Here is a 102,520-nt window from a genome sequence, read left to right on the forward strand (position 1 = left end):
CCGTATCCGGGCAAAAGAATCGCGGGACACGCGAGGATAGCTTGTAGATACTTGGCTCAGTAGAGCCATTGAGCAAGAAGCCCCCACTTCAAAATCTGAGATTTAAGTGGTGGGAGCATGTCACTTGTCTGATATAATAGTTCCTTAGTAATGTGGCCGACAGGTAATATTGCTGTCTAATCTAATAACGAAACAGCACTGGTATAAAATTGGAAACGACACAAGTGTATGCTTGATAACGAACAACACAAGTGTCTTTTTTGTGCCCAAAATTAAAAAAGGAGAACAATTTTATGCCTAAAACAAAGTTTCAAAATGTTATTTTTACTCTCATGATGGCCTTTCTCATGGTATATGTCATGATCTGCTACAACATTTCTCTGAACATCGGTGGAATGAGTAATCAGGTATTTCTTATGGCTTTCGGCGAAATGAAAATCATGTGGCCAGTTGCATTTGTGTTGGAATTTTTTATTGTGGATAATCTGGCACATGTGCTTGCATTCCGTATTGTAACACCAAAGGATAGACCGATTGTTATCACAATTGCGATTTCTGTTATGATTATTTGCATTATGTGTCCAATTATGAGCTTAATCGCTACAATATTATTTAAAAATGCCGGATCCCAGTTTATTGCTGTATGGATACAGACAACCTTTATGAATTTTCCTGTAGCTTTTTTCTGGCAGCTCATGTATTGTGGGCCATTGATCCGCTTTATTTTTACAAAAATATTTCCAGAAAAATAAGACACATTTCTGATTTGATGTCAGTCAGATTAGGGGATAATCAGTGATATAAAAAAAGATCCTGCACGGAGCACAGGGATAATAATCTCTGTACGTGTCAGGATCTTTTAATATTTGCGGGAAAACACAAATATAGTAGTAATCTGCATTATTGCTTATGAATCTATATACTGCATTTCCCTACAGAAATATTTATTCAGCAGTGTCACCAATTGCAGTATCATCGTCTGCTGCGGTGTCATCTTCAAAAGTATCATCCATAGTGTCAGTATCTGCATCTGTGGTATCAGAAGAGCCATTTACCAGAGTGTCAAAGAAATCAGCTGGCATTCCTGCATCTGTCAGGTTCTGCAAAATGGTGTCAAGGCTCATAGAGGAAGCAAATGCATCACCGTCTTCATCATTGTCTACATCATAGATAGGATCCATCTCAGAAGGATCTACAAAGGTCACAGGATCTGCATCATGAACCTGGGCAGACAGGGTGGCCAGAGGAGTACCGCTCATGGAAAGATCCAGCGCAAAGTTCATACCGTCTAAAGTCAGTTTGATACCGAAAGCGCTGACAGTCTCATAAGTAGAATCATCCATGTCGCCCTGGAAAATGGAAAGGTCATAAGAACCATGAACAAGACCTTCGGTTTTCAGGGATTCTGTATCATAGTCTGAAACAGTAATGCCAAGGATCGGCTGAGAGTCAACAGAAAGCTCATAGTAACCATTCAAGGTACCATCTGTTACCTGACCGCTTCCTACGATGTCGATACTGCTGTCGTCCAAACCTGCATGTAAACGGTATCCTGCATTGTCTCCGTCTGTTGGAGTCTGATACAGGAAAAATGGATGTGAGCCCTCTTCATCAGTATAGGAAAGCTCATGTCCCACTACATTATCATCACTGTCAATCCAGATTTTGGAGGTAAAGCTCTGGGTGATATCCTCTGTTGACATATCCTCAGACTGAAGAGCATCCAGAACTTCATCCAGACTGCTCTGGAAATCGTCATATGTATAGTCTGCATCTGGTGCAAGAATAGCTGCAGATTCAAAAATAGATTTGAAATCTTCGTCATCCTTCAGCGCTTCTACTATATCTGTTAAAGCAGGAAGAAGATTCTCTCCGGAAATAGTGCCTTCCATGGTAGTACAGTCTACGCTGACCGTATCAACAGAAAGTGTCTCACTGCCACTTGCTGCTTCTGCTGCGTGATCTACAGCAATAGACAGATATTTATCAATCATATTGGAAATTGTGTCAGCTTCAGGCATGGACTCCTGGAATTTCATCATAGCATCCATGTATTCGGTAAGGTTCTCTGTATCTACCGGAAGATCGTCTGTTACAGAAATACCCAGGTCGTCTGCTGCGTCTTCAGCTGCTTCTGCTTCTTCCTGGGCAGCACTGTTGGCATTGACTTTGATATAACCATCAATAAGTTCCGGAATGCTCATATATATGTCCATTGTGGACATATCCATATACAACTGTGCAGAGCAGATCTCTTTGTCGTTTACTTTTAAGGTAAGGTCTTCTCCTAACCTGGATGCTTCAAGGGTAACATCGCCATTAATGCCGATGGAATCCAGCCAGGAAAGATCTACAGGTAAAAATGCACTGAGAAGTGACTTTGCCCCATCTTCTAACTTCAGGGAGAAATCCACACCCTGTCCTTCATAAGCTTTTTTGCTTGACTCCAGGCTCTTGTCATAAACCGCACGGAAAGTTTCAAGGGCATTATCCAGTGCTGATTTTTCGGCGTCAGCGTAGGAATCAGCAGCAAGTACATTGTACGGTACTGTGGAAATGCCAAGGATTGCAGCAGAAGCCAATGCTGCTATTTTTTTCATTTTTTTCATAGATACCTCCATTTTATAAACATTGAGTGATGTATTGGCAGAGAACATCGGCTATGATCCGTCTGCCATATCTCATGATTGAGTGATAGAATCTGTGTTTTATTTCATCAGTTTATGCAGATTCATAGATTTATCTTACCATATCTTTGAGCTTTATGCTACAGAAAAATCTGTAACAGCTGTCCATAATTATATGGGAGAGTTAGATACAAAATGCTGCATAAAGAAATCTTTTTAAAATCTGTTGACAAGTATATTTGTTAATGTTATATTGGATGACAAAAAAAGTTGTCAAAATGACAAAAATACAAGTCATGTATAGAAGACAACAAAAGGAACAAAAGAAACAAAAGAACAAAAGACCAACAAAAGAAAAGGAAGGGAGGAATATGAATGCCGTTGGTGAATCACCTGAAGGAACAAAGAGCCAGACTTGGGATCAATCAGGCGCAAATGGGGAAGCTTGCAGGAGTATCCCGACAGACCATCAGCCTGATCGAAAGAGGCGACTATTCCCCATCGGTAACACTTGCCCTGAAGCTGGCACAGATCTGTCAGGTTCAGGTGGAGGATATATTCAGCTATTTGGAGGATGAAGATGAAGAAAGATAAAGTAAATAAAAGAAAGATGAATACCTATTTGAAATATGGGCTGATCATGCTGGCGGCAATGATCTTTGGAGGTTTTCTTGGCGGCGGGATGAGCTATCTGAATCATGGTGCGCCATTGGGACAAACCATCCAGGATGCAGCACAGATGCTGGTTTTGGGAATCCGTGAAAGGATGTTTTTTATCCTTCTGATCCTGTTTGTTGTTTGTATTATCTGGAATGAATGGGCACTGCATCAGATGAAAGCAATCGAACAGCGGTTGGAAGGCGTGGAGGAAGAAGAGGAGAATGATCGGTTGGAGTATGACCTGGACCGGATCTATGGCATTACCAATATTGTACATAATATTTTTATGATCCTGGACATTCTGATTTTAAGCACTAGCTATTCCGCTCATTATATTGATACAGTGGAAGACTGGCAGGCATATTTTTGGTTAGCAGGGATGGTAGTTTTTGTAATTACTTTTTTATATATTGGTATTGGCCAGATCAGGGTAATTAAGCGTATCCAGAGGATTTATCCTCAGAAGAAAGGGGATCCGGCATCAAGGAAGTTTGCCCGGCAATGGCTGGAGAGCTGTGACGAGGCCGAAAAGGAAGCCATTTACCAGGGCAGCTACAAGGCCTATATGTGTATTATCAGGCTGCTTCCCATCCTGACAGCGTTGGCGATGGTATTCCAGATGATCTGGAATACAGGGATCATGGCAATCGTAATGCTGGCAATTGTCTGGATGGTGGTGAGCATCACCTACTGTAAAGGTTGTATGATGAAAAAGGGAGAGAAGCTTCGATAAGCGGCAATCATGGGTATTAACCATAAATATATTGTAGGAAGGAAAAAGGAATGAAAAAGAAAAATAAAAAGAAATGGCTGTCTACGTTTGTAGGTGGATTGCTTGGATTTGCTGTGGGTGCAGCAGGCGGTCTTCTAATGGTTAAGATAGCGGATAAAACCGACAGTATTAGAAATGGGGGCATGTGGACATTTGTGCTGAATATTTTGATCATGCTGGGGGCAATTTATGCCAGTATGTTTTTACATATTCTGGTACATGAAGGAGGTCATCTGGTATTCGGCATGCTCACCGGATATAAGTTTAATTCTTTCAGGATCGGGAGCAGGATCCTGTTAAAAACAGAGCAAGGACTTCGATGGAAGAAGCTGCATATCCAGGGGACGGCCGGGCAGTGCCTGCTGGATCCACCGGAGCTGATCAATGGAAGAATGCCGTATGTGTTGTACAATCTGGGCGGTGTTTTGATGAATTTTCTGGTGTCCCTGATCTGTCTTGTGATCAGTCTGGCACTTTGGAAACCGCATCCATATGGGGCAGAATGTTTCCTGATCATTGCCTTAATGGGGTGCGCTTTTATACTTTTGAATGGAATTCCTGCAGTTATGGGTGGAATGCCTAATGATGGTTATAATGCCTGGACGATCCGAAAGTTTCCAGGGGCTTTGCGTGCCTTCAGAATCCAGATGCAGATCAACCAGGAGGTTTCCAGAGGCAGAAGGCTGAAAGAACTGCCGGAGGAATGGTTTCAGATGCCGTCAGATGAAGATATGCAAAATCCTTTGTCTGCTGCAATTGGGGTTTTTGTATGCAACAGGCTGATGGATGAACATAGATTTGAAGAAGCAGATCATCAGATAGAAAAGCTGCTGCACACTGAAAACGGGATCATTGACCTGCACAGAAAGCTGTTAGCTTGTGATGGGATTCTGTGCCAGCTGTTGGGAGAGAGAAATGAAGAAGCTCTGGATGGACTTCTGGATAAAGAACAGCAGAAGTTTATGAAAGCCTTTGGGAAAAGTCTTCTGTCTGTGACACGCACCCAGTATGGACTTGCGCTTTTAAAGGACCAGGACACGGAAAAGGGAGAGGAGCTTCGGAAGAGGTTTGAAAAACAGGCAAAAGTATATCCATATGAATCCGATATTCAGTCTGAAAGAGAACTGATGGATCAGATAGATATAAGCTTCAAAGAGCAAACAGGGCAGATGATCGGCCCGGAAAAGGAGATTACGTATGAAACTGGAAGTAAGAGATCTTAGAAAAAGCTTTGGCGGAAATGAAGTGCTGCATGGAATTTCTTTTTCTGTGGAAAGCGGAAATGCACTGGGGCTGCTGGGACGGAACGGAGCCGGGAAAACAACCACCATCCGTATTCTTATGAACGTATTTAAGGGAAATGCAGGGGCAGTTCTGCTGGATGGCAAGCCATTTGACCCGGCAAAGCACCAGATTGGATATATGCCAGAGGAGAGAGGATTATACCCAAAGAAAACCGTTAGTGAACAGCTGATATATCTTGGAATGCTTCGTGGCCTAAGCGCAAAGAAAGCCAAGGAAAATATGAAAAAATGGCTGGCTAAAATGGAAGTGTCAGAGTATGAGAACCGGAAGCTGGAAACTCTTTCAAAAGGAAATCAGCAGAAGGTACAGCTGGCGCAGACCCTGATCACAGATCCAAAGATCATTATCCTGGATGAACCTTTTTCAGGGTTGGATCCGGTAAATTCCCAGATCCTGAAAGATGTGATCAGTGAACAGATCCAGCAGGGAAAGCTGGTGATTTTTTCCAGCCATCAGATGAGTTATGTAGAGGAATTCTGCCAGCAGATCGCCATCCTGAATCATGGGGATGTGGTTTTGTCCGGAGAACTGAAGGAGATCAAAAGGGAGTTTGGGCGGGACCGCCTGGTGGTATCCAGTCTTGAAGAAACACCAGAGGAACTGGCACACAGATTACGTGATACTTTTGCTGATCTTCTTGAAGTAGAAAAGGTACAGAAGGATCGTCTGATCATCAGGAAAAAAGCTTCAGATGCAAAGCTTAAGATCCTGGAAAGGCTTGTAGAGCAAGATGTGGATCTGGAATTTTTCGGCATGTATGAGCCGTCTTTGAACGACATTTTTGTGGAGAAAGCAGGTGACGAGGCATGAAAAAATTTTGGACTATATTAAGGTTTGAGCTAAACAATTACTTTAAAAGTAAAGGGTTTCTGACGGCTACGATACTTTTTACCCTGGTGCTTATGGGTGTGATTATTGTTCCAACTATGGTTCCGGGGCTTTTGGGAGACGATAAAGTTTCTGAAAGCAGCACCGATTCAGGTGAACAGGCAGATACACTGGGTATTTGTGTGAAGACAGATCAGATTACAGACGTAGACAGCCTGCTTTCAGGTATGTGGGCGAATTGGGAAACATATCAGGATGAGAGCAGCCTGAAAAAGGCTGTAAAGGACCAGGATGTTCAGGCTGGTTTTATCCTGAACAGTCTTTCAGATGTTTCCTATGTGGTAAATAATAAGGAACTGTATGACAGCTATCAGGATGCCTTTGTCAGCACACTGGAGGCTTATGAGACACAGCAGTATCTGATGGCAAAAGGACTTTCAGAGGAAGAGATTGCAGCTGCTGAAAACATAAATATAAATGTTACTACAGATATTTTGGGAAAAGACAGTGCATCCAATTACGGATATACTTATATCCTGGTGTTCCTTGTATATTTCCTGATCATTTTTTATGGACAGATGATCGCAACATCCGTTACCTCCGAAAAAAGCAACCGTGCTATTGAGATCCTGGTAACAAGTGTAGATTCTAACAGTTTGATCTTTGGCAAGGTTTTGGCAGGTGCGCTTGCTGGCCTGGTCCAGGCATTGGTGATCCTTGGTGGTTCATTTGGAGCATACGCAGCTGTTAAGGAAAAGTGGGGCGGGATCCTGGATCCTTTGTTTGATATTCCGGCCAGAGTATTTGTTGCTTATGCATTCTTTGCAATTGCAAGTTATCTGTTATACGCATTTTTGTTTGGGGCACTTGGAGCACTTGTTTCCAAGACAGAGGATATCAGCAAGGTATCCGGACCAGTGACAATGCTTTATGTGATTTCCTTCCTGGCAGCTATTTTCGGAATGAATGACTGTGACGGGCTTATGATCAAAGTAGCTTCATTTATACCATTTACCTCCGGAAATGCTATGTTCATCCGTGTGGCTATGGGCAGTGTGGCAGCTTGGGAGATTATCCTTTCCGGTGGACTTTTGGTTGCTTCCTGCGTATTGGCCGGAGTGCTGGCTGCTAAACTGTTCCGGTATGGAACCCTTCATTATGGCAATCCTCTGAAGATCACAACTGCATTAAAAAATATGAAAATGTAAGGTATATATTGCTGAAATAAGCATATCCTGATAACAGAGTCATGAAAGGGGATGCTGTAAGATCACGCAGATGTTTTAATCTGTTAAAAGATTTTACAGACATCCCTTTCATTAAAGATCTGTGGAGGAAGGAATATGTGGGGATTTCTTGCAGCACTGTTGTCAGGAGCACTTATGAGTATACAGGGGGTATTTAATACAGAAGTCACCAAACAATCCAGCCTTTGGGTATCTACCGGATGGGTGCAGCTTTCAGCATTTCTGGTATGTGTGGCAGCATGGTTTTTTTCGGGGAGAGACAGTGTATCGGTTTTGTGGCAGGTCAGTCCTAAATATATGCTTCTTGGAGGCGTGATCGGAGCATTTATTACAGTGACCGTGATCCAGAGTATGGGAGCCCTTGGTCCGGCTAAGGCAGTTATGGTGATTGTTGTGTCTCAGCTGGCAGTTGCATATATGATTGAATTGTTGGGCATATTTGGTGTGGAAAAGCAGCCTTTTGAGTGGAGAAAGATTATGGGAATGCTGATCTGTGCAGCCGGAATCGTTATTTTTAAGTGGCAAAATTAAGAGATTGGTATTGTAAAAGTACAGATCTTTCGTTAAAATAAGAATGAGTAGCGGGGAGCCTGCCATGCTTTGTTATGGGAGGAGAACCGAAAATGAAAAGAAAACCTTTAGAACCGGGGAAATATTTCTGCTTTTTTTTCAGTGTGATTTTCATCAGCTGTGTACTTACAGGATGCAGCAGGAGAGATGATCTTTTCCAGGAGGGTTCCCAGGAGATGGCCGGTGAAGAAGAATTTCAGATCACTGACCAGGAGACTGCAAATACACAGGTTCCTGTTTCGGAGGCAGCCATCACAGAATCTGCTGTACTTTCAGAAGTTTCTCAGGAACCGGAAGAGATTTATGTGGATGTTTCTGGTGCTGTGGTCAGTCCGGGAGTATACTGTCTGGATGCAGGCAGCCGGATATTTCAAGCTATAGAAGCAGCAGGAGGATGCACAACGGAAGCTGCCCCCGTGTGTCTGAATCAGGCAGCAGAGCTTTCAGATGGACAGAAGGTGTACGTTCCTACTGTGCAGGAAGCAGAAGATGTGGCAGCTGGAAATGGCGCGGGTGGCAATGCAGGAAATTTATGGGATCTGGGTACACAGTCATCTGTAACAGGACAGACGTCAGAGGGTACAGGACAGGTATCAGAGGACACCGGTACAGGGAAGGTTAATATTAATACAGCAGACAAAGAGCTGCTGACCACACTGCCTGGTGTGGGAAGTTCCAAGGCAGATGCCATCCTTGCATATCGTCAGGATCAGGGAGGATTTTCTTCCATTGAAGAGATCATGAATGTGGAAGGGATCAAGGAAGGTGTTTTTGCCAGGATCAAAGACAGGATTTCCGTAGATTAATATCGTCTGTGTGTAGTTGAGAAGGGATGGCAGGCGAGAATAAGGAGAATATACATGAGCAGGAAAGTATTGGTAGTAGATGATGAAAAGCTGATCGTCAAGGGTATCCGCTTCAGCCTGGAACAGGACGGTATGGAAGTGGACTGCGCCTATGATGGTGAGGAAGCTGTAGAGAAGGCCAAGGAAAAGAAATACGATATCATTCTTTTAGACCTGATGCTTCCAAAGATGGACGGACTTGAGGTTTGCCAGCAGATCCGGGAATTTTCAAATGTTCCGATTGTGATGCTTACAGCAAAAGGAGAGGACATGGATAAGATCCTGGGACTGGAGTATGGTGCTGATGATTACATTACAAAGCCGTTTAACATTCTTGAGGTGAAGGCCAGGATCAAAGCAATTATGCGAAGAGCAGGCAGCAATCATGAAGAAAAAGAAAAGGCAAAGACCATTGAGGTGGGAGAACTTAAGATGGACTGCGAAAGCCGCCGGGTATTTATTGCCGGCCGTGAGATCAACCTTACAGCAAAGGAATTCGATGTTCTGGAGCTTCTGGTATTTAATCCCAACAAGGTTTACAGCCGTGAGAACCTTCTGAATATTGTTTGGGGATACGAGTATCCTGGAGATGTGCGTACTGTCGATGTACATATCCGTCGTCTTAGAGAGAAGATTGAGGCAAATCCCAGTGAGCCGAAATACGTACACACCAAATGGGGTGTGGGTTATTACTTCCAGGCTTAAGCTATGATCAACAAGCCAAAGACAAGCTTTTTTAAAAGCCTGCGCTTTCGTATCCTGATCATCCTGATCATTCTGGGAATCGTGCCAAGTGTTATAGTTACACAGATTGTGATCAATACCTATGCGGATCGGGCCATTGCTCTCCGTACTGAGAATGTGAAGAATCAATGTGACATTTTGTGCAACCTGTTAATCAAAGAGAATTATATTAATGACTCCAGCTCGCAGGTAGTGAACAGCAAGCTGGAGTTGTTGTCTAATGTATATAGCGGCAGACTTTTGCTGGTTGACAGGGATTACAGGATCGTAAAGGATACGTATGGCATAGATGAAGGGAAGACATTGCTTTCATCCATGGTCATCCGTTGCTTTAAAGGGGATGAAGTCAGCTGGTATAATCGTAAGAACCGGTCGATAGAGATGGTTGTTCCGGTAAAAAGTCCTGAAGTGAAGCAGCTGCAAGGGGTACTTCTGGTAAGCGTTTCAGCCAATGAGATCGCTTCTACCATTGATGAGCTGGAGCAGAGGGAGATCCTGATCATCGGGTTCATAGTAGCACTGGCCATTTTGCTTGGTTATGTACTTTCCACTATTCTTGTAAAACCTTTTGCCAGGATCACCAAATCTATAGAAGATCTGACAGACGGATATCAGAATGATGAGATCTCCGTTCCGGATTATACAGAGACAAAGCTGATCACAGATGCATTTAACAAGATGCTGGCAAGGATGAAGATCCTGGATGAGTCCAGAAATGAATTTGTATCCAATGTGTCCCATGAGTTAAAGACACCTTTAACTTCCATGAAGGTGCTGGCTGATTCCCTTGTAGGGCAAAGCGGTGTGCCAGAAGAACTTTACCAGGAGTTTATGGGGGATATTACTGCGGAGATTGATAGGGAGAATAAGATCATCACAGATCTTCTTTCCCTTGTAAAGATGGACAAAAAGGCAGCAGATGTAAATATTTCCCATATGGATATCAATCAGTTACTGGAGGATATCCTGAAGAGGCTTCGGCCCATTGCAGACAGACGTAATATTGACCTGATCCTTGATTGCTTCAGGCCAGTAGAAGCTGATGTGGATGAAGTGAAATTCACTTTGGCAGTGACCAATCTTGTGGAAAATGGCATCAAATATAATGTGGATGACGGATGGGTAAGGGTAACGCTGGACGCAGACCATAAATATTTTTATGTGACAGTGGCAGATTCCGGCATGGGCATTCCTGAGGATAGCATTGACCGTATTTTTGAAAGGTTCTATCGTGTGGACAAGTCCCATTCCAGGGAGATTGGCGGTACAGGTCTTGGACTTGCCATTACAAGAAGTGCCATAGCCATGCATCATGGCACCATTAAGGTATTCAGCAAAGAGGGAGAAGGAACTACCTTTACCGTTCGTATCCCGTTGTCATATATTCCTTAGGAGGCACCAGATGAAAAAGTTACTTATATTGCTGCTGAGTGTGGCGCTGATTGCAGGAGTTCTTGGCGGTTGCGCTGATACAGGACAGTCTGGCCTTAAGGACAGCGGAGGCAATCAATATTATTTTTACTATACAAATCAGGAAGAAACAAAGCTGCAGAGAGAAAGTTATGTGCCTGAGAAGGAAAGTCCCCAGGATATGATCGATGAGCTGGAGCAGAAGCTGAATGACAGAGAAACCAGTGGAGATTATCAGGCGCTTTTCCCAAAAGAAGTACAGATACAGTCCTGTGTGCTGGACGATACATCCCTGCTTGTTTATTTTAATAGTGGATATACCAGTATGGGAAGTACCAGGGAGATTCTGGTACGGGCTGGAGTTGTACGAAGCTTTCTTCAGGTTCCGGGGATTTCCGGTGTGAAATTCTATGTAGGAAATACAGAGCTTACAGATTCTAAAGGAAATCCAATAGGCACCATGGATAATTCCAGTTTTGTGGAACTGTGGGGTGATGATCGGGATGCTTACCGGTATGATACTTTTACCTTGTATTTTACTGACAGCACAGGGGAAAAACTGGTTGAGGAAGAAAGAAGCGTTTATTATAAGCGAAGTCTTCCAAGGGAACGGGTGATCCTGGAGCAGCTGATCAAGGGGCCTATGGAAAAAGGACATTATCCTACTCTTCCGGAGAATACAGAGGTTATGTCTGTAACAACTTCTGATCGTGTATGTTATGTGAACTTCAGCCAGGCGTTTTCTGATGCAGCTCTTGATATTCCGGAGAAAACAATTATTTATTCGGTAGTTAATTCCGTACTGGCTGCTGTGGATGCAGACAAAGTTCAGATCAGCCTGAACGGACAGGATGATGTAAGCTTTGGAGAGAATACCTCTCTTTATAATTTCTTTGGCTGGAATACTGATTTGATCCAGGACAAAGAGTAAGGAGGAAATGGATGGCAAGACGACCCTTATGTCTTGCGTGCCTTCTCCTGATGTTGGCGATGGCCATGGCAGATTTGCTGGGGATGCCCCTGATCAGGGGGAATCCTCTGCCGAAATCTGTTTCAGAATATTTAAAAAAGCATCCGGGGACCACCATCTGCGGGGAGGTGGAACGGTGCGCAGAAAGTGAAAATTCAAAATCAGTCTATCTTAAAAATGTCTATTTTATCTATCAATCTAAGAAAATTCCAATAAAAAATGTAAGAGTTTTTTTGAAAAATCAGGAAACATTTTCTAAAGCCAAGTCTGTGGCGAATGTCAGATCCTCTGTAAAGGGACGAAGTTCTGTGAATGCAGATAAGGGTTTGGGGGATAAGTGTGGAGTATCTGTGGATACAGATAAGGATGTCCTGTATAAAGGGATGATGGTTCGTGTAAAAGGAAGGCTGGAAGAAATCCAGGGCAAACGAAATCCTGGAGAGTTTGACAGCCGTCAGTATTATGCATGCCAGCATATCTATTATGTGATGAAGAAAGCTGTGATCAAGGAAAAATCATCCAGTTATTCTGTTTATGGACAATTTCTGGTGGATCTGCAGCAGTATCTGGGGGATATTTTGTGCCAGGCCGCAGGAAAAGAAGGAGAAGTATTAAAGGCCATTGTGCTGGGGGATAAAACCGGTTTGGAGGATGAAACAAAGCTGCGCTACCAAATGGGCGGGATACTGCATATACTGGCGATTTCGGGACTCCATATCAGTATTATCGGCATGGGCTTTTACCGGTTTTTGAAAAAATGTTATCTGGGAAACTGGACTGCCGGTATGATCGCCTTGGTTTTTATGATCCAGTATGGGATGATGACAGGAGGCAGCGTGTCTGTTATGCGGGCTGTGTGCATGTTTCTCATGGCTGCAGGGGCGAGGATTCTTGGCAGGATCTATGATCTGCCTACAGCACTGGTTGCATCTGCAGTACTGATCCTTCTGGAATCGCCGGCTTATTTGTACAGCAGCGGTTTTCTTCTTTCCTTTTCTGCAGTGTTCGGGGCAGGGATCATTTATCCTTATCTGGAAAAGAAGGCAGACAAAAGGGGAAAGAAAGAAAACAGAAAAACAGAAAATAGAAAGACGGTAAACAGAAAGGTAAAAGCAGTCTGCAAAAAGGGAACGGCCATGTTTCTGGCCTCGCTGGGAGTGCAGTTGACTATGCTTCCGGTGAGCCTTTATTTCTTTGGGGAGGTTTCTGTGGCTGGATTGATGTTGAACCTGTTAGTGATTCCGTCAGTAGCGGTGGTTCTGGTCAGTGGTCTTGCAGGAATGCTGGTGGGCTGTTTCTGGATGACAGGCGCCAAAATACTGATTTTCCCTGGAAAATTCCTGTTATGGCTTTATGAAATGCTATGTGGTGCAGCAGGCAGTCTGTCTATAGGAAATCTAAGAATTCCTGTTACCTGGGTTGCAGGCCAGCCAAAGCTGTGGCAGATTGGCTTGTATTATATGATCCTGGGAACAATCCTTTTCTTATATTCACAGAAAAGCAAATGGCGAACCGGATCTAAAGAAAAATATGAAGAAATGCCACTGAGAATGATAAAAATTTCAGGAATAGTTTACCGGATAGCTTCGGCAGCAGGAATAGTGGTCAGTCTCCTGGTGATCCGAGTCTGGCCCTCAGCCTACCTGCAGATCACTTGTCTGGATGTGGGGCAGGGAGATGGAATTGCGATCCAGACGCCGGAAGGGAAAAACTATCTGATTGATGGAGGAAGCAGCAGTAAAACCAGTACTGGCAGATATCAGATGCTTCCTTTTTTGAAGTCAAGGGGAATCAGTCGGATTGATGGGATTTTTATATCTCATGTTGATGAGGATCATATCAGCGGAGTTCGGGAAATCCTGGAATTGCAGGCACAGGGGCTGACTTCGGTATATGTAAGCAGTCTGTATCTGCCTAAATGGCAGGATCCTCCGGAAAACTGGAATAATCTGGAGAAACTGGGCAGACAGGCAGGCACCCAGATCCATACTGTAAAGAGAGGAGATATTCTCCAGTCCGGGAAAATGAAGCTTTGTTTCCTGGCACCGGAAGATGGGGCAAAAGGAGAAAACGTAAATGAGGATGGCATGGTGATACAGCTTGAATATGCAAAATTTTCCGGCCTTTTTACAGGTGATATCGGTGAAAAAACAGAAAAAGAGCTGCTTCCATATCTGAAGGATGTGGATTTTCTGAAGGTAGGGCATCATGGATCAAAATATTCTACCAGCAGTGTTTTTTTGGAAAAGATAAAACCTGAAAATGGAGTGATTTCCTGCTCAGAAACAAATACTTATGGACACCCTTCGTCGGAAACGATCCAGCGTCTGAGAGAGCATGGATGTGAGGTGGCATATACCATGATAAGCGGTGCAGTGACTGTGTACACAGATGGGAAACATGTGAAAATGGAAGGTTTTTTAAGTAGCGAGTTATAGCTGCCACTCCTTGTTTTTGCCAACAGGATATATTATAATGCTTTCAAAGGCCGGTGGTGTCCGGCATACAAAAGAGGGAAGAGGGGCGGCCATGAAGAAAACAGTTACCATATGTTTTACCAACAACAAAGGAGGAAGCGGCAAATCCACCACATGCTCCAATGTGGGAGCAGCAATGGCACGGGCAGGAAAAAAGGTACTGCTGGTGGACGGAGACATGCAGCTGAATCTGTCCCTGTCCTTTTTCTCAGAGGAAAAAGTACTGGAAATGGCAGCAGGGGAGATGAATCTGTACCATGCTATTGGGGGGCAGAAGGATCTGACAGATTATATTGTGCATACCCCATATGAGGGGTTGGATCTGATCCCTTCTTCTACCCAGATGAGTTCCATTGAGTATGAGCTTTTTACAAAATGGCAGAGGGAATTTATCCTGAAAAAATGTTTGCAGAAGATCAAAGCAGCAGGAACTTATGATTATATCCTGATAGATGCACCACCTACACTGGGAGGCTGGGTGATGAATATTTTGTGTGCTTCAGACCGGGTGCTTGTACCGGTAGAGGCAAGCCCGTGGGGGATGTTTGGACTGGCCAATATGTTTGATTTTCTGGATGAAGTAAAGGAGATCGCACCGGAGCTTCAGGTGCTGGGGATCGTGATCACCAAGGCAGACACAAGAAAAGCATATTTTAAACAGACGCTGGAGACCTTAAAGGATATGGACGGGATCCGGCTGTTGGATTCTGTGATCCGGGTGGACAGCTCCATTGAGTGGGCGCAGGATGCCAGTGCCCCGGTGGTAGAGTTTAAGAAAAGCAGCAGAAGTGCAAAAGAATATACAGAACTTGCAGAGGAGGTAATGGATCGTGTCAGTAGGTAAAGCAAGCATTCAAAGGGCAGCAGCTAAAAACACAGCTGAAGCAAAAACAACAAAAGCAGCAACAAAAACAGCAAATAAAACAGCAGCCGGGAAAACAACAGGGCGAGCTGCTGCAAAGGCAGCACCAAAGGAAGTAACACAGTCTGTGGTAACGCCTATGGATTCCCAGGAAATACAATTAAAATTTCTTTCAGGCAACAGGCCGGCAGAAGAGGGAAAGCCTGTAAAGATCGCAGAGGACCTGCCGGTTTATCTGCTCTGATAATAATTTGGGTTAATATAGCTTTTTACAATATAAACAGTCTCAGATTTTTTGAGAATCCTGTGGCATGATGTATTCAGAATATCCTGCTCTGGAAAGAGAAAAATCAAAAAAGTGATATTCAAAAAGAAAATAATTTATAGCATTTGTCTTTTTGAAATCCTAAAATGATTTTATCAAAAAGGAGGTTCTGTTTATATGAAGAAAAGAATAATCGCAGTGGCTGCATTACTGGCCTGCTCCACACTTTTGGGAAGTGTTCATGTGTATGCAGAGGAAAATGAAAAGAATATTGTTGAAACAGCATACGGAAAAGTTCAAGGTATCAACAGTACGGATGAAACTTATGAGAATGTTGTAGAGTTTCGTGGAATTCCCTATGCAGCACCGCCGGTGGGTGATTTGCGCTGGAAAGCACCTGTAGATCCGGAAAAATGGGATGATGTACTTGTGTGCGACACTTACAAAGATATTCCTATGCAGGTATTGGGTGGAGCAGAGGTGGAACCATATAAATCGGATATTTATTACGATGGAGTTCCTGAAATGAGTGAAGACTGTCTGTATCTGAATGTAATGACAACAGAAGATTCACTTTCTTCTACAGAAAAGAAACCGGTATATGTCTGGTTCCATGGAGGTGGACTGAACAGCTGCTATACCTTTGAGCCGGAAGGAAACGGAGAAGCTTTTGCAAAGAATGGAATTGTTGTGGTAACAGTGGAACAGCGTCTTGGCGTCTTTGGGTATCTGTCATTGCCACAGCTTACTGAGGAACAGGGGCAGAGCGGAAATTATGGTCTGATGGACCAGATTAAAGCAATGGAATGGATCAAAGAGAATATAGCTAACTTTGGTGGAGACCCTGAGAATATAACTGTTGGCGGACAATCCGGCGGTACCACGAAGGCAATGGCAATGACTGCTTCTCCTAAAATGGATGTGAAAGTTGATAAATTGATCCTGGAAAGCGGCTTAAAGTACAATATGGAATTCCAGACTCAGGAAAGTGCTGAAGAAACAGGAACTGCATATCTGGGAGATCTGGGGCTTGATGAAAGTGCCACACTTGAGGATCTGAGAAACGTGGATGCTGAAAAACTGATCGACAGTACTAGCTCCAATTATCCGGGAAGCATGAATCTGGATGGTTTGTATGTCACCTATGAAAACATTCAGGATTCTATTAATGACGGAGCTTTTGATGAGGTTTCTATATTGTCCGGAACAAATCTTGGCGAGGGAAGCTATCCGAAGGTATCCACAGCAGATGATTTCTATGCTCAATATAAAGAAGCTCTTGGTGATTTGTATGACCAGTACGATTTTGAAAATCTGGTAAAAGTTGATGACAGTACAGCTGCTATGATCAGCCGTCAGTTAGGAACTTATGGTCTTGGCACAAATGTTAGCAGAAGCCTTATGGTTAATCGACTGTACGGAAAAATGATGTCAGAAAGAACAGATGGAAAAGTTGCAAACTATACATACTTATTCAGCCACGCTACACCTGAGAGCATTACAGATTTAGGAACGGACAGAGGCTGGGCTAACCAGTGGGCATGGCATACAGGTGAAATGTGGTATGCGTTTAATTCTCTGCGTGAGGGTGTTCCGGCGGTAAGACAGTGGACTGACTGGGATTATGAGCTGGCAGAAAAAATGAATCAGTATTGGTCAAACTTTATCAAAACCGGAGATCCGAATGGAGACGGACTTGCATACTGGCCAGTGGCAGATGAAAATATGGGATATATTCAGTTAGGAGATGGAATCAGTACACATGAAGATGAACTGACAGATCTGGAAAAACTGATGATGGATTATACAACCAGCTATTTCAATTTTCCTGCAGCTGAATAATAATAAACAGACTATTACTCACAAGTAAGGGCTGCCGGAAAGCAGGCAGTTCTAAAATAGGGAGGGTGTGACTTGCACTGAGTCACATCCTCCCTAAATTTGTTAATTGATGCCGCAGCTGTATTTTACGATCAGCAGTTCTACGCTTAAGGTATCCTGAAGACGTCCGGTTTTAACAGCTTCTTCTGCATCTACAAAATCAGCTACTGCCTGTTGAAGCTCATCCAGAGAATAGGACCGGGCGCAGGCAAGGATCTTCCGGACAACAAAGGCCGGGACACCAAGGCGGGAAGCCATTTCTGCCTGTGCCAGCCCTTCCTGTACAAATTGTTTTGCTAGAAAAAGCTGCCGGAACTGTTTCGCAAGAAGAAACAGGATCCGCATAGGAGGTTCCTTCAGGGTGAGCAGGTCATAATAAAGATCAAGAGCCTTTTTCTGGTTTTTATCGGCTACTGCCTGTACCATATCAAAGATCTTATTCTGGGTACGCGTCACACACACTGCCTCAATATCAGCTGCTGTAACAACATCCCTGCCGCTGGTGTAATTGATCAGCTTTTCCAGTTCCATGCGGAGATTCCCCATATCAGCCCCTGTTTTTGTGAGAAGCAGTTCCATGTCACGCTGAGTGATCTTTTTTCCTTCTTTGCCAAGAAGGCCGGCAGCCCAGCGCATCAGGGTTTTCTCATCCTGTGGGAGAAATTCACAGATCCGGCCAGCAGCTTTGACCGCCTTGTACATCCGGCTTCGTTTATCTACTTCGGACTCTGCGAATATGAGACAGAGATAATCAGGCAGGGATTTCATATAATCTGCCAGCTCGTCACATTTGTTTTTGAAAAATCCGGTATCTTCCAGAAGGATCACTCTCCGGTCAGCAAAAAAAGGCATGGTTTCGCATAAGTCGATCAATTCTTTTATTTCAATCCCTTTTCCTTCAAAACGGGTAAAATTCATGGTGTCCCCATCAGGGTTCAGTGCTTTTACCAGATTGTGCTTGTACTGCTGCTTCAGGTAGGCTTCGGCTCCGTAAAGCAGATATGCAGGTTTGAAATTGCCTGATTTAATATCTTCCTGAATATTTTTCAAAATAGTTTCTCCTACTGAAAAAGGCAGCCGCTGACGGTGCGACTGCCATATTTTCACTTATAAGCTTATAACTAAAAATAAAATTCTCTATTAACCGATGCTATTAACGGCTTTTGTTAAACGGGAAACTTTTCTAGCGCAGTTGTTCTTGTGGTAAACACCTTTGGATGTTGCTTTGCTGATAGTAGCAATAGCCTCTGTAAGTGCTGCCTCTGCTGCTGCTTTGTCCTTCTGTGCGACTGCTGCATCTACCTTTCTGATGGAAGTCTTAACAGCAGATTTGATGGATTTGTTTCTCGCAGCTTTAGTTCTTGTAACTAAAATTCTTTTCTTTGCGGATTTAATGTTAGCCAATTCGTACACCTCCAATTCCTAGATAATCGTGAAAATATTTTCTTTCATAGAAACAGACACGGGCGCCTCTATGAAACATGCTTATATAGTTTAGTATATTTACCATGGAATGTCAATACATAATTCAGGAAAAAGGAGAAAAAATATAGTATGATGGCTACTGTAAAAGGTCTGGATCCATATGGTGGATTGACCGTAAGTGAATGAAAGACGGTAGAACCGTAATTAAAGATATTTCAAAGGAGGAGTGCATGTTGGGCGATTATAAGATCCGCACGGACCTGGCATTAGAGGCAAGAGAACGGTTTGATGAAAAAAATGTGGAATTGCGGGGAGTGGAAGTGAAGGAAACCTATGACCAGGAAAAGGAAATCCGGACAACGGTTGTGAAAATTTTTACGGAAAACGGAGCAAAGGCCATGGGACGTCCTCAGGGCAACTACATTACTATAGAAGCACCTAATCTGTCTTCGCCGGACGAAGGTTATCACAGGGAAGTGTCAGAAGAGATCGCAGCCCATCTGACTCAGCTGATCAATCTGAAAAAAGAGCAGTCCATTCTGGTGGTAGGCCTGGGAAATCAAAACATTACAGCAGATGCTCTTGGTCCGCAGGTGGTGGGAAATCTTCATATGACAAGGCATATTATCAGGGAATACGGACTGATGGGACTGAAAAATGAAAAGCTGCACAGGATCAGTGGAATCATTCCAGGAGTGATGGCCCAGACAGGTATGGAAACCTGGGAGATCATCCAGGGAATCGTATCGGCCACAAATCCGGATGTGGTGATCGCAATTGATGCACTGGCAGCAAGAAGCACGAAAAGACTTAACAGGACAATTCAGATCACAGATACTGGAATCAGTCCGGGATCCGGAGTGGGTAATCACAGAGTGGGGCTTTCAAAAGAAAATCTTCATGTGAAAGTGATCGGGATCGGTGTTCCCACTGTTGTGGATGCAGCCACGATTGTTTACGATGCTATGTCTCATCTGCTGGAGACTTTGGAAGAAACAGAACAGAAGGAATTTCTGGAAGAAATTATTTCGCCTCATCTCCATACCATGTTTGTAACGCCCAAGGATGTGGATGAAACTGTAAGATATCTGGGATTTACCATTTCTGAAGGACTGAATATGGCTTTTGCACAGCAGGAATAAAAGATGAAAATCATAACTGCCGATTTTGCTTCATAGGATAGCATAAAGAGGTGGTTCGGTGACAAAATTCCAGAAGGGGTTCTGCGTTATTTTATGTCTGTGTTTCTTTCTGGTTCTGGCAGTAATGCCAGAGCCTTTTTCCCGTCTGGAAAATATATACCGGCAGTTTCCTATTTATCGTTTTGCAGAACAAAAAGCCAGAGATACATATCTGGAAGCAGACTGGCGGACAGAAGAAAAATTGATAGAAGAAAATGCAGAATACGTGGGACAACTACTGGAATCAACTCAGGCACAGCAGACAAAGGAACCACAGGTAACAGAGTTTCCACAGATGACAAAGGAACCACAGGTAACAGAATTTCCACAGATGACAAAGGAACCACAGGTAACAGAATTTCCACAGATGACAGAGAAACCCCAAATCACAGAGAAATTACAGGTTACAGAACCTCCGCAGATGACAGATTCCCCGCAGGTGGCAGAAACTGTGCAGCCCCATCCTGTGATCGACCTTTCACCGGAAAAGCTGGCAGATAAAAACTATCTTTTGGAACATTTTTTTGTGGTAGATGCAGCTACAACAGCAGAGGCAGCTTCCCTGAATGCAGCTGAATATCTGGCAAAGGATATGACACTTAAGCCGGAAAAAGATCAGCCGCAGATATTGATTTACCACAGCCATTCCCAGGAAACCTTTGCGGATTCAAGAACAGGAGAAGAAGCAGATACAGTGGTTGGAGTAGGAGATTATCTGACAGAAATCCTGGAGCAAAAGTATGGCTATCAGGTAATCCATGTAAGGGAGCATTTTGATGTGATAGGCGGAGAAATCGACAGAAGCCGGGCATACGATTTTGCCAGAGAATATGTGGAAAAAGTGCTGGAGGAGAATCCAACAGTTCAGGTTCTGATCGATCTTCACAGAGATGGGGTGCCGGAGGGGAAAAGGCTGGTAACAAAAATCGGAGGCAGGGATACAGCACAGATCATGTTTTATAACGGTTTAAGCTATACTGTAAATCAGGGGAAAATAAGCTATCTGCCAAATCCATATATTGAAGAGAATCTGGCTTTTTCTTTTCAGCTGGAGTATACAGCGGCAGAATATTATCCTGGATTTTACAGATGTATTTATCTGGCAGGGCTGCGGTATAATCTGCATTTAAGACCAAGGGCGCTGCTGGTGGAAGCAGGGGCGCAGACCAACACTGTACAGGAGGTGAAAAACGCCATGGAGCCTTTGGGGGATATTCTGAATCGGGTTTTAAAAGGCAGTGACAAATAAGCAGAAGCTGTGATATAATCAAAAAAGAGCGTAAAAAAGAGGAGGATCGTCTGGAATGACAGACCAGAGTAAGATACGGAATTTTTGTATTATCGCACATATAGACCATGGGAAATCCACACTGGCAGACCGGATCATTGAGATGACCGGCCTTCTTACAGAGCGTGAGATGCAGGCGCAGGTTCTTGACAACATGGACCTTGAACGTGAGCGGGGCATTACCATCAAATCCCAGGCAGTGCGTATTGTATATAAAGCAAAAGACGGAGAAGAGTATATTTTTAACCTGATCGATACACCAGGGCATGTGGATTTTAACTATGAGGTTTCCAGAAGCCTGGCAGCCTGTGATGGTGCGATCCTTGTGGTAGATGCAGCACAGGGGATCGAGGCACAGACACTTGCTAATGTATATATGGCGCTGGATCATGATCTGGAGGTGATCCCTGTGATCAATAAGATCGATCTGCCAAGTGCCCAGCCAGAGCGAGTGATCAATGAGATCGAGGATGTGATCGGACTTGAAGCCCAGGATGCACCTAAGATCTCAGCCAAAACAGGACTGAATGTGGACCAGGTACTGGAGAGTATTGTGGAGAAGATCCCTGCACCTGAGGGAGATCCGGATGCACCGCTGAAGGCGTTGATCTTTGATTCTGTTTATGATGCCTATAAAGGAGTTATTGTATTTTGCCGTCTGATGGACGGGCGTGTGCGTAAGGGGACTACTATCCGTATGATGGCTACCGGTTTTACAGCAGAGGTTGTGGAAGTTGGATATTTCGGACCAGGGCAGTTTATTCCCTGCGAAGAACTGAGTGCAGGTATGGTAGGATATATTACTGCAAGCATTAAGAATGTAAGGGATACCCGTGTTGGTGATACAGTGACAGATCATAACCGTCCCTGTAAGGAAGCACTGCCCGGATATAAGAAAGTAAATCCTATGGTTTACTGCGGATTGTATCCGGCTGACGGAGCCAAATACGGAGATCTGAGGGATGCACTGGAAAAACTGCAGCTGAATGACGCATCTTTGTTTTATGAGCCTGAGACTTCTGTTGCTTTGGGCTTTGGATTCCGCTGCGGATTCCTGGGACTGCTCCATCTGGAAATCATCCAGGAGCGTTTGGAAAGAGAATATAATCTTGATCTGGTTACAACTGCGCCCAGTGTTATTTATAAAGTCCATAAGACCAACGGAGAGGTGATCGATCTGACCAACCCAACTAATCTTCCGGATCCATCGGAGATCGAATTTATGGAAGAACCAATGGTTCAGGCTGAGATCATGGTGACTACGGAGTTTATCGGTGCGATCATGGATCTGTGCCAGGAACGCCGCGGACAGTACGGTGGCATGGAGTATATGGAGGAGACAAGGGCACTTTTGAAGTACAAGCTGCCGCTGAATGAGATCATTTATGATTTCTTTGATGCATTGAAATCACGTTCCAGGGGCTACGCTTCCCTGGATTACGAGCTTTGCGGATATGAACGAAGTGAGCTTGTGAAGCTGGATATCCTGGTAAATAAAGAAGAAGTGGACGCATTATCCTTTATTGTCCATGCAGATACTGCTTATGAGAGAGGCAGGAAGATGTGTGAAAAGCTGAAGGACGAGATTCCAAGACAGCTTTTTGAAATCCCGATCCAGGCAGCTATCGGCAGTAAGATCATTGCAAGAGAGACAGTAAAAGCCATGCGTAAGGATGTGCTTGCCAAGTGTTATGGCGGTGATATTTCCCGTAAGAAGAAGCTTCTTGAAAAGCAGAAGGAAGGCAAGAAGAGAATGCGTCAGGTAGGAAATGTAGAGATACCGCAGAAAGCATTTATGAGTGTTTTAAAGCTGGATGAGAATTAAGGCTCTGGAGGAATACTAATGAGAGAAAAAATCCTGCAAATCCTGAAACGGATTTCATATTCGGTGAAAAAGAGCATAAGGCGAAAACGGCAGCTGTGGATCCGTGGCGGGATCATGGCTGTAGGTCTGCTGGTGATCGTGATCTTTATCGGGAAATGTGCCTGCAGCAAGAAGCCAGCCGGAACCCAGGATGAAAGCTCCATGGGGGTTATGACCATTACCGTGGCTCCGTCTCCCACGCCGACTGAGATTCCAAGGCAGGTAAGCAGTGATGCAGCTGCTACCAATGGCAATGTTACCATGGTCAATGAATATCTGGTGCAGAAAGGGAAGGGCAGCAGCACAAAGGCGGATAACAGCAGTGCCACAGATAATAATGGCAGCGGAGAGGACAGCGATACTTCAGGTACAAATGGAGACGGCAGTACAGATGGAACAGAATAAAAAAATAGAATTATATGTTCATATTCCTTTCTGTGTGAAGAAATGTGATTATTGCGATTTCCTTTCTGCCCCGGCAGGAAGGGATACACAGGAACAGTATGTACAGGCACTTCTACATGAGATCCAGACAGAAGGCGGCAGGCGTAAAGAACCTGTGGCCTCTGTTTTTATTGGGGGAGGGACGCCTTCTATATTAGAAGCAGATCTGCTGGAGAAGATATTAAAGGCCTTGTATCGATGTTTTTATATAGAAAAAGAAGCAGAAGTAACCATGGAAGCCAATCCTGGTACGCTTACCTTGGAAAAACTGAGGATCTGCAGGGAAAATGGTGTGAACCGGTTAAGTCTGGGACTTCAGTCACCGGATGACACAGAACTTGCCAGTTTGGGCAGGATCCATGATTACCAACAGTTTCTGGAAAGCTATCAGATGGCCAGGGAGGCAGGCTTTCACAATGTAAATGTGGATCTGATGTTTGGGATTCCGGGCCAGACAAGAGATGGCTGGGAAAAGAGCCTGCGTACGGTAGCAGCCTTAAATCCGGAACATATTTCGGCTTATAGTCTGATCATCGAAGAAGGGACACCTTTTGCTGCAAGAAACCTGAAGCTTCCAGATGAAGACACCGAGTATCAGATGTATGAAGATACGGCACGGATTCTTGGGGAATATGGCTTTGAACAATATGAGATTTCCAATTATGCCAAAGTCGGCAAAGCCTGTATCCATAATATTGGTTACTGGACAGGTGTTTCTTATCTTGGCTTGGGATTGGGGGCAGCTTCTCTGATGGATGGCTGTAGATTTACCAATACAACCTCTCTGGAAAGGTATACAACAGCCAGCAGAAAGCCGGATTTTCCTGACAATATCAGGAAAGATCTGATCAAGCTGACCCGCCAGGAGCAGATGGAGGAATTTATGTTTCTTGGGCTAAGGCTTAGATCGGGTATTTCAAAGGCTGAGTTCGCACAGAGGTTTGGTATCCCTATAGAGGAGATTTATGGGGATGTGATCCGCAGATATAAAGAACTTGCTTTGCTGCAAGAAGAAAATGGGCGGATTTTCCTTTCCAGACATGGCATCCATGTAAGCAATACTGTGATGGCAGATTTTTTGCTGTAGATATGGAAAACTAAACAGACCCCTTGAAAAACAGATGTTCGTGTGCTATGCTAAACGAAGTACAACTCGAACATTTGTTTTTGCTTGAAGAACTGGAAAACAGGAGGCAGATATGGCCATAGATCAGAATAATAAAAAACAATTTATCCGCATTCGAGGAGCTAATGAAAATAACCTGAAGAACCTGAATGTAGATATTCCAAGAGGGGAATTTGTAGTGTTTACCGGACTGAGCGGATCCGGTAAATCCTCCCTTGCTTTTGATACCATTTATGCAGAAGGACAAAGAAGATATATGGAATCTTTGTCATCCTATGCCCGGCAGTTTCTGGGACAGATGGAGAAGCCTGATGTAGAAAGCATAGAAGGCCTGCCTCCGGCCATATCCATTGACCAGAAGTCTACCAACAGGAACCCTCGTTCTACAGTAGGCACTGTGACAGAGATTTATGATTATTTCAGGCTGCTGTATGCCAGGGTAGGAATTCCTCATTGTCCCAAATGTGGTAAGGAGATCAGGAAGCAGACGGTAGATCAGATGGTGGATCAGATCCTGATGCTTCCGGAGCGTACAAAGATCCAGCTGCTAGCGCCAGTCGTCCGTGGGAGAAAGGGCACTCATGCCAAGCTTCTGGAGCAGGCAAAGAAAAGCGGATATGTGCGGGCAGAGATTGATGGCAGTGTTTATGAGCTGTCTGAGGAGATCAAGCTGGATAAGAATATTAAGCATACCATTGCCATTATTGTAGACAGGCTGATTGTGAAGGATGGGATCCAGAAGAGGCTTGCAGATTCTATTGAGACAGTGCTGGGGCTTTCTGATGGCCTGCTTGTGGTAGATACTATGGACGGCAAATATCTTAATTTCAGCCAAAGCTTTTCCTGCCCGGACTGTGGGATCAGCATTGACGAGATCGAGCCAAGAAGCTTTTCCTTTAATAATCCTTTTGGTGCCTGCCCGGACTGCCTGGGATTAGGTTATAAGATGGAGTTTGATATAGACCTGATGATTCCGGACAAGTCTTTAAGCATCGCAAATGGAGCCATTGCAGTTACCGGATGGCAGTCCTGCACAGATAAAGGCAGCTTTACCTATGCGATCCTTTCTGCCCTGGCAAGGGAATATGATTTCAGCCTGGAAACGCCATTTCAGGAATATCCTCAGAAGATTCAGGATATTCTTGTGAATGGTACGGGAGGACGCTCCGTAAAGGTATACTATAAGGGACAGAGAGGGGAAGGGGTTTATGATGTGGCTTTCCCGGGACTGATCCGTAATGTGGAGCAACGGTACAGAGAGACAGGTTCGGAGACCATGAAGCAGGAATATGAAAGCTTTATGAGGATTACACCATGTACCACCTGTAAAGGTCAGAGACTGAAGAAAGAATCCCTGTCAGTTACTGTGGCAGATAAGAACATTTATGAGATCACCAATTTATCAATCGAAAAACTGAAAGAGTTTCTTTCGGATATCCAGCTTACACCTCAGCAGATGCTGATCGGCCGGCAGATCCTGAAGGAGATTGTTGCCAGAGTAGGCTTTCTTTCAGATGTTGGGCTGGATTACCTATCTCTTGCAAGGGCAACTGCCACTCTTTCCGGAGGGGAGGCTCAGAGGATCCGTCTGGCGACTCAGATCGGGTCAGGTCTTGTAGGAGTTGCTTATATTCTGGATGAACCAAGTATCGGGCTTCACCAGAGGGATAATGACCGGCTGCTTCGAGCGTTGATGCATCTTCGTGACCTGGGCAATACATTGATCGTAGTAGAGCATGATGAGGATACCATGCGTGCTGCAGATTGTGTGGTTGATATTGGCCCCGGTGCAGGGGAGCATGGCGGAGAGCTTGTGGGTATCGGTACTGCAGAAGATCTGATGAAGAATGAAAGATCTGTTACAGGTGCATATCTTAGCGGCAAGCTTAAGATCCCGGTACCAAAGGAACGGAGAACACCAACCGGTTTCCTGAAGATCCGTGGCGCAGCTGAGAATAATCTGAAGAAGATCAATGTGGACATTCCGCTAGGGGTGATGACTTGTGTGACCGGTGTGTCCGGATCCGGGAAAAGCTCCCTGGTGAATGAGATCCTGTATAAGCGTCTTGCCAGGGATCTGAACAGGGCCAGGGTGATTCCTGGAAAGCACAGTGATATCCTGGGGATCCAGCAGCTGGATAAGGTGATTAATATTGACCAGTCTCCTATTGGAAGGACTCCACGTTCCAATCCGGCTACTTATACCGGCGTTTTTGATCAGATCCGTGACCTGTTTGCTGCCACTGCCGATGCCAAGGCCAAAGGCTATAAGAAGGGCAGATTCAGCTTCAACGTAAAGGGCGGGCGTTGTGAGGCCTGCAGCGGAGATGGTATTATTAAGATTGAGATGCATTTTCTTCCGGATGTATATGTGCCCTGCGAGGTCTGCAAGGGTAAGCGGTATAATCGTGAAACATTGGAAGTGAAATATAAGGGCAAAAGCATATATGATGTACTGAATATGACTGTAGAAGAAGCGCTTCCGTTTTTTGAAAATATTCCGTCTATCCGCAGAAAGATAGAGACTTTATATGATGTAGGACTTTCTTATATCCGGCTTGGACAGCCTTCTACAACTCTTTCCGGAGGAGAGGCCCAGCGGATTAAGCTGGCTGCAGAGCTGAGCAAACGCAGTACCGGAAAGACTATTTATATTTTGGATGAGCCGACCACAGGTCTTCACTTCGCAGATGTGCACAAGCTGGTGGAGATCCTGAAGCGCCTTTCTGAAGGAGGAAATACTGTGGTAGTGATCGAGCACAATCTGGATGTGATCAAGACTGCAGATTATATCATAGATATAGGCCCGGAGGGCGGCGACAGGGGTGGCACTGTGGTTGCCTTTGGTACGCCGGAGCAGGTTGCAGCCAACCCGTCCTCCTACACCGGCCAGTACGTAGCCAAATATTTACGGTGACAAGAGCTTTCTTTTTGGAGAGGAATTGCGTATAATAAGGAAAACGTAACTGTGTTTTTAACAGTTACAGTTCTGGGAAAATAAACAGGAATTAAAGGGAGGTTCACAATGCCGGCAAGCGATATAGGAATTGATCTTGGAACCAGAAACAGCCAGGTATATTCTACCGGGAAAGGCCTTGTGCTGATGGAGCCTACAGTAGCAGTATATGATAAAGATTCAGAAAAAATAAAGGCAATGGGAGAGGAAGCAAAGCAGATGGCAGGGCATGTTTCTTCCAATATGGAGATTATCTGGCCCATTCGCCAAGGTGTGATTATAGATTACACAGTTATGGAGAAAATGCTGAAGTTCTTCATTTCAAGGGCAATGGGACGCAGAGCTTTCCGCAAGCCAAGGATCAGCATCTGTATTCCCAGCGGGACCACTGAAATCGAAAAAAAGGCTATCGAAGAAGCGACCTACCAGGCAGGAGCCAGAGAGGTTTTTCTTGCAGATGAGCCGATTGCCGCTGCTATTGGTGCAGGTGTGGATGTTACAAAACCGTTTGGCAATCTGATCGTGGATATTGGTGCAGGTACTACAGATATTGCAGTGATTTCTATGGCAGGAGTTGTGGTATCCAGTTCCATTAAGGTGGCAGGAGATAATTTTAATCAGGCCATTATGGGTTATGTGCGGAAAGCCCACAATCTGTTTATAGGGGAGGATGCAGCAGAAAGAATCAAGATAAAGATCGGTACTGCCATCGAAGAAGCATCTCCCAGGACTATGGAGGTGAAAGGGCGCAATGTGATCACCGGACTGCCCAAGACAGTGACCCTTACCTCTGAAGAAGTAAGGATGGCTCTTAGGGAGGCTACAGGACAGATTGTAGAGGCTGTACATGGAGTTCTGGAGAAAACACCGCCGGAACTTGCCGCTGATATTGTAGACCGGGGTATCGTGCTTACCGGCGGAGGTGCATTGCTTCATGGCATAGATAACCTGATCGAACAGAAAACAGGCGTAAATACGCTGACTGTACAGGATGCCATCATGGTAGTTGCTGCAGGAACAGGAAAATATGCAGAGATCATGTCGAGGATGGATGATTAGAAAGAATGAGTGAGAAGATTACCGGTTATATTGACCATGTGGTTTTCCGTAATAATGACAATGGATATACAGTTATGGTGGTGAAAGGCACAAAGGAGGAAGAACTGACCTGTGTAGGCAGTTTTCCTTCTATTAGCCAGGGCGTGACTATAGAGGCGGAAGGCACTTACACTACTCATCCTGTTTACGGAAAGCAGTTTCAGATACACAGTTATACAGAAAAGATGCCGGAAGACAGCCTTGCAATGGAAAGATATCTTGGATCAGGAGCCATCAAAGGAATCGGGGCGGCGCTGGCTGCCAGGATCGTTCGGCATTTTGGAGAAGATACACTTCGGATCGTAGAGGAGGAGCCAGAACGTCTTTCAGAAGTCAAAGGGATCAGTGAGAAAAAAGCGCGGGAGATTGCTGTCCAGGTTACAGAAAAGGCAGATATGAGGAGAGCCATGATCTTTCTGCAGAAATACGGGATATCCCTGAATCTTGGCGCAAAAATATACCAGAAATATGGCCAGGCTGTTTACGGTGTGCTTCAGGAGAATCCGTACCGCCTGGCCGAAGACATTTCTGGCGTGGGATTTAAGATCGCAGATGAGATTGCATCCAGGATCGGTATACATACAGATTCGGATTACAGGATTCGCAGCGGTATGTTGTATACTCTTATGCAGGCTTCAGGTGAAGGCCATATTTATCTGCCCCAAAAAGAGCTTTTTGAAAGAGCTTCCAGACTGCTGGATGTGGATTCCTCCTATATGGAAAAGCATCTGATGGATATGGCTATTGACCGGAAACTTGTATTAAAAGAAACAAAAGAGGCTACTCTGGTTTATCCCAGCAAATATTATCAGATTGAGCTGAATACAGCCAGAATGCTGAATGAACTGAATATTAAATGTCCTGAGAATGAAAAACTGGTAGAGCGCAGATTGGCCCAGATACAGAAGGAAACAGGTACTGTCCTGGATGAAATGCAGAAAAAAGCTGTAAAAGAAGCAGCAGAAAATGGCCTGTTCATTCTTACAGGAGGTCCTGGCACAGGAAAGACCACCACCATTAATGCTATTATCCGCTTTTTTGAAGGGGAGGGAGCAGAACTTCGACTTGCTGCGCCTACAGGCAGAGCGGCCAAAAGAATGACGGAGACCACCGGATATGAAGCACAGACGATCCACAGGCTTTTGGAACTGAACGGTGTTCCGGATGAAGAGCATGACAATCAGGCTATTCATTTTGACAGAAATGCTCAGAATCCGTTGGATGCGGATGTGATCATTATTGATGAAATGTCCATGGTGGATATTTTTCTGATGCATTCTCTGCTTCAGGCCATCACTGCCGGCACAAGGCTGATTCTTGTAGGAGATGAAAATCAGCTGCCAAGCGTAGGACCCGGGAATGTACTGCGAGACATTATCCGCAGCCAGGTATTTCCTGTGGTGGAACTTACCAAGATCTTCCGGCAGGCGTCTGAGAGCGATATTGTGGTGAATGCCCATAAGATCAACCGTGGAGAACAGGTATCCTTAGATAACAAAAGCAGGGATTTCTTTTTTCTGAAGCGATATGATGCAGATATTATCATCCGCGTGGTGATCGCATTGATCCAGGAGAAGATGCCCAGATATGTGGAAGCCAGACCCTTTGAGATACAGGTGCTTACCCCTATGCGTAAAGGACTTCTGGGTGTGGAGCGGCTAAATCAGATCCTGCAGAGATATCTGAATCCGCCGGATTCGGGTAAACGGGAGTATGAAGCCGGGCAGCAGATGTTCCGTGAAGGGGACAAGGTGATGCAGGTTAAAAATAATTATCAGATGGAATGGGAAGTGCGGGGCAAATATGGCATTCCTGTAGAAAAGGGAGTAGGCGTATTTAACGGAGACACCGGGATACTGAAGGAAATCAATGAATTTTCAGAGATTGCATCTGTGGAATTTGAAGATGGAAGATGGGCAGAGTATTCTTTTAAGCAGCTGGAGGAACTGGAACTGGCTTATGCCATTACCATCCATAAGTCCCAGGGGTCAGAATATCCGGCAGTGATCCTTCCGATCCTGTCAGGACCAAGGATGCTTCTGAACCGTAATCTTTTGTATACAGCTGTTACCAGGGCAAGGAAATGTGTAACTGTAGTGGGAAGTGAAGAAACTTTTGGGGAGATGATCCGCAATGAAAAGCAGCAGAAGCGTTACAGCTCTCTGGACATGCGTATCCGGGAGCTTGCTGAATCTTCTTTATCCCAGACGATGTCCTTTGTGCCATCAGGTAATGAAGGAACAAAGGCGGCTGATTTGTCCGGAATGTGAAAAGGATCTTCATCCTATTACCGGCCCAAGATGTTATCACTGTGGGAAACCGATCAAAGAGGGAGAAGAATACTGTGCAGACTGTAGATCTCATCCGGGCGCATTTACAGCGGGAAAAGGGATTTTTCTTTACGATGACAGGATGAAGGCTTCCATGATGAAGTATAAGTACAGCGGATGCAGAGAGTATGGACGTTTTTTCGGAAGAGCCATGTGTGTCTACGGTGCTGATTCCATTCGCAGATGGTCACCGGATCTGATCGTACCTGTCCCTATGACTGCCGCAAAGCTGCGGCAGAGAGGATTTAATCAGGCAGTGGATCTGGCAGGGATCGTTGCTGCGTGGATGAAGCTTCCTTTGGATACCGGGCTTGTACAAAAGATCAGACATACAGATGCTCAGAAGGAGCAGGATGCAGCAGGACGTCGCCGTAATCTGAAAGGTGCTTTTGAAATTACCAGAAGAATTGACGGAATGCGTATTTTGATCATTGATGATGTGTATACTACAGGCAGTACCATGGATGAGATCGCCGGATGCCTGAAAAAAAGCGGGGCAGAGGCAGTGTTTTTTCTCACTCTGTGCAGTGGAATCCATTGATTCATGGCAAAAAATGCTTTTCACAGCATAGGATATATGATACAATTAATCTATATGGTTAAAATGCGTTTATAGTATCAAAAGCAAGGAGTCATTTATGATCAACGAAGAGAAAGTCAAGATAATGAACAGGCTTGCAATGTATGAAAAGCGGGGCGGGAAGAAGTATCTGCCTGTCAGCAGATATTACCGCAGCGATTATATCGGGCTTGCATTAATTAAAAATTTTTTTCTGGTTACTATTGGATATGCCTTGGTTCTTGCAGCAGTAGCTGTATATTATTCAGAATATCTTATGAATAATATTAATCAGATGGATCTGGTCAGTCTGGGCATGAAAGTGGTTGGCGGTTATGCTGTGGTGCTGATCAGTTATTCGGTTCTTACTTATATTGCATATACTGTGAAATATCACTGTGCCAAGAAAAGTGTTAAGAAGTATTATGAAGAACTGACCAAACTGGAGAGGATCTACGGTCGTGAAGAGAAAAAGAATTCCGGACGGGAAATCACAGGAGGACGTAAAAGATGACAGCACTACTTGAATTAAAACAGAAAATTAAAAACCTGTATGGGCAATATGAACTTTATCTTCTTCCTGTATTCAAATTTGTTCTTGCCATGCTGTATTTTACCTGGATCAATGAAAATATGGGATATATGAGCCAGCTGAACAGTATGTTTGTTGTGCTGATCCTGGCTCTGATCTGTTCTATACTGCCATCTGTTGTGACAGTATATGCAGGATTTATCCTGATGATCCTTCACAGCTATGCCTTGAGCCTGGAGACTGCAGGGTTTATGCTGGTACTGATTCTGGTAATGGTGATCTTTTTCCTTAGATTCAGCGGCGGACAGAATACGGTGATGGCTTTTACACCGATCACCTTTATGTTTAATGTTCCGGCGATCCTGCCTATTGGCAGCGGCCTTATGGGCAATGCAGTATCCGCTATTCCGGCAGGGTGCAGTGTGGTATTGTTTTATTTCATCCGATTTATCAAAAGACAGTCCGCTTCACTGATGAACACAGACCTGGAAGTGGCAGACAAGCTGCAGCTTCTTGCAGACGGGCTTGCACAGAATTGGGGTATGTGGATCACAGTAGTTGCTTTTGTTCTTGTGGTCCTTGTTGTTTATCTGATTCGTACCCGTGCTTTTGATTATGCATGGAGGATCGCTATTGTTGCAGGCGGTGTGACTTATGTGCTTGTGATGCTGGGAGGAAGCCTTTTCCTGAACGCAACTGTTTCCATGCCGGCACTGATCACCTGTGCAGTTTTGTCAGTGGTATTTGCCATTATTCTGGAATTCTTTGTATTTGGAGGGGATTACAGCCGTACAGAGAGACTGGAATATGAGGATGATGAATATTTTTACTATGTAAAGGCTGTTCCCAAGGCGTCTGTATCTACTTCCGAAAGAAGCATCAAGAAGATCAACGGAGAGCCTATAAGGGAAGAGAGACGTTCCGAAGAAAAGAAAGCGGTATCTTTCACAGAGCCTACGCAGGCTGTAAGTGACAAACCAAAGAAACGAAGGACAGCGCCTGCACCTACGCCAAGAAAGGCAAAGCCGGTTTCAAAGGAAGACGATATGGATGAAATTGACTTTGAGAAGAAACTGGAAGAGTCTTTGAAAGATCTGTAATAACAATTCAGCAGTCGGTGATTACAAGGATGCTGAATTGTTATTACCTGTAACTGTAAACCAAACCGGCGCCAAAGCAGCGCTGATTACAATAAATGAGAGGAGACCGTTATGCAGGATATTGCAGTTATGCTTGCCAGGTATCTTCCTAAGCTGGCATTACCGCAGGTTGGAATCACTGATGTGATCGAAATTGCCCTGATATCATTCTTTGTATATCAGTTCATGGTTTGGATCAAATTCACCCGTGCATATACACTGCTGAAGGGTATCCTGATAGTTCTTGGGTTTATTTTTATTGCATATGTTTTCCAGATGAGCACCATTCTCTGGATCGTAAAGAATTTGTCTACTGTGCTGATTACTGCAGTGATCATTATTTTTCAGCCAGAGCTTCGTAAAGTGCTGGAACAGCTTGGACAGAAAAAGATCATGTCTGCGATCCCATTGTTTGATACAAGCAAGGAAGTACAGGAACGTTTTACGGACAAGACTGTAAATGAACTGGTCAAGGCCTGCTTTGATATGGGAGAAGTCAAGACCGGTGCTTTGATCGTGATCGAGCAGAATATCCGTCTTACAGAATATGAGCGGACTGGTATTAATGTAGATGCAGTGCTTACCAGCCAGCTTCTGATCAATATTTTTGAGCATAATACGCCTCTTCATGACGGAGCGGTTCTTGTAAGAGGCAATCGTATCGTAGCTGCGACATGCTATCTGCCTCTTTCTGATAATATGGAACTGAGCAAACAGCTGGGAACCCGCCACAGAGCAGGTGTAGGGATCAGTGAAGTTAGTGATTCTCTGACAATTATCGTGTCAGAGGAAACAGGACAGGTATCTGTAGCGAAGGGCGGAAAGCTTTCCAGAGGGCTGACCAGTGCCCAGCTTCGGGAAGCACTTGTAAAAGCACAGAATAAGAAGGTTGTTGATAACGGTAAATTACGCCATCTGCTGAAGGGGAGGGCGAAACATGAACAATAATAGGAAGCTTACAGCAAATATTCCATTGAAAATCATGTCCATCCTGGTGGGGATCCTGGTATGGCTTTTGGTTGTCAATGTGGATAATCCTATTAAGACCAGGACGATCATTATTCCAGGGGAGAACGTGGAAGTGATCAATAAGGCATACGTGGACAGTGACAATAAGATGGTTATGCAGGATGACAATCCGGATCCTGTAAGGGTTTCTGTGACTGCAGAGCGCAAGACCCTTGCACGTCTGACGGCTTCTGATATATCTGTAGTAGCTGACCTGCAGCAGGCAGGGAATCTTGATACAAAGCCGGTGATGGTTCCTATTGCAGCAAGCTGCAGCGGTGTTTCTGCTGATAACATAAAAGTGACACCTCAGTATCTGGAGGTGCGTCTGGAAGAAAAAGCCTCCCAGGATTTCTTGGTGAATGCTAATTATGGCACCAGTACACCGGGGAAAGGCTATGAGGTAGGTGCTCAGACTGCAAGCCCGGAAAAAGTAAGGATCACAGGACCAAAGTCGCTGATCAATAAAATTGATAAAGTAAATGCTACCGTGAATGTGGACGGCAAAACAAAAGATGTGACAGAAGATGTTAATCTTCAGATTATTGATAAGAACCAGGACAGTCTTACTGACGGCAAGATGGCATATCTGACCATTGACAATCCTAAGGTAACAGTTACCACCAAGTTTTGGAAGATCCGTACAGGTGTGAAGCTGCGTGCCGGTTATACAGGAGAAGCGGCAGATGGTTATCAGGTAGACAGTGTGACTACAGTGCCTGACACCATCAGCATTGCAGGTACGGATGAGGCATTAGAGAAGCTGAGACTGGAAGATAATACATTGTGGATCTCAGGAGATGGTGTAGATATCTCCGGTGAGAAGGGTGATATGGAAAAGAAGGTAAGCCTGAAGGATGTGCTTCCTGAGGATACCAAGCTTACAAGTGGAGCCAGCGAGGATGTGCTGGTGCGGGTATCTATCCTGCCTGTTGGCAGTCGTACATTCAGTCTTCCTGCTAATGAGATCGAAGTGGATAACAAACCTTCTGATCTGCAGTTCGCTTTTGACACAGATAGTATCAGTGTGAAGGTAAAGGCTGTAGACGGGGATATTGATGAGTTTGATGTTTCGGATATTAAGGCATCCATTGATCTGGATGGAAAGACGGAAGGAAGCTATGAAGTGCCTGTGACAGTGAAGCTGCCAAAGGGCTATGAGCTTCTTGAGGATGTGACCACAGATGTGACGATCTCCGAGATCTCCAATGTGGAAGATAATAATGGATAAGGGGTGATAAAATGGTAAGTCAGAAAGTAATTGTGAACAATCCATCAGGACTGCATCTGCGTCCGGCAGGAATCCTGTGTAAGGAGGCAATCAAATTCAAATCATTGATTACATTTACATTCAGTGGGGGGACTGCAAACGCCAAAAGCGTACTGAGCGTGCTTGGGGCATGTGTGAAGTGCGGAGATGAGATTGAACTGGTGTGCGAAGGTGCAGATGAAAAGGAAGCACTGGAAGCATTGGTAAAGGCAATTGAAGGCGGATTAGGGGAATAAGGAGATCTTAAGTGAAAAAAAGAATTGTATCTATGCTTTTGTGTGCAGCTATGTGTATGACAGCTGCGCCGTCTGCTTATGCTATGGAAGTGGATTCTTTTACAGAGACTGCTGCAGAAGGGTCAGATGAGGGTTTTGAGGATTTAACTGCTGTACCATCAAAGGAGGCAGGTGAAACAGGAACTGAGTCAGAAACTGTGACAGGGACTGAAACAGAGACTGAAACGGAGACTACTACAGAGATTACTGATATTGGCCAGGATGAACTGACGGGAGCAGATGTGCAGGGGGGCACTGTACAGGAGGAGCCGTCCGCTGATGCGTCCGGACTGGATGCAGACAGCCAGGAAAGTCTGTTTAATGATGGGAATGTTTTTGCTGGTGAGGATCTTTCAGCACAGGAAGCAGGTAATACTGCCGGAAGCTGGCGTTGGGATCAGGCATCAGGCGCTTTTTCCTACTACGATCCATCAGGGAATCAGGTGGCTCTGCCTCAATTGGATCAGGAATACCAGGCGCAGGGAAAATACACAGGATATTATCTGATCGATGGAAATTATTACTGCCTGGATGAGCATGGAGTTCCACGTACAGGTATGATCCAGCTTACTGCGAACGGTGTGACTTCCACCTATTATTTCCAGGAAGAAAAAGATGCTTATGGTATTGCAGGCAGGATGTTCTATGGCGGATGGCTTTGCCAGCAGACAGATCAGGGTGAGAAGTGGCAGTTTTTTAATACTGGCAGAGACAATGTGGCCGATCTGGGTAAGCTATATGAGCATGGAACTATTGTTACCAAACTGGATCCTGCTGTAAAAGGAGACAGATCTTATCTTCTGGATAAGAATGGCTATATCCTTAAAAATGCCATGAAGAAGGCTGAGAATGGTAAGTATTATCTGACGGATGCCCAGGGGCAGATCTATATCAATAAGATCGTCACCTATAAAGGCAGCAAGTATTATGTGGGCAAGTATGGCAGCCGTGCAACATGGAAGAATTGCTGGCATCGCTGTACAGGTGCGGGGAACCGGATGTATTATTTCGGTAAAACACCTGGCAAGATCGTCAAAAAGACTGGCTGGCAGAAGGTAACTGTAAATGGTAAATTTTATGGATGGTTCTATTTTACAAAGAATGGAAACCATTATAAGAACAAGCTGCTGAAGTCCGGTTACTATTTCAGAGAAAACGGAAAGCTTGCCGGCGGCATGTATAAGGTTGGGAAGAAGACATACTTCTTTACACCAAGTACCTCATCCAAAAGGAATGGCAAGATGGTTAAGGGACGTCTGGCAACAGACGGTACCAACTGGTATTATGCATATAAGACTGGTGTACTTCGTAAGAGCGGCTGGCAGAAGGTGAAGGGCAATTCCTATTACTTCAAGAATTACAAAGCAGTTCGCAATACATTTATCAAAAAAGGAAGTACATACGGATATCTGGACAATACAGGAAGATTTACAACAGGATGGGTGATTGAAAATGATTCAAAGAATCTGGTTCGGTATATTGACCCATCTAAGAAAGGCTTTGTGAAGAATACATCCTGTGTGATCGATGGTCTGCGTTATTACTTTGATGCAGACGGTTACAGGATCAATGATGTGACTGATCGGGTGGCTGGACCATATTCTGTTACAGTAGACCGTGTGAATGGGGTTATGACTGTATATAATTCCAATCGCACCATTCCAGTAAAGAGTATCCGCGTTTCTGTTGGACTACCATCCACACCTACCCCGGTAGGTACATTCAGGCTTAGCCGCAGCGCCAGATGGCAGCCGTTGATGGGTAATTCCTGGGGACAGTATGGGACACATGTAACTGGCAATGTTCTTGTGCATTCCGTACCAGGAGGCAGCCCGGATGTATATGCACTTCCGGCAGGATTTTACAATATGCTTGGAGAGCCTGCTTCCCATGGATGTATCCGTGTATGTGTAGCAGATGCCAAGTGGGTTTATGAGAACTGCAATGGATCTGCGATTACTATTTTTGATGGCACAGCCAGGAGCGAAGAAGTATTCAAGGGACCGTTGGGACGCAATCCGCTGGTAGCTCTGCGTGCGCCATACACTTTTGATCCTACAGATCCTTCTATTACAAAATAAATTACAATGGGAGATGTTGCTGCGGCAGCATCTCCTTTTTTACAATGCAACCAGTGATACTATTTTGCCTATGTTTGTTTTCTGTCCAGTATCTTTGGGGGGATTGGGTGTGATAGTTTAGAACGGTGCGGAAAATCTTGTTGAAATTAAGGGGATTCCTATGTATAATAAACAGGTAACAAAAATGTAATAATTTTGATAAGGTTTGGCACACATGTAGAGAATATTTTGGAACGTAACTGGGAAGGTGCCGAATTGTGAGGAGTTTTGTTAAGAAAGGATTTGGAGGGTATAAATGAAAAACTGGAAAAAATGGCTGACCTGCGGGATGTTTGCAATGGCATTAGGAACAGCAGGGATTTCTGGAACGAAGGATGTAAAAGCAGAAAGTGTGAATCCGGCATTACTGCGGCAGAACGTAGCAGAAGGAGAAGAGGTTCCACAGGTAGGAGCTTCCAGCTCTTCTGCTGTGGACAAACGTGCATGGAGACGGATCAACGGTGTGTGTTACAATGGCAGCGGCGCAGAGATTCCCGGAGTGGTAACAAGAGGTATCGATGTATCAGAATGGCAAGGGAAGATCAACTGGCAGAAAGTGAAAAATTCAGACATTGATTTTGCCTTTATCCGTATTTCCTCTGGTACAGATTATATGGATAAGTATTATGATTATAATATGAGTTCTGCGAATGAAGCAGACCTTCCGGTTGGAACTTACGTATACAGCAAAGCCACCACTACCACTGCAGCTTTAAAGGAAGCACAGCTGGCCATCAGTAAGATGAACGGCTACAAGGTTTCCTATCCGGTTGTATATGATATTGAATATTCCAAAATGGAATCTTTATCTAAGAACCAGATCGCAAGAATGACACTTGCCTTCTGCAATGAAGTGAAGGCTGCCGGATATACGCCAATGGTTTATATGAATACCCACTGGTATAAAGAAAAGGTAAATATGAGTATGCTGTCCGGTCTTGACGTATGGATCGCAAGCTACAGTGATAAGAATCCTGCACCGGACAGAAGTGTATACAATTATGGAATCTGGCAGTGTACAGCCGGGAATCTTGGAGAAGGCTCTTACATGCGTACTACCAAAGGGCTGGTAGCAGGTATTCCTAAAGAAAATAATGTGGACCTGAATTATGGCTTTGTAGATTATACTACACGTGTGACGCCCAGATGGTCAGCAAGGGAAGGATATACCCCTGCAACAGAAGCATCTACAGCTGATATATCTGTAAAAAATGGCTGGTATACAGAAAATGGCAGACAGTGTTATTATATCAATGATGAGCGTGTAAAGGGCTGGAAGCAGATTAATGGTAAATACTATTACTTCCATCCGGTATCCGGTAATATGTACGTGAACAGCCTTGTAAAAGTAAATGGTGTAGTGTATTATGTGGACAAAAATGGTGTACGTACTGCCAAACGCTGGGTAACAAAAAGCCGCAACAAATATTATATTGGCAGCAAGGGCATTGCCTTAAAGGGCAGCCAGAGGATCAAAGGAAAATATTATTTCTTTGATCTGGACACCAGGATCATGTACAGGAATAAAAAGCTGGTAAGGAATGGAAGGATCTTCTATTTCGGAAATAATGGTGTAAGATTTAACGGAGGATTTAAGACCATCCGGGAAAATGGAGTATATAATACCTATTATTTCCAGAAGAACGGACAGGCAAAGAAGGGATGGCTGAGATTAAACGGTAAGAAATATTATTTCTATCCTTCTGGTGACAAAGCAGGTGTATGTGCAAAGCATACAAGAATCCGGACAGCCAGCGGAATGATCTACGTGTTTGATAAAAACGGTGTCTATGTGAGACGATATAAGCGAAAATAAAGAGAAACAGGTCAATACAGCCTGTAAACAAAAAGCTAAGGAAAACATACGTAAATAAGGATAAACAGGGACTATGAAGAAAATTGTGATCATCGGAGCAAATGATTTTCAGCGCCCGCTCATAAGAAAAGCCAAGGACATGGGTTATCAGACCCATGTCTTTGCATGGAGAGAAGGCGCTACAGGTGCATCAGATGCAGATTACTTTTATGAGATCAGTATTACTGAAAAAGAAAAAATACTGGAGATCTGTAAACAGATCCAGCCGGATGGAGTAGCGACTATTGGCTCTGACCTGGCAAATATAACGGTACAGTATCTGGCTGAAAGGCTGGGACTTCCAGGCAATTCGGAAGAGTGTATCAAAAACTCTACCAATAAGTATGCCATGCGGAAGGCCTTTCTTCTGGCTGGGATCCCTGTACCTTTTTTTACGATCGTGGAAGAAGAGGACAAGGTACAGATACCGGAATATCCGGTGATCGTAAAGCCTACAGACCGTTCCGGGAGCAGGGCCATCACAAAGGTAAACAACTCAAGGGAGCTGAAGGCTGCTATCACTGCCGCAGTCAGTCAGTCCTTTGAAAAGAAAGCCATTGTGGAAGGCTATCTTTCCGGGGATGAATATAGCATGGAAACCATAAGCTTTGCAGGACAGCATCATTGTCTGGCTATTACAAAGAAATATACCACAGGAACTCCTCATTTTATTGAAACAGGTCATTTACAGCCTGCACCTCTTCATACTGAAACAGAAGAAAAAGCAAAGAAAATGATTTTTGCAGCTTTGGATGCCCTGCAGGTGAAAAATGGCGCCGGTCACAGCGAATTCCGTATTGATGAAAAGGGTGATATCCACATTATTGAGATCGGATCCAGAATGGGCGGGGACTGTATCGGCTCACATCTGGTGCCTTTGTCCACAGGACAGGATTTTGTAGGAATGGTGGTGGACATAGCATTAGGGAATGCGCCCAAATTTGCCCGGAAGCAGGAAGGAATGTATGCAGCCATTCGTTTTATCATGGATGAAAAAGATCTTCAGGCTTATTACCAATTAAAAGAAACGTGCCCTGAGATCATCCGGGAGTTTGTGCTAGACAGTCAGCCTGGCTCCCATCCTATTACAGACAGTGGCTCCAGATATGGGTATTATATTGTGCAGACCGATTCTCTGGAGCAGGCGCGCAAAATCCTGGGCTCCGTCAGTTGACAGTATCGGACAAAAACGCTATGATATGATACAGCGATAACCGGGCGGTTCATGCCCTGATTTTTAAGAAGAGGTAGGGATTCCATGAAGAAACTGATGATCCTGGGAGCCAGTTACTCTCAGATGCCACTGATCCAGGCGGCGAAAAGGCTGGGGATTTATACCATTGTCTGCAGCACACCAGGCAGCTGGCCAGGTTTTGCAGAAGCAGACGAATGTTCCTATACAGACATATCAGATCCACAGGCAGTGCTGGCAGAGGCAAGACGCACACAGATCCAGGGGATCACCACCTGTTGTCTTGATACAGGAGTACCGGCTATAGGGACTGTGTGTGAAGCTATGGGGCTTACCGGGCCAAAAGCCATTCCTGCACAGACAGCCTCTGATAAATGGAAAATGAAAGAAGCCTTTGTAAAGGCAGGGGTACAGACAGCACGGCATATCCGTGTAAGATCTGAGGAAGAACTGGAAGCCGCCCTTTCCCAGCTTACCTTTCCTGTGATCCTGAAGGCAGTAGACCTGATGGGGAGCAGAGGGATTTTCCGCAGCAATACAAAAGAAGAAGCAAGAGCCAATTACAGGCTTACTATGGAAGCTACAGGGAAGGATTACTGCCTTGTAGAAGAATTTATAGAAGGCACTTTATTTGGGGCAGAAGCTATGCTGAAGGACGGAAAGTTTTTGTATTGCCTTCTGGATAATACAGAAGCTTTCATCAGCGCAGTGCCTACACCGGTAGGACATTCTGTGCCTTTTGATGAAGAGGAAGCTCTTGGCGCGCAGGCCAGGGAGCAGGTGGGCAAAGCAGCAAAAGCCCTGGGACTTGATAATTGTCCTGTGAACTGTGACCTGATCTGGAAGGATGGCAGGGTTTATGTGGTTGAGATCACTGCCAGGGCAGGAGCTACTTGTCTGCCGGAGATTGTAGGAGAGTTTTTTGGTATCAATTATTATGAAGCCATTGTAAGGCTGGCTCTGGATCTTGGGGTTGAAGAGATGTTCCATCTGGATGGAGAACATCCTGCTGTTTTGTCACATACTTTATTATCTTTACGTGATGGGATCGTAAAAGAGATCAGGAATGACAATGCACCATCCGGGGATATCCTGGATCTTTCTTTCAACATTTGCCCTGGAGAAGAGATACACAGATATCGTAATGGCAGGGACAGGCTGGGGCAGGTGATCCTGAAGGGCAGCACACTTACAGAATGCAGAAAGAGACTTCAGGAAGTTTTATCAAAAATACACATTGAATTTATGGAATAATTATGGGAAAATAGCATGAAAGAGAATGGAAAGCAAAAGACAGCAGGACTTTTTCTGGTTCTGCATGTAAGCCTTCTGATGAGTTCTTTAAGCGGTGTATGTTCCAAAATGGCAGCCAATCAGAAAAGTTTGATCGGCTTTGCTTTATGGTATGGAGGCGTTCTTCTGATCATGGCTTTGTATGCCCTGATTTGGCAGCAGATCCTGAAGCATCTGCCATTGACGGTGGCTTATGCTAATAAGCCGGTAAGCTTGATCTGGGGGATGATCTGGGGTACCTTTATTTTTGGTGAGAAGATCACCTGGAATATGATCCTTGGGGCACTGATCATTTTTGGAGGAATTTACCTGGTGGTGACTGCTGATGAATGAACTGCAGATTTATATATGTATTCTGATCGTATCTGTATTTGTGGCATCCCTTTCCCAGATATTGCTGAAGATATCTGCCAATAAGACATACAGGGACAGACTTCACGAATATCTGAATCCTTATGTGATCACAGGATACGGACTTTTGTTCCTGTCAACACTTCTTACAATGGTGGCATTAAAGAAAGTACCCCTTTCTCTGTCGCCTGTGATTGAGTCCAGCAGCTATATATTTGTGTCCTTGATGGGATATCTGGTGTTGAAGGAACGGTTTACCAAGAGAAAACTTCTGGGACTGCTGGTGATCCTTGTGGGGATCCTGGTATTCTCATTATAAAAGGAGAAAAAATGCTTTTATCAATTGTGATCCCCTGCTACAGATCTGCCCATACCATTGAGAAGGTGGTGGAGATGAGCATGGAGGTGATTCGGACGATCCCCGGACTGGACTGTGAATTTATCCTGGTGAATGATTGTTCCCCGGATGATACCTTTGAAGTTATCCGCAGGTTGGGCATCAAATATCCGAATGTAAAGGGAATTAATTTGGCCAAGAATTTTGGTCAGCATAATGCCATCATGGCAGGACTTCATGAGGCAAAAGGGGATTATATCATGGGAATGGATGATGATATGCAGACCCACCCGTCGCAGATCCCTGCCTTTATTAAGGCGATGGAAGAGGGCTATGATGTAGTCTTTGGAATATATAAGAAAAGAAAATTCAGTTTCATGAAGAATCTGACCAGCAAGATTGCTTCATTTATTGTATGGCATATGGTAGAACGGCCTAAGGGACTGGAGGCTAGCAATTACTGGTGCTGCCGCAGGTATGTGCGGGATGAGATCGTGAAGTATGAAGGTTACAATCTTTACCTGCAGATCCTGTTTTATCGTACTACTTCTAATATTGCTAATATTGAGATCCAGCATTTTTCAAGAGAAGAAGGAAGCTCCAATTATAATTTTAAAAAGGCGTTCCGCTTGTTTATGTCTTTCCTGAATTATACGGTGATCCCTCTTCGGGCAGCAGAGGTGATGGGAGTTCTGTTTTCCCTTACCGGATTTATACTGGCAGTGGCTGTGCTGATCCAGAAGCTGTCCAATCCTGATGTGGCTATGGGCTGGTCTTCCCTGATGTGTGCCATGCTGATCTTCTTCGGTATTACATTTCTGATGCTTGGAGTTATGGGAGAATATATCGGTAAGATGATTCTGAACCAGAATAAAACTCCTCAGTATGTAATACGGGAAACAGTAAATGTTCAGAAGGCAGATGCTCAGAAGATAAGTGTTCAGAAGTCAGATGCTCAGGAACCGGCAGAAATTATACAGAAAAAAGGACATGGAAAAGCTGATGATTGATTTTAACAGGCCTGCCTATACAGGCAAAGAAATGGAATATATTCAGGATGCTGTACAAAGAGGCATGCTGTGCGGTGACGGGGAATATACCAAACGGTGCTCCAGATGGATGGAGGAAAGGTTTCATACAGCACATGTAATGCTTACCACTTCCTGTACCCATGCACTGGAGATGGCTGCTTATCTGTCTGATATACAGCCCGGGGATGAGGTGATCATGCCTGCATATACCTTTGTGTCTACAGCAGATGCGTTTGTACTTCGTGGCGCCAGGATCGTATTTGTGGATATCCGTCCGGATACCATGAACATTGATGAGGATTTGATCGAGCCGGCCATCACAGAGAAGACCAAGGCAATCGTAGTGGTCCATTATGCAGGAGTGTCCTGTGAGATGGATAAGATTCTTCAGATCGCACACAAATATGGACTGAAGGTAGTAGAGGATGCTGCCCAGGGCGTAAATGCCTATTATAAGGGCAAGGCACTGGGAACTATTGGTGATTTTGGCTGCTATAGCTTCCATGAAACAAAGAATTATACCATGGGAGAGGGCGGCGCTATTTTATTTGATAAAGACGAGTATCAGGAAAAAGCAGAGATCCTCAGGGAAAAGGGAACTGACAGAAGTAAGTTTTTCAGAGGCCAGGTGGACAAATACCGGTGGATGGATTATGGTTCCTCCTATCTTCCAAGTGAACTGAATGCAGCCTATCTTTACGCACAGCTGGAGGTTTGTGACCAGATCCAGGATAAAAGGATGGAAATCTGGAATTATTATCATCGAGAGCTGGAAGCTCTTGAGAAAGAAGGCAAGATTACACGGCCTGTGATACCGGAAGGATGTATCCATAATGCTCATATGTACTATTTGAAAGTGCGGGATATGGAAGTTCGTACTAAGCTGATCCATTATCTTCGGGAAAAAGGTATCTGCAGTGTATTTCATTATATTCCTCTGCATACAGCACCGGCAGGACAGAAGTTTGGCCGTTTTGCAGGAGAGGACCGATATACTACAAAGGAAAGCGAGAAACTGTTAAGGCTGCCTATGTTCTACAACCTGGACATGAAGGATGTGGAGTATGTTACAGAGCAGCTGAAGTCCTTTAAGGAGTATTAAGCAAGTTGGATTTGTGACCAAAATATAGAAAATGGAAAGCCAAAAAAGGCAGAAAGGAAATTAAAATGGGAAAGATCAAAGTGACACCATGTGGAGATATTGAAGGATTGAAAGTAATCGAGCCAACTGTTTTTGGAGATGCCCGTGGTTATTTTATGGAAACCTACAATTACAATGATTTCAAGGAAGCAGGGATTGATGTGGAGTTTGTGCAGGACAATCAGTCCAGTTCCCACTACGGAGTATTAAGAGGTCTTCATTTCCAGATCAATTATCCTCAGGATAAGCTGGTTCGTGTGGTAAACGGTGAAGTGTTTGATGTGGCAGTAGATTTACGAGAAGGCTCCAAAACCTACGGCAAATGGTTTGGTGTTGTGCTTTCAGCAGAAAATAAAAAACAGTTCTTTATTCCAAAGGGATTTGCTCATGGATTTCTGGTACTTTCCGAAAGTGCAGAGTTCACCTACAAATGTTCTGACTTCTATCATCCGGGAGACGAAGGCGGCCTGATCTGGAATGATCCGGATATTGGAGTAGAATGGCCGATCCCTGAAGGTATGGAGCTTACTTTCTCTGACAAAGACCAGAAATGGGGGAGCTTTAAGGAGTTCCATAGATAGGAGAGAATGAATGCTTAAGACGATATTTTCCCTGCCGGCGGATGTATACAAAAACCGCCGGCTGGTTATGAAACTGGCTAAAAATGATTTTAAGACCAGATACGCAGGTTCCTATTTTGGAACCTTCTGGGCATTTGTGCAGCCCATTGTTACCATTATGGTGTACTGGTTTGTATTTTCTGTTGGCTTCCGCCAGAATACAGATGGGATCGGGATTCCTTTTGTACTGTATCTGGTAGCTGGGATTGTTCCCTGGTTCTTTTTCCAGGATGCCCTAGTAGGCGGGACCAACGCTCTTCTTGAATATAATTACCTTGTAAAAAAAGTCGTTTTTAACATCAGTGTGCTTCCTGTTGTGAAGATCATTTCCGCACTGTTTGTACACGGCTTTTTCGTGGTCTTTACAATTATTTTGTATGCCTTCTATGGAAGATTTCCGGACTGGTATTATCTGCAGATCCTGTATTACAGTATTTGTGTATTTATATTGTCCTTAAGCCTGGTTTACATTAGCTGTGCAGTGGTGGTATTTTTCCGTGACCTGACCCAGATCATCAACATCGGCCTGCAGGTAGGCGTATGGCTTACACCCATTATGTGGGTGGCAGATACAGCTTTGAAGGACCATCCGCTGATCCAGAAGATCCTTCAGCTGAACCCTATGTACTATATTGTTTCCGGTTACAGGGATGCATTTGTTGTAAAACGGTGGTTTTTTGAAAGACCATTATGGACCTTATATTTCTGGCTCTTTACCCTGGTTTGTTTCTGCTTCGGAAACTGGGTATTTAAAAGACTGCGGATCCATTTCGCAGACGTACTATAGAAAGGAATCAACCTGTTTTGAGTGATAAAAATGTGATTTCAGTCCAGCATTTATCAAAAATGTATAAGCTGTATGACAAGCCCTCTGACCGTCTGAAAGAGTCTCTTGGCTTGTCCAGAAAGAAAAAATACAGGGAGCATTATGCCCTTCATGATGTGAATTTTAATATTCACGAAGGAGAATGTGTAGGGATCATCGGAGTGAACGGTTCCGGGAAGTCCACGATCCTTAAGATCATCACAGGAGTGCTGGCACCTACCACAGGGGAAGTGAAGGTCAATGGACGTATTTCTGCCCTTCTGGAGCTGGGAGCCGGTTTTAATATGGAATATTCCGGGCTTGAGAATGTGTATCTGAACGGTACCATGATCGGCTTTTCTGAGGAAGAGATCGACGCAAAGCTGGATGATATCCTTGCTTTTGCAGATATCGGAGATTATATCCATCAGCCGGTGAAAACCTATTCCAGCGGTATGTTTGTACGTCTTGCCTTTGCAGTTGCCATCAATATCGATCCTGAGATCCTGATTGTAGATGAGGCACTGTCTGTTGGTGATGTATTTTTCCAGGCAAAATGCTATCATAAATTTGAAGAGTTTAAGAAACAGGGAAAAACCATTCTTTTCGTTACCCATGACTTAAGCAGCGTGTCCAAATATTGTGACCGTGTGATCCTTCTTAACAAAGGTGTTAAGCTGGATGAAGGCTCACCAAAGGAAATGGTGGATCTGTACAAGCAGCTGCTGGTAGGACAGGAGCCTGTGAAACAAAAAACAGATGGGGGCGAGGACCTTGCAAAAGCAGCCGTAGCGTCCATCAGCCATGAACATTTTCTGCCAAATCCTAATACTCTGGAGTATGGGGACAAGCAGGCGGAGATCGTGGATTTTGCAATTAAGGATGACAAGGGGATGTTCACCAATACCATAGAAAAGGGAAGCACCTTCCAGATCCTTATGAAGGTTCGATTTAATGAGCAGATCCAGGAGCCGATCATGGCTTATACCTTTAAGAATATTAGGGGAACAGAGCTGACAGGCACCAACACCCTTTTTGAGAAAGCAGAAGTGCCGGAGCCTGCTCCTGGAGGATGCTGCACAGTTACCTTTACACAGAAAATGGATCTGCAGGGTGGGGAATATCTTCTGTCCTTTGGCTGTACCGGCTATAAGGACGGGGAATTCAAGGTGTTCCACAGATTGTATGATGCGTGCAATATTACTGTTATTTCTGCCAAGAATACGGTAGGCTTTTTTGATATGAATTCGACTGTAACGGTTCAGGAGGATGATATATGAGGAAGATCGGTAATGTGATCCTGGATGATACCTGCTATCAGGGCAGGGATTTATATACAGATGGTGCTATTGAGGATGAAATGCTGGAGATCGCCAGAAATGTAAGCCCAGACAGATTTAATAAGGTGATCGGGGAAAAGAAAAGCTGGCCCATTCTCTATCATTTTTCACATATCAGAGAGAATATCCTTAGCTGGATGCCTTTTACAGGCAAGGAAAAGGTGCTGGAGATCGGTTCCGGATGCGGTGCTGTTACAGGTGCCCTTCTTGGCGGAGCAGGTGAAGTGACTTGTATCGATCTGTCCATGAAGCGCAGTGAGATCAATGCGTGGAGACACAGAGACAGTGAGAAGCTGAAGATTCTTGTGGGAAATTTTCAGGATGTGGAGAAGAAACTGACAGAGAAATACGATTATATTACTTTGATCGGTGTATTTGAATATGGAGAGGCCTATATCCAGAGCCAGGATCCTTATGTGGATTTCCTGAAGATTATCCGAAAGCATCTGAAGCCAGATGGGAAGATCGTGATCGCCATTGAGAACCGTTTTGGTTTGAAGTACTGGGCTGGATGTACAGAAGACCATTTTGGTACTTTATTTGAAGGAATCCAGGGGTATCCATCCACAAAGGGCGTAAAGACCTTTACTGTAAAAGAACTGAAAAAGATCTTCCAGGAAGCAGGCGGCTTTGAAAGTACCTGGTATTATCCATTCCCGGATTATAAATTCCCTATGACCATTTATTCAGACAGAAGACTGCCAAGGCGTGGGGAACTGAATCGTACAGAATATAATTTTGACAGGCTGCGTATGGAACTTTTTCAGGAATCAGCAGTGTATGATTCCATTTTGGATAATGATCTGTATCCTCAGTTTGCCAATTCCTTCCTGGTAGTGATCGGGCAGGATAAATTTGAAACAGAGACAGCCTATATCAAGTATTCCAATGAAAGAGATCCAAGATTTAATATCCTTACCCAGATCTGCCAGAAACCAGATGGCAGCCGTTATGTACAGAAGCTTCCGACTGGGTCAAAAGCAGAAGCTCATGTAAGTAATATTTATGATAAAGGACAGGCTTTAGCCCCACTTTTTGAAAAAGAAAAGCTTTATGTCAACTCCTGCGAAAAAGTATCATATGGGGTAAAACTGGAATATCTGGAAGGAATTTCCCTGGAGGAGAAACTGGATACACTTCTAAAAGAAGGACAGTTAGATGAGGCAGAAAGCCTTTTATTTACTTATCTTCATAAGGCAGAACGGCTTTACGGCAGCCAGGATTTTAAGAAATCACCGGAGTTTATACAGGTGTTTGGCCAGGCTGGGCTTCCAGAAGGCTTAAAGGGCGGCAGGCTTGCAGATATTGATCTGGTTCCGGCCAATATCCTTCTTGGAAAAGGCAAGGACTGGGTGCTGGATTACGAGTGGACCTTTGATTTTTGCGTGCCTGCACACTTTATTATGTATCGTATGCTTCATTATTATCTGGAAAGTGACGGAAAGCGTCATGTGCTGAAAAACAGAGACCTTTATGAAAAGGCTGGGATCAGCCGGGAAGAACAGGAAATATATGCGAAGATGGAGCAGCATTTCCAGAAATACATGGTCGGAAAGCATATCCCTATGCTGTCTCTGTATGATGAGATTTCTCCAGGCAAGCTGGATGTGAAGGAATATTATGACAGGATCCGGGGCTGTGGAGATGAGAGAAAGCTTCAGGTATTTTTCGACAGGGGACAGGATTTTCAGGAAAGAGACTCTTTTAAGTATCCTATGACCAGGAGAGGGCTATGTATTGATATCCCTGTACCTGCAGGCACAAGACGGATGCGTCTTGATCCTGGTGAAGTGCCGGGAGGTTTTAAAATCTGCAGGATCCGGTGGAGAGATCTGGGAAAGGCAGCCTTCCATACCAATGGGTTTGCACTTGGTGATCACTGCTACTATTTCGGCGGCGGAGATCCGCAGATCATTTTGGAAAATGTGCCAAGGGAAGCAGAGATCCTCACCCTGGAGCTGGAGGCCTTAAAGGAACAAGAAGCAGTAAAGGAATTCTGGAGCAGATTTGCACGGGAAGAAAATGAAAAAAATGCTCAGATCCAGGATCTGAAGGCTCAGCTGAAGCAAAAAGAAGCCCAGATCCATGAAATGGAAAATACAAAGGCATGGAAGTTATACAGAAAGCTGAAGCCGGAAGGAAAAGGGGCTTCATCAAAGAAGCAGGAGTAACCGGATGGAACAGTTAGTGTGGAGTGTAGATGACCGTAAATACCAGGAGAAGAATGAAAAATCCCTGATTCTGGAAGGGTGGGCCTTTCAAAGGGACTGCCAGCCCTTACGTTTCCTTCTTACAGATCCGGCAGGGGAGCAGCTCCCGATGGAGGAGCCGGTGCGCTTTGCCAGACCGGATGTGGAAGCCGGATATCCGGAGACATCAGGGACAAAGCAATGCGGTTTTACAATAAGGATCCCCAATGCAGAAGCGCTTGTAAAGAAGCATGAAAAGCTGAGGCTTGTGGTCACAGATGGAAAAGAAAAAGCCATTTTGTGGGAAACAGATTCACAGCAGCTTTATGATTTTTGTAAGGATCAGATGATGGAGGTACACATAGACCGACAGGAGGTGCTGTACCGTACCATGATCGCTGCAGAAGGCTGGGTACTTTGCCAGAAAGGTACTGACCGGATCCTGCTTCAGGACGGTAAGGGGAATCCGGTACCCTTGAAGCTGAGCCGTGGACGCAGGCCGGATGTGGTGGAAAGTCTGGCGCTTGGCACAGAATATAAAGAAAAAGAACTGGGATTTCAGATCAGCGGCAAACTGGCAGATGTGGCCGGAGGCAGGCTGGTGTTGGTTTTCATTGGGAATACAGGCAGGGAAGAGATCCGAAAACAAGTGGAAATCGACCTGAAAAAGCTTCAGGCGGAAAATTCACCTGCCGGCAGGCGTAAAAAGGTGCTGGCCTGGGAAAATCGGAAAGAGAATCTGGAATGCCTGCGAAAGAAGGGAATCCGTGGATTTTTGAAATATGTGGATGCAAAAGCCGGAATCGTGACCGGAGACTATGAGCAGTGGCTGATGCGTCACAAAGCCGGGAGAAAAGAGCTGATGGCCCAGCGGAAAACCCATTTTCCTTATGAACCTAAGATCAGTATTGTGATCCCTCTTTATAATACACCATTACCTTATCTGAAGGAGGCGGTGGATTCTATCGTAAAGCAAACCTACAAGAACTGGCAGCTTTGCCTGGCGGACGGAAGTACAGGAGATGAGCTTACCAGTTATATTCATAAGCATTATGGCAGGAATCCAAGAATCTGCTATAAAAAACTGGAAAAGAACGGCGGTATTTCAGAGAATACTAATGCGGCAGTAAAAATGGCTAAAGGGGATTATATCCTTCTTGCAGACCATGACGATGTGGTAGCACCGGATGCACTTTTTCATATTGTAAAGGCCATCAATGAAAGTATTCAAAAAGGTGATCGTCCGGCAGATGCACTGTACACTGATGAAGATAAGATCAGTATGGATGGTGCCCATTATTTTGAACCAAATTTTAAGCCGGATTACAATCTTTTCCGTTTAAGGGAGAATAATTATATTTGTCACATTTTTGTGGTAAAGAAAGAATTGTTAAAGCAGGTTGGACTTTTTTCATCAGATTATGATGGAGCACAGGATTATGACCTGATCTTGCGGTGCTGCGAAAAGGCGGAAAACATAGTGCACATTCCAAGGGTACTGTATCATTGGAGGTGTCATATGGAGTCTACAGCAGCAGATCCTGCAAGTAAGGTTTATGCCTATGAAGCAGGGAAAAGAGCACTGGAAGCACATTACAAAAGAATGGGGATCCAGGCAGAAGTGGAGATGACAAAGAGGCCAGGCTGGTACAGAAGCCAGGTGAAGATAAAGGGACAGCCCTTGATCTCCATTATCATACCAAATAAAGATCATGTAAAGGATCTGGAACTGTGTCTTTCTTCTATTGATAAGAAAAGTACCTACCGAAATTTTGAAGTACTGGTTGTGGAAAATAACAGCAACCATCCGGAAACCTTTGAATATTATGAGAAAATGACCCGAAAGTATTCTTTTGTAAGGCTTCTCACATGGAAAGAAGGTTTTAATTTTTCTGCTATCAATAATTTTGCAGCAGCCCTGGCGAATGGGGAATATTTCCTATTTCTGAACAACGACGTGGAGGTGCTTACTCCCAACTGGATCCAGGAAATGCTGATGCTTTGTCAGCAGAAGGACGTAGGCGCGGCAGGGGCAAAGCTGTTTTACCCAGATGATACCATCCAGCATGCAGGTGTGGTGATCGGCCTGGGAGGCATTGCAGGACATATTTTCTGCAGGGCGTCCGGCAGTGCAGATGGCTATATGGGACGATTGGTAAGCGTACAGGAATACAGCGCAGTGACAGCTGCCTGTATGCTGGTTAAGAAAGAGGATTTTCTGCTGGTAGATGGTTTTGATCCGGAATTTGTAGTTGCATTTAATGATATTGATTTCTGCATGAAGCTTGGACAGCATAAGAAAAAGGTAGTATTTACGCCTTACGCACAGCTGTATCATTACGAGTCTAAGTCCAGAGGCATGGAGGATACACCGGAGAAGCAGCTTCGCTTTAAGAAAGAAACCCTGCTTTTTGAGAAAAAATGGGGAAAAGAGCTGGCCAAAGGAGATCCTTATTATAGCCCGAATTTATCAGTGACAGAAGGAGACTGTTCCTTAAGAGAGGTTTAAAATGTATAAGGAAATATTTGAGGTAACGAAAGAACGGTTCCATTTACAGGATCCTACACGGTATGTTCTGCAGGGAACCTGGCCCAAAGAAGGAAAAATGCTGGCTTTTCTGGATAACAGCCAGTTAAAGGCAGATATCCAGAAGCTGGAGATCGTTAGCGCCATGGAGCGCTTCAAGGATCCAGACAGGATCCGGGGAGAACGGATCACAGCAACGATACAGCTTCCACAGGATCTGAAGGGCTACCATAAGCTGAAGATCTATGCAGACACACCAGATAAAAAGGAATTGTGGTTTTCCATTCCGGTGAAGGATCTGGAGAAAAAAAGAGGAAAGCCACAGTATTATATGGAAGAGGAAAAGGTGCAGGCAGGCTGTGTCCGTTTAAGGGGCTGGACCATTGCTGACGGACCGGTTTCGGTCCATATTTTTGATGAAAACAAAAAGCCTGTCCAGGCAGATATCCAAAGGACTGCACGGGTGGATGTGGAACAGCTTTATGAGGAAGCAAAGGATCCTGGAAAAACAGGGTTTTTTGCAGAAATAACCGGTTTTTCCGGTAAAGTAATGTATCTGGTTTTTGAGTGTAAAGGCAAAAAGTCAGTTTATGTAGTGCATCTGCAAAAACCGGTGATCCTGGCAAATAAGGTGGAAAAATATGCGAAAAAGGGCATGAAATATTTGAAATATCAAGGCCCTGCTGCGTTATGGAATAAGACAGTATCTAAGGTGAAAACTGTTTCCACCAGGGAAATCCCTTATTCTAAATGGATCGAGAGGCATCTTCCCACAAAGGGAGAACTGGAAAAGGAGCGACGGACAAAATTTGATTTCCAGCCAATGATCTCTATTGTGGTTCCTGCTTACAAAACACCGGAAAAATATCTGCGCAGACTGGCAGAATGTGTAAAAGAGCAGACATATCCTAACTGGCAGCTTTGTATCTCTGATGGAAGCGGGGCAGATTCCCCTATCAGGAAGCTGCTGCAGGAGCTGGCAGCCCAGGATGAAAGGATCAAGGTCGTTTTCAGTGAAAAGCCCTTGCAGATTTCTGAAAATACCAATCAGGCGCTGGCAGTTGCACAAGGAGATTTCATTGCTTTTGCAGACCATGATGACGAATTGACTCCTCATGCGTTGTTTTCCTGTGTAAAGGCGTTAAATGAACATCCGGGAATACGGGTGCTTTATTCTGACGAAGATAAAATGTCCATGGATGGGCACAAATTTTTTCAGCCTCATTTTAAGCCGGATTATAACCCGGATCTTCTTTGTACAGTCAATTACATCTGCCATTTATTTGTGGTGAAGCGTGAGCTGCTGGATCAGGTTGGTATGCTTCGCAGTGCTTATGACGGGGCACAGGACTACGATTTTGTATTCCGGTGTGTGGAGGCAGTGAAGGACCAGGAGATTTATCATATCCCTAAGATTCTGTATCACTGGAGATGCCATGAGGACTCTACAGCAGAGAATCCGGAAAGCAAAGGCTATGCTTTTGAAGCCGGGAAGAGGGCCATTGAAGCTCATTATGAACGTATCGGCATTTCGGCACAGGTATTTCCCGGAGAATTTCCTGGACTTTACCGTACCAGGTTCCTTCGGGACAGGGATCCGTTGATCTCTATCATCATTCCTAATAAAGATCATATTGATGATCTGAAACGGTGTATGAATGCCATTGACAGTAAATCTACTTATAAGAACTATGAGTATGTGATTGTTGAAAACAACAGTACAGATCCGGCTACCTTCCAGTACTATAAAGATCTGGAAAAGGAAAATCCAAAGGCTCGTGTGGTGTACTGGGATGGTCCATTTAATTTCTCAGCGATCAATAACTTTGGGGCAAAGTATGCAAGAGGAGAATATTTCCTGCTTCTGAATAATGATACGGAGATCATTAACCCGGATTGTCTGGAAGAATTGCTTGGCTATTGTATGCGTTCGGATGTAGGTGGTGTAGGCGCAAGACTTTACTATGAGGACGATACCATCCAGCATGCAGGAGTGGTGATCGGCTTTGGCGGGATTGCAGGACACTGCTTTGTGATGCAGCCAAGAGGGACTACAGGCTATTGCCACAGGATCATCTGTGCCCAGGATTACAGTGCTGTTACAGCAGCCTGTATGATGGTAAAAAAAGAAGCCTTTGAAAAGGTGGGCGGTTTAAGCGAAGATCTGGCAGTTGCATTTAATGATATTGATTTCTGCCTGAAACTGCGGAAGGCCGGTTATCTGATCGTATACAATCCTTATGCAGAGCTGTATCATTATGAGTCAAAATCAAGAGGCCTTGAGGACACACCTGAAAAGGTGGCCAGATTTAACAGGGAAATGGCTGTGTTTGAGAAAAAATGGCCGGAGATCCTTCGTGACGGAGATCCCTACTACAATCCAAATCTTACTTTAAAGAGCCAGGATTTTTCCCTGAAGAGGATTTAAATGATATGAAAAAACTTATAAATAAAATAAGCCGGGAGCAGAAGACAAGACTTCTGCTCCTGCTGGTATTGTTTGTCAGCGGCCTGATCGTTTACAGAAATTACATTTTCGGAAATGAGTTGCTGGTGTTCAGCGATGTAGGGGGAGATACCCTGGAGCAGTATACCATGCATTATGCAACCATAGTCAATCATCTTCGTGAAGGAAATTTTTCTCTGTGGGATTTTAACAATGGCTTTGGAATCAGTATGTTTAACCTGAATCTGTTTGACCCGTCCCTGATGGTGCTGTATGCCCTGGGAGTGATCCTTGGACCTGCACACATGCTGTTTTTCCTGGTATGGATACAGATCGGAAGGATTCTGGCAGCAGGCTGGGTTTTTTACTGGTTCCTGTCAGAATTTTCCTTTAGCAGGCAGAGCAAATTTATATTCAGCTTTGCCTATGGACTTAGTGGTTATCTTCTTGTTTGGGGACAGCATTACCAGTTTGGAATGGTAACGGTGTATTTTCCACTATTACTTTTATTCTGCGAGAAATTTTTAAGAAAAGAGAAAAAATGGAAGCTGTTTCCGATAATGGTATTTTTTTGTGGGATCTATAGTGTGTATTTCACATATATGTGCTTGGCGGGAACCGGACTGTATCTTCTGTTCCGGGTAATCTCACTGAATGGGCTTACCATCCGGCAGAGGATGGGGAAATTTGCAGGCGGCTGTCTGCTTATGCTGTTGGGACTTGGGATGAGCTTTGCAGTTTTTCTTCCTATGGCATCCATTCTTTTAAATGTAACATCCAGAGTGGAGCAGAAGAGGACCCTGGCAGATCTTTTAAAAAGGTGTTTTACCCTGAATAAGCAGGAATATTATGAAACCCTTCTGCTTCGTCCTTTTTCCACGAATTTCCAGAATCTGCAGGAACTGGGAGACAAGAAATACTATGGCTTCTGGAATTATTATGAGGATCCGGTGCTGTTTGTTTCTGTTCTGGCAGTTTTCCTGGTAGTGCAGTTTCTGCTTTTGTTCTGGAAAAGCAATGAGACAAAGCGTACCAGAAGGACTGCTTATGGTGCAGCCTTGTTTATGTTGCTTCTGATGATCTTTCCTGTAGGCGGTTATGCCTTTAATGCTTTTGCTACGGTTACATACAGATATACTTTCCTGCTGCTCCCTATGATTCTTCTGGCAGCAGCCTGGACCTGGGATTATCTGAAAAAGGGCGGCAGAGCCAGCATTATAGGTGTGGTTCTGGTTTGTATCTTTATGTATAAAGCCTGCAGGATGGGCTATGAGGACAGTCTTTTTGCTGAATACAGACAGAACGCAGTGATCACGGCTGTAACCGGAACAGTAATGGCAGTTGTACTTTTGCTGGTGAACCGGTTGAAAGTAAAAGGGGAGCAGGTGCTTTTTAGCCTTTTGGCACTGGCTATGGCTGCGAATGTGATCTGTGAGGGAACTGTTGGCTATGAAGACAGAATGTCCCTGAAAAAAGAGGATACACCGGCAGAAACAGTGGTGCAGGTAACGGATGATTATCTTGAGAAGATCGTTGAGGATCCGTCCGAGCAGCAGGCAAGAGATTTTATTGACAAGCCCCAGGCATATTTCCGGGAGCTTTACAGTCAGGACATCCAGGACATTCTGGGATTTTTAAGGGAAACAGACAAAAGCTTTTACCGGGTGGAAAAGGACTTTTCGTCTGCGACGATTTCCATGGATTCCCTGGCTCAGGGGTACAGAGGGGTCAGCACCTATAATTCTGTAATGAACAGCAATGTAAAGGATTTTGTAAACACCTGTATCCCAAGCTTTTATTATGCAGACCGGAACAGGTATACCTTTTGGGATAATGCTATGAACAACTGGTTTGCAGCCTTTACAGGGGTAAGATACCTGATCTCCAAGAATAGCAGCCTGGATAGCAGCAAATATACGCTGATCCGTCAGTTTGGCAGTATGTATCTGTATCAAAATGTACGGGAAAGCGATGTGGCAAGGTTTTATGATGAAACGGTATCAGAAAGCAGCCTGCGGGAAGCGGATAAAAAGATCCGGAAGAAGTTTTTAAGTAATGCCATTGTGCTGGAGGATGGAGAAGACAGGGAAAGTGCGGCAGGCCTTGGAAAATCCCAGGCAAAGAAGGAATCAAAGGTTGTGCTGGATGCCCCTCAGAAGGACACACTGGTAACAGGCAGTATCCAAGCGGCTTCAGATGGATATGTACTTTTTATGATTCCTTATGAGGATGGATGGAGCCTTAAGATCGATGGAGAAGACACAAAGCTGCAGAAAGGGGACTTAGGCTTCCTTGCATGTAAAGTAAAAGAAGGAAATCATGCCCTTACCCTTACTTATCATGCACCATTGCTGAAAGAAGGAATCCTGCTAAGTCTGGCATTCTGGATTATCTATCTTATGTTTACTGTATATACATTTTTTGTTCATAGAAAAGACACAATTATATGATAACTATTAGATATCCGAATTGAATATGTATAAAGTTGTAGCGCATAGGTAGCATCATTTCATGATGCGTAAAAGAGAATCCGGTGTGAATCCGGAACGATGCCGTCACTGTGTAAGGGAGCTGCTTCAGAGCCCACTGGGAGACCGGGAAGGGGAAGCAGTGTAGAACGAAGTCAGGAGAACTGCCTTTGCGTGGGATTGTGGATCTGCGGGACACAGAACCAGTATTCTCATAACATTATATGATCATATAGTTTACTGTCGGTATACTTCTGCGAAGAGGGAGAAGCATCTGACAAAAGGAACGAATGTGTTGATGAGAAGCATTGCGGTCGCAGAAATGTGACCGCTGTTTTTATGCATAGTTCGTCCGGAAATACGAAAAAAAGAGGAAAAAATAATGAAGCGCAAAACAATTATGGCACTGATCCTGTCTGTATCTATGGCAGCAAGCATGACATGTGCAGCAACAGCAGCATTTGCAGAGACAGAAGACGCAGCAGAGGCAACAGACGACACAGAAGCAGCAGACGACGCAGAAGCAACAGACGACGCAGAAGCAGCAGACGATGCAGAGGAAACAGATGATGCATCTGCTGAGGACGCAGACCAGGAGGCAGCAGATAAAGTGGCAGCTCTTATTGATGCGATCTACGTACAGGAGAGAACAGACGATACAGATGCACAGTGCACAGAAGCAAAAGAAGCATGGGATGCACTGACAGATGCACAGAAGGAACTGGTAGAGGGAGAAGAGGCAAGCCCTGAGTATTTCGGAAGAGATACAGGAGACGCTTCCAAGGATGATCCGAGAAACCAGGATGAGATCGGTGAGAATGAGCTTCTGGTTGTAAGCTTTGGTACTTCTTTTAATGATAGCCGTGCACAGGATATCAAGGGTATCGAGGATGCACTTCAGGAAGCATATCCGGACTGGTCTGTAAGAAGGGCATTTACAGCTCAGATCATCATCAACCATGTACAGGCAAGAGATGATGAGCATATCGATAATATGCAGCAGGCACTTGACCGTGCAGTTGCAAACGGAGTTAAGAATCTGGTTGTACAGCCTACACACCTGATGCATGGCGCAGAGTATGATGAGATGACAGCTGCTATTGAGGAATATAAAGACAAATTCGAGTCTGTAGCTATTGCAGAGCCAATGCTGGGTGAGGTTGGAGAAGATGCTACAGTGATCAATGAGGATAAAGAAGCTGTAGCAAAAGCTATCACAGATGAGGCTGTAAAGACTGCAGATTATGACAGCATGGAAGCTGCTGCTGAAGATGGTACAGCTTTCGTATTTATGGGTCATGGAACATCCCATACAGCAAATGTTACTTACGACCAGATGCAGACACAGATGGAGAACCTTGGATTTACAAACGCATTCATCGGTACTGTAGAGGGTGAGCCGGAAGACACAGCATGCGATGCTGTAATCGCTAAAGTAAAAGATGCTGGTTTCAAGAAAGTGATTCTTCGTCCGCTGATGGTTGTTGCAGGTGATCATGCAAACAATGATATGGCTGGAGATGACGACGATTCCTGGAAGAGCATGTTTGAGGCATCCGGAGAATTTGACAGCGTAGACTGCCAGATCGAAGGACTTGGAAGAATCGATGCAGTAGAACAGCTGTATGTAGAGCATACAAAAGCAGCTATCGACAGCTTAGCAAAATAAACGGACATGTGGCCATTTGACCACATCATCATAAAGGAGAAAAGAAAGTTATGAAGCGTTCATTAGCCATTTTAGTATCAGCATTAAGTATTTCTGCTATGACAGTTCCTATGACACTGCCGGTATGGGCAGAGGCAGCAGACACCAAAGAAGAAGCATCCGATACACAGGATCTGGAGGATGGAGTTTACATTGTTGACTTTAATACAGACAGCAGCATGTTCCACACAAATGAGGCATGCGAGGGCAAAGGCCAGCTTACTGTAGAAGACGGCAAAATGACCCTTCATATCTCTCTTGTATCCAAGAACATTGTGAATCTTTTCCCAGGGCTTGCTGAGGATGCACAGAAGGATGACGCAGAGCTGCTTCAGCCTACCACAGATACGGTTACCTATAAGGATGGTTTATCAGATGAAGTGTATGGCTTTGATGTTCCTGTAGAGGCTCTTGATCAGGATTTTGACCTTGCTATTATCGGTACTAAGGGCAAATGGTATGATCATACAGTAAGCGTAAGCAATCCGGAGGAGATGAATGACGATAACAAGCTTCCTGTAGAAGTTGCTGAAGATGAGGCAGAAGATACCGAGAATGCAGCTGAAGATACCGAGGATGCAGAATAATCATTAAGCAGATATATCCACCATATATGAAAGCCAGCCGATCGCGTTTCGGCTGGCTTTTATCTCTGTCGAGAAGACTCCCACCTCTTTCAGGTGGTGAGTAACAGCTCGATTTGAATATGGTGGATATATTTGCTTTATTATGCATCCTTTATTGATTAAACAGGCGCAGGGGATTTACACTTTTGCACCTTGATATCAGGACTTGATGATCTTGATCATTTTGATAAACAACAGAAGAAGGATCAGGAATGCCACGCCTCCGATCACTGCATAAGGCACGTAGGAGGTGGACTGGGAATAGGCCTTTGCGGCTTCCATATTCGCCTGTCCGTTGGTATAAAGAGAGGTGTCCTGTTCCTGTTCCGGCTCCATTACAGCAGTACCAACCTGAACGCCGCTGTAGAAGTAAGTGCGGTTCACCTGGTCGCCTGCCGGTGTATCCTGAACAGTCAGGCTGTCCTCTGAGGCACCGGCAGGTACGATCACCTGTCCTCCGGACATCAGGGAAAAATCATCCTGACCTAAGGTAAGAAGCTGGAAATTGGAAAATCCGTAATCCAGAAGAGTGATGGCTTCATCATCTGTCTGGCCGGAGGCACCTTTTAAAATAACGCAGATCAATGTAACATCATTGCGCTGTGCACTGCATACAAGTGTGCTTTGGGAAGCTTCTGTAAATCCTTCCTTGCCGCCAAGACAGCCCTGGTAGTAAGCATCTGAACTGTTGTTGGTCATGGTGAACTTGCTGGTAAGTGACCTGGCTCCACCGGATACATTGGTCGCCGGAATGGTGTAGGTATTCGCACTGGCAATAGGAGAAAAGGAAGGATTCTCTGTAGCTGCCTTCATGATCAAGGCCATATCATGGGCTGTGGTATGCTGATTCTCATCAGGAAGCCCGGTAGGGTTGGTGAATACTGTGTTGGTACAGCCAAGCTGGGCAGCTCTGGTATTCATCATGGCAACAAAGTTTTCAACGGATCCGCCGACATGCTCTGCAACCTGAAGGGCAATATCGTTGGCAGAGGCAACCATGATGGCATACAGGCATTGTTCCATGGTAAAAACTTCATCCAGCTGTGCGGAAATATTGGCCCCTCCATCGGTAACACCGGAAACGCCGGTAGCAGTCATGGTCACTTCATCTGTAAGATTGCTGTTCTCTAAAGCAAGAAGACAGGTCATGATCTTGACGGTGCTCCCGGGATAAAGAACCTCATCCATATTCTTGGCGTACAGGGTAGTACCGGTGCTGTCTTCAAGGATCACAGCGGCTTCGGAAGTGATCTCAGGCCCTTGGGGCCATCCTGAAATCTGGTTGGTGGTGATACTTGAGGCAGCAGTATCTGTAGCAGCCTCTTCTGCAAAGGCAGGGCTTCCCAGGATCAGGGAAGCAGACAGCCCGGCAGAGAGCAGAAGGGAAAAAACAGTCCGTTTTCTGCTGGGGGATTTCTTTTGCTTTTTCATTGTATAGATTATCTCCTGTTATATTTTTATCTCAGTCGAGAAGACTCACACCTCTTTCAGGTGGTGAGTAACAGCTCGATTTGAATATTTGTCAGCTGTTTCAGACGATTACAGCTTAATATTTTTATCATAGCATATCTGTAATCAGAAATAGTATATCACATTTACTCCATTTCTTGCAAAAAATATAGTAGAATGTTAAAATGTACAGTAATAATAAAACAGAGGAAAGAAAATATGAGTAAACAAAAATCGTCAGGGATGAAGATCCAATGGGGACGTCTGCTGAAGAAGCTGTCTCCCTATACCATCCAGAAAGGGCTTCGCTATCTGAAGCATTATGGCCCCAGGGAATTCTGGATCCGTCTTCACGAACGGTTTGAGCCTGAGGAGGTTCCGTATGGACCCTGGTATGAAGCATATATTCCGGATGAGACCGTGCTGGAGAAGCAGAGAAAGCATACTTTTGCCTATGCACCTAAGATCAGTGTAGTAGTACCTGCTTACCGTACACCGTCTGTCTTTTTAAAACAGATGCTGGAGTCAGTCCTTGCACAGACTTATGCCAACTGGGAGCTTTGCATTGCTAACGGCAGCCCTGAGGACAAAGAGATGTGCCAGATCCTGGATGGATATCAGGCGCAGGATCCGAGGATCCGCTGGCAGCCATTGAAGGCCAACCTGGGGATCGCAGAAAATACAAATGCCGCTTTTGAAATGGCACAGGGCGACTATATCGGACTGATGGATCATGATGATCTGCTGGCTCCCAATGCTTTGTTTGAAGTGGTGCAGGCTCTCAATACAGATCCCAGACCAGAGGTTGTATATACAGACGAAGATAAGGTTACCATGGATCTGAAGGAGCATTTTCAGCCTCATCTGAAGCCGGATTTTAACCTGGATCTTTTACGCTCTAATAATTATATCTGTCATTTTTTTACTGTATCCCGGGCTATTGTGGAGAAGGTTGGCGGATTTCGCAGGGAATACGATGGTGCCCAGGATTATGATTTTATTTTCCGATGTGTGGAGGCAGCAGGCTGTGTGGCACATGTACCGGAGATTTTATATCACTGGAGGACACATAAAGCATCTACTGCTGACAATCCTGCAAGTAAGATGTATGCCTTTGATGCAGGCAAACGGGCGATTGAGGCTCACCTTGAAAGAACCGGGACACAGGGTGTGGTAAGCCATACCAAGGATCTGGGCTTCTACAGAGTGCAGTACCCGGTACAGGGTTCTCCCCTTGTGTCTGTGATCATTCCCAATAAGGATGAAAAGGATACGCTTCAGGCCTGTATCCGGTCTATCCGTGAGAATACCTCTTATAAACATTATGAGATCCTGATCGTTGAGAATAACAGTACCACAGATGAGATTTTTGAATATTATAAGCAGCTGTCAAAGGAGCCGGATGTAAGGATCCTGCGTTGGAATGGAGTTTTCAATTATTCAGCTATTAATGATTTTGGAGCAAAAAATGCCAGAGGGGATTACTTCCTTTTCCTGAATAATGACATTACAGTGATCACACCGGATTGGATGGAGGAAATGCTAGGCATCTGTCAGAGGCGGGAAGTGGGAGCCGTAGGCGTGAAGCTTCTTTATCCGGATAATACCATCCAGCATGCAGGCTGTGTGGTAGGTATGGGAGGCATTGCAGGCCATTTGTTTGTAGATATGCCGGCTGAGAGAACAGGATATCTGCATAAAGCATCCATTCTTCAGGACATGAGTGCAGTGACGGCAGCCTGCATGATGGTAAAAAGAGATGCCTTTGAAAAGGCTGGCGGTTTTACAAAGGAACTTGCGGTAGCTTTTAATGATGTGGATCTTTGTTTGAAAATACGCAGGGAAGGATACCTGGTGGTGTACGATCCTTATGCAAAGCTTTATCATATGGAGTCCAAAACAAGAGGCCTGGAGGACAGTAAAGACAAAGTAAGGCGCTTTCAGACCGAGATCGAATATATGAGAAGCCACTGGATCCAGATCCTGAAAAAAGGGGATCCTTATTACAATAAGAATCTGTCTCTTACAAAGTGGAATTATTCCCTGAAACCACTTCCGGGGATGAAGAACAGGAAAGGGCAATAAGGAGGAATACATGCAGGAAGTTGAAGTTTCAGTGGTAATACCCAATTATAATGGGATGGCATATCTGGATGGTGTATTGTCAAGTCTGGAATGCCAGACATTCCGGGATTTTGAGGTGATCCTGGTGGATAATGGTTCTGCTGACGGAAGTACATCCTTTGCAGCAACCGGTTATCCCTGGGTCCGGGTGATCGAGCTTCCGGATAATTATGGGTTCAGCCGTGCGGTCAATGAAGGGATAAGGGCCTCCGCAGCAAAATATGTGCTGCTTTTGAATAATGATACAGAAGTTGAAAAGGATTTTGTAAATGAGATGCTGTCTGCCATCAAAAGGCATAGCAATGCTTTTTCCTGTGCAGGCAAAATGGTTCAGTTTAATGACCGGGACAAGCTGGATGACGCAGGCAATTATTATTGTGCGCTTGGCTGGGCTTTTGCAAGAGGAAAGGGCAAGAGTATCCATACTTATGATCAGGAGGAGCAGGTGTTTGCTACCTGTGCCGGAGCTGCCATTTACAGAAGGGAATTCCTGGATAAGACCGGATATTTTGATGAAGAGCATTTTGCATATCTGGAGGATCTGGATGTGTGCTACCGTGCAAGGATCATGGGCTATGAGAACTGGTATGCACCAAAGGCAGTGGTCTACCATGTAGGCAGCGGCACCAGCGGTTCCAGGTATAATCAGTTCAAAACAAGATATTCATCAAGAAATAATATTTATCTGATTTATAAAAATATGCCGATTCTGCAGATCATTCTGAATCTTCCTTTTATGATCCCGGGCTTTGTGGTAAAGATCCTGTTTTTTACCTTAAAAGGTATGGGACGGGAATATCTGGCAGGGATCAAGAATGGTTTCCAGATCAGCAAGAAAGACCGTAAAGTACGTTTTTCCATAAAGAATCTGCCAAATTATCTGAAGATACAACTGGAATTATGGGTAAACATCATACGCAGGTTCCGTGGATAAATAAGGGAAAACTTAACTGCTTCGTAACTGTTCGGTATCCTCACCGTTACTATCTGCTGAATAGTTATCCTTTTTCATGAAATTTTTATAAATTGTATTTCAAGATTTTATTGCAATTATGTTGCATCTATTATAAGATAAGTAGAGCGAAAAAATGAGGTGACAGGAATTGATTAAGGACAACCAGAAAAATTTCAGTCTTCTCCATGTGGCAATAGATGCCTGTATGATTATCCTGGCGTATATTTTTGCCTGGGCATTACGATTTATAGGCCCCTTTGCAGCGACAGCAGTGCGTACCCGATCCTTTGAACAGTACATGTTCGCACTGCTTTTTATTGTTCCGGCATACCTGATGATGTATCATGCATTTTCTCTTTATGAGCCAATGCGTATGCAGGGCAGGCGTCTTGTGCTTGCCAGTGTGATCAAGGCCAACACTCTTGGTATTCTTCTGACCACATTTGTACTGTATTATATTGAGGAAGGGGATATTTCCCGTTCCATGCTGATCATGTTTTACTGCATCAATATTTTCCTGGATTTTAGTGCCAGGATGGCAGTATATTATATCCTGCGCAACATGCGTAAGAAAGGCTTGAATCAGAAACAGGTGCTGCTTGTGGGATATAGCCGCGCAGCAGAAGAATACATTGACCGTATCCAACAAAATCCTCAGTGGGGTTATATTGTGCGGGGGATTCTGGATGACAACGTAGAAGCAGGTACTGTTTACAAAGGGATCAAAGTCATTGGAAGGATCGCAAACCTGATGGTGATACTGCCTGCAAACAGACTGGACGAGATTGCGATTACTCTTGGCCTTTCTGAGTATTACCGGCTGGAGCAGATCGTTGCCATGTGTGAGAAGTCAGGAGTTCATACCAAATTTATTCCGGACTACAGTACCATTATACCCACCAAGCCATATACAGAAGATATACTGGGACTTCCGGTGATCAATATACGTTATGTGCCGCTAAGCAACACTTTTAATGCAATGGTAAAGAGGATCATGGATGTTCTGGGCTCTATTGCAGCTATTATTGTTGCTTCTCCTGTGATGTTGCTGATGTGCATACTGATCAAGGCCACATCCAGGGGACCGCTGATCTATAAGCAGGAGCGGGTAGGGCTTCACAATAAGACATTCTGGATGTATAAGTTCAGATCCATGGAGGTACAGCCGGAGTCAGAAGAGAAGAAAGCCTGGACAGTGAAGAATGATCCCAGAGTTACCGGCATTGGTAAATTCATGAGACGAACAAGCATAGATGAGCTGCCCCAGCTGTTCAATATCCTGAAAGGGGATATGAGCCTGGTAGGCCCAAGGCCCGAGAGGCCTTTCTTTGTGGAGAAGTTCAGGGAAGAAATTCCCAGATATATGGTGAAGCACCAGGTACGTCCGGGACTGACCGGATGGGCACAGGTAAACGGCTACAGGGGAGATACATCCATCCGTAAAAGGATTGAGTGTGACTTATATTACATTGAGAACTGGACCGTTAGCTTTGATATCAAAATATTGTTCCTTACATTTTTTAAGGGATTTATTAATAAAAATGCATACTAACAGAGAATACTAAGGGATGCAGAATAACCAAGAAGGGAAAAGAGTATGGCAGGAAAAGGAAAAAAGAAGAAGAGAATCCTCTTCGCAATTGAGATCATTGTTCTTCTGCTGTTTATTGGCGGACTGTATGTGTATGGACAGATTTCAGCCAGGATGGACAAGCTTGTAAAGAACAAAGTAACAGAATCTTCCGGCGAACGGGCAGCTTTCGATGATTCTAAGATAGTTACTAATGATACAGCTCCCAAGATGACAGGCTACAGAACATATGCACTGTTCGGTATTGACCACAGATCTAAGAATGCTTCTTTGGGTTCTGAGAACAGCGATACCATGATCATTGCCAGCATTAACAATGATACACAGGAGGTACGTCTGGTATCTATTTACCGTGATACACTTCTGAATATTGGCAATGGTACTTATGCCAAGGCAAATGCAGCTTATGCATACGGTGGTCCGGAGCAGGCTATTTCCATGCTGAATACCAACCTGGATCTGAATATTACGGATTATGCTACTGTAGATTTTAATGCACTGACTGCAGCAGTGGACGCAGTTGGCGGCCTGGAGATCCCTCTTTCCTATGCAGAGATGGTTCATATGAACAGTTACTGTAAAGAAACATCAGAGGAAACAGATAAGGAATATACACCGGTAGAACTTCCGGATCCTAAGCCTGAAGATGAGGAAGCTATTTATAATATTTACCATTTGAATGGTGTGCAGGTTACTTCTTACTGCCGTATCCGCTATACAGCCAGCCTGGATATGGGACGTACAGAGCGTCAGCGTAAGGTGATTCAGATGTTGACCCAGAAGCTGAAGAAAGCCGGTCTGACTACTATTTTCAATATTATGGATGAGGTGTTCCCAATGGTGGAAACATCTCTTACCAAGACCGAGATCCTGAATATGATTCCAACACTTCTTGGATATCATGTGGATCAGACTACAGGTTTCCCGCTTAATTATAAGTTCTCCAATGTAAGAGGAAGTATTATTGTGGCGGATTCCCTGGAGTCCAATGTAAAGCAGCTTCATGAGTTCCTGTATGGTTCTTCCGAGAATTATACACCTTCACAGAATATTCTTGATGCAAGTGCCAAGATCATTGATATCGTAGGAGGCGCTGACAAGCTTCAGGATGAGGCTCCTGCAGTCAGTGAGGATGACGGCAGCGGAAATAATGAATTCTTCTGGCAGGATGACGGTAGCGGCGGCAATGCCTGGGATAACGGAAACGGCGGCTATTCGGATCCAAATAATGGAGGAACTACTGGCGGAGGAGACAGTTCCGGTGGTGGTGATAATGGCAGCACCGGCGGTGATTATGTAGATCCCGGCACCGGCGGAGATACTACCGGTGGAGGAGATACCAGCGGCGGCGGTAATACAGGCGGTGATTATGTGGATCCTGGAACCGGCGGTGGAGATACTACCGGCGGCGGAGATACTACCGGTGGAGGCAATACAGGCGGTGACTATGTAGATCCTGGCACCGGCGGAGATACTACCGGTGGAGGAGATGCCAGTGGCGGCGGTGATGTCAGCGGTGGAGGAGATACCAGCGGTGGAGATGCCGGCGGCGGTGATGTGATCCAGGATGATGTGATCGTTGATTATGAAAGCGTGGAAGGCGCTTAACAGATAAAGTAGGCTGTTGCATAAAGCATCTGCAGTGAATGAATATATATTCCTAAAAGGCAGTATATTATTCCTGACAAGTGTATTTATGCAGCAGCCCTTTTTATTTCAATTCAATGGGAAAGGAAAAAGAATGAAAAATGTAGATGTGATCATTCCCACGTACCATCCGGGAAAGGATTTTTATCAGCTTCTGAAAAGGCTGGATCAGCAGACCAGACCGATTCACAGAATACTTGTGATGAATACAGAAGAAAGCGGCTGGAAGCCGGAATGGGAAAAGGAGTTCAGCCAGCTGCAGGTTTACCATCTTCAAAAGTCTGACTTTGATCATGGCGGCACCAGGAAAAAGGCGGCAGAGCTGTCTTTGGCTGATTTTATGATCTTTATGACCCAGGACGCCCTTCCGGCAGATGAATACCTGGTGGAGCATCTTTTAAAGCCTCTTGAAGCAGATGAAAAGGTGGGGGCAGCATATGCAAGACAGCTGCCCAAACAGGACTGCCGCTTTATAGAATGCTATACCAGATCTTTTAATTATCCATCGGTTTCTTCTGTAAAATGGGAGAAGGATACAGGCATATACGGGATCAAGACATATTTTTGCTCCAATGTATGTGCAGCTTACAATAAGGAGATTTACAAAGAAGTAGGTGGATTCGTGGATCGGGCCATTTTTAATGAAGATATGATCTATGCAGGCAATATGGCTAAAAAAGGATATGGAATCGCATATCAGGCAGATGCCTGTGTGTACCATTCTCATAATTATTCCTGTAGCCAGCAGTTCCATAGAAATTTTGATCTGGGCGTGTCCCAGGCAGAGCATCCGGAGATCTTCGACTCTGTTCCTTCCGAAGGGGAGGGGATGAAGCTGGTAAAGCAGACTTTGGGTTATCTTCTGAAAAGCGGACATATATGGCTGATTCCGCAGCTGGTGCTCCAAAGTGGCAGCAAGTACCTGGGGTACAAAATGGGAAAGGGATATATAAAACTGTCGCCCAAAACGGTTCTTAAGTGCACAATGAATCGGGAATATTGGAAAAGAAAAGAATAGTTGGTTTCTGTCACTGTTTTTTTAAATATCCATCACAAATTAAACACATTTCATTGTTACACTTTTTTTATGTAATGATTACAGTGTCAAAAGGTCTGAACCCACTTGTGATTACGCAAGGACGGGGAAACGACTTGGGGATTATTTTACCATAGCGAGAAAGACAGAAGGGAGCAGATGGATATGGACGAGGAGAAAAGCCGGGGGACAGATTCCCAGGAAAATACAGTAAATGACAGCTCCGGGGATGTAACCTATCACTATACAAGACCACAATATGGACAGTATCGGTTCCATGAAGAACAGCAAACGACCAGAGAAGATCAGGATGAAGAAGACACCAGCAAGGTGAAAGTTACGTTAGAAGACAAAGACAGAAAGCCAGTACCTTTTAAGAAAAAGCTGGCAGCTACGATAGTACTGGCAGTGATATTCGGACTGGTAGCAGGAACTGTTTTTCAGGCAACCAATATCCTGTCTCAGAAATATTTTGGCACAGCATCTGCCACAGATACAAAAGTATCCACTACAGAATCAGTTCCGGAGACAGTGGCAGCTTCAGACAATACCACAGATACTTCCTCAGTGCAGGATACAGCTAATGAAAAAGGCACAGTGGCAGCCGTAGCAAAAGCTACCATGCCTTCAGTGGTTGCTATTACGTCTGTAAGCATTCAGGAGATTACCAGCTTTTTTGGATATGGCATGGAATATCCAAGCACAGGCAGTGGGTCAGGGATCATTGTAGGAGAAAATGATGATGAGCTTCTGATCGCTACCAACAATCATGTGATCGAGGGGGCTACTACCTTGAGTGTGTGCTTTATCGGGGATGATGTGGTGAATGCAGAAAAAGAGACAAGGAATGTAGCCAGCGGTGACGGAGATATTAATATTGACGATGCTGTCTCTGCAAAGATTAAAGGAACCGATGAAACTAATGACTTGGCAGTGATTGCTGTAGAGAAAAAGGATATCCCAGAAGATACTATGAGTGAGATCAAGATTGCACAGTTAGGCAGTTCTGATGATCTTGTGGTAGGAGAGCAGGTAGTTGCCATAGGAAATGCCCTTGGTTATGGTCAGACAGTCACTTCCGGATGGGTAAGTGCCCTGAATCGTACCATTACCTTGGAAGGAGGAAGCACCGCTTCCAATTTGATCCAGACAGATGCAGCTATCAATCCTGGTAACAGCGGTGGTGCCCTCTTGAATATGAAGGGCGAACTGATCGGGATCAACTGTGCAAAATATGCATCCAGTGATGTGGAAGGTACAGGGTACGCTATTCCTATTTCCGAGGCTCAGCCCATCTTAGAAGATCTTATGAACCGGAAGACAAGGGATAAGGTGTCCGGTTCCTCCAAAGCCGGATATCTGGATGTGGAGGTGACAGATCTTACTGCAGGTGCCATCCAGATGTACAATATGCCATCCGGTGCTTTTGTTATGAGAGTTACACCAGGCGGCGCAGCGGAGCAGGCAGGTATCCAGAAAAACGACATTATTGTAAAATTTGACGGACAAACAGTGAGCGGACGCTCAGATCTGGTGGAGAAGCTGTCTTATTATACTGCCGGAGAAACGATAGATGTGGTGGTTGCACGGCCGGATGATGGCGAATATAAAGAACAGACCATCAGCGTTACCCTTGCATCCAGAGACAACCAGGGACATAATAATGCCTGATATGGCCTCTGGTGTTTTGACATCAAAATCTTACCTATAGGACATTTCATGAGAGCTGCGTTGGCGGATCTGAGTTTCAGATACGTTACGGCAGCTCTTCCTGCATCCTGCAGTAGAATGTATGAAAAAGACTTTATAAAAACTTTATTTCAATAGTGTGAAAATATGTGCTATAATCCAAATGGAATACAACAACAGAAAGGAAATAATATGTCACAGCATATTGACGATTACGAAGATTTCAGAGAAGTAGATACTGCCGGAGAGAAAGATACAGCAGCAGACACAACGGATCCATCCACAACAGCTGATTCATCTGCAGCTGGTGCAGGGGATGATGCAGACCACCAGGAAGACGGATACGAGCACTTCTGCTTCCTGTGCCGCCGTCCGGAAAGTCAGGCAGGGAAGATGATCGAACTTCCGAATGATATACATATCTGCACAGACTGTATGCAGAAAAGCTTTAACACTATGAACAGCCAGATCAACAACAGCAACATGAATTACGGCGACCTGCTGAATATGCCAGGCGTCAGTATGATCGACCTGGGGAACCTGAACATGGGACCACAGCCAAAAAAGATCCGTAAGAAAAAGGCAGCCCAGGAAGCAAAACCTGTGCTGGATCTGAAGAAGATCCCTGCACCACATAAGATCAAAGCCACTCTGGATGAATATGTGATCGGCCAGGAAAAAGCAAAGAAAGTTATGTCAGTGGCTGTGTATAACCATTATAAAAGAGTGGCATCAGACATGAAAGATGATGTGGAGATCGAGAAGTCCAACATGCTGATGATCGGGCCTACCGGCTGTGGTAAGACGTATCTTGTAAAGACACTGGCCAGACTTCTGGACGTACCCCTTGCTATTGCAGACGCTACATCTTTGACAGAGGCAGGATATATTGGAGACGATATTGAGAGCGTTGTATCCAAGCTTTTGGCAGCAGCAGACAATGACGTAGAACGGGCAGAGCATGGTATTATTTTTATAGATGAGATAGACAAGATCGCAAAGAAAAAGAACGCAAACCAAAGGGATGTAAGCGGAGAGGCTGTCCAGCAGGGACTTCTGAAGCTGCTGGAAGGCAGCCAGGTAGAGGTGCCGGTAGGAGCCAACAGCAAGAATGCCATGGTGCCTATGGTGACTGTAGATACCAGGAATATCCTGTTTATATGCGGCGGTGCATTTCCAGATCTGGACGAGATCATCAAGGAAAGGCTGAATAAGCAGGCATCCATTGGATTTTATGCAGATTTGAAGGATAAATACGATAGAGATCCGCATATACTTTCAAAAGTAACAGTAGAGGACATTCGCAATTTCGGGATGATCCCTGAATTTATCGGCCGACTTCCGGTAATCTTTACATTGGATGGACTGAATGAGGACATGCTGGTAGAGATCCTGCAGGAGCCTAAGAATGCCATACTGAAGCAGTATAAGAAGCTTCTTGCCATGGATGAGGTTCGTCTGGAGTTTGAGGATGGAGCACTGCATTCTATTGCAGCCAGAGCCATGGAACGTAATACAGGAGCCAGAGGGCTTCGTGCCATTCTTGAAGAATATATGCTGGATATCATGTATGAGATCCCTAAGGATGACAGTATTGGTCAGGTGATCATTACAAAAGAATATATAGACGGTAACGGAGGACCAAGAATCCTCTTAAGAGGGCAGGAAGTGCCGTTGCTGGCCTGAGACGGCAACTGGTTGGGGCTTTTTTGCCCCAATATCTAACATATATTCATGCAGCAAATAAAAGAAAAGGAGAAATGCGTTATGAGAAAAGGCTTTTTTGATGGTTTAAGTGAAACATTGACAAGAACAACTAAGGATCTTAGCAAGAAGGCTGGACAGATTTATGAGACACAGAAAATTCAGAGTAAGGTGTCCAGTGAGGAACATATGGTGGAGAAGCTGAAATGTGATATTGGTAATCTTGTTTTCAGCCGTTATAGCGGAGGTGTCCAGATGGACGAAGAGCTTCAGAATCTTTGTCAGGAGATTCGTCAGCATATGGATGCTATCGCAGAGTACAAGGATGCTGCAGCAGATCTGAAAGGACGCAAGATTTGCCCATCCTGTAAGCGGGCAGTGGAGAAGGATGTGTCTTTCTGCCCATTCTGTGGAACTGCATGCCCTAATCCGGAGCCGGAAGAGGAAGTTGCTGCTGAGGCTACAGCAGAAGAAGCAACAGAAACAGTTGCAGAAGATGATGCACCTGGAGAAGAGCCAGCACCAGTGACTTCTGAGGATGTAACTGATGAAAGCGCACCGGAAGCAGAGACTTCTTCAGAGGATACCCAGGAGTAAGAGATACACTCCTTCGTTTCATAAGATGTATGGACAGTTATGGGGAAGAGGACAGATATGACAGGACTTGGACTTACAGCATGGATCTACCTGCTGGATAAAAAAATAAAGGAACAGGTGGACAGCAATATCCTTCAGGGCACCAGAAAGGAAATTCCTGGTGGAAGGATATATCTGTGTAACTGTCACAATGAAGGTATGGCCTTTGGTATAGGACCGAAAGATCAAAAGAACTGTCAGGGTATTTCCGCAGCAGCCTTAGGGGCTGCTGCAGGAGAATATCTGCGGCAGAATATTCAGCAGAAGCCTATGATTGGCAGAATTGGTCTTGGTATGGTTATGGGCGGAGGTCTGTCTAATTATATGGATCGGTGCGAAAAAGGGTATGTGACAGATTATATCAGCTTTCGTACCAGTCATAAGAAATTGCAAAAAATAGTCTTTAATCTGTCTGATGTCTGTATTATTGCTGGGACTGGCCTGTGGCTTTTGTCTGGCTTATTGCCATCCCATAAAAATAAAACGATAAAAATTAAAAAAAATAAAAAAAGATGTTGACATTCCAAATGGAATGAGGTATTATAATCAGGCAGTCGCAAAGAGCGACTGAAAGATATGAAATGCAGGAGTGGCGGAATTGGCAGACGCGCAGGCTTCAGGTGCCTGTGGTCGCAAGATCGTGTGGGTTCAAGTCCCATCTCCTGCATTCTTTTTTTATCTCAGTCGGGAAGACTCTCACCTCTTTCAGGCGGTGAGTAACAGCAGGTTCGTCTCAGTGGGAGTCCAATCTCCGGCTGCTCGACTTGAATATAATAAGATGATACCAGTGTCCCCTGAAAACTACAGGTACAGTTTTCAGGGGATTTCCAATATTATTTTGGGCATAGCTGAATTATTTTTAGCCCTGAATTTTGTTGAAAAAAGATAAGGCTTATGATACAATCTTGAAGATTTAGGATAAATCAGATGTGAAATGACGCCCGCCTTTACAGGTGGTGAGCAGCAAGAATGCGCAGGTATTCTTGAATATGTATGACGACAGAAAGGGAGATTGTATGAAAGCATTTCTGATATTAGAAGACGGCCATGTTTTTACAGGGACGAGTATTGGTTCTACCCGGGAAGTTATCAGTGAAATCGTCTTCAACACTTCCATGACAGGTTATCTGGAAGTAATGACGGATCCTTCCTATGCCGGACAGGCCGTATGTATGACTTATCCCCTGATTGGTAATTATGGTATCTGCTATGAGGACCAGGAATCAGGACAGCCATGGATCGATGGTTTTATTGTACGTGAATTATCCCGTATCCCAAGTAATTTCCGAAGCGTGGATACAATACAGCATTTCTTAAGCAAACATGATATTCCCGGTATAGCCGGAATTGATACCAGGGCATTGACCAGGATCCTTCGCGAGAAAGGTACAATGAACGGTATGATCACAGTCAATGAAAATTATGACCTAGACACAATTCTCCCCAGATTAAAAAAATATACTACAGGTAAGGTTGTAGAGAAAGTAACATGCCGTGAGAAGCAGATCCTGCCAGGAAACGGTCCAAAGGTGGCACTTCTTGATTTTGGCGCAAAAAGAAATATTGCCCGTTCACTGAACCAGCGTGGCTGTGAGGTGACGATCTATCCGGCACTTACAAGCGCAGAGGAAATTCTGGCTGCTAAGCCAGATGGGATCATGCTCAGTAATGGCCCTGGAGATCCAAAGGAATGTACTTCTATTATAAAAGAAGTAAAAAAACTGTATGATTCAGATGTGCCGATTTTTGCAATCTGCCTGGGACATCAGCTGATGGCGCTGGCTACCGGCGGAGATACCTACAAGATGAAATACGGACACAGAGGCGGTAATCACCCGGTTAAGGATCTGACAACTGGCAGAGTGTATATTTCATCCCAGAACCATGGATATGTGGTAGATGCAAAAGGACTTGAAGAGAAAAATATTGCCCAGCCGGCATTTATCAATGTTAATGACGGTACCAATGAAGGCATGGCATACGTTGGGAAGAATATTTTCACTGTACAGTTCCATCCGGAGGCCTGCCCCGGACCACAGGATTCAGGTTATCTGTTTGACCGTTTTATGAAAATGATGGGAGGAAATGACTGATGCCAAGAAACAAAGACATAAAAAAGGTACTTGTAATCGGTTCCGGACCGATCATCATTGGGCAGGCTGCAGAGTTTGACTACGCCGGAACCCAGGCATGCCGTTCCCTGAAAGAAGAAGGGATGGAGGTTGTTCTTCTGAACTCCAATCCAGCTACTATTATGACAGATAAGGACATTGCAGATCGTGTATATATAGAGCCGCTTACTGTAGAGGTGGTAGAGCAGCTGATCCTGAAAGAGAAGCCGGACAGCGTGCTGCCTACACTGGGAGGCCAGGCAGGCTTGAACCTTGCAATGGAACTGGACGAAAAAGGCTTTTTAAAAGAGCATAATGTGCGTCTGATCGGAACTACTGCCCAGACGATCCGTAAAGCAGAGGACAGACAGGAATTTAAAGATACCATGGAAAAGATCGGGGAGCCGGTTGCAGCATCTAAGGTGGTAACTACTGTAGAAGATGGTCTGGCATTTACAAATACCATCGGTTATCCGGTAGTACTTCGTCCAGCATATACACTTGGCGGAAGTGGCGGCGGTATTGCCCACAATGAGTATGAACTGAGAGAGATTCTTGAGAATGGTCTTCGTCTTTCCCGTGTAGGTGAGGTACTGGTAGAGCGGTGTATTGCCGGATGGAAAGAGATCGAGTATGAGGTAATGAGAGATAGTGCAGGGAACTGCATTACTGTCTGCAACATGGAGAATATTGACCCGGTTGGTGTGCATACAGGTGACTCTATTGTAGTTGCTCCGTCACAGACATTGGGAGATAAAGAATATCAGATGCTTCGTACTTCTGCACTGAATATTATTACAGAGCTGGGCATTACCGGCGGATGTAATGTGCAGTATGCTCTGAAGCCAGATAGCTTTGAATACTGTGTTATTGAGGTAAATCCACGTGTTAGCCGTTCTTCAGCACTTGCAAGTAAGGCTACTGGATATCCCATTGCAAAGGTTGCTGCTAAGATCGCCCTTGGATATACACTGGATGAGATCCCAAATGCCATTACTGGCAAAACCTATGCAAGCTTTGAGCCAATGCTTGATTACTGTGTAGTTAAGATCCCAAGGCTTCCATTTGATAAATTTATTACTGCAAAGAGAACGCTGACTACCCAGATGAAAGCCACCGGAGAGGTTATGAGTATCTGCCATAATTTTGAAGGCGCCCTGATGAAAGCAATCCGTTCCCTGGAGCAGCATGTGGATAGTCTGATGTCTTACGATTTTACACAGCTGACAGATGAAGAGCTTCTGGAGGAGCTGGAGATCGTAGATGACCGCAGGATCTGGAAGCTGGCAGAAGCAATCCGTCGTGGTATGCCACAGTCCATGCTTCATGATATAACCCAGATTGATATCTGGTTTATTGATAAGCTGGCAATCCTTGTAGGTATGGAGACAGCCCTGAAGACCAGAAAGCTTACAAAAGAGCTTCTGCTTGAGGCAAAACGACTGGAATTTCCAGACTATATCGTTGCCCGTCTTACAGGAAAGACAGAGGCACAGATCAAAGAGCTCCGTGCAGAATATGGCATCCGTGCAGCTTATAAGATGGTTGATACCTGTGCAGCGGAGTTTGCAGCAGAAACACCATATTATTATTCCGTGTATGGAGATGAAGGCACAGAGAATGAGGCTGTTGCCACACCTGACAAAAAGAAAATCCTTGTTCTTGGTTCAGGACCTATCCGTATTGGCCAGGGTATTGAGTTTGACTTTTGCTCTGTACATTGTACCTGGGCATTTGCAAAAGAAGGCTATGAGACCATCATTATAAATAACAATCCGGAAACAGTAAGTACAGACTTTGATATTGCAGATAAACTGTATTTTGAACCGCTGACTCCTGAAGATGTGGAGAATGTGGTAAACATTGAAAAACCGGATGGAGCTGTGGTACAGTTTGGCGGTCAGACAGCCATTAAGTTGACAGAAGCCCTTACCAAAATGGGTGTGAAGATCCTGGGAACTTCTGCAGAGAATGTAGATGCTGCAGAGGATAGGGAGCTGTTCGATGAGATCCTTGAAAAATGCCAGATCCCAAGACCAAAGGGTCATACGGTATTTACTGCAGAGGAAGCGAAAAAGGCGGCAAACCAGCTTGGGTATCCGGTACTGGTTCGTCCTTCCTATGTTCTGGGCGGCCAGGGTATGCGTATTGCAGTCAGTGATGAGGATGTGGAAGAATACATCGGCATCATCAACCAGATCGCACAGGAGCATCCGATCCTGGTAGATAAGTATCTGATGGGAAAAGAGATCGAGGTAGATGCGGTTTGTGATGGCGAGGACATTCTGATCCCTGGAATCATGGAGCATATCGAGCGTGCAGGTATCCACTCCGGTGACAGTATTTCCGTGTATCCGGCAAGAACCATCAGTGAAAAAGCAAAAGAAACCATTGCAGAGTATACAAGGCGGCTGGCAAGAGCCCTTCATGTGATCGGTATGATCAATATCCAGTTTATTGTACTGGGGGATGAGGTATATGTGATCGAGGTAAACCCAAGATCCAGCCGTACAGTTCCTTATATCAGCAAGGTAACAGGGATTCCGATCGTACCGCTGGCTACCAAGGTGATCCTTGGATATAAGCTGAAAGAGATGGGATATACACCAGGTCTGCAGCCTGAGGCAAAACATATTGCCATCAAGATGCCGGTATTTTCCTTTGAAAAGATTCGTGGTGCAGATATCAGCCTTGGACCTGAGATGAAATCCACAGGAGAGTGTCTGGGAATTGCAGAAACATTTAATGAGGCGCTTTACAAAGCATTCCTTGGTGCTGGCATCCGCCTTCCGAAGCATAAGAATATGATCATTACCGTCAGGGATGAGGAACAGCAGGATGTAGTGCCTATCGCAAGAAGATTTGAAGCTTTAGGCTATAGGATTTACGCTACCAGAGGAACTGCAAGGACCTTAAAGGAAAATGGTATCCGTGTGATCCGTACCAACAAGCTGGAGCAGCCGGCCCCCAACCTGATGGATCTGATCCTGGGCCATAAGATCGATGTGGTAATTGATATTCCGCCACAGGGTATCGATCATCAGAAAGACGGATTTGTGATCCGTCGAAATGCCATTGAAACAGGTGTGAATGTGCTTACCAGCCTTGATACTGCAGAAGCGCTGGTAACCAGTCTTGAAAATACAGATGTGCATAATCTTTCCCTGGTAGATATCGCTACTATCGCAAAAAGATAAAGCAGATTAAAGATAATTGCAACAGTAAAGGCACTAAACGATTACGAAAAATCCAAATTACAGGTTTACAGAAGAAATATGATGTAATATAAACAAAAAGGACGGGGAACCAATTATCTCCGTCCTTATTGTACTTTAAGATAACTGTTTGACAGGCGTTTTTCCATGAACTGACAGATCGTTATTTTCAGGAAGACAACGGAAAGGGGAGCATATGGATATCATTGAATTTTTCAAAGTAGTGATCCTTGGGATTGTTGAAGGGATCACAGAGTGGCTGCCTATCAGCAGTACCGGGCACATGATCCTTGTAGATGAATTTGTTAATCTGAACGTAACCAAGGATTTTAAGGATCTTTTCCTGGTTGTGATTCAGCTGGGTGCCATTCTTGCTGTTGTGGTTTTGTACTGGCATAAGCTGTGGCCTTTTTATAATAAGACACTGTCCAAGCGAACCAGGGTAGCTATCAGCCACAAGCCGGGATGGGCACAGCCTATTCTTATTTTCAGGGAAAGATTCTGTGACAAGGAAAAATGGGTTCTGTGGTTCAAGATCATTGTTGCCTGCCTTCCTGCTATTATCATTGGTCTTCCCTTTGATGATCTGATCGAAGAGAAATTTATGAATTATGTGGTGGTAGCCATTGCGCTTATTGTGTATGGTATACTTTTTATTGTAATTGAGAACTACAATAAGAACAGAAAAGCATCCTGTACCAGTCTTGAGGAGATGTCTTTTAAGACAGCCTTTCTCATTGGCTGCTTCCAGGTGCTGTCCCTGATTCCTGGTACTTCCAGATCAGGATCTACCATTATTGGTGGGATTCTTTTGGGGACTTCCAGGACTGTAGCTGCTGAGTTTACATTTTTCCTGGGGATACCAGTTATGTTTGGAGCCAGCCTTCTGAAAATTGTGAAATTTGGTTTTGAGTTTACCTCCACAGAGGTGATCATCCTGCTTATAGGAATGGTAGTGGCATTTGTGGTTTCCATTCTGGCTATCAAATTTCTGATGGGATATATCAAACGCCACGATTTCAAAGCCTTTGGCTGGTACAGGATCGTTCTTGGCGTATTGGTGCTTGGCTACTTTATCGGTAAAACACTTCTGGCATAAGGAGGTTATCCTGCAATGGGGAAATATATTATGGCACTGGATCAGGGAACGACCAGTTCACGGTGTATTCTGTTTGACAGAGAGGGCAGGATGTGCAGTGTTGCCCAGAAAGAATATACACAGCATTATCCTCAGCCAGGCTGGGTGGAGCATGATCCTATGGAGATCTGGTCATCTCAGCTGTCGGTTGCCATAGAGGCAATGGGGCAGATCGGCGCAGATGCAGAGGATATTCATTCCATTGGTATTACCAATCAGCGTGAAACGACCATCGTTTGGGACAAACGTACAGGGAAGCCGGTTTATCCGGCAATCGTATGGCAGTGCAGACGTACTGCAGATATGATCGAGAAGCTGGAAAAGGAAGGCTTCTCAGATGTGATCCGACATAAGACAGGACTGATTCCGGATGCTTATTTTTCTGCTACCAAGATCTGCTGGATCCTGGATCATACGGAAGGGGCAAGAGAAGAAGCACAGAAGGGTAATCTTTTGTTTGGTACAGTAGATACCTGGCTGATATGGAAGCTGACCAAAGGGGAAGTACATGTAACAGATTACACCAATGCTTCCAGGACAATGTTGTTTAACATCCATGAGAAGCACTGGGATCAGGAAATCCTGGATTATTTTAGGATACCATTTTCCATGCTTCCACAGGTACGGCCAAGCAGCTGTATCTATGGTTATACTAATGAGAAGCTGATCGGCGGCAGGATCCCTATTGCAGGAGCCGCAGGAGATCAGCAGGCAGCTTTGTTCGGCCAGTGCTGTTTTAAACCGGGAGATGTTAAGAATACATATGGCACAGGATGCTTTCTTCTGATGCACACAGGAGATCAGATGGTAGAGTCTAGTCACGGACTTCTGACTACTATGGCAGTGAATGCAGATGGTACGCCTGGATATGCCCTTGAGGGCAGTGTATTTGTAGCAGGGGCTGCTATCCAGTGGCTCAGAGATGAAGCAGGGCTTTTGGAGAATGCTGCTGCTTCAGAGAAATACTGTCTGTCTGTGTCAGATACCAATGGAGTGTACGTAGTTCCTGCTTTTACAGGACTTGGGGCTCCTTACTGGGACCAGTATGCAAGGGGGGCGATCCTGGGACTGACCAGAGGAGCCGGGAAGGCACATCTGATCCGTGCTACAGTAGAATCCCTGGCCTATCAGGTGCACGATGTGATTCTTGCTATGGAGAAGGATTCCGGGATCCATCTAAACACATTGAAGGTAGATGGCGGGGCCAGCGCCAACAATTTCCTGATGCAGTTTCAGGCAGATCTTCTGGATGCACAGGTAGTACGTCCAGGATGTATAGAGACAACTGCCCTGGGGGCTGCTTATCTGGCAGGCCTTGCCACCGGATTCTGGAAGGGCAGCAGCGAGATACAGAAGAACTGGAATATGGAGAAGATTTTTTCACCATCTATTACCGAAGAAAAAAGAGAACAGCTTCTTAAGACCTGGAAAAAGGCGGTTTCCTGTGTTTTAGGATGGGCAAAAGAATAAGGACTGAATGCGACAGCCCTGGATATATAAAGAGGAGTGATCATAATGAAACGCAAAAAAATCGTTGTTCTGCTTACCGTAGGGACTATGTTGACGGCGGCTTCAGGTTGTGGAAAAAGTGAGCCTGTGGCAGATCCAACACCAACCCCGGCACCTACGGCTACCCCTGCACCTACCTCGACTCCAACACCGGCACCTACGCCTACGGTTACACCGGCACCTAAAATGATTGGAAAGAAGACTGCAGAGGCCAAGTTTATTTACCTTTCCAACAATACAGATAAACAGTTCCGTAAGCTGTATCTTCGGGTATCCGGCAATGAGGATTGGGGAAACAGTCTGATCCCAAGTGAATCTTCTGTGCATGCTTCAGAGAAAGTAAGGATGTATTATACCCCTCAGACAGGAGAAGGGGTTACTTATGATATGCGCCTTACAGATGAGAATGGTAATACATATGAGATTGATGGAGCAGATCTGTCTGATATGGAGACTGCATCACTGCGTCTGGATACTGATCAGGGGATCGTATATCTGACTTATGTAAGTAAAAGCTCCAACAGTGAGAAGAATACAAAGGACAGTTCATCCAGCACAGGTACTGAAGATACCTCCGGTATGGATGTGAGTTCTTCGGAACAAGGTATTTATTATTACAATCAGAGCAATGGTTCTTCTAATGGTGGGGATTCCAGCAATAGCGGTGGCAGCCAGTCTGGCGACAACAGTGGTAATGGCAGTCAGGGAACCACAGATAATAGCGGCAATAGCGGACAGAATACACCGGACAGCAGTGGCACTACAGGCGGAAACAGCCAGGGTGGTAATACCGGTACAGACAACAGTGGCAGTACAGGTGGTGACGCTAATCAGGGCGGTGGTGATATTGATTATGACCCTGGTGACGGCAGTGACGGATCTGAGAACTGGACCGACAATATTATCTGGGACGAAGATGGAAACTGGCAGTAAATAACAGATGTGATCGTATAAATCAGCCCCGCACAGGAAGTGTGGGGCTGTAATACCGAGGCATTCTTGAAGCAAAATGATGGTCTGTATATCCTGTAATACAGGAGCAGCAGATTGATGATTCACACATAGGATTTAAAGATATAAAATTTCGCCGGTATGAGTTACATCGTAGCCTGTCTGGCCAAAAAGGTCAGACAGGAAGCTTTCAGACCGGATGATCTCCAGAAGCGCTGCAAAGCCTGGTTTATCCAGAGAAGAAGCTTCCAGGACAAGGTACATAGGCAGTATTCCCATGGGCAGGAAGGAAAGGCCGGGAGTGGTTCTGGCTACCGCTTCTTCCCCAAGTGCTACATCCGCACGTCTGGAAAGAACAGCAGAGGCAGTGGAAAGATCAGATACCAGTTCATTCAGATATCCTGAAATATTGTCAGTGTCCACACCTGCCTCCATAAGGGAATGGTCCAGAAAAATCCTGCGGGTACTGCCTTTTTCACGGTTGGCAAGGATCACATCTTCACGGTCAAGATCCTGAAAGGTAAAGATTCCCTTGGGATTATCCTGAAGAACATAAAAACCTATCGGAAAATGGTACAGGCATACAAAGGCCAGCGGGACTCCGGGAACAAGGCAGGAAGCTTCTTCTGGCTTCATACTTACAGCAGCTGCATGAACCTTTCCAAAATACAGGGAATATAGTCCATTGTAGGAATTCAGGTGAGACTGAAGAACCGGCATTCCCTGAGGATGGGCTGCCATACGGGAAAGAAGCAGTTCCAAGGCAGGGGTTGTCTGCCCGCTGAGGATCAGACCGCTGGAATGGAGAAGGTAATCTCTTTTCAGCACGGAACTTTCAGGCTGAAAAGTGGGAACATGCAAAGGTTCCCTGGTTTCTGTCCTGTTTAAATATTCATCCAGCTGTTCTTCACTGATACGGAGCTGCTTTCCTACTTTGGAAGACTGCAGATCTCCTCTCTTGATCAGTTCATATACGGTTGTCTTTTTTATTTTTAACTTTTCTGCAATTTCTAAGGCTGTATAGAATTTACTCATCAATTCCCACCATTACATTTGTTGCCTTGATCACCGCATAAGCGTCTGAGCCTACTTTCAGATTTAATTCTTCTACTGCAGCACAGGAGATGGTAGCTGTGATAATATTCCCTCCTCCGATGTCGATGGAAACAATGGAATTTACAGCTCCCTTGTTGATATTGATTACTTTTCCTTTTAACTGATTTCGTGCACTAAGTTTCATAATGATCCCTCGTTTTCTGTTTTGTTTTATGATAACACGGTCAAAATGAATTGACAAGGATTTGATAATTGTTTAAAATGAATGAAACAGAACTAAACTAAATAAAACACAACAAAGGGAGAATGACATGAAAAAAAAGATGATAGCGGCTATGTTGACAGGTGTGATGTGTATAGGTCTTATGCCGGGAAACGTAATGGCAGCATCTGACTCTGATGAACTGAAGGGAGATGTATATGCATTTATAGCAGCCAGCCTGAGTAATTCCATGGAAGAGATCCAGAAGGATTTTGAAAAGCTTCATCCAGAGGTGTCCATTAAGTACAATGCAGACAGTTCAGGCACACTTCAGACTCAGATTGAGAGCGGAGCTCCTTGTGATCTTTTCTTTTCAGCAGCAGACAAGCAGATGAATGCACTTGTGGATGAAGAGCTTGCTGACAAGGATTCTGTTGTAGATCTTCTTGAGAATAAAGTTGTTCTGATCAAACCTAAGGACAGCGAGACTAAGGTGACAGGTTTTGAGAATATTACCCAGGCAGAGAATATTGCACTTGCAGGAGAGGATGTACCGGTAGGCCAGTACGCAAGAGAGATCTTTACTAATCTGGGTATTATGGATGATGTGGAGAAGATGGAGGTTAATGAAGGCAGGAACGTAACAGAAGTGCTTACTGCTGTTAGCGAGGGAAGTAATGAAGTAGGCATTGTTTACGCTACAGATGCTGCTTCTATGGGAGATTCTGTAGAGATTATTGCAGAATCTCCGGAAGACAGTCTGGATACACCTGTTCTTTATCCTATTGGTCTGATCAAGAACGAAAGTGCAGATGATGATGAGAAGGCAGCTGCAGAAGCATTCTATGCATACCTTCAGACTGAGGATGCACTGAAAGTTTTTGAAGAGTATGGATTTACCCCATATGTTGCAGAACATTAACTGGAGTCCATTGTGGATCTCTTTAAAAACCGGATTTGCAGCTACAGTGATTGCCTTTTTTGCAGGTGTATTCTGTGCCAGGAAGATCATGAAACTGCGTCCGGCGGCCAAAGGGATCTGGGATGGGATCCTTACAATGCCACTGGTGCTTCCCCCTACAGTTGCCGGATTCTTTTTGCTGATGCTTTTTAGTTTGCGCCGTCCTTTTGGAAAGTTTCTGATGGACAGCTTTGATATACGAATCGTACAGAGCTGGGCCGGATGTGTGATTGCTGCGTCTGTGATCGCCTTTCCTTTGATGTACCGTAATGCAAGAGCTGCATTTGAACAGGTAGATGTAAATCTGATCTATGCAGGCCGTACCCTTGGGATGAGCGAAAGTAGGATCTTCTGGAAGGTGATCATGCCTGCTGCAAGGCCCGGAATCGCTTCCGGTACGGTATTGGCTTTTGCGAGAGCTATCGGAGAATATGGTGCCACATCCATGCTGGCAGGGAATATTCTGGGAAAGACCAGGACGGTTTCTGTGGCTATTGCTGCAGAGACAGCAGCCGGCAATTACGATAAAGCAGGTTTCTGGGTAGCGATCATTCTGGTGCTTTCCTTTGTGATCGTTGCAGTGATCAATATTATTTCCGGTAAGGGAATGCAGACAAGAAGGTGGATCTAAATGGCGGTAAGTATTGACATCGAAAAAGACTTTAAAGGCTTTTCACTGCGTGTGAAGTTTGACAGCACCTGTGCCACCATGGGGATCCTGGGAGCATCCGGAAGTGGGAAAAGTATAACGCTGCGTTGTATTGCCGGGATCGAGACACCGGACAGAGGCAGGATAGTTGTAAATGGAAGGACGATCTTCGATTCAGACCAGAAGATCAATCTGAAGCCCCAGCAGCGCAGAATCGGATATTTATTTCAGAATTATGCCCTTTTTCCAACTATGACAGTCAAAGAGAATATTGCCTGTGGATATAGAGGAAAAGATAAACAGGAACGGGATAAAAAGGTTCAGGATTATATTACAAGATACCATCTGGAAGGACTGGAGGATCATCTGCCTTCTCAGCTTTCCGGCGGACAGCAGCAGAGAGTGGCACTTGCCAGGATGATGACAGGGGAGCCTGAGATGATTCTTCTGGATGAACCTTTTTCTGCATTGGATGGTTATTTAAAGGATGTGCTTCAGAGAGATATGCAGACATTTTTAAAGGATTATCCCGGAGATATGCTTCTTGTTACCCATAGCAGGGATGAGGCTTTTAGATTTTGTGACCAGTTGATCCTGTTAAAGGATGGGAAGACTCTCACAATAGGAAATACCCGTCAGATCTTTGAGAATCCAGGACTGATAGAAGCAGCCAGGCTTACAGGATGTAAGAATTATTCTGCTGCAGAAAGGATCGACAGCCACCATATTTTTGCAGCAGACTGGGGGATCAGCCTTCGAACCGTGCAACAGGTACCTACTGATATTTCCTGGGTAGGGATCCGTGGGCACTGGCTCAAGCCAAGAGAAGAAGACGGCGAGAACTGCATGCCTGTGAAAGTAACAGAATACATAGAAACTACCTTTGAGCATCAGTGCCTGGTGCAGAATCCTAGGCTGAAAGATGGAGGAAGCCTGTGGTGGATGCGTCCAAAGAATTCTTTTGAAGAGGACCCAGGAAAGAATCTTCCCGCATATTTATATTTGCCACCGGAACATCTGATGCTTTTGAAAAAATAAGGGACTGGTATATTGCCAGTCCTTTTTGCTTAAAGATCATTTGAGGTTTTGGGAATATTTAATATAATCCACCACCATCATGGCCAGCTTAAAGGTAAGCGCATCCTCAAAGGTGCGGATATCCAGGCCGAACTTTTTCTGGAGCTTCTCAAAACGGTAGACCAGAGTATTTCTGTGGACGTAAAGCTGTCTTGAGGTTTCAGAAAGATTCAGATTGTTTTCAAAAAAAGTGCGGATGGTAGCAAGTGTTTCGTCATCAATGGAATCCAGGGTTTCTTCCTTGAAAAATTCATCTATAAACATTTCGCAGATCTCTACAGGAAGCTGATAGATCAGACGGCCGATCCCAAGACGGTTATAGCCAAAAACATTTTTCTGGGCATAAAAGATCTTACCTACTTCCAAAGCTGTTTTGGCTTCTTTGTAAGCTGAGGGCAGGTGATGGATGTTGTCTGTCAGATTGCTGTAGGATACCCAGGCAGATGTCATGGCCTCTGTATTCAGCATATCTACCAGCATATGTGCCACACGCCGCATATCCTGGAATTCTTCAGTGGACTGCAGCTCATGGATGATAATGATCCCTGAATCATCTAAGGCAGTGATAAAATCTCTGGTACGTGCAGAGAAAATGTTGCGGATGGTAGCAAGTACATTCTCGTCTTTGTTCTGCTTTGTTTCTGCAAGGAAAATGCATCTTCTGACAGAGGTGGAGATATGCAGCTTTTTGGCTTTATTAAATGCATCGATCTCGCCGTAATTACCAAGAAGGAGATTCTGCATAAATACATTTTTGTCGCTTTTTTCGGCATATGCGGTGAGCAGGCTTTCAATCTGGCAGACAGCCAGTTCTCCAATGGTGGAGGCAGAAGGATCTGTTCCCCATAGGATCAGGATGTAGGCCAACTGCTGATTATCCATGATTTTGTACAGGGAACAGCTGGTATTGGAAAGACAAAGCGCATCGCTTTCTCGGAAATCTTCTAATTTTTTGGATGAAGGAAGCTGACGGCTGCAGGTAGTTACACATATGTTATCATCTGAATCCACCAGACAGAAATCAAGGTGGCTGATATTCTTCCAGTCATTCAGGCATTTCTGTAAAACTTGAAATACTTTCATCAGGTGTGTCCTCACTTTTTAGCGGATTGAATACAGGGTTTTGAACCTTGTGAGCATAGTATATCATAAAATAATGGATCAAAAAAGAAAAAACACAGGAATTATGGCTCATACAGTTTAGCCCGTCCAATATCCATGAATTCGCGCATGCAAGCATGGCTCATTCATGGCTGCTGTCCGGGACTTTTATAGTAAAAAACGGCTGTACCTGTCTTTTCGTGAATGTCACGAACAGGTACAACCGCCTTTATCATAGGTTTATATTGATAGCTAAATCAATTGTATTAGTTGCAGATCACAAGCTCTGTCTCTTTATCGAAGAAATGAGATTTCTCCATATCAAATGCAAATTTGATAGCGTCGCCTGTCTTGGAAGTAGTACGTGGGTCAACTCGTGCTGTTACCTGTGTGCCGTTTACATCGAAGTACAGGAATACTTCAGCACCAAGCAGCTCATATACTTTAACTGTGGATGTCATTGGAGCGCTTGGAGAAGCCTCGATGAACATCTGGGAATCATGAATATCCTCTGGACGGATACCAAGTACAACAGTCTTTCCTACATAGCCACTCTCTTTAAGAACTTTAGCCTTAGCTGCTGGAATAACAACATCATTGTCACCGATCTTGGCAATCAGGTTATTACCTTTTTCTACGATCTGTGCGTCAAGGAAGTTCATCTGCGGGGATCCCATGAATCCTGCTACGAACAGGTTGCCTGGTTTCTCATACAGGTTCTGTGGTGTATCAACCTGCTGAACAACACCATCTTTCATAACTACGATTCTGGTACCAAGAGTCATAGCCTCTGTCTGGTCATGTGTTACATAGATAATTGTAGCACCAAGTCTCTGATGGATCTTGGAGATCTCGATACGCATCTGTACACGAAGTTTTGCATCCAGGTTGGAAAGAGGCTCATCCATAAGGAATACCTTAGGATTACGAACAATTGCACGACCCATAGCAACACGCTGTCTCTGTCCACCGGAAAGAGCCTTTGGTTTACGGTCAAGAAGTTTCTCAAGGTCAAGGATCCTTGCTGCTTCTTTAACTGCTTTGTCAATCTGATCCTTCGGAACTTTACGAAGCTTCAGTCCAAAAGCCATGTTATCATATACGGTCATGTGAGGATACAGAGCGTAGTTCTGGAATACCATTGCGATATCACGATCTTTAGGCTCAACATCGTTCATAACCTTATCACCAATCTTTAATGTACCACTGGTGATCTCCTCAAGGCCTGCAACCATACGAAGAGTAGTAGATTTACCACATCCGGAAGGTCCTACAAAGATGATGAACTCTTTGTCTTCGATTTCAAGGTTAAAATCCTTAACAGCCTGAAAGCCGTTTGGATAAGTTTTGTTAATGTGCTGTAATGATAAGCTTGCCATGATTCTTCCTCCAACATCCTTTGGTTTATAACTGTTTGGTATCCTCACAGTTATTTTTGTTTTTATTATTTAGTTACATGAATTTGCGTTCTTTTATAGTGATAGTATAGCGAAAACCTTTTGGAAGGGCTAGGGAAGAATCGTACAAAGTTTTTGTCGGTTTCTTGTCAATCTGACGAAAAGAAACTAATAAGGTTTCGGCAAAATGGAAAATAAAGTCAGTGTAATTTATGAAGCAGCCTTTTGGGCAAAGCTGGTAGTTACAAGATCTGTATATTCTGTACGCCTGGAAAGCTCCCCTGCATCCTGAAGGATATCCTGGAGTAGCTGAAAGCTTTCCTCATTAAAAATAAGGTTATCTTTCCAGGTATCCTGCTGATAGTATCGGGTTACGATAGCAGTTACGGTTGCAAGGTCAGTTTCCGGGAACTGAGGGGCAATCACAGTGGCAATTTCTTCTGGTGAATGGGTGCTTACATAATCCATACCTTTTTGTAGGGCATTTGTGAATTTTTGTATGATTTTCGGATGATCTTCTAAAAAGCTGGCTTTAGCACTGTAAGAGGTATACGGTACGTATCCGGAATCTGTACCAAGGGATGCTACCACATATCCGGTCCCTTCCTGCTCCAGCAAAGTAGCAGAGGGTTCAAATTCCACGGTGAAATCCGCAGAGGTATCCCCTGTGAAGGCAGCTGCTGTTGAGCCAAAATCAATACTTTGGTCTATGGTAAGATCTGTTTCCGGATCAAGACCGTTATTTTTCAGAATATATTCAAATACCATTTCCGGCATGCCGCCTTTTCGGCCACCCAGAACTTTCTTTCCTTTTAGGTCATCCCATGTAAAATCCGGCATTTCTTCCCTTGCCACAAGGAAATTTCCAGCCCGTTGGGTTAGCTGTGCAAAATTCATAACCGGATCCGTAGCTCCTTCCTGATAGGCATAGATAGATGCCTCAGCCCCCATAAAGCCAATATCTGCTTCACCGGAAATGACAGCAGTCATAGTCTTATCCGCACCAAATCCTGTGACAAGTGTAAGATCCAGCCCTTCTTCTTCAAAATAGCCCTCTTCAATTGCCACGTATTGCGGTGCATAAAAGATTGAATGTGCTACTTCATTTAAAGTAACCTTGCTAAGCGTTTTATCTTCTGTACTGTCTTTTTTCTTTGCTAATGCTGTTACTGGCAGTGCAGTAATAGTCATCATAACAGCAGCTGCCAGTGCGATCCATTTTAATTTTCTCATACAGATACTCCTTTTTGACTTCTGCTGTTAAGATATGCCGTAAATCTTAAATGGTGTATGCGCAGACTATTCAAGATTAAATAATGTGGACATAAAAAGAGGGCAGTGTTATAATTTTTTCTAAAAAATGTAATACATAATGTATCAGAATGTTTACGGTTGTAAGGCTTTTATCTGTAAAGGAACAGGAACAAAATTAATGAAAGAGAAAGCATATTTTCATCTGCCTGGGTTGTTTGAATTTTATGAACTGTACCGGATGTTTTTGCCATTATTCCGGGAACACAGGGAGTATTTTTATGACTGGTGTGAAATAGGTTCCATATATGGTGCTCCATCAGACTGTATCTGGGGAGGAGGCAGGACAGGATTCGGAGAGAATGATCCTAAGGAGGTACTTGAGCTGATGCAGGAATATGGAATTTCTGCCCGGCTGACCTTTAGCAATTCCCTTCTGCGCCAGGAACATCTTTTGGATAGGAAATGCAATACACTGTGCCGATTGTTTGAGAAAAACACGGAACCGCAAAATGGTGTAATCATTTATTCAGAATTGCTTCTGAAATATATTAAGAAGCATTATCCGGGATTCTATTTCGTTTCTTCCACCACCAAGGTTCTGACGGATTTTACACAGTTTGAGAAAGAAATCAGGAGAAAAGATTTCTGTTATGTAGTGCCGGACTTCCGGTTAAATAAGACCTTCGATCAGTTGAACACACTGACCCAGGCTGAGAAGAATAAAGTGGAATTTCTCTGTAATGAATGTTGTTGGTTCGGCTGCAGGAACAGAAAAGCCTGTTATGAAACAGTCAGCCGTAAAAATCTGGGCGAAAACTGCCCGGAGTATCGCTGCAAGGCACCGGAGGGAGAAAAGGGTTATTTATTTTCCAAGGCTATGAAAAATCCGGGATTTATTGGAATCGATGATATCAGAAATATTTATCTTCCAATGGGATTTTCAAATTTTAAGATAGAAGGCAGAGGGCTTGGAAGTGCCCTGATATTGGAATTTTTGCTCTATTACATGACCAAACCGGAATATCAGATACATGTCAGGGAAAAAATATATCTGGACAGTATGCTGGACTTGTTTTGAGAAACAATGTACTAACAGTAACGAAAATTACACTACACGTTTCCTTTTGTGTGTGGATATGATACAATTCATGGATGAATAATAGAGGAAAGCCGGGAATCTGATTATGAAAAAGCAATTAAATTACGTAGATATAATAAAAGAAACGGTGGTTCTCACCTGGGCGGTAGCTATCATAGCAGCTGCGGTTTATTTTTTTCTGGTGCCAAGCCATACTTCAGTCAGCAGTATTTCAGGTCTTGGAATTGTGCTGTCCAATTTTGTACCAATTCCCTTGTCTGCAATTACTATGGTTCTGAATGTGGTGCTTTTGATCATAGGTTTTATCACTTGTGGAAGAGAGTTTGGAATAAAAACGGTTTATACAAGCATTATGCTGCCTGTATTTATTGGTCTGTTTGAGAGGATATTTCCAGATATGGGTTCTATGACCGGCAGCCAGGAGTTGGATGTGCTTTCCTATATCCTGGTGGTCAGTGTGGGACTTAGTATTCTTTTTAATAGAAATGCATCCTCCGGCGGGTTGGATATTGTGGCAAAGATTATGAATAAGTACCTTCATATGGAACTGGGAAAGGCAATGTCCCTGTCCGGGATGTGCGTGGCTCTTTCCGCAGCACTGGTATATGATAAGAAAACGGTTGTGCTGAGTATTCTTGGAACCTATTTTAACGGCCTTGTGCTGGATCATTTTATTTTTGACCACAATATTAAGCGAAGGGTATGCATTATCACAAAAAAAGAAGAAGAACTTCGCAGGTTCATTATTGAAGAACTGCATAGTGGAGCCACTATTTACGAATCCATAGGTGCCTACAATATGCAGAAAAGGAATGAGATCATTACTATTGTAGATAAGACAGAATATCAGAAACTGATGAATTTCATTAACAATCAGGATCCAAAAGCTTTTGTTACGGTGTACAATGTTTCGGACATGCGCTACCAGCCGAAAAAATAAAAGGGATAAGAGAACAGGGGAAGTCAAGACAGAGGATTTATAAAACAATAAAATACTGCGAACAAAGTGAACAGTAACAACTTGATAGCTGTAGATAAGATAGTAAAAGAAAGAGGCAGATGATGAAAGCAGGGATCATTGGAACAGGATTTGCAGCAGAGGTACATATGAAAGCACTTCGTGCCTGTAATGTGTCTGTTGATGTGGTAATGAGTCAGAAAGAAGAGCATGCAAAAGCATTTGCAAAAAAGTGGGGGATTCCTAAATGGGTAACTTCAGTGGAGGCGATCATGGAATCAGAGGCAGATGTGATCCATATTTGCACCCCGCCGGCTACACATGGGACTCTGGTAAAATCTGCTTTAGATGCAGGAAAACATGTATTGTGTGAAAAACCGCTGAGTCTGTCACAGACAGAGGCAAAAGATCTTGCAGAACAGGCCGCAATGAGTGGAAAAATCTGTGGAATGGTATTAAATGTCCGGTATCATATGGCATGCCGGCGGGCAAAAGAACTGGTGGAGAATGGTATGATCGGACGTCCGATCCTGATCCATGGAACATATTTGCAGGAATTTGGAGCACTTCCGGCACCCTATGACTGGAGATATCATCCGGAAACCGGAGGAGAAATGCGAGCAGTTTCCGAGATCGGAACCCACTGGTTTGACATAGCAGAATATATATCAGGACAGAGGATTAAGGAAGTATCTGCCTTATTCGCATGCTATACGCCTCACCGGATTTTAAAAGACGGTATGATGTATCCAGACAAAGCTTCTGAAAAGGCGAATGAAACCGGAAGAAAAGTGCAGGCATCTGCTTCCTTGGATGGAGACAAGATAGAAGTAACATCAGAAGATGCAGCCATTATTCAGATGAAATTTGAAAATCAGGCACTGGGAAGTGTGGTACTTTCGGAAGTATCTCCTGGAAGAGGCAATCATCTTTCCCTGGAGATCACAGGAACTGACGGGAATATCTGGTGGAATGAGGAGGAAAACAATCAGTTGTTTACAGCCAGAAAGGGCGAAGGGATCCGGAAGGAGGTTTTTGCCTTTGGAAATGGATTTTCAGAAACCTTTATACAGATGTTTGAGGCTTTTTACCAGGCAGTCCAGGAAGGCAGGTCAGGGGAAACTTATCCGGATTTTGCCAGGGGAGCAAGAATCGCCAGGATCTGCCAGGGCGTGTTGGAAAGTGTCAGAACTGGCGGTGCCTGGATCAATGTAGAATAAATAGAAAAGCGTGAAAAGTAATAACATTCAGAACGAAGCAAAGATAATAGGAGAGTATATGACAGCGCAGGATGTGATTAGATTATTAGATATGGTGCCTTTGGGACAGGAAGGTGGCATGGTAAAAGAAACCTGGAAAAGTAAGAAAAAAGATCATGGGATTTCAGAGGGAAGTGCGATCTACTATCTTCTGACAGAGGATTCTTTTTCACATTTACATCGTCTCACAGGAGAAGAAGTGTATCATTTCTATATGGGAGATCCAGTGGAATTGTGTGAACTTATGCCGGATGGAAGTACAAAGCTTACAGTTCTTGGAACAGATCTTTTTAAGGGGCAGGTACCCCAGCATGTGGTTGAAGGGGGCGTATGGCAGGGATCCCGCCTGAAAGAAGGGGGAAAATGGGCGCTGCTTGGAACTACCATGTGTCCTGCATATTCTGAGAAAGAGTATGAACATGGTAACCGGGAAGAACTTTTGAAAAAGTATCCGGATGCAGCAGCATATATTCGGAAGCTCACCGGAGAAGTCAAGGATTGGTAACTATACTGCAATTACTGTACAGTTACAAGGAGTTATAAAAATATCACCAGCTTATAAAAATAGGTAAAGGTATTACAGAAAGGTAAGGAACATGAAAGTAAAGCTACTGGCACTTGATATTGATGGCACATTGACAAACGATGAAAAGAAGATCACATCAGATACGAAAAATACACTTCTGCAGGTACAGGAAAAAGGGGTAAGGCTTATGCTCGCATCTGCCAGACCGGTTCCCGGACTTTATGAGATGGCAGAAGAACTGGAACTGTACACGCATCAGGGAATCCTGATGGCTTACAATGGAGGCAGGATCATTCTGGCATCGGATGGAAGTGTTCTGTCAGAGACTAGCATGGACAAAGAGAAAACAAAAGCACTTCTTCGCTATCTGGAAACCTTGCCTGTAACAGTGATTCTGGATGATGGAAAGCAGTTTTATGTTACCGATGAAAAAGGGTATAAAGTGGAATTTGAATGCAGAAACAACCGGATGAGCTGTACAGAAGTTGATAACCTGTCCGATTTTCTGGACTTTGCTCCTGTGAAACTTCTTCTGGCAGTTGACCCGGAACAGATTCTTCAGATACAGCAGCAGATCGCAGCACATCTGGATGAGGATCTGACGGTTGTAAGAACAGCTGCTTTTTATCTGGAGATCATTCCAAGACAGATTGACAAAGGAAAAGGACTGAAGGATATCTGTAAGGTCCTTGGAATTTCCATTAAGGATGCTGCTGCATTTGGAGATTCGGAAAATGATATGCCCATGCTAGAAGCTGCAGGATGGGGAATTGCAATGGAGAATGCTGAAGAGGCAGTAAAAGATAAAGCAGATAAAGTTACTCTTTCCAATAATGAAGATGGGATCGCTTATGCAATCAAAAAATGGCTCCTGGACTGACTAAGTCAGTCGCAGGAGTTTTTCATGCATGAAAACCATCAGAATCAGTAAAAGCAGAAAGAACATAGGAAGCAGGGAGGTACTCAGGTTCTGGGCGATCAGTCCGAATACAGGGGGCATAAGAAGACTTCCCATATAAGCACTTGCCATCTGTACACCGATCACTGCCTGGGATTTATCTGCTCCAAAATGATCAGGTGTGGAATGGATGATGCATGGGTAAATAGGAGCACAGCCCAGACCTATCATCAGCAGTCCTGCTTGTGAGCCAAAGCCGACTGGCAGAAGCATAATAAGGATACCCGCCAGAATAATAGCCTGTCCCATACGGATCATCTGTGGGTCGGACAGCTTCATGGTGATAAAACCGCTAAGAGCACGCCCTACGGTAATGCCGATAAAGAACAACGCTGCAAGTCCTGCTGCTTTTTCAGCAGAAAAACCGCTGTGGAAAACAAGGTAGCTACTTGCCCATAAAATGGCAGTCTGTTCAATGCCGCAATAACAGAAGAATGCGAGCATCACTTCTTTTGCACCGGAAATAGACAGTATTTTTTTCAGCGGGAGTGGTTCTGAAGAAGCTTCTTCCTGCACCTGAGCATTTCCACCCACTTTTTTCCATAAAGGAAGACTGCATACCAGAATTGCTGTCAGCATAAACTGCAGGCAGGAAATATAACGGTATCCCATGTTCCAACGCTGTCCACCGGTAAGTACATATCCCATAATATAAGGACCAAGGGATGTGCCCAGTCCCCACATACAATGCAGCCAGCTCATATGACGGCTTGCGTAATGAAGCGCAACATAGTTATTTAAGGATGCGTCTACGCTTCCTGCACCCAGTCCATAGGGGATGGCCCAGAGGCAGAGCATCCAGAAGGAACCGCTGATAGAAAAACCAAACAGTGCGGCAGCAGTGATACCTACGCTGATCGCAGTAACCCTGCCGGTTCCCAGTTTCTTGGTAAGCCGGTCACTTTGAAGACTGGAAATAATGGTGCCCATGGAAATGATCATGGAAATAATACCGGCAGAAGAAACCGGAACTCCAAATTCAAGATACATTTTAGGCCATGCAGCTCCAAGAAGGGAATCCGGAAGGCCAAGGCTGATAAAGGATAAGTAAATAACAGCCAGTAATAAATGAATCATATTGTCAACCTCCTATCATTGTGATACGATTATATCATCATAAAATCGGAAACAGTAGAAGATAATCCTCATAAATATATGATAAAATCGCCAAAAATCCATCACCAGAGATGACTTGGAATGCAGCTTGCTTTGTAACTGTGCGGGTACCGAATTGTTACGAATACCTAACGATTGTATGATCACAGAGAATCAGAAAGGAACTAAAATCTATGGCAATCCAGGAATGTATCCAGAATATCGATAGTACAGGTCAGGAACTTTCACAGCATGGATCTTCTGTATTTCCTGTTGCCTGTTATCATGATGATCTGAAACAGGCAAATGTTGCCTGGCACTGGCATGAAGAACTGGAGGCTGTGGTAGTGTCAGAGGGAAATGTAATTTCGGCAGCCGGTTCCCGGAAAATTCAGGTAAAGGAAAGCTGTGGATTTTTCATCAATACAGGTGTACTGCATGGTGCCTGGAATGCTGAAAAGGGAAACTGCAGGTTCCATTCCCTTGTGTTTCATCCAAGGCTGATCGGCGGGAGAGATAGTATTTTCTGGCAGAAATATCTGCGCCCAATACTTACAGATACATCTCTTCAGATGGTTATTTTTGACAGTGAAGAGACATGGCATAAGGATGCCTGCGCTGCCATTGAAGAGGCATGGCAGGCAATGGTGCAGGAATATCCGGGATATGAATTTCAGGTAAGGGCTGCGTTATCCAAACTGATATTGCTGTTGTATAACCATTGTCCCTTATCAGGGCATGAGCCATCACCTAAGATATTAAGAAACGGCGAACGGATCAAGTCTATGCTTCAGTATATACAGCAGTATTATGAAGAGCCGCTGACTATTGGGATGATCGCACAGGCGGCAATGATCAGTGAAAGTGAATGTCTCAGGTGCTTCCGTGAGACGATTGGGACAACACCTATCCGTTATCTGAAGCAGTTCCGGGTACAAAGAGCTGCAGAAATGCTGATAACTACAGAGAAAAAGATTGCAGATATTGGCGAGCTGTGTGGATTTCAGGAGATGAGTTATTTTGCTAAAAGTTTCCGTGAGATGATGGGGATAACACCCTCAGAATACAGGAAGAAGGAGAAAAAGAATGAAAAAGAAATGGATTAAGGGACTGGTGGCATCACTTTGCATGCAGACCATGTTTATGGGAAATTCTGTGCAGGCAGCAGAAGGAACAAGCAATACCTGCTATGAGATTTTTGTGTATAGCTTTAATGACAGCAATGGGGATGGTATCGGTGATCTGAATGGTGTGTCCCATAAATTGGACTATATAAACGATGGAGACGAAAGTACACAAGAGGATCTGGGCTGTGATATGATCTGGCTTATGCCGGTGATGCCTTCCACTACCTATCATAAATATGATGTAATGGATTATATGGACATTGATCCGGAATATGGAACACTGGATGATTTTAAAAGCCTGGTTTCCAAGTGTCATGAAAGAGGAATCCAGGTGATCATAGATCTGCCGATGAACCACTCTTCCTCTAAGCATCCCTGGTTTTTGAAGGCCTCTGAATATCTACAGTCACTTCCGGAAGGACAGGAGCCGGATAGTGAAACATGTCCATATGTGGATTATTATAATTTTTCCAGGGAAAATCAGGCAGGATACAATCAGCTGGAGGGAACATCCTGGTTCTATGAGTCCAGATTCTGGAGTGAGATGCCGGATCTGAATCTGGGAAATCCATTGGTGCGGCAGGAATTTGAAAAGATTGTCCGGTTCTGGCAGGAACTGGGGGTGGATGGCTTCCGTCTGGATGCGGCAAAAGAATATTACAGCGATATGACGGATAAAAATGTGGAAGTTTTAACCTGGTTTAATCAGATGGTAAAGACTAATAAACCGGACGCATATATTGTAGCAGAAGTGTGGTCAGATATGGATACCTACGGGAAATATTATGCCAGCGGGATTGACAGCTGCTTTGATTTTGCTTTTGCCGGTAATGAGGGGATCATTGCAGATACTGTAAAGAAGATGAGCTCCTATAATGCTTCTTCTTATGGAAAGGCGCTGATTACCTTGCAGAATACCCTTGAAAAGTACGGGGAGGATCCGGTGGATGCACCATTTTATACCAATCACGATATGGCAAGAGGTGCAGGATATTATTCCGGAGAAGATAGCGAAAGTCAGACCAAGATCGCTCAGGCCATGAATCTTACCATGACTGGACAGGCATTTTTGTACTATGGGGAAGAGCTTGGGATGAAGGGAGCGGGAAAAGACGAGAATTTCCGTGCCCCAATGTACTGGAGTACAGACAAAAATGCAGAGGGCATGTGCAATGGACCGGAAGCTATGGATACAGTAAAGATGAAATATGGAAGTCTTGAAGAGCAGGAAAAGGATGAAGCTTCTGTGTATCAGTATGTAAAAGATGTGCTTCATTTGAGGGAAAAATATCCGGAGATCCAAATGGGAAAAGTGACTTTTGAAGAAGATCTTTCCGGAGACAATATCTGTACTATCCGTAAAAGCCTGGATGATTCGGAAATTCTGCTGGTATATAATATCTCAGGAGAACAGGAAGCTGTGGATCTTACAGGAGTAAGCCTGAATCAGAAAACACAGGGGAATATTTCGCTGGAGGATATACTGGTTGGGAAAGAGGTTGCTCCCACACTAAAGGAAGGGATTCTTCAGATGCCGGCATATTCTATTGCTGTCCTTAGGTGAAAAAGTTTTTATCAGTGGGAGGACAATCCAGGTCTCACGCACGTTCGACTTAAATACTGTGAAGATTATGTGAAATAAATAAAAGATGCTTGACGCACTAAAAAACGGGTGTTATATTACAAGTAGAACAGGGAGTGAGACTATGGAAACAAAGAGAGATTATTATCAGGTGCTTGGCATCAACAGAGATGCACAGGAAAGTACCATTAAGAAAGCATACAGAAAACTGGCAAAGAAGTATCATCCGGATTCAAATGCAGGGGATCCACAGGCTGAACAGAAGTTTAAAGAGATTACAGAGGCTTATTCTGTGCTTAGCGATCCTGAAAAAAGAAAAATGTATGATCAGTATGGCCATGCTGCCTTTGATGAAGGTGCAGGCGGTGCAGGTACCGAAGGTTTTGGCGGATTTCATGGCAATTACGGCAGGAGTGGCGATGGCTACCAGGAATATCATTTTGAAGGTGGTGACATGGATGATATTCTGAAAAATATGTTCGGCGGCTTTGGGAACAGAAGCTCCCATGGATTTGGCGGCTTTGGAAGTAGTTTCGGTGGCTCATCAGATGGCTTCCATCAGGGATTTGGCACAGGCAGAGGTGGCTTCGGAGGTTTTGGAGGCAGCCGTGATGGTGCTGATCTGAATGCCGATGTGACAGTAAGCTTTGACGAGGCAGCTTTTGGCTGTGAGAAACGGATTTCATTATCGGATGCCAATGGTATAGGGAAAACACATACATTGCAGGTGAAGATCCCGGCAGGTATTGATACCGGAAAAAGCATCCGGCTTCGTGGAAAGGGGCAGCCAGGTGCAGGTGGCGGCCAGCCTGGAGATCTGATTTTGAAGATCCATGTTATGCCTAAGACCGGTTTTGAGAGAAAAGGACAGGATGTATATACAATATTGAATATCCCATTCACTACCGCTGTGTTAGGTGGAGAAGCAGTTGTGCATACTTTGTATGGCGATGTGATGTGCCGGATCAAGGAAGGCACACAGTCCGGAACGAAAATCCGTCTTAAGGGGAAAGGCATTGTATCAATGAAAGATCCCTCTGTACGGGGAGACCAGTATGCAGAGGTCAGGATCCAGGTTCCAAGGAATCTGAGCAGGGAGTCAAAAGCAAGATTGCAAGCATATGAAGACAGCATGAACCAATTTGAAAATGCCAGATATTCTGCATGAGTGAAAAAATAACATATTTCTAAAAAGTTTATTATTGACGGTGCAGTGCTTTTTATGCCAATATTAACATTGGTGTATAAGGACTGCACTTATTTTGTTTGGAGACACCAGTATAGTGACAATTAAGGCAAGTCAATATGGCGATTACTTAATATTTGCTGTATTAGGTATTTGGAATATCTTATCTGGAAATAAGAAACAGTCCTACAGAATTTTCGAGGGAGGTAATCATGATAAATAAACGAGAGTGCGGTGTACTGCTTCCAATCAGCAGCCTGCCGTCAAAGTACGGAATCGGGTGTTTTTCAAAGAGTGCATATGATTTTGTAGATGAACTGAAGGCAGCAGGACAGTGCTGCTGGCAGATTTTGCCCCTTGGTCCGACCAGCTATGGGGATTCTCCCTATCAGTCTTTTTCCACTTTTGCAGGTAATCCTTATTTTATCAGTCTGGAAGATCTGATCCAGGAGGGTGTGCTTACAGAAAAAGAATGCAATAGTGTAGACTTTGGAAATAAAGCAGATGATATTGATTATGAAAAGCTGTATAAGGGACGGTATAAGCTCCTCCGTAAGGCATATGGCCGCAGTGATATTACCAAGAATCAAGATTTTCTGAAATTCCAGAGGGAACAGGGATATTGGTTAAAGGACTATGCACTGTTTATGGCTGTCAAGGACAGGTTTGAGGGTGCACCGTGGAGTGAGTGGGCACAGGATATCCGCCTGCGCTGGCAGAATGCGTTGGATTATTACAGACAAGAGCTTTATTATGAGATTGAATTTCAGGAGTATATGCAGTTTAAGTTCTATGAGCAGTGGGGCAAATTAAAGGCATATGCAAATAGTAGAGGGATTCGTATTATTGGAGATATCCCGATTTATGTTGCACTGGATAGTGCTGATACATGGGCAAGTCCGTGGCTGTTTAAACTGGATGAAGAAAATCAGCCTACACAGGTGGCCGGATGTCCTCCCGATGGCTTTTCTGCTACCGGACAGTTATGGGGCAATCCGCTGTATAACTGGGATGTTCACAGACAGTCAGGTTTCGACTGGTGGGTGAAACGTCTTGCTCATTGCTTTAATATGTATGACATTGTACGAATCGACCATTTCCGTGGCTTTGATGAGTATTATGCAATTCCATTTGGCGATACGACTGCAGAAAATGGCTGGTGGGAAAAGGGACCTGGAATGGATCTTTTCCGTACTATTTCTTACAGACTTGGTGACAGAGATATTATTGCAGAGGATCTGGGCTTTATGACAGATACTGTAAAACAGCTGGTAGAGAACAGCGGATTACCCAATATGAAAGTGATCGAGTTTGCATTTGATGCAAGAGATACAGGAAATGCCAGCGATTATCTTCCACATAATTATCCCAGAAACTGTGTGGTTTATACAGGTACCCATGATAATGAGACATTGAGAGGCTGGTTCCGCGATATTTCTCCGGAAGAGCGAAGACTGGTTCGTCAGTATTTGAGAAACTTCCATGATTCAGACGAAGGTATCTGCGAGGATCTGATCACACTGGTTATGAGAAGTGTGGCGAATCTTTGCATTATTCCGATGCAGGATTATCTGGGACTGGATAACAGTGCCAGGATCAATCAGCCATCTACTTTGGGCAAAAACTGGAGATGGCGTCTGAAAAAGGGACAGTTTACGAAAAAGCTGCAGAAGGAAATGCTGGATTTGGCTACCAGATACGGAAGAAGAAACTGGACAAAGACAGAAGAAGAACTGGAAGCAGAAAAACTGGAAACAGAAAAGAATAAGAAATAAAGGTCAAGGGCTGATGCTGTATTTTTGCATCAGCCCTTTTTTAAAAAAACAGCTGTTTTTTAATGATAAACCGAATATTTTGATTTAAAGAAATCAATGACTGCAGATATGGCAAGAGATGCACAGAGTAGAACAAGGGTGATCAGCAGCCAGTTATGGAAAGAATAAATAAAGTCCGTGAAATAGTATTCAAAAATCAGCGTATGCAGAAGAAACATATTCATGGAATGCTTTCCAAGTAAAGATAAAAATGGAAAACGGAATCCTTTCAGATCTGTAAGAATAAAGAAAATACCGGAAAGGATCAACGCTAGCAATCCGTCTGTAAGATCTTCGTGACCGCATTTAAAACGGAAAGTAAGGATGACAAGAAACAAAAATGCAAAAAAAACCAGTGCCAGGCTATAAAATACAGTATCCGATTTAATGGACTTTAATTTTTTCCTTAGAGAAAACAGATATCCATAAATATTTTCACTGGCGGCCATGATCCCAAGGAGCATGGTGAAAAGGTAAGTGGTGAATGCAGTGAGAGGGATCCCTAAATATGTTAACATGGCAGCCACAACTACAGCGGATAAGCCAAAATGGTCATACAGGGAAATCAGCAAAGGCATGGCAAAGACCATCAGGATGGCTACGGACATGTACCACCAGGTTTCGTTATAGGATGGTGTTCCAAAGAAGCTGGCAAGTCCCGAGGCATCGATAATCATATAAAAGATACCTTTTAAGCCGCCTTCTTTAAAGTAAATCCCAAGTCGGTCCACTCTTAAGAAAAAGGTAAGGATACTGATAAGGTAAACGATCAGAAAACCGAAAGCAAGCTTCTTATAGCGATGCCATACGTAACCTGTCTGCTGGTCTTTTGGCTTCTGGCGAAGAGAAATGGTGATTCCGCATGCTGACAGAAAGACAAAGATGGCTACGCATATTTTGCTTAGTGCACTTAAGGTCATTATTTTATCGATAGGGATCAATCTGGAAGAAACATGATACTTTTCAACAAGATCTGCGGAACAGCTGAAAAGATGATGGAACAGCATCAGGATGATTCCTGCTCCTTTCAGTACAAATGTTACATTTTTACTGAAAAAGACAGGGCATTCCGGATTGGATTGACTTTTTGAAGAAGACATAAAAACCTCCAATAAATAAGCGTTTATAAATTTGAAACCAGCACATTATTCTGCGAATAAGTGTACTAAGTTATGTTGCTGCAGCCACAGCCAACTGGATTATAGCATAGAAAGAAATAAAGGTCACTACTTGCCAAAAAATGCAGATGGTGCTATAATATATCCGTTCGCAGATATAGTTCATTGGTAGAACATCAGCTTCCCAAGCTGAGGAGGCGGGTTCGATTCCCGTTATCTGCTTGCTGAACCCCTGAACGCTTGTAATAGAAGGGCACTGAAAAAGTCTGATTCTAAAAAAGAATTGGGCTTTTTTTCGTATTTCCATTATAATAGAAATATAAGGAGGGAGCGGCTACC

Annotated in this window: 83 protein-coding genes, 2 tRNA genes and 1 riboswitch; of the genes, 74 read left to right on the top strand and 11 right to left on the bottom strand. The window is 44.3% G+C overall.

The window, feature by feature from the left end; genetic code table 11:
* Positions 1-293: 293 nt before the first annotated feature.
* Positions 294-752, top strand: coding sequence for a DUF2798 domain-containing protein (locus tag OCV61_RS07945; RefSeq protein WP_158421376.1), 459 nt, complete (start codon positions 294-296; stop codon positions 750-752).
* Between the two features lie 192 nt (positions 753-944).
* Here the strand turns inward: OCV61_RS07945 and OCV61_RS07950 are convergent, their stop codons facing one another.
* Positions 945-2,609: a hypothetical protein gene (locus tag OCV61_RS07950; protein ID WP_158421377.1), complete on the bottom strand. Its 1,665-nt coding sequence runs from the start codon at positions 2,607-2,609 to the stop codon at positions 945-947.
* Between the two features lie 393 nt (positions 2,610-3,002).
* Here OCV61_RS07950 and OCV61_RS07955 point away from each other — a divergent pair, with 393 nt between their 5' ends.
* The 14 genes from OCV61_RS07955 to OCV61_RS08020 all read left to right on the top strand — a co-directional run bounded on the left by OCV61_RS07955 (position 3,003) and on the right by OCV61_RS08020 (position 17,424).
* Positions 3,003-3,221 carry a helix-turn-helix transcriptional regulator gene (locus tag OCV61_RS07955; protein WP_158421378.1) on the top strand — a complete coding sequence of 73 codons (219 nt, stop codon included), beginning with the start codon at positions 3,003-3,005 and terminating at the stop codon, positions 3,219-3,221.
* Positions 3,208-4,020: a DUF3169 family protein gene (locus OCV61_RS07960; RefSeq protein WP_262582746.1), complete on the top strand. Its 813-nt coding sequence runs from the start codon at positions 3,208-3,210 to the stop codon at positions 4,018-4,020. The genes OCV61_RS07955 and OCV61_RS07960 overlap by 14 nt, the downstream gene beginning before the upstream one ends.
* 50 nt (positions 4,021-4,070) lie before the next feature.
* Positions 4,071-5,282, top strand: a complete 1,212-nt coding sequence (locus tag OCV61_RS07965; protein WP_158421380.1) for a site-2 protease family protein — start codon at positions 4,071-4,073, stop codon at positions 5,280-5,282.
* Positions 5,257-6,174, top strand: a complete 918-nt coding sequence (locus tag OCV61_RS07970; RefSeq protein WP_158421381.1) for an ABC transporter ATP-binding protein — start codon at positions 5,257-5,259, stop codon at positions 6,172-6,174. The genes OCV61_RS07965 and OCV61_RS07970 overlap by 26 nt, the downstream gene beginning before the upstream one ends.
* Positions 6,171-7,400, top strand: coding sequence for an ABC transporter permease (locus OCV61_RS07975; RefSeq protein WP_158421382.1), 1,230 nt, complete (start codon positions 6,171-6,173; stop codon positions 7,398-7,400). Before OCV61_RS07970 ends, OCV61_RS07975 begins: the two co-directional genes overlap by 4 nt.
* A 135-nt stretch (positions 7,401-7,535) precedes the next feature.
* Complete coding sequence (locus tag OCV61_RS07980) at positions 7,536-7,970, top strand: DMT family transporter (protein ID WP_158421383.1); 435 nt, start codon at positions 7,536-7,538, stop codon at positions 7,968-7,970.
* 92 nt (positions 7,971-8,062) lie between these two features.
* Positions 8,063-8,815 carry a ComEA family DNA-binding protein gene (locus OCV61_RS07985; RefSeq protein ID WP_262582747.1) on the top strand — a complete coding sequence of 251 codons (753 nt, stop codon included), beginning with the start codon at positions 8,063-8,065 and terminating at the stop codon, positions 8,813-8,815.
* Positions 8,816-8,869: 54 nt separating this feature from the next.
* Entirely contained in the window at positions 8,870-9,559 is a 690-nt protein-coding gene (locus OCV61_RS07990; protein ID WP_158421385.1) for a response regulator transcription factor, read from the top strand.
* A gap of 3 nt (positions 9,560-9,562) precedes the next feature.
* Positions 9,563-10,990 (top strand): sensor histidine kinase, encoded by a 1,428-nt coding sequence (locus OCV61_RS07995; RefSeq protein WP_158421386.1) that lies wholly within the window; start codon positions 9,563-9,565, stop codon positions 10,988-10,990.
* 10 nt (positions 10,991-11,000) lie between these two features.
* Positions 11,001-11,939: a GerMN domain-containing protein gene (locus tag OCV61_RS08000; RefSeq protein WP_158421387.1), complete on the top strand. Its 939-nt coding sequence runs from the start codon at positions 11,001-11,003 to the stop codon at positions 11,937-11,939.
* Between the two features lie 11 nt (positions 11,940-11,950).
* On the top strand, positions 11,951-14,416 hold the full coding sequence (locus OCV61_RS08005; RefSeq protein ID WP_158421388.1) for a DNA internalization-related competence protein ComEC/Rec2: 2,466 nt from the start codon (positions 11,951-11,953) through the stop codon (positions 14,414-14,416).
* Between the two features lie 91 nt (positions 14,417-14,507).
* Positions 14,508-15,299, top strand: coding sequence for a ParA family protein (locus tag OCV61_RS08010; RefSeq protein ID WP_158421389.1), 792 nt, complete (start codon positions 14,508-14,510; stop codon positions 15,297-15,299).
* Positions 15,286-15,561: a hypothetical protein gene (locus tag OCV61_RS08015; protein WP_158421390.1), complete on the top strand. Its 276-nt coding sequence runs from the start codon at positions 15,286-15,288 to the stop codon at positions 15,559-15,561. The genes OCV61_RS08010 and OCV61_RS08015 overlap by 14 nt, the downstream gene beginning before the upstream one ends.
* Positions 15,562-15,759: 198 nt before the next feature.
* Entirely contained in the window at positions 15,760-17,424 is a 1,665-nt protein-coding gene (locus OCV61_RS08020) for a carboxylesterase/lipase family protein (RefSeq protein WP_158421391.1), read from the top strand.
* Positions 17,425-17,526: 102 nt separating this feature from the next.
* On the opposite strand, the gene holA is transcribed toward OCV61_RS08020, so the two are convergent.
* Both holA and rpsT read right to left on the bottom strand, forming a co-directional pair.
* A complete protein-coding gene (holA, locus tag OCV61_RS08025; protein ID WP_158421392.1) occupies positions 17,527-18,513 on the bottom strand; it encodes a DNA polymerase III subunit delta in 987 nt (328 codons plus the stop codon).
* Positions 18,514-18,603: 90 nt separating this feature from the next.
* Positions 18,604-18,867, bottom strand: coding sequence for a 30S ribosomal protein S20 (rpsT, locus tag OCV61_RS08030; protein ID WP_330382905.1), 264 nt, complete (start codon positions 18,865-18,867; stop codon positions 18,604-18,606).
* Between the two features lie 251 nt (positions 18,868-19,118).
* Between rpsT and gpr the strand changes: the two genes are divergently transcribed.
* The 31 genes from gpr to OCV61_RS08185 all read left to right on the top strand — a co-directional run bounded on the left by gpr (position 19,119) and on the right by OCV61_RS08185 (position 59,968).
* Positions 19,119-20,030, top strand: coding sequence for a GPR endopeptidase (gene gpr / locus OCV61_RS08035; RefSeq protein WP_158421394.1), 912 nt, complete (start codon positions 19,119-19,121; stop codon positions 20,028-20,030).
* Between the two features lie 58 nt (positions 20,031-20,088).
* Positions 20,089-21,318, top strand: coding sequence for a stage II sporulation protein P (locus OCV61_RS08040; RefSeq protein ID WP_262582748.1), 1,230 nt, complete (start codon positions 20,089-20,091; stop codon positions 21,316-21,318).
* Between the two features lie 55 nt (positions 21,319-21,373).
* Positions 21,374-23,182 (top strand): translation elongation factor 4, encoded by a 1,809-nt coding sequence (gene lepA / locus OCV61_RS08045; RefSeq protein WP_158421395.1) that lies wholly within the window; start codon positions 21,374-21,376, stop codon positions 23,180-23,182.
* 18 nt (positions 23,183-23,200) lie between these two features.
* Positions 23,201-23,626 carry a hypothetical protein gene (locus OCV61_RS08050; RefSeq protein WP_158421396.1) on the top strand — a complete coding sequence of 142 codons (426 nt, stop codon included), beginning with the start codon at positions 23,201-23,203 and terminating at the stop codon, positions 23,624-23,626.
* Entirely contained in the window at positions 23,613-24,752 is a 1,140-nt protein-coding gene (gene hemW / locus OCV61_RS08055) for a radical SAM family heme chaperone HemW (protein ID WP_158421456.1), read from the top strand. Before OCV61_RS08050 ends, hemW begins: the two co-directional genes overlap by 14 nt.
* Before the next feature lie 112 nt (positions 24,753-24,864).
* Positions 24,865-27,708: an excinuclease ABC subunit UvrA gene (gene uvrA / locus OCV61_RS08060; RefSeq protein WP_158421397.1), complete on the top strand. Its 2,844-nt coding sequence runs from the start codon at positions 24,865-24,867 to the stop codon at positions 27,706-27,708.
* A gap of 108 nt (positions 27,709-27,816) precedes the next feature.
* Positions 27,817-28,806 (top strand): rod shape-determining protein, encoded by a 990-nt coding sequence (gene mreB / locus OCV61_RS08065; protein ID WP_158421398.1) that lies wholly within the window; start codon positions 27,817-27,819, stop codon positions 28,804-28,806.
* A gap of 5 nt (positions 28,807-28,811) precedes the next feature.
* Positions 28,812-31,115: an SF1B family DNA helicase RecD2 gene (gene recD2, locus OCV61_RS08070; protein WP_158421399.1), complete on the top strand. Its 2,304-nt coding sequence runs from the start codon at positions 28,812-28,814 to the stop codon at positions 31,113-31,115.
* Positions 31,078-31,716: a ComF family protein gene (locus OCV61_RS08075; RefSeq protein ID WP_158421400.1), complete on the top strand. Its 639-nt coding sequence runs from the start codon at positions 31,078-31,080 to the stop codon at positions 31,714-31,716. Before recD2 ends, OCV61_RS08075 begins: the two co-directional genes overlap by 38 nt.
* Before the next feature lie 97 nt (positions 31,717-31,813).
* Positions 31,814-32,248 carry a hypothetical protein gene (locus OCV61_RS08080; RefSeq protein WP_158421401.1) on the top strand — a complete coding sequence of 145 codons (435 nt, stop codon included), beginning with the start codon at positions 31,814-31,816 and terminating at the stop codon, positions 32,246-32,248.
* Positions 32,245-33,366: a hypothetical protein gene (locus OCV61_RS08085; RefSeq protein ID WP_158421402.1), complete on the top strand. Its 1,122-nt coding sequence runs from the start codon at positions 32,245-32,247 to the stop codon at positions 33,364-33,366. Before OCV61_RS08080 ends, OCV61_RS08085 begins: the two co-directional genes overlap by 4 nt.
* 111 nt (positions 33,367-33,477) lie before the next feature.
* Positions 33,478-34,353 carry a diadenylate cyclase CdaA gene (gene cdaA / locus OCV61_RS08090; RefSeq protein WP_158421403.1) on the top strand — a complete coding sequence of 292 codons (876 nt, stop codon included), beginning with the start codon at positions 33,478-33,480 and terminating at the stop codon, positions 34,351-34,353.
* Complete coding sequence (locus OCV61_RS08095) at positions 34,343-35,644, top strand: CdaR family protein (RefSeq protein WP_158421404.1); 1,302 nt, start codon at positions 34,343-34,345, stop codon at positions 35,642-35,644. Before cdaA ends, OCV61_RS08095 begins: the two co-directional genes overlap by 11 nt.
* Positions 35,645-35,655: 11 nt before the next feature.
* Positions 35,656-35,919 (top strand): HPr family phosphocarrier protein, encoded by a 264-nt coding sequence (locus tag OCV61_RS08100; protein WP_158421405.1) that lies wholly within the window; start codon positions 35,656-35,658, stop codon positions 35,917-35,919.
* 11 nt (positions 35,920-35,930) lie between these two features.
* Positions 35,931-38,039 carry a L,D-transpeptidase family protein gene (locus OCV61_RS08105; RefSeq protein WP_158421406.1) on the top strand — a complete coding sequence of 703 codons (2,109 nt, stop codon included), beginning with the start codon at positions 35,931-35,933 and terminating at the stop codon, positions 38,037-38,039.
* Between the two features lie 295 nt (positions 38,040-38,334).
* Positions 38,335-39,894, top strand: coding sequence for a GH25 family lysozyme (locus OCV61_RS08110; RefSeq protein WP_158421407.1), 1,560 nt, complete (start codon positions 38,335-38,337; stop codon positions 39,892-39,894).
* A gap of 73 nt (positions 39,895-39,967) precedes the next feature.
* Positions 39,968-41,107 carry an ATP-grasp domain-containing protein gene (locus OCV61_RS08115; protein ID WP_158421408.1) on the top strand — a complete coding sequence of 380 codons (1,140 nt, stop codon included), beginning with the start codon at positions 39,968-39,970 and terminating at the stop codon, positions 41,105-41,107.
* An 84-nt stretch (positions 41,108-41,191) separates the two neighbouring features.
* Positions 41,192-42,379: an ATP-grasp domain-containing protein gene (locus tag OCV61_RS08120; RefSeq protein ID WP_158421409.1), complete on the top strand. Its 1,188-nt coding sequence runs from the start codon at positions 41,192-41,194 to the stop codon at positions 42,377-42,379.
* A 15-nt stretch (positions 42,380-42,394) separates the two neighbouring features.
* Positions 42,395-42,751, top strand: coding sequence for an EamA family transporter (locus tag OCV61_RS08125; protein WP_158421410.1), 357 nt, complete (start codon positions 42,395-42,397; stop codon positions 42,749-42,751).
* The gene (locus OCV61_RS08130; protein ID WP_173727261.1) at positions 42,744-43,088 is read left to right on the top strand and encodes an EamA family transporter; all 345 of its coding nucleotides are present in this window, start codon (positions 42,744-42,746) and stop codon (positions 43,086-43,088) included. Before OCV61_RS08125 ends, OCV61_RS08130 begins: the two co-directional genes overlap by 8 nt.
* Positions 43,089-43,099: 11 nt before the next feature.
* A complete protein-coding gene (locus OCV61_RS08135; RefSeq protein WP_158421412.1) occupies positions 43,100-44,116 on the top strand; it encodes a glycosyltransferase family 2 protein in 1,017 nt (338 codons plus the stop codon).
* Positions 44,109-45,239 (top strand): dTDP-4-amino-4,6-dideoxygalactose transaminase, encoded by a 1,131-nt coding sequence (gene rffA / locus OCV61_RS08140; protein ID WP_158421457.1) that lies wholly within the window; start codon positions 44,109-44,111, stop codon positions 45,237-45,239. Before OCV61_RS08135 ends, rffA begins: the two co-directional genes overlap by 8 nt.
* Before the next feature lie 65 nt (positions 45,240-45,304).
* A complete protein-coding gene (gene rfbC, locus OCV61_RS08145; RefSeq protein WP_158421413.1) occupies positions 45,305-45,859 on the top strand; it encodes a dTDP-4-dehydrorhamnose 3,5-epimerase in 555 nt (184 codons plus the stop codon).
* 10 nt (positions 45,860-45,869) lie between these two features.
* Positions 45,870-46,685, top strand: a complete 816-nt coding sequence (locus tag OCV61_RS08150) for an ABC transporter permease (RefSeq protein WP_158421414.1) — start codon at positions 45,870-45,872, stop codon at positions 46,683-46,685.
* A 17-nt stretch (positions 46,686-46,702) separates the two neighbouring features.
* Positions 46,703-47,983 (top strand): ABC transporter ATP-binding protein, encoded by a 1,281-nt coding sequence (locus OCV61_RS08155; RefSeq protein WP_158421415.1) that lies wholly within the window; start codon positions 46,703-46,705, stop codon positions 47,981-47,983.
* Positions 47,980-50,214 (top strand): class I SAM-dependent methyltransferase, encoded by a 2,235-nt coding sequence (locus tag OCV61_RS08160; protein ID WP_158421416.1) that lies wholly within the window; start codon positions 47,980-47,982, stop codon positions 50,212-50,214. The genes OCV61_RS08155 and OCV61_RS08160 overlap by 4 nt, the downstream gene beginning before the upstream one ends.
* 4 nt (positions 50,215-50,218) lie before the next feature.
* The gene (locus OCV61_RS08165) at positions 50,219-52,741 is read left to right on the top strand and encodes a glycosyltransferase family 2 protein (RefSeq protein ID WP_158421417.1); all 2,523 of its coding nucleotides are present in this window, start codon (positions 50,219-50,221) and stop codon (positions 52,739-52,741) included.
* 1 nt (position 52,742) lies between these two features.
* Positions 52,743-55,187, top strand: coding sequence for a glycosyltransferase family 2 protein (locus OCV61_RS08170; protein ID WP_158421418.1), 2,445 nt, complete (start codon positions 52,743-52,745; stop codon positions 55,185-55,187).
* 5 nt (positions 55,188-55,192) lie between these two features.
* Positions 55,193-57,655: a YfhO family protein gene (locus OCV61_RS08175; protein ID WP_158421419.1), complete on the top strand. Its 2,463-nt coding sequence runs from the start codon at positions 55,193-55,195 to the stop codon at positions 57,653-57,655.
* 29 nt (positions 57,656-57,684) lie between these two features.
* A riboswitch (cobalamin riboswitch) is annotated at positions 57,685-57,859 on the top strand.
* A 196-nt stretch (positions 57,860-58,055) separates the two neighbouring features.
* Entirely contained in the window at positions 58,056-59,342 is a 1,287-nt protein-coding gene (locus tag OCV61_RS08180) for a sirohydrochlorin cobaltochelatase (protein WP_158421420.1), read from the top strand.
* A gap of 50 nt (positions 59,343-59,392) precedes the next feature.
* Positions 59,393-59,968 (top strand): hypothetical protein, encoded by a 576-nt coding sequence (locus OCV61_RS08185; protein ID WP_262582749.1) that lies wholly within the window; start codon positions 59,393-59,395, stop codon positions 59,966-59,968.
* 198 nt (positions 59,969-60,166) lie between these two features.
* Here OCV61_RS08185 and OCV61_RS08190 read toward each other — a convergent pair whose 3' ends face one another.
* The gene (locus OCV61_RS08190) at positions 60,167-61,438 is read right to left on the bottom strand and encodes a D-alanyl-D-alanine carboxypeptidase family protein (RefSeq protein ID WP_158421421.1); all 1,272 of its coding nucleotides are present in this window, start codon (positions 61,436-61,438) and stop codon (positions 60,167-60,169) included.
* A 237-nt stretch (positions 61,439-61,675) separates the two neighbouring features.
* On the opposite strand from OCV61_RS08190, the gene OCV61_RS08195 reads away from it, so the two are divergent.
* The 15 genes from OCV61_RS08195 (at position 61,676) to OCV61_RS08265 (ending at position 81,744) form a co-directional block, all read left to right on the top strand.
* Positions 61,676-63,541, top strand: coding sequence for a glycosyltransferase family 2 protein (locus OCV61_RS08195; RefSeq protein WP_158421422.1), 1,866 nt, complete (start codon positions 61,676-61,678; stop codon positions 63,539-63,541).
* A 10-nt stretch (positions 63,542-63,551) separates the two neighbouring features.
* Positions 63,552-64,514 carry a glycosyltransferase family 2 protein gene (locus tag OCV61_RS08200; protein ID WP_158421423.1) on the top strand — a complete coding sequence of 321 codons (963 nt, stop codon included), beginning with the start codon at positions 63,552-63,554 and terminating at the stop codon, positions 64,512-64,514.
* Positions 64,515-64,683: 169 nt separating this feature from the next.
* A complete protein-coding gene (locus OCV61_RS08205) occupies positions 64,684-66,087 on the top strand; it encodes an undecaprenyl-phosphate glucose phosphotransferase (RefSeq protein ID WP_158421424.1) in 1,404 nt (467 codons plus the stop codon).
* Positions 66,088-66,132: 45 nt separating this feature from the next.
* Positions 66,133-67,734, top strand: a complete 1,602-nt coding sequence (locus OCV61_RS08210; protein WP_158421425.1) for an LCP family protein — start codon at positions 66,133-66,135, stop codon at positions 67,732-67,734.
* Between the two features lie 133 nt (positions 67,735-67,867).
* Positions 67,868-68,791: a glycosyltransferase family 2 protein gene (locus tag OCV61_RS08215; protein WP_158421426.1), complete on the top strand. Its 924-nt coding sequence runs from the start codon at positions 67,868-67,870 to the stop codon at positions 68,789-68,791.
* Between the two features lie 183 nt (positions 68,792-68,974).
* Entirely contained in the window at positions 68,975-70,480 is a 1,506-nt protein-coding gene (locus OCV61_RS08220) for a S1C family serine protease (RefSeq protein WP_158421427.1), read from the top strand.
* 210 nt (positions 70,481-70,690) lie between these two features.
* Positions 70,691-72,184 (top strand): ATP-dependent Clp protease ATP-binding subunit ClpX, encoded by a 1,494-nt coding sequence (gene clpX / locus OCV61_RS08225; protein WP_158421428.1) that lies wholly within the window; start codon positions 70,691-70,693, stop codon positions 72,182-72,184.
* A gap of 81 nt (positions 72,185-72,265) precedes the next feature.
* On the top strand, positions 72,266-72,799 hold the full coding sequence (locus tag OCV61_RS08230; protein ID WP_158421429.1) for a zinc ribbon domain-containing protein: 534 nt from the start codon (positions 72,266-72,268) through the stop codon (positions 72,797-72,799).
* A gap of 57 nt (positions 72,800-72,856) precedes the next feature.
* Complete coding sequence (locus OCV61_RS08235; RefSeq protein WP_262582750.1) at positions 72,857-73,357, top strand: signal peptidase II; 501 nt, start codon at positions 72,857-72,859, stop codon at positions 73,355-73,357.
* A gap of 64 nt (positions 73,358-73,421) precedes the next feature.
* A tRNA-Leu gene (locus tag OCV61_RS08240) sits at positions 73,422-73,505 on the top strand.
* A gap of 349 nt (positions 73,506-73,854) precedes the next feature.
* Entirely contained in the window at positions 73,855-74,931 is a 1,077-nt protein-coding gene (locus OCV61_RS08245; protein ID WP_158421431.1) for a carbamoyl phosphate synthase small subunit, read from the top strand.
* Positions 74,931-78,146: a carbamoyl-phosphate synthase large subunit gene (gene carB, locus OCV61_RS08250; RefSeq protein WP_158421432.1), complete on the top strand. Its 3,216-nt coding sequence runs from the start codon at positions 74,931-74,933 to the stop codon at positions 78,144-78,146. Before OCV61_RS08245 ends, carB begins: the two co-directional genes overlap by 1 nt.
* Positions 78,147-78,360: 214 nt before the next feature.
* The gene (locus OCV61_RS08255) at positions 78,361-79,263 is read left to right on the top strand and encodes an undecaprenyl-diphosphate phosphatase (protein WP_158421433.1); all 903 of its coding nucleotides are present in this window, start codon (positions 78,361-78,363) and stop codon (positions 79,261-79,263) included.
* Positions 79,264-79,278: 15 nt separating this feature from the next.
* Positions 79,279-80,772: a glycerol kinase GlpK gene (gene glpK / locus OCV61_RS08260; protein WP_158421434.1), complete on the top strand. Its 1,494-nt coding sequence runs from the start codon at positions 79,279-79,281 to the stop codon at positions 80,770-80,772.
* Between the two features lie 45 nt (positions 80,773-80,817).
* The gene (locus OCV61_RS08265; RefSeq protein ID WP_262582751.1) at positions 80,818-81,744 is read left to right on the top strand and encodes a hypothetical protein; all 927 of its coding nucleotides are present in this window, start codon (positions 80,818-80,820) and stop codon (positions 81,742-81,744) included.
* 135 nt (positions 81,745-81,879) lie between these two features.
* On the opposite strand, the gene OCV61_RS08270 is transcribed toward OCV61_RS08265, so the two are convergent.
* Positions 81,880-82,797, bottom strand: a complete 918-nt coding sequence (locus tag OCV61_RS08270; protein WP_158421436.1) for a helix-turn-helix transcriptional regulator — start codon at positions 82,795-82,797, stop codon at positions 81,880-81,882.
* Positions 82,790-83,002, bottom strand: a complete 213-nt coding sequence (locus OCV61_RS08275) for a TOBE domain-containing protein (RefSeq protein WP_158421437.1) — start codon at positions 83,000-83,002, stop codon at positions 82,790-82,792. Before OCV61_RS08275 ends, OCV61_RS08270 begins: the two co-directional genes overlap by 8 nt.
* Before the next feature lie 127 nt (positions 83,003-83,129).
* Between OCV61_RS08275 and modA the strand changes: the two genes are divergently transcribed.
* The 3 genes from modA to OCV61_RS08290 are packed head-to-tail and all read left to right on the top strand — an operon-like array spanning position 83,130 to position 85,668.
* Positions 83,130-83,942, top strand: coding sequence for a molybdate ABC transporter substrate-binding protein (modA, locus tag OCV61_RS08280; protein WP_158421438.1), 813 nt, complete (start codon positions 83,130-83,132; stop codon positions 83,940-83,942).
* Positions 83,926-84,612, top strand: a complete 687-nt coding sequence (modB, locus tag OCV61_RS08285; RefSeq protein WP_330382907.1) for a molybdate ABC transporter permease subunit — start codon at positions 83,926-83,928, stop codon at positions 84,610-84,612. Before modA ends, modB begins: the two co-directional genes overlap by 17 nt.
* Positions 84,613-85,668 carry a sulfate/molybdate ABC transporter ATP-binding protein gene (locus tag OCV61_RS08290; RefSeq protein ID WP_158421440.1) on the top strand — a complete coding sequence of 352 codons (1,056 nt, stop codon included), beginning with the start codon at positions 84,613-84,615 and terminating at the stop codon, positions 85,666-85,668.
* 36 nt (positions 85,669-85,704) lie between these two features.
* On the opposite strand, the gene OCV61_RS08295 is transcribed toward OCV61_RS08290, so the two are convergent.
* The 3 genes from OCV61_RS08295 to OCV61_RS08305 form a co-directional block, all read right to left on the bottom strand.
* On the bottom strand, positions 85,705-86,790 hold the full coding sequence (locus OCV61_RS08295) for a PucR family transcriptional regulator (protein ID WP_158421441.1): 1,086 nt from the start codon (positions 86,788-86,790) through the stop codon (positions 85,705-85,707).
* 284 nt (positions 86,791-87,074) lie between these two features.
* Positions 87,075-88,187, bottom strand: coding sequence for an ABC transporter ATP-binding protein (locus OCV61_RS08300; protein WP_158421442.1), 1,113 nt, complete (start codon positions 88,185-88,187; stop codon positions 87,075-87,077).
* A 228-nt stretch (positions 88,188-88,415) separates the two neighbouring features.
* Positions 88,416-89,438, bottom strand: coding sequence for an ABC transporter substrate-binding protein (locus tag OCV61_RS08305; protein ID WP_158421443.1), 1,023 nt, complete (start codon positions 89,436-89,438; stop codon positions 88,416-88,418).
* A 199-nt stretch (positions 89,439-89,637) separates the two neighbouring features.
* Between OCV61_RS08305 and OCV61_RS08310 the strand changes: the two genes are divergently transcribed.
* From OCV61_RS08310 to OCV61_RS08330, 5 genes are all read left to right on the top strand, one after another.
* Complete coding sequence (locus OCV61_RS08310; protein WP_158421444.1) at positions 89,638-90,537, top strand: hypothetical protein; 900 nt, start codon at positions 89,638-89,640, stop codon at positions 90,535-90,537.
* Positions 90,538-90,643: 106 nt separating this feature from the next.
* Complete coding sequence (locus tag OCV61_RS08315; protein WP_158421445.1) at positions 90,644-91,498, top strand: YitT family protein; 855 nt, start codon at positions 90,644-90,646, stop codon at positions 91,496-91,498.
* Between the two features lie 119 nt (positions 91,499-91,617).
* Positions 91,618-92,736: a Gfo/Idh/MocA family protein gene (locus OCV61_RS08320; RefSeq protein ID WP_158421446.1), complete on the top strand. Its 1,119-nt coding sequence runs from the start codon at positions 91,618-91,620 to the stop codon at positions 92,734-92,736.
* Between the two features lie 58 nt (positions 92,737-92,794).
* Entirely contained in the window at positions 92,795-93,280 is a 486-nt protein-coding gene (locus OCV61_RS08325; RefSeq protein WP_158421447.1) for a cupin domain-containing protein, read from the top strand.
* 91 nt (positions 93,281-93,371) lie between these two features.
* Positions 93,372-94,181 carry a Cof-type HAD-IIB family hydrolase gene (locus OCV61_RS08330; protein ID WP_158421448.1) on the top strand — a complete coding sequence of 270 codons (810 nt, stop codon included), beginning with the start codon at positions 93,372-93,374 and terminating at the stop codon, positions 94,179-94,181.
* On the opposite strand, the gene OCV61_RS08335 is transcribed toward OCV61_RS08330, so the two are convergent.
* On the bottom strand, positions 94,182-95,336 hold the full coding sequence (locus OCV61_RS08335) for an MFS transporter (RefSeq protein ID WP_158421449.1): 1,155 nt from the start codon (positions 95,334-95,336) through the stop codon (positions 94,182-94,184).
* Positions 95,337-95,548: 212 nt separating this feature from the next.
* On the opposite strand from OCV61_RS08335, the gene OCV61_RS08340 reads away from it, so the two are divergent.
* From OCV61_RS08340 to malQ, 4 genes are all read left to right on the top strand, one after another.
* Positions 95,549-96,460 carry an AraC family transcriptional regulator gene (locus OCV61_RS08340; protein WP_158421450.1) on the top strand — a complete coding sequence of 304 codons (912 nt, stop codon included), beginning with the start codon at positions 95,549-95,551 and terminating at the stop codon, positions 96,458-96,460.
* Entirely contained in the window at positions 96,441-98,045 is a 1,605-nt protein-coding gene (locus OCV61_RS08345; protein WP_158421451.1) for an alpha-amylase family glycosyl hydrolase, read from the top strand. The genes OCV61_RS08340 and OCV61_RS08345 overlap by 20 nt, the downstream gene beginning before the upstream one ends.
* Before the next feature lie 142 nt (positions 98,046-98,187).
* Entirely contained in the window at positions 98,188-99,231 is a 1,044-nt protein-coding gene (locus tag OCV61_RS08350) for a DnaJ C-terminal domain-containing protein (RefSeq protein WP_158421452.1), read from the top strand.
* Between the two features lie 191 nt (positions 99,232-99,422).
* On the top strand, positions 99,423-101,024 hold the full coding sequence (malQ, locus tag OCV61_RS08355; protein WP_262582752.1) for a 4-alpha-glucanotransferase: 1,602 nt from the start codon (positions 99,423-99,425) through the stop codon (positions 101,022-101,024).
* A gap of 59 nt (positions 101,025-101,083) precedes the next feature.
* Here the strand turns inward: malQ and OCV61_RS08360 are convergent, their stop codons facing one another.
* Positions 101,084-102,163 (bottom strand): acyltransferase family protein, encoded by a 1,080-nt coding sequence (locus tag OCV61_RS08360; RefSeq protein WP_158421454.1) that lies wholly within the window; start codon positions 102,161-102,163, stop codon positions 101,084-101,086.
* A 169-nt stretch (positions 102,164-102,332) separates the two neighbouring features.
* On the opposite strand from OCV61_RS08360, the gene OCV61_RS08365 reads away from it, so the two are divergent.
* Positions 102,333-102,403: transfer RNA gene (locus OCV61_RS08365), tRNA-Gly, on the top strand.
* The last annotated feature ends 117 nt before the right edge of the window (positions 102,404-102,520 follow it).

Source organism: Blautia ammoniilytica, assembly GCF_025566965.1.
Classification (GTDB): domain Bacteria; phylum Bacillota; class Clostridia; order Lachnospirales; family Lachnospiraceae; genus Blautia_A; species Blautia_A ammoniilytica.

Bases quoted from the DNA above. Each gene is read 5' to 3' on its own strand.
- OCV61_RS07945 (WP_158421376.1), top strand. From the start codon at position 294: ATGCCTAAAACAAAGTTTCAAAATGTTATTTTTACTCTCATGATGGCC.
- OCV61_RS07950 (WP_158421377.1), bottom strand. From the start codon at position 2,609: ATGAAAAAAATGAAAAAAATAGCAGCATTGGCTTCTGCTGCAATCCTT.
- OCV61_RS07955 (WP_158421378.1), top strand. From the start codon at position 3,003: ATGCCGTTGGTGAATCACCTGAAGGAACAAAGAGCCAGACTTGGGATC.
- OCV61_RS07960 (WP_262582746.1), top strand. From the start codon at position 3,208: ATGAAGAAAGATAAAGTAAATAAAAGAAAGATGAATACCTATTTGAAA.
- OCV61_RS07965 (WP_158421380.1), top strand. From the start codon at position 4,071: ATGAAAAAGAAAAATAAAAAGAAATGGCTGTCTACGTTTGTAGGTGGA.
- OCV61_RS07970 (WP_158421381.1), top strand. From the start codon at position 5,257: ATGAAACTGGAAGTAAGAGATCTTAGAAAAAGCTTTGGCGGAAATGAA.
- OCV61_RS07975 (WP_158421382.1), top strand. From the start codon at position 6,171: ATGAAAAAATTTTGGACTATATTAAGGTTTGAGCTAAACAATTACTTT.
- OCV61_RS07980 (WP_158421383.1), top strand. From the start codon at position 7,536: ATGTGGGGATTTCTTGCAGCACTGTTGTCAGGAGCACTTATGAGTATA.
- OCV61_RS07985 (WP_262582747.1), top strand. From the start codon at position 8,063: ATGAAAAGAAAACCTTTAGAACCGGGGAAATATTTCTGCTTTTTTTTC.
- OCV61_RS07990 (WP_158421385.1), top strand. From the start codon at position 8,870: ATGAGCAGGAAAGTATTGGTAGTAGATGATGAAAAGCTGATCGTCAAG.
- OCV61_RS07995 (WP_158421386.1), top strand. From the start codon at position 9,563: ATGATCAACAAGCCAAAGACAAGCTTTTTTAAAAGCCTGCGCTTTCGT.
- OCV61_RS08000 (WP_158421387.1), top strand. From the start codon at position 11,001: ATGAAAAAGTTACTTATATTGCTGCTGAGTGTGGCGCTGATTGCAGGA.
- OCV61_RS08005 (WP_158421388.1), top strand. From the start codon at position 11,951: ATGGCAAGACGACCCTTATGTCTTGCGTGCCTTCTCCTGATGTTGGCG.
- OCV61_RS08010 (WP_158421389.1), top strand. From the start codon at position 14,508: ATGAAGAAAACAGTTACCATATGTTTTACCAACAACAAAGGAGGAAGC.
- OCV61_RS08020 (WP_158421391.1), top strand. From the start codon at position 15,760: ATGAAGAAAAGAATAATCGCAGTGGCTGCATTACTGGCCTGCTCCACA.
- gpr (WP_158421394.1), top strand. From the start codon at position 19,119: ATGTTGGGCGATTATAAGATCCGCACGGACCTGGCATTAGAGGCAAGA.
- lepA (WP_158421395.1), top strand. From the start codon at position 21,374: ATGACAGACCAGAGTAAGATACGGAATTTTTGTATTATCGCACATATA.
- OCV61_RS08050 (WP_158421396.1), top strand. From the start codon at position 23,201: ATGAGAGAAAAAATCCTGCAAATCCTGAAACGGATTTCATATTCGGTG.
- hemW (WP_158421456.1), top strand. From the start codon at position 23,613: ATGGAACAGAATAAAAAAATAGAATTATATGTTCATATTCCTTTCTGT.
- uvrA (WP_158421397.1), top strand. From the start codon at position 24,865: ATGGCCATAGATCAGAATAATAAAAAACAATTTATCCGCATTCGAGGA.
- mreB (WP_158421398.1), top strand. From the start codon at position 27,817: ATGCCGGCAAGCGATATAGGAATTGATCTTGGAACCAGAAACAGCCAG.
- recD2 (WP_158421399.1), top strand. From the start codon at position 28,812: ATGAGTGAGAAGATTACCGGTTATATTGACCATGTGGTTTTCCGTAAT.
- OCV61_RS08075 (WP_158421400.1), top strand. From the start codon at position 31,078: ATGAAGGAACAAAGGCGGCTGATTTGTCCGGAATGTGAAAAGGATCTT.
- OCV61_RS08080 (WP_158421401.1), top strand. From the start codon at position 31,814: ATGATCAACGAAGAGAAAGTCAAGATAATGAACAGGCTTGCAATGTAT.
- OCV61_RS08085 (WP_158421402.1), top strand. From the start codon at position 32,245: ATGACAGCACTACTTGAATTAAAACAGAAAATTAAAAACCTGTATGGG.
- cdaA (WP_158421403.1), top strand. From the start codon at position 33,478: ATGCAGGATATTGCAGTTATGCTTGCCAGGTATCTTCCTAAGCTGGCA.
- OCV61_RS08095 (WP_158421404.1), top strand. From the start codon at position 34,343: ATGAACAATAATAGGAAGCTTACAGCAAATATTCCATTGAAAATCATG.
- OCV61_RS08100 (WP_158421405.1), top strand. From the start codon at position 35,656: ATGGTAAGTCAGAAAGTAATTGTGAACAATCCATCAGGACTGCATCTG.
- OCV61_RS08110 (WP_158421407.1), top strand. From the start codon at position 38,335: ATGAAAAACTGGAAAAAATGGCTGACCTGCGGGATGTTTGCAATGGCA.
- OCV61_RS08115 (WP_158421408.1), top strand. From the start codon at position 39,968: ATGAAGAAAATTGTGATCATCGGAGCAAATGATTTTCAGCGCCCGCTC.
- OCV61_RS08120 (WP_158421409.1), top strand. From the start codon at position 41,192: ATGAAGAAACTGATGATCCTGGGAGCCAGTTACTCTCAGATGCCACTG.
- OCV61_RS08125 (WP_158421410.1), top strand. From the start codon at position 42,395: ATGAAAGAGAATGGAAAGCAAAAGACAGCAGGACTTTTTCTGGTTCTG.
- OCV61_RS08130 (WP_173727261.1), top strand. From the start codon at position 42,744: ATGAATGAACTGCAGATTTATATATGTATTCTGATCGTATCTGTATTT.
- OCV61_RS08135 (WP_158421412.1), top strand. From the start codon at position 43,100: ATGCTTTTATCAATTGTGATCCCCTGCTACAGATCTGCCCATACCATT.
- rffA (WP_158421457.1), top strand. From the start codon at position 44,109: ATGATTGATTTTAACAGGCCTGCCTATACAGGCAAAGAAATGGAATAT.
- rfbC (WP_158421413.1), top strand. From the start codon at position 45,305: ATGGGAAAGATCAAAGTGACACCATGTGGAGATATTGAAGGATTGAAA.
- OCV61_RS08150 (WP_158421414.1), top strand. From the start codon at position 45,870: ATGCTTAAGACGATATTTTCCCTGCCGGCGGATGTATACAAAAACCGC.
- OCV61_RS08160 (WP_158421416.1), top strand. From the start codon at position 47,980: ATGAGGAAGATCGGTAATGTGATCCTGGATGATACCTGCTATCAGGGC.
- OCV61_RS08165 (WP_158421417.1), top strand. From the start codon at position 50,219: ATGGAACAGTTAGTGTGGAGTGTAGATGACCGTAAATACCAGGAGAAG.
- OCV61_RS08170 (WP_158421418.1), top strand. From the start codon at position 52,743: ATGTATAAGGAAATATTTGAGGTAACGAAAGAACGGTTCCATTTACAG.
- OCV61_RS08175 (WP_158421419.1), top strand. From the start codon at position 55,193: ATGAAAAAACTTATAAATAAAATAAGCCGGGAGCAGAAGACAAGACTT.
- OCV61_RS08180 (WP_158421420.1), top strand. From the start codon at position 58,056: ATGAAGCGCAAAACAATTATGGCACTGATCCTGTCTGTATCTATGGCA.
- OCV61_RS08185 (WP_262582749.1), top strand. From the start codon at position 59,393: ATGAAGCGTTCATTAGCCATTTTAGTATCAGCATTAAGTATTTCTGCT.
- OCV61_RS08190 (WP_158421421.1), bottom strand. From the start codon at position 61,438: ATGAAAAAGCAAAAGAAATCCCCCAGCAGAAAACGGACTGTTTTTTCC.
- OCV61_RS08195 (WP_158421422.1), top strand. From the start codon at position 61,676: ATGAGTAAACAAAAATCGTCAGGGATGAAGATCCAATGGGGACGTCTG.
- OCV61_RS08200 (WP_158421423.1), top strand. From the start codon at position 63,552: ATGCAGGAAGTTGAAGTTTCAGTGGTAATACCCAATTATAATGGGATG.
- OCV61_RS08210 (WP_158421425.1), top strand. From the start codon at position 66,133: ATGGCAGGAAAAGGAAAAAAGAAGAAGAGAATCCTCTTCGCAATTGAG.
- OCV61_RS08215 (WP_158421426.1), top strand. From the start codon at position 67,868: ATGAAAAATGTAGATGTGATCATTCCCACGTACCATCCGGGAAAGGAT.
- OCV61_RS08220 (WP_158421427.1), top strand. From the start codon at position 68,975: ATGGACGAGGAGAAAAGCCGGGGGACAGATTCCCAGGAAAATACAGTA.
- clpX (WP_158421428.1), top strand. From the start codon at position 70,691: ATGTCACAGCATATTGACGATTACGAAGATTTCAGAGAAGTAGATACT.
- OCV61_RS08230 (WP_158421429.1), top strand. From the start codon at position 72,266: ATGAGAAAAGGCTTTTTTGATGGTTTAAGTGAAACATTGACAAGAACA.
- OCV61_RS08235 (WP_262582750.1), top strand. From the start codon at position 72,857: ATGACAGGACTTGGACTTACAGCATGGATCTACCTGCTGGATAAAAAA.
- OCV61_RS08245 (WP_158421431.1), top strand. From the start codon at position 73,855: ATGAAAGCATTTCTGATATTAGAAGACGGCCATGTTTTTACAGGGACG.
- carB (WP_158421432.1), top strand. From the start codon at position 74,931: ATGCCAAGAAACAAAGACATAAAAAAGGTACTTGTAATCGGTTCCGGA.
- OCV61_RS08255 (WP_158421433.1), top strand. From the start codon at position 78,361: ATGGATATCATTGAATTTTTCAAAGTAGTGATCCTTGGGATTGTTGAA.
- glpK (WP_158421434.1), top strand. From the start codon at position 79,279: ATGGGGAAATATATTATGGCACTGGATCAGGGAACGACCAGTTCACGG.
- OCV61_RS08265 (WP_262582751.1), top strand. From the start codon at position 80,818: ATGAAACGCAAAAAAATCGTTGTTCTGCTTACCGTAGGGACTATGTTG.
- OCV61_RS08270 (WP_158421436.1), bottom strand. From the start codon at position 82,797: ATGAGTAAATTCTATACAGCCTTAGAAATTGCAGAAAAGTTAAAAATA.
- OCV61_RS08275 (WP_158421437.1), bottom strand. From the start codon at position 83,002: ATGAAACTTAGTGCACGAAATCAGTTAAAAGGAAAAGTAATCAATATC.
- modA (WP_158421438.1), top strand. From the start codon at position 83,130: ATGAAAAAAAAGATGATAGCGGCTATGTTGACAGGTGTGATGTGTATA.
- modB (WP_330382907.1), top strand. From the start codon at position 83,926: ATGTTGCAGAACATTAACTGGAGTCCATTGTGGATCTCTTTAAAAACC.
- OCV61_RS08290 (WP_158421440.1), top strand. From the start codon at position 84,613: ATGGCGGTAAGTATTGACATCGAAAAAGACTTTAAAGGCTTTTCACTG.
- OCV61_RS08295 (WP_158421441.1), bottom strand. From the start codon at position 86,790: ATGAAAGTATTTCAAGTTTTACAGAAATGCCTGAATGACTGGAAGAAT.
- OCV61_RS08300 (WP_158421442.1), bottom strand. From the start codon at position 88,187: ATGGCAAGCTTATCATTACAGCACATTAACAAAACTTATCCAAACGGC.
- OCV61_RS08305 (WP_158421443.1), bottom strand. From the start codon at position 89,438: ATGAGAAAATTAAAATGGATCGCACTGGCAGCTGCTGTTATGATGACT.
- OCV61_RS08310 (WP_158421444.1), top strand. From the start codon at position 89,638: ATGAAAGAGAAAGCATATTTTCATCTGCCTGGGTTGTTTGAATTTTAT.
- OCV61_RS08315 (WP_158421445.1), top strand. From the start codon at position 90,644: ATGAAAAAGCAATTAAATTACGTAGATATAATAAAAGAAACGGTGGTT.
- OCV61_RS08320 (WP_158421446.1), top strand. From the start codon at position 91,618: ATGATGAAAGCAGGGATCATTGGAACAGGATTTGCAGCAGAGGTACAT.
- OCV61_RS08325 (WP_158421447.1), top strand. From the start codon at position 92,795: ATGACAGCGCAGGATGTGATTAGATTATTAGATATGGTGCCTTTGGGA.
- OCV61_RS08330 (WP_158421448.1), top strand. From the start codon at position 93,372: ATGAAAGTAAAGCTACTGGCACTTGATATTGATGGCACATTGACAAAC.
- OCV61_RS08335 (WP_158421449.1), bottom strand. From the start codon at position 95,336: ATGATTCATTTATTACTGGCTGTTATTTACTTATCCTTTATCAGCCTT.
- OCV61_RS08340 (WP_158421450.1), top strand. From the start codon at position 95,549: ATGGCAATCCAGGAATGTATCCAGAATATCGATAGTACAGGTCAGGAA.
- OCV61_RS08345 (WP_158421451.1), top strand. From the start codon at position 96,441: ATGAAAAAGAAATGGATTAAGGGACTGGTGGCATCACTTTGCATGCAG.
- OCV61_RS08350 (WP_158421452.1), top strand. From the start codon at position 98,188: ATGGAAACAAAGAGAGATTATTATCAGGTGCTTGGCATCAACAGAGAT.
- OCV61_RS08360 (WP_158421454.1), bottom strand. From the start codon at position 102,163: ATGTCTTCTTCAAAAAGTCAATCCAATCCGGAATGCCCTGTCTTTTTC.